Origin of the sequence: Exiguobacterium sp. s26, assembly GCF_018618235.1 — a bacterium.
Classification (GTDB): domain Bacteria; phylum Bacillota; class Bacilli; order Exiguobacteriales; family Exiguobacteriaceae; genus Exiguobacterium; species Exiguobacterium chiriqhucha.
On the sequence record NZ_JACSLS010000008.1, the window covers coordinates 1 to 110839 of the forward strand.

Here is a 110839-nt window from a genome sequence, read left to right on the forward strand (position 1 = left end):
ATATAGCTCTTTAAAAATGACGAAGCTTGCGCTTCATTCAAAAATTGTAAAACTTTTTTTGCCTCATCGTTCAGTTTTCAAAGTTCGTCTGCCGCTCTTGGCGACTTCATTAATTTATCACGTCGTCTATCTCCGCGTCAACAACTTTTTTCACAAATTGTTTTACTGAAATAATCTTTTGCTGTGACAACGTTTATAACTATAATCTCTATTTACCACTTCGTCAATAGAAATATTACAAAAAAATAAAAAAGGTTGAGCCCCGTCATGAGGCCCAACGCTTCAATCTTTCGCTAGCGGCACATAGCCCGTCCGCTCCACCAATGTCTGCCCTTCTTCAGATGTCATCCAATCTAAAAACGGCTTATGCGTTTCATAGTTCTCTTCTGTCGTGATGGCATAAAATTCAGAAGTGATCGGATACGTCCCGTCAGCGATGGTTTCGACCGTTGGAGCGATTCCATTCACTTGAAGTAATTTAATGTCGTGATCTTCGACCATCTCGGTCGCATAGAAGCGGAAAGAGAACCCAATCGCATTTTTATGATTTGTGTATGCGGCCGTCTGTTCGATAATACCGCCCATACCTTCCGGGACATCTTCAACGGGTGCAGCCATTAATTTACGATCACCCATCACCCGCTGCAAGGCCGTCTGGCTCCCGCTTCCTTCTGGACGTTGGAAGGCTCGAATCGGATCATTCTCGCCTCCGACCTCACTCCAATTATCGATGTCTCCGGCATACACTTGTTGAATCTCGTCTAATTTAAGCGAGTCAACTAGATTGTCTTCATGTACAAAGAAGACAAACGCTTCGCGCCCGATTGGTGTCATGTTGAACTCCACACCAGCCTTCTTAGCCGCGGCCACTTGAAGATCTGATGGTCCGGCGACAAAGATGATGTCCGTCTTCCCTTGAATCAACCGATCGTACGCTTCTCCCGTCGTCGTCGAGACGACAGGACTCTCCTCCGTACTATACGGATTATATTCGCCAGAAGGATAAACCGCTTCGACAAAAGACGCATACAGTGGATAGAGTGCCGTAGCACCATCGAGGCGTGGGAGATTTGAATCGATTTTAAACGAAGATGGCGCATCGAGCTTAGCTAAATCGGATTCCTCTTTAAACGGTTGATAGTCAAACAACTCAACACCGCGTTCTTCAATCCGCAAACCTTCTGTATACACGTAGTACCCTTTCACTGAACCGAAGAACACGACTCCAATCACGGTTCCAATCAATCCGACTCGTTTGAGTTGCCCCTTCGTTAACGACGAGAAGTCATATAGCGCCATAATGAGAATTAATAAAGCGGCAACGTACCAAATTGTCCAAAGGATCGGGCGTCCTCCTGCAATCGGATTGCCCATCGTAAAGAGTGCTGTAAAGACCGATATGACTGCGGTCACAAGCACAATCAACACACTACCGAATATAAACTTGACGATTTTCATCTGATTCGACTACTCCATTCGCTTCTATATAGTTAGGCGATCTCATAGGCGATGGCTTCCACCCCAACACCTTTTGTCGGTCGCGCGACCGAACGGACGTATCCTTTGCGGACAAGGAACCCGACGATGCTACCTAGGTCGACTTTCAATGCTTGCAAGTTCGGGTGTTCCATTAATTCCGAGAACGGCCACGGTTCGTCGCGTTGTTGCATCGTTTGCAGTAGCAGAAGCGTGCCCGGCAACACTTTTGATTGAATCAAATGTTCCATTCCGATAATCACCAAGTGAATCCGTTGTTCAAGCGACTCTTGTCCGCTCACGAGTTCCTCGTGGAGTTTATATATTTCTAAATCGAGTGTGCGTACTTGTTTCCATAATACGATTTCAGGATGAATCCCGGCCTCTAAGACCGATAATCTGGCCAAATGAGTCAAGGCATGATGAATTTGGGTGAAGGCGTCTTGGTGTTCCTCTTGCAAAAATAAGCTTCGGCCGTCTTCAAAGCGTCGCAGCAATTTCGCAAAAGCAAGCGATAGTTGCAGACGTTGCTCATCGTTTGAGAAATTACGAAGACGTTGTCGCAAGTCTAATAAAAACGTATTTCGTTCAAACAACACCATTCCATCTTCAATCCAGTGGATGGCCCGGCGATTCTCGTTCATCAAAATCCAGCGGTCCATCATCGAATCACTCACCAAATGGAGAATGATTTTTTCTTGTCCGACCTGATAGTGTTTCACTGTCCAGAACGGTTCTTCTTTGGCTTCAATCACAATCAACAACCGGTCCGATTGGTCGGTCAACGGATCGCGTGGTCGTTTCTTCTTCACTTCGATGATGCCAAGCGTCGTCTTCAAGGCTGCATATTCCGAATAGATCGTGCGTGTGGCATACTCCATAGTCACCTTGATACCTTCTTTCTATATGATGAACTTCAAACGTCCACCCAATAATCTGATACGAAAATGATTCGCCTTCTTTTAAAATTCTCCTGCCAGCGATTGTATGAACTTCTCACGATCGAGCAGATGAGCTATAGTAAAGACAGACATGGAGGGATTACGAAATGAAAAAACGGGGGAATAAAATCAACCGCGCTCGAAACCTTGCGTTGTTGCTCGTCTTTGCGGGAATCGGGGTCATGTATCTCGGCCTGTTGGCGAAAAGCATCACATGGCTGATGATTATTTTCATGTTGCTCGGCTTCGTGATGGTGTTATCGAGTTCAGCGCTCTACTTTATTATTGGGATGGCATCCACGAAAGCCATCGTCGTCACTTGCCCGAATTGTGAGAAACAGACAAAGATGCTCGGTCGGGTCGACTTATGTATGCATTGCGACGAACCGCTCACGATCGACCAATCGCTCGAAGGTAAAGAGTTCGACGAAAAATATAACAAACGCCAATCACATTCACACGAATAAAAAAACATCCTCAGGCAGAGGATGTTTTTTTAATGTTTATGCGCTTGTTCAGCTTGGCACGCCGGGCATGTCCCGTATACTTCGAGACGATGGCGGTCGACTTTGAACCCAGTCAATTGAGATGCGACCGATTCGATTTCATCGAGGACCGGGTAGTTGAAGTCAACGACTTTCCCACACGCATCACAGATGATGTGGTAGTGACGCGACGTCACGAAATCAAACCGGCTCGATGCGTCTCCGTAATTCATCTCTTGGACGAGACCGACTTCTTTAAAGACGCGCAAGTTGTTATAGACGGTAGCGACACTCATGTTCGGAAATCTCGCCGAAAGTGCCTTATAAATGTCATCCGCTGTCGGGTGACTGTGCTCCGTGACGAGGTACTCCAAAATGGCCTGGCGCTGAGGCGTCATTCTGACTCCATGTTCTCGGAGCGACTGAACAGCATGGTCAAGCATTTCGCTTCCCACGTCAATCCCTCATTTCTTCTATAGAATTCATTCGAAGTGTTAGTAGTAATTAACCTATTTCTTACATAGTAATCTTTATAAATAGTGTACTGATTTCTGGAACGGTCGTCAAACGTTGAGCTTAAGCGGTTGACGGCTGTGATACAATAAGTGCGAATTTGTAAAAGGAGGCAATACATATGGCAACATCATCTACACGCAACAATTCAGACGTTTTGTATACCGACGCCTTGACGCATATCGTCGGCGGGGTCAACAGCCCTTCCCGCTCATTCAAGGCAGTCGGCGGAGGTGCACCCGTCTATATGGAACGAGGAGACGGCGCCTATTTTTATGACGTCGACGGCAATCGTTATATCGACTATTTGGCGGCGTACGGTCCGATTATCACGGGCCACGCCCATCCGCATATCCATAAAGCGTTAATCGCGGCTTCGTCTAAAGGACTCCTTTACGGGACACCGCATGCGCTTGAAGTCGAGTTCGCGAAAAAACTAAAGGCGGCCATCCCGTCAATGGATAAGGTCCGTTTCACCAACTCGGGGACCGAGGCGGTCATGACGACCGTACGTGTCGCCCGTGCTTACACGGGACGCGAACTCGTCGTCAAATTCAGCGGTTGCTATCATGGCCACTCGGACTTGATGCTCATCGCAGCAGGCAGCGGACCGGCCACGCTCGGCTCACCAGACTCGGCCGGCGTCACACGGGCCACGGCGAAAGAAGTCATCACCGTGCCGTTCAATGACGTCGAGGCGTTCCGAGACATGATGCGCGAATGGGGCAGTCAAATCGCCTGTGTCCTCGTCGAACCGATTGTCGGAAACTTCGGCATCGTCGAGCCGAAACCTGGATTCCTCCAGGCCATCAACGACATCACCCATGAACATGGCGCCCTCGTTATTTACGACGAAGTGATCACGGCGTTCCGCTTCACATACGGCAGTGCCCAGCAAGTATATGGCATCGAGCCGGATATGACCGCCCTAGGGAAAATCATCGGCGGAGGCTTGCCGATTGGTGCCTATGGAGGTAAAGCTGAAATTATGGAGACGGTCGCTCCGCTCGGTCCAGCTTATCAGGCCGGAACGATGGCCGGTAACCCGGCATCGATGGCAACAGGGATTGCTTGCCTCGAAGTACTCGAGCAACCGGGTGTGTATGAAAAGCTTGACGCGCTCGGTGCCCAGCTCGAGGCCGGGATTCGTGAAGCCGCTAAAACACACGGCGTGACCATCACATTGAACCGTCTAAAAGGCGCACTTACGGTGTACTTCACGGACGAGGTCGTGACCGACTATGAGGGAGCCGAGAAGTCGGACGGTGAAGTGTTCGGACGCTTCTTCAAATTGATGCTCGAGAATGGTGTCAATTTGGCCCCTTCTAAGTATGAGGCTTGGTTCTTGACGACTGAGCATAGCGAGGCAGATATCGAAGAGACGATTGTTGCGGTGAACCGCGCCTTCGCCCAACTATAAGTAAAAGGAGATGCCGCGGCATCTCCTTTTTGATTACACCGAAGGTCGGATCCACAACTGATCGTAGCGTGGATGTCCGAATATATCGACCGGCACGTCGCCTAGAAAACTCGGGAAGCTCCGCTCCCGCTCGACATGGTATAGCGGAATGACGAGCGCCGCCTCCGTCAGATAGCGTTCCACCTCCCGATGGAGCATCGGCCAAGCGCTCATATCGGTTTGACGGTAGCGGTCCATCATCGTTCGGAGGTCCGTTTCATGTGCGACGAGCTTGCCGACGAGCGACAGTTCACTCGTCAAAAAGGCGAGAAACGCCAAATCCAAGTCTTCGCTCATCATCTCCCCGCATAAAATCAAATCGGCTCGGCGAAGTGTCTCCTCTTGCAGTAAACAACTGAGCGCATACGTCTCCGTCTCGACGGTGAAACCGGCAGCCCGCAACTGTGATGCGACAAGCGCCGCGTCTTCCGTCGCCACGTCGAACGGCAAGTGTAATAGTCGGAGCGGACACTTAGAACTCTCGCTTGGCTCGGCCAGTGGAATCGGGCGACTCGTTTCCGGGAAGAAGCCGTGGGCCACTTGATGACGTTCTCCCCCCAAATCGACGACCGCTTGTTTATCGATCGCCCGTTGAATCGCTCGTCGCGTCGCCATATCTTCTTTCAGCCAGGAGTGCTGTAAGTTGAACATGAGATAACGAGCCCCGGCCTCGGCAATCCATTTCACGACGCTATGATCGTCCCGGGCGCTCCATTTGGCGTGATCTGCTTCCGAGAACGTGACAAACTCAACCACGTCCAATGACGGACGCGGGCGCAACCCCCGCTCGAACGCCCGTAAACGCACGACGTCGTCGGATTGTTTCTCCAATTTGAAAGGCCCCGTCCCAACAATCCCTTCTGCTCCTTCATACGTAATGGATGCCGGTGTTTGAGCAAGCAAGCGCTCGATGTAGGCCCGATGTGCTTTCGTATAGAGGTCGACCACATACGGTGCGGGCGAGTCGACCCGATCAATCGGTGCGAACAACCAAACTTGTTTGCCGCGAGCCAAGAGTCGGCTCAATGAGTAGACGACGTCTTTGCCCGTTAACGTCATCCCGTTGTGGAAAGTGATCCCTTTACGGATGTAACAGCGAAATCCAAATAGCGTCTCCTCCATATGATGGGCCAGCGACGGTTGAACCGTGGTCCCGTCCCATTCGAACAGGCGGTCGAAGACGTGACGCGATAACGACGCCTCCATCGCGATGTGGATATCAAGCGGATCAAGTGACTCGAGTGTCCGCGTCCTCGGGAAAATAAAACGGTCTTCTTCCGTCTGTTCGAAACCAAATCGGTTCCAAATCCGCGCTTGGATCAGTTCCCGTAATGCGGGTGGCCAATCCCACTCCAACCATTTGGCCGCCTGCGCCATCGTAGCCTCAGAAAATGAGGTTACGACCCACGCCTGAAGCGTCTCGTCAAAGTCCGACTGAAAACGAAGCATCGATTCATGGCCGCGCCCTTTGCCGGCTTGATAGGTCACCCACCCCATCGCCTCCCATGCCTTGATATCGCGCTTCACTTGTTTCTCACTATAGCCGACCACCTCGACGGCTTGCCGGAGTGTCACGTCCATTTTGTCCGCCTGTAACGCATAGCGATAAATTGCCACTAGTTTTGCATTCATGTCATTCCCCCTAAAAGTGGACATGTCCAAATAATTTGTCTCTTTTTACCAAGTGTAGTCCACGTTTAAAGTAGTGACAAGGAGGTGCTCACATGAAATTCAAAGATTTCCCAACTAACGTCCGACTTCGACTCGTCTGTGGATTTTTCATCCGCATCGTCGGCTCGGCCATCTTTCCATTCATGGCTTTATATTTTTCAGAAGAACTCGGCAAAATCGCTGCTGGGATCATCATGACGTCATTCGTCATCGTCGGGTATGTCACCGGCTTGTTCGGTGGGTACTTCTCCGACCGCTTTAATCGCAAGCACGTCTTACAGATTGGCCAACTCGTCCAAATTATCTGCTTCATCGGGATGACAGTCGCGATTCACCCATCGAACAACTGGGCACTCGCCGTCGCCATCTTGTATTTCGGTCATGCCGTCGCCAACGGCTTGAACTATCCGGCTCTCGAAGCGATTGTGATTGACTCGATGGAACCATCGAATCGAAAAGCGATTTATGTATATGATTATTGGCTCGTCAATTTAGCGATCGCCGGCGGTGTCATGCTCGGCGGTGCGTTCTATCGCGACTACCGGTTTGGTTTATTTATCGGTATGACGCTCGTATTGACCATCACAACGGTCGTCTTGCAACGCTATCTCGTCGATTCACATCAAGGTAACCGGTCGACGCCGGCCAACCCGATCGTCGGCGTGATTCAAAACTATCGGATTGCCTTGAATGACCGACGCTGGATGCTCTTCGTGCTCGGTAGCATGCTCGTCTTCTCGACAGAGTTTCATATGGCAAACTATATCGGCGTTCATTTGGCCGAATCGTTCCAAGAACGTGCGATTATCGGCGTGCCGTTCGACGGTGTCCGGATGATGGCGTTCATGCAGCTCGAGAACACATTGCTCGTCGTCGCCATCACGTTCGCCGTCACCACCTTTGTGAAACGGTACCGGGAGAAATACGTATTCTTCATCGGCTTGTCACTCTATATCACAGCATATGCGGCCATCACATCGATGAACTCATTTCTGATTCTCGCCGTCTTGGCCGTCGTCTTCACGGTCGGCGAGTTGCTATACTCACCAATCCGCCAAGTGAAGCAAGTCGACCTGCTCGACCCAGAGCGTCGCGCCTCGTATCTCGCTTTTGGGGGACTCACATTCCATGGGGCCAAACTCGTGGCCGCGGCCGGCATCGTCGTCGGGGCGTTCATCGGACCTGTGTTCATGAGCGGCTACATCTTCTTGTTCGGGGCGCTCGGGGCGTATCTTTATTACGTCTCGCTCTATAAAATGGAATCGCTGCGCCAGCTTGCCGCATGACGTTTGAACTGACTCCGGAACGGAAACAGGCAAGAGTGAAGGAGGCGAACCAAATGCCAGCCATTGTATTGTTTGATGGAGACTGTAATTTTTGCGACGCCAGCGTCCAATTCATCCTGAATCGGGACACAACAGGGAATTTCCACTTTGCCTCGCTTCAAGGCGACGCTGGGAAAGCGTTACGCGAACGTCACCGCATCAGCGACTCGGTTGACAGCATCGTCTTGATTCGTGACGGCGTGCCTTATATCAAATCCGACGCGGCCATCCGGATTGCAGAAGGATTGGATGGGATGTGGCGATGGCTCCGGTTCGTGAAAATCGTCCCAAAACCGATTCGCGACTTCGGCTATGATGTCATCGCCAAGCATCGTTACGAATGGTTCGGACAAAAACAGACGTGTAAACTGCCGACACCGGAAGAACGAAGCCGGTTTCTCGATCAACAACCAAAACCGCCGACTCGATGAGTCGACGGTTTTTTTAGTCCATACACGTCAAGTACGTCCAATGGCACTCCGGCATCGGATTGCCCATGAAACTGACACCGAGGTCATCGGCCCGGTGAATCGTCGTCCACGGGGCATCCCCGACTTGAAGATACACTTCATGGTGCGGCGATTGCGTATGACTACCGGACAGTTTGAACGTGGCAGTGTCCTTCAATTGTGCGACAATCGTGTACTTGATGTCCGGCGCGATGACGAGCGGATTGCCGACCGAATGGTGCAAGCGGTATGCGGTCCGCCCCCGGTCAATATCGATATCGTCAAGATACACTTGATCGACCGAAGCGACATCTTCTCCTGTTAGTTGATGACGGGCGTTGTATCCGCGCGTCACTCCGGCATCTTTTTTGATAGAGACGATCGGAATGTCGTGCATCCCTTCGACTTTCACTTCCGTCCGCGTCCGATAGTCGTTCGCATGAACGTTGTATGGTCGTCCATCCCCTTCAAAATAAGGGTGAGGCGACAATAAGTTCGGATTTTTAATCATCGGCGGACGAATGAACGTCTGGACGCGAAGCTGAATCTGATTGACCGTCTCCAAATCAGGACGGAGCGGACTGACGAGAAAATACATGACGAACAGTTCTTTGTCGCGCCGCGTGTCCGTCTTCAATTCTTTGGCGAGTGACATTGCTTTGCCGACAGCGTGAATGAGACGCGTCCCCGGTTTCGCGTCTCGCTTCACCGGGCGGAGCGCCCGAACTTCATACATCGTCGGTTCGTGTAGCGGTGTGTCGTCCAAATAGGCGTTCCCGACGACCTCGGCGATTCGTCGTCCTTGTCGATAGATCGCATACGTCTCGACGTCAGGAATCGGATCCCATTGGAGATGGGTACCGGTCGACGCGACGACGGCCGATGTGAGATGTCGATTCCAATACAAATCATCGCTCGGGTCGACGGCGGCCGTATACACTTTCGCCACTTCCCCTTGCTCATCCGTGAGACGATAGGCGACTTGCTCTCCGACGGCCGTCTCATGGTCGACATAGTGCTGGTCGGTCCCTTCATACACATACTTCCCGTTCCGCGTAAGTCGGACCTTCCCCTCCACTGACCACGTCAGCTCGAGCGCGTCCTTAAGCGGTTTTACTGTGATTAAACCTTCCCCGTTCATCATTGGACTCTCCCCCTTTTGGCATGTCGTTTCTTCATTCCCGTCTCACTGTCAAGGAAAACAAAAAAAGGCCCCGAGTCTCCTCGAGGCCGCGTCTCATTCGACGACTGCCAAATCTTGAATCATATACAAATCGTAATAGGCTCCGCGGCGACGCATCAGTTCTTCATGCGTCCCGGTCTCCATAATTTGTCCGTTATCGACGACGACAATCTTATCGGCATCGGTGATGGTCGACAATCGGTGCGCGACGATGAGCGTCGTTCTCCCTTTCGTCAAACGCGCGAGCGAATCCTGAATCATTGCCTCACTCTCAAGGTCCAGCGCACTCGTCGCTTCGTCGAGAATAATGATTGGCGGATGTTTCAAGAAGACACGGGCGATGGCAAGCCGTTGTTTCTGACCGCCTGACAGTTTGACACCTTTTTCCCCGACCGGCGTATTGTAGCCATCCTGCAAGTTCGAGATGAACTCATGTGCGTTCGCTGCTTTCGCGGCGGCGATCACATCTTCGTCACTCGCTTCCGGATTCCCCATCCGGATGTTCATCGCGACCGATTCACTGAACAGAACCGAATCTTGCATGACCATCCCGATTTGATCGCGCAGAGCCCGCAATTTGAAATCACGGACGTCGGTGCCATCAATTTTGATGCTACCCGACGTGACGTCATAAAACCGTGGAATCAAGCTGACGAGCGTCGACTTTCCGCCACCGGACATGCCAACGAACGCAACCCGCTCTCCAGAGCGAATATGCAGGTTGACGTCACGGAGGGCGCGGGTACCGTCTTTCTCGTACGCAAAGCTGACCTGATCGAGTTCGATGTCGCCTGCCGTTTTCACGGGAACGAACGCACTCGATTTTTCTTCGATGTCATACGGCTCATCGAGGAACTCGAAGACCCGGTCCATCGAAGCGACCGACTGCGTGAGCGTCGTCGCCGAGTTGACGAGACGGCCGAGCGGTGCGTAGAGACGATCGATATACGCGATGAAGGCGACGAGTGTCCCTAGCGAGACATCCCCTTGCAGGACGAGCCAAGAAGCCGATGTGAAGATTAAGATCGGGGCGATGTCCGTAATCGTCGAGACGACGACGTACGTCTTCGCGTTCCACCCTGTATGACGGAGCGCGGCCTTCAAGAAGCCACCGTTCTGTTCTTCGAACGCCTTGTTCTCATACGGTTCGAGGGCGAAGCTGCGGATGACGGCCATCCCGTTGACGCGTTCGGTCAAATGACCTTGAAGGTCCGCAAGAGCGGCCGAGCGTTCCCGCGTAAGCCGGCGCAATCTTCCGTAGAAGTAGCGGACGGCGATGGCGTAGAACGGGAGCGGCAAGATGGCGATGAGCGTCAATTGCGGATCGATCGTGTACATGATGGCGATCGCGATTAAAATCGTGACCATATCGAGCCAAATGTTCATCAGGCCGGTGATGACGAAGTCTTTCGTCTGTTCGACATCGTTGATGATGCGCGAGATAATCTGTCCCGTCTTATTGTTCGAATAATAGCGGAGCGATAGTTTTTGGACGTGGTCGAACAATCGGTTCCGGACGTCGAACAAAATCCGCGTCGCTGCCCATTGCGCCAAATATTGGCGCAAGTATTCAATCGGCGGCTTCAAGACGAGGAAGACGAAGAAGACGATGCTGAACAGCCAGACGAGCTCGGTATAATCCCTCGCCGGTTCCGGGTCTGTCAAATAGTTATCGATGACATATTTATAAAGGAGCGGCAACCCGAGTGGGATGGAAAATTTCAAAATCCCGACGACAATGGTCAGCGCGATTTGTTTCTTATACGGTTTAACGAACTGTAAATAACGTTTAATACTACCCATTAGTTCCTCCTTCAAGAAAAAAAGCGGAGATGAGCGATCATCTCCGGTAACGTGCTTCGTATTCGCGATACCATTCATCGACGAATGTTGGGTTGAACGGCCCTTTCCGTCCTCGAATCCAGTTAATAAGTTCTTGAACGTTCTGTTTCAAGATTCGATCAATCGCTTTCGGATAATTCATCTCGCGACGATGCCGCTCATATTCATCCTCATCTAAAATCGTGTACGACATATCCGGGAACACCTTGATGTCCAAATCGTAATCGATGTACTTGATGGCACGTTCTGCCCCATCGAACGTTGTCGGCGAACCTAGATTACAGTAGTAGTAAATCCCATCTTCGCGAATCATGCAGATGACATTGAACCAAAACTCAGATGAAAAGTAGCAAATTGCCGGCTCACGTGTTCTCCATTGCCGGCCGTCTGACTCACTGACCATGATGCGGTCATTGAATCCGATCATATCCGTTTTTGACGACTGAAGGACGAGCGTTTCTTCCCAAACGCGATGCAAAGTTCCGTTGTGCTTGTAGCTCTGTATCTCGATCTTGCTACCTGCTTTGGGAAATAAGCTCATAAGCTCCTCCTTTCCGCTATGATGCTATACAATTCTCATATTTAATTATAGCGACTTTCAGAACCAATGAAAAAGGAAATCTCTTATTTTCACGAATTTAGTGTTTTTTGGAATGCCTCGGCTCGCGCTTTGAACATCGGCCGGAGCACGAAGTACTCGACGAGGACAGTCGGCACGTAACTGTCGAACGTGACCTCATCGACCATAACGGCTTGCCCGTCCACTTGTTCGACGCGGTGGACGTGACTGAAACGACGGAACGGAAACGGCAACTTCACGCCTTGATCACAAAAGGCACGGTCTCCAGCCAATGTGATGGCGCTATTCCAAGGCAAAGAGACCGGCCCGACCCCGATACGGAGCTGAACGACGTTCCCCTCGACCGAAGCCCCATCCCCAATGAGCGTCACTTTCGGGAAAGACGTCAGTTTTGATAAGAGCGAAGCGTCTTGAAGCAACGTCCATAATGTGTCCACAGACGTGTCGAATGGTGTTCGTACGTCAAACTGTCTCATCTTTCGCACCTGCCATCTGCTCTAATTTTTGTTGGGCGACCGATACCGTCACCACGTCGCGTGCCTCTTCGTCGAGCCAAGCCCACTCGCCGTCCGGTAGCGTCTCGACCTCGTATAGGTCGATGTACCAGACGATATGGGAAAACACATGTTTCACTTGTCCAATATAGGTTCCGTTTAACTGTTCCCCCGTTCCGCGGTCTGTAAGCGGATATTGCCACATTCCAGCGAGAAGACCGGCATCCGGGCGCTTCACGTATGCGGTCCGGCCGTCCTGGCGACAGTAGAGCGCATCATACATCTCAATCCGAGCCGCCCCTTTTTTCGTCTTGACCGGGAGTTCATCTTGAACGTTATGGGTATAAGCATAACAATCGTCTTGAACGGGACAGAGCGAACACATCGGGTTTTTCGGCGTGCATACCGTCGCCCCGAGCTCCATGATGCCTTCGTTAAAGTCTGAGGCATGCGCCGGGTCCATGAGTCGGCGCACGACTTGCTCGAACAGTTTTCGCGTTTTCGGGACGGCGATGTCGTCATAAATCCCGAATTGACGGGACATGACGCGCATGACGTTGCCATCGACGGCCGGTTCCGGCTGATTGTAGGCAATCGATAACACCGCCCCAGTCGTATACGGTCCGACACCTTTCAGTTTTTCGAACCGTTCTTTTTCCTCGGGGACAATCCCGTCGTACACGGCAACGACTTCTCGGACGGCTTGATGAAGGTTTCGAACCCGTGAGTAATAACCGAGTCCTTCCCAATATTTGACGACCTCATCGGGTTCGGCCGCTGCCAATGCCTCAATCGTCGGGAACCGCTCCATGAAACGGTTATAGTATGGGATAACGGTATCGACGCGCGTCTGTTGGAGCATGACTTCGCTCACCCAGACCCGATATGGATTTTTTCCGTGACGCCATGGCAAATCACGCTTTTCGCGATTGAACCACGTTACTAAATTTGTGTTGAATTCTTGAATATTATAATTTGTGAACAATTTATCAACATCGAGCATTTTGTTTCCCCTCGTTTTAAAAATATTGTATGATGTAGTGGATTAAAATATGCGGTTTTTCTACTTTTATGGAGGTGCTGAAGCACATTGGATACTGCTACTCACATTGGGATGGGACTAGGTTTAAGTGCAATCGCGACACTCAGCCCGGAGGTGTCAGGCGACGCACAAATGTTTCTAGCCATGACAGCGACGGCGCTCGTCGGCTCACATGCTCCGGACTTTGACACGGTCTTCAAACTAAAAGGAAATAGCACGTATTTACGCCAGCACCGCGGTCGTTCACACGGAATAACCGCACTACTCGCCTGGCCGATCATCGTCAGCGCCGTCATCGGACTCGCGCTTGGCGTCAACCCCGCTTCATTATGGGTCATGGCACAAATCGCCGTGTTGTTACACGTTACGGTCGACTTGTTCAACGCCTACGGGACGCAGGCCCTTCAACCGTTTTCGAAAAAATGGATTGGCTGGGGCGTCATTGGTACGTTTGATCCGTATTTGTTCTCTGCCTACTATGGGGCATATGTATTATGGCTTATCACAGGGGCGACTGTCCCGATTTTTGCATTGCTCATTGCGCTCCTCATCAGCTATTATGCGATTCAATTCAAGTTGCGTAACCGCGCCCTCGCCACGGTCGCCCGTCACTTCGCTGGTGCACACGAACTGTTCATCTCGCCAGGTATCGGTTGGGATGACTGGCATGTCGCCGTTCGATTCCGCAACGGTTTAGGTGCCGTCAAAGTGAAAAAAGGAACGGTCATCGAATGCGGTCGTTTCCGTGACAAGCCGATGCCAGGTGAAGATGACCTTCACTTCGTGGAAGCCCGTAAAAATGCGGATCTTCAATCGTTCCTCGAATTCTCGAAGATTCACACGTATACGGTCACGCGTCACAACGGTATGATCGAGTATCGCTTCACGAACTTGCGCTATTTCGCGAAAGATATTTATCCGTTCGTCGCCGTCGTCATCGTCGACGAAGAATCGAATGAAGTGTTGTCTTCATTCACTGGCTGGGTGTTCAGTGAAGAGAGCTTGCAAAAGAAATTGGCCTACGAACAGTAAAAAGTCGCTCACAAGAGCGACTTTTTTTATGCCTCTGACTCCGTGAACTGGAGCTCAAAATCAAATTTGACTTTTTTATCGACGAGAACGCCACCCGCTTCGAGCGCCTGGTTCCACGTCAATCCGTAATCTTCTCGGTTGATTGACCCGTCCCCGGTAAAAGCGTGTTTCATATTGCCCCACGGGTCTTTCGCGCTTCCCTCGTACTCGACTTCGAACGTCTCTTCCCGGGTCGTCCCGCGAATCGTTAAATTCCCGGTCAATTCGAATTCACCGCCACCCTTTGAGCGGAACGATGTCGACTCGAACACGATGTCCTCATGTTGCTCCACATCGAAGAAGTCTCCAGACCGTAAATGGTTGTCACGGTCACTGTTGTTCGTATCGATTGATGCCGCCTTGATGGTCACCTTCACGCTCGCGTTCGCGAGATCGTCCGGTTGCCCGTTCGCCTCGACGTGAAAATCTTTGAACTCCCCTTTTACTTTCGAAATCATCATATGCTTGACCGTAAATGTAATCGAACTGTGTGCCGGGTCGACTTGATATGTTTTTGCCATGAATCTGTCCACTCCTTCGATTTGGAATTGATACTAATATGATGTTTACCACAATTCTTGACTTCAAAACATTCCCGTTTAAATGTGACAAATTATTGTCGAAAAATTTTGACTTTTATCACATCGACCCGTTACGATGAAAAAAGGGAGCTGTTGACTTACAGTAAAATGTAAGCGCATACATAGAATCCCTATACTTTACGGAAAAGGGAGGAACGACCATGATTTATGAAGTCCCAAACTCGACAGGCACGAAAGTTCACTTTAAAGACCGCTATGAGAATTACATCAACGGAAAGTGGACCGCGCCTGCAGGGGGAGAATATTTTGAGAACACCTCTCCGGTAAATGGTAAAGTTTTATGCGAAGTCGCCCGCTCAACGAAAGAAGATATCGAGCTCGCCTTGGATTCGGCCCATGCTGCCAAAGACGCCTGGGGCAAAACGTCGGTCACTGAACGCTCTGTCATTTTAAATAAAATCGCCGATCGTATGGAAACGAACCTCGAAATGCTCGCATACGCCGAGACGTGGGAAAACGGGAAAGCCGTCCGCGAGACGCTCAATGCCGATTTACCGCTCGCTATCGATCACTTCCGCTATTTTGCGGGCGTCATCCGGTCACAGGAAGGCGGCATCAGTGAACTCGACAACGACACGGTCGCTTATCATTTCAATGAACCGCTCGGTGTCGTCGCCCAAATCATCCCATGGAACTTCCCGATTTTAATGGCGGTCTGGAAAGTCGCGCCGGCTCTCGCTGCCGGAAACTGTATCGTATTGAAACCAGCCGAACAGACGCCGGCTTCGATCATGGTGCTCATGGAATTGATTGAAGACCTACTCCCGCCAGGCGTGTTGAATATCGTCAACGGGTTCGGACTCGAGGCCGGCAAACCGCTCGCGTCGAGCGACCGCGTCGACAAAGTCGCCTTCACGGGTGAGACGACGACAGGTCGACTCATCATGCAGTACGCCTCACAAAACATCATCCCGGTCACGCTCGAACTCGGTGGGAAGTCACCGAACATCTTCTTCGCGGACATCATGGATGCGGATGATGATTTCTTTGACAAGTCGATCGAAGGGCTGGTCATGTTCGCTTTGAACCAAGGCGAGGTATGCACGTGCCCATCACGCGCGCTCATTCACGAGTCGATTTATGAGCCGTTCATGGAACGGGTGCTCGAACGAGTCAAAGCCATCAAGCTCGGCAATCCGCTCGACCCTGACGTCATGATGGGTGCCCAAGCTTCGAATGAGCAGATGGAAAAGATCTTGTCGTATTTGGAGATCGGAAAGTCGGAGGGCGCGGAGTGCCTCATCGGCGGCGAACGCAACATGATGGACGGCGAACTCGCCGACGGCTATTATGTGCAGCCGACCATCTTCAAAGGCCATAACAAGATGCGCATCTTCCAAGAAGAGATCTTCGGACCGGTCTTATCGGTGACAACGTTCAAAGACGACGCCGAGGCGCTCGCCATCGCGAACGACACGTTATACGGACTCGGTGCCGGCGTCTGGACGCGTGACATGAACCGCGCCTACCGGTTCGGTCGCGAGATTCAAGCAGGTCGCGTCTGGATCAACTGCTATCACCAATATCCGGCCCATGCCGCGTTCGGTGGATACAAGATGTCTGGAATCGGTCGCGAGAACCATAAGATGATGCTCAACCATTATCAACGGACGAAAAACATGCTCGTTAGCTATAGCGAACAAAAACTCGGGTTCTTCTGAGATGGTGAACCGCGTCGAGGCCACCCCCGCCACGCTCGCGCTCCTCGAACAGCTGAAACGAAAACATGGACCGCTCTTGTTTCACCAGTCGGGCGGTTGTTGTGACGGGAGCTCCCCGATGTGTTTCCCGCAAGGCGAATTCATGATTGGAGATCATGACGTCCTGCTCGGCGAAATCGGCGGTTGTCCGTTCTATATGCACGAGAAGCAATACGACTACTGGAAGCACACCCAGCTCATCATCGACGTCGTCGAGGGCCGGGGCGGTATGTTCTCGGTCGAGGGCGTCGAAGGAAAACGGTTTTTAAGCCGTTCCCGCGTGTTCACGGACGAAGAGCGGGCCGAGTTGCAACAGAGTTGAATGTAGAAGACCAGCCATCTCGAGGGCTGGTCTTTTTTTAGTCAAAGGGCACCCTTTTCTCAAAATCACATTTCCAATTTAACCCAAAAACCAACCTAACAATCGACTCGATTCGATATAGTAAAAAGAGACACGAAAGGAGGCAGCCTATGTCCGAGCTTCTCACGAGCATGCTTAACGGTATGATGATTTCATTGGTCAGTCTATTCGGTCCTCTGTTCCTGGTGATGAGCGGTATATTGTATACGAAGGTCAAGCGTTATAAACGGAGCCGCTATTTCGCCCAGACCGGACACAGCTATTTCAAAGTCGTTCAAGACACCGGCTTATACGGCGAATATTTATGTGTCGCCGCCATCGAGGAGCGCGTCCCGAATCCCTTCATATTGACGAATCTATATTTGCCCCATCCAAAAAATCGAGAGCGTACGACTGAAATCGATGTGGTGTTCATCAACCAGAGCGGTGTCCACGTGATTGAGTCGAAAAATTATAGCGGCTGGATTTTTGGACATGAACAAGAACGGCATTGGACCCAATCGATGCCGAACCGAAAGAAGTTCCGGTTTTTCAATCCGATCAAACAAAACGAGTTACATATGAAAGCGATGGAACAAACGATTGCTGTGGAGCGGAGTCTATTACACTCTTGGATCGTCTTCAGCGACCGGTCGACCTTGAAGCGCATTGATGTGGCGGACGTTCCCGTGTTGAACCGGAAGACATGGAAACAACAGATTGCCTTGCCAGGTGAGGCCCGGTTGACGTTGGCGGAACAGACGGCCATCTACGAGCACCTGCTCCAATTCGCATCTGCTGACGAAGCCGTCAAGGAAGCCCATATCGCCGCCAAGCAACGGGTGACGTGATGGGCTGTCCCATCCAAAAAAGTCCCGCTCACGGTGAGCGGGACTCCTTTTATTTACTCTGCATTTTAAAGCGCAAGTATAGTTCGTTGTAGTACGCGTTCATGCGTTTGCCTAAGTTCTCATACACTTCGAGCTCATCCGTCACTTCTTTTGTCGGATAAAAACGTTCGTCTGACGTCACTTCTTCATCTAAAAATTCAAGTGCCGCTTCGTTCGGTGTCGAATATCCGACATAATCGGTGTTTCGGGCCGCGATTTCCGCGTCAAGCATGAAGTCGATGAACTGGTGCGCGCCTTCGACGTTTTTCGATGTGTTCGGAATGACGAGGTTGTCGAACCAGAGATTCGTCCCTTCTTCCGGGATGACGTACGTCAACTCTTCGTTCTCGTACATGATTTCGGAGGCGTCACCTGACCAGACGACGGCCGCGGCCGCTTCGCGATTGGCCATGAGCATCTTGATTTCATCGCCGACGATCGCTTTAATGTTCGGCCAGAGCGTCTCGAGCTTCTTCTCCGCTTCGAGCAGCTCATCTTTGTCCGTCGTGTTGAGCGAGTAACCGAGTGAGTTCAGACCGAAGCCCATCACTTCACGGGTCCCGTCTGCAAGCAAGATGTCATTCTCGAGCGGCATGTCCCATAGGTCGTTCCACGACGTAATCTCACCGTCGACGAGTTCAGGGTTATACACGATGCCGACCGTCCCCCAGAAGTAAGGGACTGAGTACGTGTTGCCCGGGTCGAACGACTTGTCGAGGAAACGTGGGTCAATGTTATCGAAGTTCTCGAGCTTGTCATAATCGATCGGCAAGAGCAGGTCTTCTTCAATCATTTTACTGATGGCGTAATCCGATGGGACAGCGATGTCGAACGCCGTACCGCCTTGCTCGATTTTCGTGAGCATCGCCTCGTTCGAGTCGAACGTCTGATAGATGACTTTCAAGCCCGTCTCTTCCTCGAACTCTCCAATCAAGTCTTCATCGATATAATCGCCCCAGTTGTAGACGACGAGCGTGTTATCGCCGCCGAACCCTTGCGCCATATTGATTTGATACACCCAGAGCAAGAGGCCGAAACTGACGACGACCGGTACCGTCAACATGATGACCAATTTTTTCATCGTCTTACCTCCTTCGCTTTACCACCGCGTTGGGCGAGCACATAATACCCAAGGACGAGAATGAGTGTGAACAAGAACAAGATGGCTGACAAGGCGTTAATCTCGAGCGAGATGCCTTGACGGGCGCGTGAGTAGACTTCAACGGCAAGTGTCGTGAAGCCGTTTCCGGTCACGAAGAACGTGACGGCAAAGTCATCGAGCGAATACGTGAGTGCCGTGAAGAACCCGGCAAAGATACCCGGTGTGATATACGGCAAGATGACTTTCGTCAAGACGTCCCACGTACTTGCCCCAAGGTCACGCGACGCATCGATGAGCGTCGGGCTCATCTCTTGCAGCTTCGGCAAGACCAAGATGACGACAATCGGTACCGAGAAGGCGATGTGCGCCAATAGCACCGAGTAAAAGCCGAGCTGAATCCCGAGCATCGTGAACAAGATGAGGAACGACGCCCCGATGATGACGTCCGGACTGACGATCAACACGTTGTTGAGTGATAAGAGTGACGTCTTCGTGAAGCGTTGTCGCGCCGTATAGATAGCGAGCGCCCCGATGACGCCGAGCACGGTTGAAATCGTCGCCGACAGCAAGGCGATGACAATCGTGTTCAAGACGATAACGAGCAGGCGCGTGTCGGTAAAGAGCGACTTGTACCAATCGAGCGTAAAGCCTTCAAAGTTACTCATCGTCCCGCCACTGTTGAACGAGTAGACGACCAAATAGAGAATCGGTGCATAGAGGATGAAGAACACCGCTATCAAATAGAGGTTGGCTAATTTAAATTTTTTCGGTTTCATCGACGCACCGCTCCTTTCGCGCCCCAGTCACGTGTGATGACCATGACGAGGACCATCGCCAAAATCAAGAACACGGCAATCGTCGAGCCCATGCCCCAGTTTTGCGTGACGAGGAATTGTTGTTCAATCGCCGTCCCGAGCGTGATGACTCGGTTCCCAGCAATCAGTCGAGTGATCATGAAGAGCGACAACGCCGGGATGAAGACGATTTGAATCCCTGACTTCACACCGTCGAGCGTAAGTGGGAAGATGACCCGGCGGAACGTCGTCCAGTTCGAGGCCCCGAGGTCGCGCGACGCATAGACGAGCGACGGCGGGAGCTTCTCGATGGCGTTATAAATCGGCAAAATCATGAACGGGATGAAGATGTAAACTGACACGAACACGAAACTGAAGTCCGTAAACAAAATCTGTCGTGTCCCGATACCGATGGCCTCTAAAAACTGGTTCGTGATGCCGTATGTCCCGAAAATGCCGAGGAACGCATAGGCTTTGAGCAATAGGTTGATCCATGATGGCAAAATGATGAGCAAAAGCCAAAGTTGCTTATGCTTTGTCTTCGTCAATAAATAGGCGGTCGGATACCCGATCAAAAGCGAGAAGAACGTAATCAAGAACGCATACCAGAAAGAAGATAACGTCATCGTCAAATACGTCGACGTGAAGAACATCTGATAGTTCTCTAAACTCAAGTTCCCTTCGATATCAAAAAACGAGTAGTAGACGACGAGCAGGAGCGGCGCGATGACGAACAGCGCAATCCATAACCAGTAGGTCGTCAAATAGACCGTCTTCGCGGTTTGACTAGTTTGATTCATGAGCGACCTCCTCATAGGACTCGAGACGACGGTCGAACTCTTCCTCCGTCTCTCCTAAGCGCATGACGTGAATCGCCTCATCATCGAACGTGAGGCCGATTTTCGAACCGACGACCGATTTTTTCGTCGAATGAACGAGCCATTCGTTGCCTTCTTGGTCATAGCAGCAAATCTCATAGTGAACGCCTCGGAACAGTTGCGAGTCGACGTCGACGACAAGTTTCGCAGATTCGACCGATGTCATCTCTAAATCTTCCGGACGGATGATGACCTCGACTTTCTCGTTGCGGTCAAACCCTTGGTCGACGCAATCGAATGTCTTCCCGGCGAACGTGACGACGTTATCTTCTGGCATGACGCCCGGTACGATGTTCGACTCCCCGATGAAATCGGCGACGAAACGGTTAATCGGCTCATCGTAAATATCAGTCGGTGTCCCGCTTTGTACAATTTTCCCGTTATTCATGACGAAAATCTCATCCGACATCGCGAGCGCTTCTTCTTGGTCATGCGTGACAAAGATGAACGTGATGCCGAGACGCTGTTGCAATTCGCGGAGCTCATATTGCATCTCGGTCCGGAGTTTCAAATCGAGCGCCGAGAGCGGTTCATCAAGCAAGATGACTTCCGGTTCGTTGACGATGGCCCGGGCGATGGCGACACGTTGGCGCTGCCCGCCTGACATCTCATCGATTTCACGTGACTCATACCCTTTCAAGTTGACGAATTTGAGCGCCTGTTCGACTTTCGTCTTCACGTCCGCTTCTTTCATCTTCTTGATGCGCAGACCGAACGCGACGTTCTCGAACACGTTCAAGTGCGGGAAGAGCGCATAGTCTTGGAACACGGTGTTCACTTGACGTTTGTTCGCCGGGACGTCGTTGATGCGTTTCCCGTTGAACTGGATATCGCCTGCTGACGCATCCGTGAAGCCGGCAATTAAGCGTAAAATCGTCGTCTTCCCACATCCAGATGGCCCGAGCAACGTGTAGAACTTCCCTTTCTCAATCTCGAAGCTGATGTTTTCTAAGACGACGGTGTCATCGTAACGCTTCGACACATTGTCAAAGCGAATAATCGTTTCTGGGTTCATTTCAGTTCCTCCCTTATAAATATGAATGGGTCGCGACGATTAAACATTCACTCTCGCCGTCGTAGTCATTGACGAGTTGATGCGAATCGGAGGCGACGTAATAGAGTGTTTCTCCGGTCTTGGCGAAGTACGTATGATTGCCAAGTTTTAGCGCGATGTGCCCCGATAGGACATAGACAAACGTCTCCGATCGCGACGGCTCATATCGTTTGAACTCGCCCTGCTTCGAGAACGTTAGTAAAATGGGTTCCATCTCTTTTTCGTTCGATTCCGGGATGAGCCATTCAGTCCGATATTTCCGCTCCTCGTCGACGTAGATGGTCCGATCGTCCTCGGTATAGATCACTTTTTGATTCACATCTTCATCAAAAAATTCTTTCGGCGAACATCCGAGCACTTCCAACAAGTCGAATAGTGTCTCAAGCGAAGGTGAACTCAAATCACGCTCGATTTGAGAAATATAGCCTTTGCTCAAATCCGTGCGCTCGGCCAACTCTTCTTGCGTCAGCCCTTTCTTGACGCGGAGCCGCTTGATTTTTTGACCGACTTCCAAGTCACAATCCCTCCTTTCAGCTTTGATTCAAGTTTAGTGAAAGATGATTCCAACTAAAGAAAGTTTATAAATACTTAACTACAAAGCGAACTAATAGCGACCTTTATTATAACGGATTGTGTGCAGTTTGCAAGTAAAAAATCACGCCGATTTCCGGCGTGATTTTTAATGGATGTCGCGCTTGGACATCAAGTGTTTGAACTTCTCATTTTTCGTTTGAAACAGGTGGAGCTGGGGGCCGTACGCATCGATTTGTTGCACGACGTATTGGAACGATTTTGCTTCCCCAGGATACGGTTCACCGGCACGGGCGAGCGTCGTCTCAAAATCCTCCCACAGCACTTCAACCCACGTCAACGCCTCGAGCTCGCTCAAGACATCGTTCTTCTGTTTCAAGATTTCTGCCAAGCGCTCGTATTGTTCGGTCCGGTTCATGCTTTCACCTCCGACAGCTCCGAGAGCGGAATCGCATGTTCAGCCGTCTCCCCTTCGAACGTCCCCCAGCCCATGACGCCGTTCACAAATTTCAAACGGAACGGGCGCTCGTTATAGTTGACGATATACGTCGCCCCCGGCTTGAACGATTTCGGGTCAATCAAATAACTCTCGGCAATCGCGATCCGTCGCAAGACGACCTCGATTTCACTGACCATGCCCATCTGTTCGGCTTTCCGCTTCCGTTCATGAAGCGCTCGAATCTCTTGTTCGAGCTCATATTTTGATAAATCGCTCAATCGTTTTTCCATTTCGCTCACCTCTCTTGTAGCGTATCAGATTTTTCTCAGAAAAGAAAAAGGCGAAACTGAAACGATGTTCAGTTCGCCTTGAAGTTGTAGAGCGGTTTGATGATTTGATTGATGGTGACGGCCGGCTCGATATAACGGACGATTTCCTTCATCGACTTATAGACGAACGGTGACTCGTCAATCGTCGATGGTCGGACCGAACTTGACCAGACATCTGCCATCGACTTTTTAAATTCGTTGAAGTCGACGCGTTTTCGCGCGGCCGAGCGTGACATGACGCGACCGGCGCCGTGTGGTCCCGAGAAGTTCCAGTCGGGGTTGCCCTTGCCAGTACAGATGAGCGAACCGTCGCGCATATTCATCGGAATGATGACCCGCTCGCCGTCCCGCGCCGAGATGGCCCCTTTTCGAAGCATCATCGCGTCGTGATCGATGTAGTTGTGGACCGTATCGAATTGATCGACGACGTTCCAGTTCATCGCCTCGACGATGACGTCGGTCATGGCGAGACGGTTGGCGGCCGCATATTGCTGTGCGATGCGCACGTCGTGCATGTAATCTTCCATCGTTTCCCCTTCGACGTAGGCGAGGTCGCGGAAACGTTTCCGTGCCTCGCGCTCCGTCTCGAGATAGGCCGAGATGTCCTGTTGCCGTCCCGTTGCCTTCATCCGTTCAATCTCGTCTCGAATGTCGACCGTCTTCATCATGTGCTCGACCGCCAACTGTTGATAATGGTCAGCGATTTGGACACCGAGGTGGCGTGAGCCGGAGTGGATGACGAGAAACGTGCGTCCGGCTTCGTCCCGGTTCACTTCGATGAAATGATTGCCCGAGCCGAGCGTGCCGACCGAGCGGATGGCCCGGTCCAGCTTATACGGCGCCCGCACGTCCTCGAGCGGGAGCTCAGAGGCGTATGGGTGTGCTGTATCCCGGATGTTCATCCCGCTCGGTACGTATTGACGGATGACGTCGTCGAGCCGTTGAAAGTCGATTCGCTTCACCTTGATTTCCGTGCAGAGCATGCCACACCCGAGGTCGACGCCGACGAGGTTCGGTACGACCTTGTCGTGAATCGTCATCGTCGTCCCGACGACCGACCCTTTGCCGGCATGCATGTCCGGCATGATTCGAATCGAGGCGCCTTTCGTGAACGGTTGGTCGACGAGCGTTTGGATTTGGGCCCGCGTCGTATCGTCAATCCGTTCATTGAATACTTTGGCCCGGTTATGCTTTCCGATAATCTCCATAATACCTCCTCAACTGATGGCTTGTTGTTTACTTTGCAGCTCATGCATCCGGGCGTAAACGCCGCCTGCCGCGATGAGCGACTGATGGTTACCCCGCTCGATGATGTGACCGTGGTCGAGGACGAGGATTTGGTCCGCTTCCCGAATCGTCGAGAGACGGTGCGCGATGACGAACGTCGTCCGGCCGTACGTGAGCGTCTTGAGCGCGTCTTGGATGAGTGCTTCCGTCTCTGAATCGACGCTTGCCGTCGCTTCGTCTAAGACGAGGATGGCCGGGTCGAAGACGAGGGCGCGGGCGAAGCTGATCAACTGGCGCTCTCCGCTCGAGAGCGAGGCGCCGCGTTCGATGACCGGCTCGTCTAGCCCGTGTGGCAACTGTTTGACGAAACGATCGGCTCCGACCGCCGTCAATGCGCGCCATACGCGGTCGTCCGAAATCGTCTCGTCGCCGAGCGTCACGTTCGTCCGAATCGAGCCTGTGAACAAGAACGGGTCTTGAAGCACGATGCCGAGATGGGCCCGGACGGCTTGGGTCGGTAGTTTCGTCACGTCCATACCGTCAATGTTGAGCGTTCCTTCTGACGGGTCATAGAAGCGCATGAGCAAGTTCATGATCGAACTCTTACCGCTGCCGGTATGTCCGACGAGCGCCACCGTCTCACCTGGTGCCGCATGGATATCGATGTGTTGGAGTACCGGTTTCCCGGCTTCATAGCTGAACGACACATCGTCGAACACGACCTCACCTTTAAAGCGAGCGATTCGTTCCGCCGACACGTCTTCCCCTTTCTCGTCAAGCAACTGGAACATCCGGTCTGCTGAGACGAGTGCCTGTTGGAGCGGAGACAGCTGGTTCATGATTTGCGTCACCGGTTCGAAAATCCGTGACACGTAATCGATATAGGCGTACAAAATCCCGAGCGTGAGCACGCTCCCCGTTCCGAGCGTCTGCGCACCGACGACCCAGATGAGTAAGGCGAGTGCCATGTTGCGGAAGAAGTTGACCAAGTTGTGCGACATGAGTGCATCCAGTTTGAGCAGCTTCCGTCTTGTTTGGAAGTTGTCACTGTTTTTCTCGTTGAACTCGTCATAGACGAGATCTTCTTTGACGTACGACTGAATGATCGGCATCGTTTGGATGCTCTCATTCAATTGGGCGTTCATATCCGCGACGAGGGCGCGGACACGGAAGTTGTTCCGGGTCGACAGGCGTTGGAACAATTTAATCCAAACGATGACGACCGGGATGATGATGAGCGAGACGAGACCGAGGCGCACGTCCAAGAAGAACATGGCGATCAAGACTCCGATCATCATGACGACGCTTTGGAAAACACGTGCGAGGACGCCCAAATATAGGTCGCGAATCGTCTCGGTGTCGTTCGTGACCCGGCTGACGATTTTCCCGATTGGCGTCTGGTCGAAGTAACGGACCGGAATCGTCTGCAAATGCCGCATGACGTCAAGGCGCATCGTTTTGACGATGTTATGGGCCGAGCGTTGGAGGAGCATCTGTTGCCCCCAGTTCAACCCTGCCGCGATAAGAAGCAAGACGACGTACAGACCAGACAGCAATAGCACGGCCCGCAAATCCGTCTCGTAAAAGCGGAAGACATCGGTCGACGAGAGCGGCACGATGTTGTCATACGTTGCCGTCTCTTCGCTTCGTGTAATGGTGAGGACACCATCTTCGACCTCACGGACGCCACCACTCATGACGGCGTCAGGGACGAGATAATAGCCGTCTGTCGTCTGCACGATCGAGACGGGACGGACGACCGTCTCTCCGTCAACCCTCGTCTCTTTTTCATAGGAGTTTCCGTCAAAAGCGACACTCCCGCCTGACTCGACTTGTACCCAATCCCGCTCAATGGCGACGATGTGGTCGTCGATGATGATTTTGGCGATGTACGGTCCGGCCAATTCGGCGCCGACCGCTAAAAATAGTAAGGTCAAACCGAGGAAAATCGAGCGTCTCACTTGTTTGGCATAGCCGACGAGTGAACGGATCGTTTTCTTCCTGCGGACTGGATCTAATTCATATTGATCGATCATGAGAGATTCCCCCTTTCCCGGATTACTCCGACTCTCCTTGTCGAACGTATTGTTCATAATACCAACCGCGTCGTCCCATCAGTTGGTCATGCGTGCCCCGTTCCGTCACGCGACCGTCTTGTAACACAAGAATCTGGTCGGCGTGGGCGACAGCGGATAGGCGGTGCGCGACGATGAACGTCGTCTGTTCGGCCCGGCTCGTCCGGACCGAATCGATGATGCGCGCTTCCGTCTTGGCGTCGACCGCTGAAAGCGAATCATCGAGCAAAAGGATCTCTGGATCTTTCAAGAGGGCGCGGGCAATCGAGAGCCGTTGTTTCTGACCGCCCGAGAGCATAACCCCTTGCTCCCCGACGACCGTGTCGAGACCGTTTTCCAAATGTTCGATATCGGTATCGAACGCCGCGAGCCGGATCGCCGTCTCGAGATCTTGTGCCGACGCATCGTTTGAGCCGAACAAGATGTTGTCGCGGACCGTCTTCGAGAACAGCAAATGTTCTTGCGAGACGTAACCGCTCCAACCGCGTACCGTATCGAGTTTGATGTCGTGAATCGGGACACCGTTGACGAGTAACGAGTCATCAATCGGATACTCCCGAAGCAATTGACGCAACAGCGTCGTCTTGCCGGCCCCGGTCGGTCCGACGACCCCAATCGTCTCACCACGCGACACGTGCAAAACGATGTCTTCGAGCGAGGCGCGGGTCGATCCTGGATATTGGAACGACAATGATTTGAACGTGATTTTCTCCGGGACGCCGACTTCGACCGTGCCGGTCGAGACGACATCCGGTGTCTCGTTCATCGTCGCTTCGATTCGTTCGAGGCTAGCCGTTCCCCGTTGTACGACGTTAATCAGTTCCCCGAACGCGTACATTGGCCAAATGAGCATCCCGAGATAAATATTGAACGAGACGAGCTGTCCGAGCGTGATGTCATTCGTGAACACGAGGTACGTGCCGAACGACAACCCGATCAAATAGCTCAAGCCGACGAGCAGTTTAATGACCGGTTCGAACAAGACGTCGATTTTGGCGACGTGCATGTTTTTGGCCATGACGTCGTCGGTGATTGTATCGAACTTTTTCGTATCCGCGTCTTCTTGGACGAACGAGCGGACGACCCGAAGGCCTGAAATCGATTCGACGACTTGGTCGTTCATCACGCCAAACGCATCCTGCGCCGCTGTGAAGCGGGCATGGATTTGGCGGCCAAGCTTATTCATCGACCAGGCAAGGAGCGGCATCGGCAGGAGTGCCGCGAGCGTCAATTTCCAATCGATGAACACTCCCATGATGGTGAGAGCGATGAGTGTCATATTGAACGAGTCGACGAGTGTCATGACACCGAATCCAGCCGTCCGTTCCACCGCTTTCAAATCGTTCGTCGCGAGCGCCATCAAATCACCCGTGCGGTGCTGTTGATAAAAGCGCGGTGTCTGCCGGAGCAGATGTCCGAAGAATCGGGCCCGCAGTTTTTTCTCGAGCAGGAACGCCGTCCCGAAGAGGCGGGCAATCCATACATACGAAAGGACGTACGATAATACCATGATGCCGAGCAATGACCCGACAATCATAACAAGCCGTTCTGTCGTCAGGCTGCCTTCGCGAATCGCATCAATCGCCTGTCCGATGATCCACGGCGGGAGCATATCGACGACCCCGGTGATAATCAACAAGATGATGGCGACGATATACGTCCGCTTTTGTCTTTTAATAAACCAATCTAATTGTTTAATCAGTTTCATGACTGATTCCCCCTTTCGTCCTTTCCGCGCACGCAAAAAAGCGCACGTCACCTGATTGTGCAACCAATCGGATGAAGTACGCTTCTGAGTCTTCAGTCTTTTGCATGGTCAGGGAAAGGACACTACCCCTATCCAGCTGCCAAATTATGCAGTCAAATACGAGTAGCCATATGATGTTGTGTGTGTGCGTTGTAGTGTTGGGATGTACTTCATCATGCTGGCTCCTCTCTGTTCATAGTTTGAAAATCTACTAAAACCTTAGCAGACTGTTCAGAAAATTGTCAATATTATTATCGTAAATAATTTGTAACTTTTTACAAGAAGAATGCAGCGAGCATCAAACCGACAAGACCGGTCGCTGTCACGTAATAAATCATTGGCATGAGCGTATAGCGGATAATCGTTCCTTCTTTTCCGAGGAGCCCTGCCACCGAGGCGACTGCGACGACGTTCAAGACGCAAATCATGTTACCGGCGTTCGCCCCCGCCATCTGCATCGACAAGGCAAGTGTCTCGTTGACTCCAACCGACTCGGCGACATTCGTCGTTAAACTCGAGAACATCATGTTCGAGAACGTAGCCGACCCGGAAACGAACGCCCCGAGCGCACCAATCCACGGTGCGACGAGCGGCCAGACGCCACCGAACGTGTCGGCCGCAGCCGTTGCGAGTTCGACCGGCATCGAAGCGAGACCTGCCCCGCCATTTTCCGAATGAATGAAAATCCGAACCATCGGTACTGAAGCAGCGAGCGTGATCGCCGTCCCGACGACACCGAGCGTCGTCGCTTTAAACACCGAGGTCACTTGCGACCAACTCATGTTATGGAGGAAGAACGTCGCAATCATCGTCAAGATGAACATGAAGCCTGGTGAATAGAACGGTTCCCACGATGTCGAGATGCCTTCGATACTCAAAATGTTCGGCAAATCGATGCGGACGCTACGCGTCAGTTCGTTCAAGAACGGCACGGTCCGCGTCAACACGAGGAAAATCGTTAAAATCAAGTAAGGGGCCCACGCTTTCCATTGCGGAAGCTCGCGTTTGCCTTTGCCGACGGACGGCTTCTCGAGCGGTTGATCGATTTCATCGGCATAGCCGTCGAACGTCCATAACCGTTTCGGCATGAGGATGCCTTTGCGTGCCATCGTGACGAGAATGATGAGACCCGTCAATGCACCAAGCATACCCCCGAACTCGAATCCGAGGATGAGCGTCCAGATGTAGGCCGGGATGCTATAGACGAGCGCCGCGACGATCGCGATCGGGAATACTTCGAGCGCCGGCTTAATCGATTTTTCTTTACTGAAGAATCGCGTCAGCATCAAGATTAAAATGAATGGGATAAAAAGACCAACGAACATATCGATGAGCACCGTCTGCAAGACGACGGTTGTCAAAAACTCAATCGTCTCGGGTTGGTTGACGTCAAGTGACAGCCCGTTCCCAATCCCGATTAAGGCCGGTGTTCCGACCGCGCCGAACGTGACGGCCGATACGTCTGCCGACAAGGCGATGACAACGGCAGCGATCGGCGGGAAGCCGAGTGCGATTAACAGTGGTGCCGCAACCGTGGCCGGTGTACCGAAACCAGATGCGCCTTCGATGAATGAGACGAACAACCAACCGACGATGAGCACTTGAATCCGGGGATCGGGCGTAATGTTGATGAAGCCGGAACGGATGGCGTTCATGCCGCCGCCCTCTTTCATCGTATTCATCATTCCAATCGCACCGTAAACAATCCAGACTGTCGTAACGGCGATGACAAGTCCTTGTAGCGTCGCCGCCATGATTCGCGTCGCGTCGAGCTGCCAGACGAAGAACGCAAGTCCAGCCGTCAAGACAAGAGATAGTGGCATCGCAACCGACGCCGGTAAACGCATAATGACCAATAAGATGAGCACTGCCACAATCGGCATCAGTGCTGTAATCCATTCAAAAATCGTCAATGTAGACCCACCTTTTCAGTTTTTTCCCCTACCGTAAAAACATCTCCCATTATGACTCTTGTTCAGCGAGCCTCTCTAACGCCCTCTCGATCACCTCATACGGAAAACCTTTGCGACGAAGCTGCATCTTCATCCGTTGTTTCCGCTCATATGGGGTGTACCCGCTAAACTTTCGATTCAGTTTTTCAGCCTGTGTCAGACAAGCTGAAAGTTCAACGTCCTCATCCTCGTTCTCCCAAAACGTGAGAATCGCCTCTGAAATGATATCAAACGAAAATCCCCTTTGCATCAGGGTTTGTTGAATTCTTTGTTGCACTTCTGTGGCGGAACGGCGATTTGTTTCCATTTGTTTCCGATTTACGAACTTTCCGGCCTTTTCAAGCTGGTCTTCGTGCGAGATGGCGGCGATGACGTCTTCGATAAGATCCGGAGCGATTTGAAGCTGAGCGAGTTCTCGTTTGATTTTCACGGGTCCGCTCGGGCTCGTATTGAACTTTGTCTGGGTGTAAGCTTTGGCGAACTCGGCATCGTTCAAATAGCGCTGTTCAATCAAGCGTTCAATGACGCGTTTGATGGCTGACTCATCTATCTCTTTCTTCACGAGGTAGTCACGCACCTCTGAGACGGCACGCATTCGATACGATAAATAGTTGACGGCCGCTTTGTACGCTTTCTGTTCTTCTTCCGCTTGAAGGACGTCCCGGACGAAATCGTCCTCGAGTTCCATCCCTTTCGTCAATTCGTATTTGATGAAGACGTCGAGGTCGATGGCAAACGCGAATTCCTCCCGTCCGTCCTTTTCGACAAAGACGTTCAATCGATCTTGATTTTTCTTCTGGGTCGTAAACTTGGCGATTTTCACAAAATCCCTCCATTTCCTGCTTCTAACATATCACGTTCCCCGTTCGGGCAGGATTTTTGATAAGTTAGAAGAAGGGGTATTATCTGTACAAGACATTCCTATAGTCCTCATACCCGTTTTGAAATCGCTTAAAGGATATTGGAGGGAGACCCATGAAAATAGCAATCACTGGTGGTACCGGATTGATTGGCCGACCGCTCGTACGCGCGCTCGCCGAAGCCGGACATCAAGTCGTCGTATTGACGCGCCACCCACGTCCGCGGCAAGGAGGGATCTCGTTCGTCGAATGGATGACGCCCGATAGTCATCCTGAATCCGAGCTTCAAGACGTCGATGCCATCGTCCATTTGGCAGGAGCCTCGATCAACGACGGACGTTGGACGCACAAACAAAAGCAAGCCATTCTTCAAAGTCGGATCGATGGGACGAAAGAAGTCGTCCGCATCATTAAAAATATGAAACGCAAGCCGAGCGTCGTCATCAGCGGGTCCGCCATCGGGATATACGGTGAAGATCGATCCATCACGTATTCGGAAGCGACAACGCTCCCCGACCGAACCAACTTTTTAGGCAACGTCTGCGTGTTGTGGGAGAAAGAGGCGCAACCCGTTCAAGACATGGGCATCCGTCTCGTCACGATGCGGACCGGTGTCGTCTTATCGAATGACGGCGGCGCCTTCCCGCTCATGAAGTTGCCGTACACGCTTGGTATCGGTGGACGACTCGGCTCCGGCAAGCAATGGGTGCCGTGGATTCATTTAGACGACCTCGTCCGTCTGTTCGTCCATATCCTCGAGACGAGTACGATCGAGGGACCCGTCAATGGCACGGCACCGACGCCTGTCACGATGGACGAATTCGGGAAGACGCTAGGCCGGGTGATGCATCGTCCCCACTGGGCACCCGCCCCGGCGCCGCTCCTCAAGCTCGCACTCGGAGAGAAGAGCGTCATCGTCCTCGAAGGAGCGAAAGTCGTTCCGACGAAAGCCCTCAACCACGGTTTCCGGTTCCGTTATGAAACGTTAGAACACGCCCTGAAACAACTACTTCATTTGACTTGAAAGGAGCTAGCACGTGAGTAATTTGTTAATTCGTAACGCCCATATCTATCCGATCACCGCACCACATTTTTACGGGGACCTTCGCGTCAAAGACGGCAAAATCGTCGAGATGGCGGACTTGTTGGACCCGCTCGACGGAGAGACGGTCATCGAAGCCGAAGGCAACTTCTTGTTCCCCGGCTTCATCGATGCCCACACCCATCTCGGACTGTATGACGAAGGGACGGGTTCAGTCGGGAACGATGCGAACGAGACCGTCGAGGCGATGACCCCGCACGCACGGGCCATCGATGGCGTCTATCCGCTCGATGAGGGCTTCCGGGAAGCGCTCATGGCCGGGGTGACGGCCGTCCAAGTCATGCCTGGCAGTATGAACGTCATCGGCGGCGTGACGAGTGTCATCAAAACCCATGGCCGCTTCATCGAGGACATGGTGCTCCGCCGCTATGCCGGCCTGAAACTTGCGCTCGGCGAGAACCCGAAGCGCGTCCACAGCATGGGGAAATCCGGCGAGTTGACCCGGATGGGAATCATGGGCTTGTTGCGTGAAGCGTTCCGGACCGTTGATTCGACAAAGACGATCGGCACGTTCGGTAGCCAGATGATTCAATTGGCGCTCGATCGCAAGATGCCGATTCGTGTCCACGCCCACCGCGCCGACGATATTTTATCGGTTGTCCGCTTCGCACAAGAGTTTGACCTCGATTATCGGATTGAGCACTGTACGGAAGGACATCTCGTCGCCGAAAAGTTGCGCGAACTCGGTGTCAAACATGTCACCGTCGGACCAACGTTCACACGGAAGTCGAAAATCGAGCTCCAAAACAAGACGTGGGAGACGTACCGCATCTTACATGAGCACGATATGATCGTCTCCATCACGACGGATCATCCTTATACGCCGGTTCAATATTTGAATTTGTGCGCCGGTCTTGCTGCCCGCGAAGGGCTTCCCGTCGACGTCGCGCTCCGCGCCATCACGATTCATCCGGCTGAATCGCTCGGAGTAGACGACCGCATCGGCTCGCTCGAAATCGGCAAAGATGCCGATCTTGTCCTATGGAGCCACTTCCCGCTCGACTACATGTCGAAGCCGATTATGACCATCGTCGACGGTCACATCGTTTACTCGACGAGCCGCTCGAAAACGCATCACGAGATGTGAGTGACACCAGTCGTGAAAGCGCTCTTATTTTTTTTTTGTGAAGTTGCATTTTATTTACTTGCTTTTTTAAAAAAACTATATAAAATAATCTTGTAACTTCATAAAAGGGAGCAGCCAAGGCAAGTTCGAACAACGAAGCCAGAAGTATGCTTTCGTTACAACTATTCTTCAGCGGTCTGAAATAGGAGGAGGAATGTAAAGGTGCTCAAATTTCGTGAGCTTACCGACTGCGCGGAGTTGTTCGAACTGATGCAACACCCAGATGTCTTTCCATATGTCCGTCAAAAGACGGTCCACTTTGACGAGTTTTTATTTAGCACGAAGCAAATCATCGAGCTAGAAGAGCAAGGAAACATCATCTCACGTACCATCACGAACGAGTTTGGTACCCCAATCGGGACAATCAGCTTGTTCGATGTGGAATCCGGCTATGGATTCCTCGGGACGTGGCTTGGCAAACCGTATCACGGCAAAGGTTACAATCAAGTCGCGAAAGAAGCGTTCTTCTCAGAACTTTTCTTCGAACTTGACATTGAAAGTGTATTTTTGAAAATCCGTCAATCGAATGAGCGTTCAATCGCGGCGGCGGAAAAACTGCCGTACGCTTTCTGCGCCAATGAGATTCGGTCTGAATTACTAACTGAAATCAATCAAGGTGATGTCGAATACGTTCTGTATGAAGTGTCGAAGTCGAGTTTCCAACTTTACTTGCACTCACTCCATGCGCCTGAATTCGACCATACGTACGAAGCTCAGCTCGAAGCATAAGCCAATTCTGACAAAGAATTGGCTTTTTTGTGGCGTTTTTGTGTGGATTTCATGAGGACAACTTTACGACAATGAATATTTCTGTTCTAATTCGGAGAGATAGGTATGATAGAAGTATGAGGGAATTATCACACGTCCTCGTTAACCGTTTTGTAAAGGAGAATGCCCAATGTCAGAACCAACGTTTCGCATCTTAGTGACCGATGATGAAGAACAAATGCGGGATTTACTCGTTTCGAACTTAGAGAAGGAAGGATACGAGACCGTCACAGCAACGAACGGTCTCGAGGCAATCGACTTATTGAAAGAACAGTCGTTCCACCTCGTGCTGCTCGACGTGATGATGCCTGAACTCGACGGCCTCACGGCATGCATGCGCATCCGTGAGTTCTCGAACGTGCCGATCATTATGCTAACGGCCCGCTCAGAAGAACTCGATCGCATCCACGGCTTGAAGATCGGCGCGGACGACTATATCACGAAGCCGTTCAGCCCCCGCGAGTTGCTCGCTCGAATCGAAGCAACGCTTCGTCGGACGCATAATTTCTCGAAAGAACAAGAAACCACGTTCGATACCGGCGTCTTGTCCATCGATATCGATGGCCGTGCGGTCAGCGTGAAAGGCAAAACGGTCAACTTAACCCGGAAAGAGTTCGATTTGCTCTACTTGTTCATCACGAACGAAGAGAAAGTGTTCTCGCGTGAACAATTGCTCGACCAAATTTGGGGGACCGAGTATCACGGTAACCTCCGAACGGTCGACACCCATATCAAGACACTTCGTCTCAAGCTCGGCGAAGCGGGTGGCTACATCCAAACCGTCTGGGGGATCGGCTATAAGTTCGAGGCGACCGTATGAAGCAATACACGATCCGGAAGCGGATTTGGATCACTATCTGGACCGCTAGCCTTTTCTCCGCGTTCGTGTTCATCATCATGACGTTTTACTTGTACGACAAATTTTATGTGCAGACGCAAGAAGAATTGCTCATCAACCGCGGAGAGAAGCTCGTCACCATCTATAAGGCGGACGGCTTCTCTGACGCGTTTTCCGACAGTATGACGTACACGAACGAACTGACCGAGACGAAAGTGTTTCTCTCGTCCGTCCGGGAAGACAGTCTCGGATCGGGCAAGACGTTTTTACGGGAGCAGGACCTCGCCAAGTTGCAAGACGGCTATGCGATTTCTGTTACCCGCAAGCACCCGACCGAAGACGTCGACATCCTCATGTCCGCCTTCCCGCTCATCCGAGACGGCGAACTCGATAATGCGCTCATCCTGTATATGGAGCTGAGTAAAATCAGTGAACCGTTCCAACCGATTCGGCTCATGATCACGTTCTTGCTCATCTTGATGATCGTGAACTTACTCATTTTCGGCACTCAGATTATCGATACAATCATCCAACCGCTCATTCAAATGAAACGAGCGTCCCAAGTGTATGCCAAAGGTGATTTCTCGCACCGCATCCCCATCTATTACGATGATGAGATTGGTGAGCTTGCCGAGACACTGAACCGGATGGCCGAATCGCTCGGTCTCGTCGAAGAACAACGGAAAGAGTTTTTGGCGAACGTGAGCCACGAATTGCGGACGCCACTGTCGTATATTCGCGGTTATACCGAGATGCTTCAAGACCCGTCGCTCGATGACAAAACGAAAGATCAATATTATGAGATTATCGAGAACGAGACCGAACGGTTGCAACGGCTCGTCAACGATTTGCTCGACTTGGCCCAACTCGAGCGTGATTCGTATCCGATGACGAAAGAACCAGTCGTCTATTCGCAAGTGCTCGAAGACGTTCTCTATCGCTTCGAGCCGATCGCGCGGGCGAAAGGCGTCACCATCGAGACGGACCTCGACTTCGACTTGATTATTCTCGGGGACCACGATCGACTTGAGCAAGTCGTCGGGAATTTGCTCGATAACGCGCTCCGCTATACGGAAGCCGGCAAATCGATTCATGTGAAGACGTATGCGACCGCGAACAATGCCGTCACCGAGATTCATGACGAAGGCCGGGGCATCCCGAAAGAAGACCTCGATCAGCTGACGAAACGATTCTATCGCGTCAATAAGTCACGGACACGCGAAGACGGCGGGACCGGACTCGGGCTCGCCATCGCCAAACATATTATGGAGCGCCACGGCGGCTCGATGCACTTCGCCTCAGAAGTCGGCAACGGGACGACCGTCACACTCACGCTCCCCCTTTTACCGGACGAAGATATTTAAAAAACAGACAGCCGCGATGGCTGTCTGTTTTTAGATGTCCTTCCCTTTATAGGCATCATCTGATTCATTCATGAGACGCTCCCGCTCAGCGTGCGTCTGCGGAAAGCCGTTCGCTTGCCACTCGGCCCGGTGATTCGAGTCAAGTTGAGTGAGACCCGCTTCCGCCTCGTCTTTATCTGAATCGACACTTTCCATGCGATCCATCTTGCTCCATGTATCCTCATCGTGGTCTTGCGTCAAGAGCGCTGCCACTTTCGGCGCGACGAGCGCAGCCCCGGCCACACCGAGTACGATTCCCATTAAGACTTTCTTATCCATCCGAATACCCCTCCTTAGTCACTATGTACCGATAATTCCACTGTTCCGCAAAATCGAAACCCGTTTCCTAAAGCGTTTACACAATTTAACAGAGTGGAATAACAATCAACACAAGGAGGCGATGAGGATGAAGAAATCACAGAACCCGTCAAAGCGACCGTTCGATAATCCGGATGCTGTCGATACCGACAAGGAGAGTATCTTCGACCAGGAGGGCATGGAGACCGTCGACCCGATTCCGGTGGAAGAGCTGAACCAAAAAGTGAAGGATGAAAAACAGAAACGACACTCGAAGGACGACTCGGCCAGCGAGAAAAAATATGACGGCAACAAATAAAGATGCGGACGAATTCGTCCGCATCTTTATTTCACGTTAAATCTTTTGGCGAGAAGCCGTATGGTAGCATCTCTTCTTTTGTCATCACTTTCGTCTCTCCGGCCATGTTCGCGAGAATCAACGTAAAGTCGTCACTCGCAAACTCGGCAATGACTTGACGGCAAGCGCCACACGGCGAGATTGGGCCCGCTGTGTCTCCAACGACAACGACCGTCTCGATTGCCTTGCTGCCTTCCGATACCGCTTTGAAGATGGCGGTCCGTTCTGCACACATCGACAACCCGTACGAAGCGTTTTCGACGTTGCAACCCAAAATTTCTTTGCCGGTCTCGTCAATGACGACGGCCCCGACATTGAATTTCGAATACGGTGTATAGGCACGCGACCGTGCATCAATTGCTTTATGGACAAGCTCGTTCACTTTTTCTTGTGGGATCATCTGATGTTCCTCCGCTTCTTAACGTTTATCAAAAGAAGTCTGACATCTGAACTATAGCGTGAAAACACTGTTTTTGCAAGCGTTTTCACAACCCCGTCAATACTTTTTCTTTTTCTTCTTCTCGAAGACGACGATTGACTCGACGTGCGCCGTCTGCGGGAACATATCGTACGGCTGGATATAGTTGATTTTATAGTCGGCTTTCATGAGTTGGTCCGCATCCCGTGCGAGTGTCTGCGGGTTACATGACACGTAGACGATGCGTTTCGCTTTCGATGAGATCATTGCGTTGAGGAGCTGATGATCGACACCAGTGCGCGGCGGATCGACGACGATGACATCTGGAATCCAACCGTCCTTGACCCAGCGCGGAATCCAGTGCTCGGCCCGGCCTTCAACATAGGTTGCATGGCTGAACCCGTTCTCACGCATGTGCGCATTCGCATCTTCGACTGCTTCTGGGACGACTTCCATCCCGCGAATCTCTTTTGCATGTGGCGCGAGCCATAGCCCGATTGAACCGACACCAGCGTACGCATCGATGACCCGTTCTTGACCCGTTAGGCCAGCCGCCTCGACGACTTCCCGATACATGACTTCCGTCTGAGCCGGATTGAGTTGGAAGAACGCACGCGGTGACAAGTGGTAATGGACGTCGTCAAGCTGTTCGTCCATCTTGTCTTGCCCGGCGATATGAACCGTGCGGTACCCGAAGATGACGCCTGAACGGTTCGAGTTAATATTCAAGTGGAACGACACGACGTTCGGCAACGCCATGATGCGGTCACTCAGTTCGTCCAAACGCGGGACATCTTCATTCCCGACGACGAGTACGACTTGGACGTCATCCGTCTTATAGCCCGAGCGGACGATGACGGTACGGGCAAAACCGACGTCACGGCGCGCATCGTATACAGGGATGTCGAGTTCGTTCAAAATACGGACGATGGCGTTGTTGATGTTCGTCGTGTCGCGCTGCTGCACCATGCAGTGTTCGATTGGCACGAGCTCATTCGTGTTCGGCTTGTAGAGCCCTGACACGATTTCACCGCGGCGCGTCGAGAGCGGGAATTGTGACTTGTTGCGGTAATACCAAGGGTTGTCCATCCCTTTCGTACCACGGATATCCGATTTGTCGACGTTCAATTTCGTCTTTTGACGGAAGGCGTTGCGGACGATTTCTTCTTTATAGTCCATCTGCAGGCGCGGACTCATATGTTGAATCTGGCAACCGCCACACTCGTCATAAATCGGACATGGTGGCTTGACCCGGTCCGGTGAATCATTATCGCGCTTGATGACGCGTGCCTCGGCGTAGTTCCGCTCGACGCGCGTAATTTCGACTTTCGCCTTTTCTCCAGGTAATAAGTTCGGAATGAAGATGACCATGCGATCAATCGTCGCGATGCCCTCTCCGTTAATCCCTAGCCGCTCGGCTTGGGCGCTTGTGTATTCTCCTACGATCAGTTTCAATGTGTTTCATCCTTTCGAGATACTTGTTCTAAATCTTTGGCGTAACGTACGACTTTCGCACGTAAGGAATCAATATCAGCTAACAATCGATGCAAATCCTCTGGCGTCGTGAATTCGTCCAACGTATTGACTGATAAGCACAGTAATTCCGTTCTCGATTTTAACACGTTCATTTTTCCTGCCGTATCTGTTCGTGATTTACCCATCTCGTGATCGCTCCTTTGGTTCGTGACAAAGAGTTGTTATTATAGCATACTATTTCGTGTGACTTGATGAAAAGGTGGAATTGATATGCAAAACATCTCGACAACGTTTGATCCGTGGGAAGCATACCTCGATCAAACCGAGTTCGGTCGCCTCGTCCTTTCGAACGTAGAAGTGACGACGACCAAACTATGCAATATGCGCTGCGAGCATTGCGCGGTCGGCTATATGCTCGACCAGACAGAAGAACCCGAAGTCCCGCTCGACTTATTGATTTCGCGTTTGGATGAAATCGAGCATTTACGCGCATTTTCGATTACGGGCGGCGAACCGATGCTGTCGATGAAATCGGTGCGCAACTACGTCGTCCCACTCTTGCGTTACGCTAAGGAGCGCGGCGCCCGCACGCAAATCAACTCAAACTTGACGCTCCCGCTCTCTCGCTACCATCTTATTACCCCTTACCTCGACGTTTTGCACATTTCGCATAACTGGGGAACGGACGCCGACTTCTTAGAGGGCGGTTTCGCGATGATGGACCGAAAACCGAGCGCGGAGGCACGTTTGAAGATGCTTCAGACGATGAAAGACAACGCCCGTGCGCTTACGGCCGAGGGTGTAATCGTATCGGCCGAGACGATGCTCAACAAACGGACGATTCCGCACTTGAAGGCAATCCATGAAGAGATTGTCGCACTCGGCTGTCAACGTCATGAAGTGCACCCAATGTACCCCGCCGATTTTGCAAGTGCGCTCGAGTCGGCGTCGCTCCCTGACACCCGCCAGGCGATTCACGACCTGCTCGATGTCCGGGATGAGAACGTTTGGATGCTGTTCGGAACGTTGCCGTTCTATGCTTGTTCCGAGTTACCGGAAGACCGCGCTTTATTGAAACGGCTCCACGAGGCGAAGAACGTGACCGTGCGAAACGACCCGGATGGCCGCTCGCGCCTCAACACGAACATCTTCGACGGCCAAATCATCGTCACCGACTTCGGCGATGAGCTCGGCACGCTCGGGACGTTGTATGACACCTCGTTCCAAGACGCGTATGAGGCGTGGACGAACAGCAGTTTGAACGCCACACTGTCCTGCCACTGTCCGGCTGTCAAATGCCTCGGCCCGAACGCACTCGTCAAACAAGCGTACTATCCTGAAGTGAACTTCCGGGAACGTGTGGCCGAACCGTTTTAATTACTTCGATTCGGGAAATGTTCAGTATATAAACTGAATCGAGGTGTTTGAAGATGACAGCCATCTATGTATTTATGATCACCGTCATGGCCATCATCATTTTCGGTGGTGTGCTCAGCATCTTATTGACAGCCGCATTCGTTTCAGACAAAGTAGACCGTGATGAAGTATTCAGTCAAGGCAGTTGGGACGATGAACTCTTACACTTGAACCATGTACCCCAACCGATTGACGAGCCAAAAAGCTGAGACTCTTCTCAGCTTTTTACTATGCAATCAATGATGAGGTGAACTATGCAACGCTTTCGATTTTCAATTTTATTACTTGTCGTCTTTATCTCCGGCTTGATTCAAGGTGCGCTCATCCCGCTCTTGTCGACACTCATCGAACGGGACGGCAACCCGGCCTGGTTGAACGGGTTGAACGCGACCATGCTCTATCTCGGGGTCATCGTCTCCGCCCCGCTACTCGAACGGTTCGTCCGCAAGTACGGATTTCGTCCGACCATCGTCCTTGGCATCATCTTGACGGCGCTCGCTACGTTCTTCTTGCCGCTCTGGCCGTCCCTGCTCATGTGGGCGCTCATGCGTTTCGTCATCGGCTTCGGTGACTCGGCGCTCCATTACGGATCCCAAGTGTGGGTCACGTCCGCGAGCGATAAGCGGAGCCTGGGACGAGCAATGGCGTATTACGGGATGGCGTTCAGCCTCGGTTTCGCGGTCGGTCCGCTCATCGCGCCGCTCGTCGACCTTCACTTTTGGCTGCCGTTCCTCGTCTTGATCGTCTTCTGTCTCGCATCCTTGTTCTTGATCTTCAAGGTCGACAATGAGTATCCTGAGGCCGAGAAAGTGAAGACCGACTCGAAAGGACGCATCCGACTCGTCCTCATCGGCGGCGGGTATACGCTCTTACCTGCTTTTACATACGGGTTCCTTGAAGCGAGCTTGAATGCCAACTTACCGATTTTCACAGTCCGTAACGATATCGGGCTCACGCAGACGAGCACGCTCATCACGACGTTCATCGTCGCCTCGATTGTCGTGCAATTACCGCTCGGTCGGCTCGCCGATCACTTCGGGAAAAAGCGGATTCTTCAAATCGTCCTGACACTCGGCACGCTCGTTTTTGCGATCGCCAACCTGGCTGTCGACCATTACGTCTGGCTCCTCGTCTTGTTCGCGCTCGCAGGCGCCGGGCTCGGCTCGACATATTCGCTCGGACTGGCCCATATGACGGAAGTGTTGCCACGTTCGTTGTTACCGACCGGCAATATGCTCTATAGCATCTCGTTCAGCGTAGGTTCGATTAGCGGACCGATGATTGGCGCATTTTGGATCGCGTTACCAAAAGAAGTGTATTTCTTGATGTATACGCTCATTCTTGGGATTTTGGCCGTCAGTTTATTCACGGCGAAAGCCAAGCCGATTGACATCTAAAAGGGAGGGTCTCCGCCGAGACCCTCCCTGTTTCACGTTATTCTTTCAGCGGACCGAGCCTGACATCGTTTCGTTCGAACGCCCGCATGAACACCTCATCGAGCGCGAACGGTTCCGTCTCGAGCGAGGCCAACACATCGGACTTGAGCGTGACTTCAATGACTCGATCATTGATTTGCCATTTCGTCTGAATGTCTTCGCCATGCCTCATAGCACGCGCGTCCACTTGCTCATGATGTTCCTTCAACCCGCGACTTACGCACTTCATCACGTATTTGACATACTCGTCTCGCGGTTGTCGAGAGATGAGTATGTTTCGGACGATTGGATTTCTTGCCACGGTAGCACCCTCCTTTCTTTTCGATTCGCACGCAAGTCTTTACAACGAAGACCGATTTCAACTGAAAGAATTCAGAATTTTTAATATATTTTGCCATGGGAACAAGATTCCGTCAACCATGCCTCTCCCTCACTTTGTCATCGCACTCCCCGATTCGCTCGTCCTTGAAAATATGTGGAGAGATAAATCCCAGCGATGACGAACAACAACCCGACGAGCGCGTTCCATGGAATCGTCTCCCCGAGTAACACGCTCGATAGGACGACACCGAATAAGGGAACAAAGAACATATAGAGCGATACCCGGCTGACCGGATTATATTTCATCAGCGTATTCCATAATGTGAACCCGACCGCCGACAAGAGGGCGAGATACAACAAGAAGAAGAGGGTCGTCACGGTGTAAGGCAGGAACACATCCCCTGGCGCAAGCACGTAACCGACGATGAGTAGTCCGAGCGAGCCAATCACCATCGCCCAAGCCGTCATCGGAGCGACGTCATGCGAGCGCGAATAATCTTTGGCAACCAAATTCCCGAACGCGCCTGAGATCATCGCCATAATCAGCAGAATCTCTCCAATCCCAAACCCGACTTCCGCGCTTGCCGTCGGCCAGTTGGCGATGACGATTCCGGAGAATCCGAGCGTAAGGGCAATCCCTTTCAAGCGATTCAAGCGATCATCCTCATAACGAAAATGAGCGAGTGCCATCTGGAAAAATGACGTCGACCCCGCGATAATCGAGCCCTGCACCCCCGTCGAGATCGAAAGACCGATATAGAAGAACAAATATTGTAAGAACGTCAGAAATGCCCCTAAATGCGCATACGCCTTTAGCTTTTCAGCAGTTAAGCGAATCGGACGCTTGAAGACGAGTCGACTGATGACGAGTAAGAGCAGACCGGCCAATAAAAAGCGTTCCCCGGCAAAGAACAGCTGTTGCCCGTATTCGTTTTCCTGGATATCGAGCGCTTCGTAGCTCAGTTTGATGAACGGAAAGGCGCTCCCCCATAAGAACGTGTTGAATAGGGCTAAGAACGTGACCGTCCAAGGGCGTTGAAATACATTCGGCATGACACAAAAACTCCTTAATCTTTTAGTTTGTGAGTGATTACGTTTGGTGCTAAAATAGACTTACACGATAATCATTATAAATAAGGTATTCACCTTTAATTCGCGTAAAACCTAATAATATCAACAATGGATAATGATAATCATCCTCATTCATTATCATTTAACTGATATATATTCTCAATTAGAAAGAGGTGCTCACATGAACACATCAACCGTCACACACGAAAAAAGCCACGTCTTCAAACGGGCCAGCTGGGTCGAACATATCGAGCTCATCATGGCGCTCATCAGTGGTGTATTGATTGTACTCGCATATATCGCGGAAAGACAAGACGGAGCTCCTGCGCTCTACGTCACTCTGTATTTGACCGCCTTTTTAATCGGCGGATATGCCAAAGCCAAGGAAGGCTTGACCGATACATGGGAGACGCGCTCCTTGAACGTCGAGCTACTCATGATTATCGCCGCCATCGGTGCTGCTTCAATCGGGTACTGGATGGAAGGCGCCATCCTAATCTTCATCTTCGCGTTATCAGGCGCCCTTGAGACGTATACGATGAATAAAAATGAGCGTGCCCTTGAATCGCTCATGGAACTCCAACCTGAGCAGGCGACCCGATTGAACAGCTCGGGCGGCCTCGAGGTCGTCCATATCGACGAACTGCGCGTCGGTGACCACATCTACGTAAGACCCGGCGAGCGCATCCCGGTCGACGGTCGGATTTTGAAAGGTAGCGCCTCGATTGAGGAAGCCGCCATCACCGGTGAATCGATTCCGGTCGACCGGAACGTCGGCGATGAGGTGTATGGATCAAGCGTAAACTTGAACGGTGTCTTGACGCTCGAAGTGACAAAGCTCGCCACAGAGACATTGTTCCAAAAAATCATTCAAATGGTCCAGCAGGCGCAAGAAGAAAAATCACCGTCCGCCCAGTTCATCGACCGGTACGAGGGACGCTACGTTCAAGTCGTGCTCGCCTCCGTCACGGCAATCATCTTGCTAGGCCCGGTATTGACGTCATGGTCGCTCGAGACGAGCATTTACCGCGGGATGATCCTTCTCGTTGTCGCTTCGCCGTGTGCCCTCGTTGCCGCCATCACGCCGGCGGCACTCGCAGCCATTGCCTCGTCTGCTAAACACGGGATTTTATTCAAAGGCGGTGTCCATATCGAAAATATGGGACGTTTGAAAGCCGTCGCGTTCGATAAGACCGGTACGCTCACAATCGGTAAACCAGAAGTCCAAGCGGCGTTGATTCATCCCGATACGACACAAGAACACGTGTATCGCATTGTCAGCTTGATTGAAGAACATTCGATGCATCCGCTCGCCGAGGCGCTCGTTCAGTACACGGGCAGTTATACGGGGGCGATGGAACACTTTAAAGACGTGACTGGGTCTGGGATTGAAGCGACCATCGACGGTGTCGCTTACCGGGTCGGTAAACAGAAATTCGCCGATCGCAGCCACGACTTTTTCCGCGACGAAGTCGAACGTTTGAAAGCGGCCGGCCACACACTCGTATTCATCAGTGACGAAGAGAAGACAATTGGGGCGTTCGCGCTTCGAGACACGTTACGTCCCGAGGCCAAGCAAGCGATCGAGCGACTCAACCACCTCGGCATCGCCACCATCATGATCACGGGTGACAACGAGGCAACAGCACGCGCTATCGCCTCCGAGGCCGGCTTGACCCGCTATATTGCCGAATGTCTTCCGGAAGAGAAAGTCGAGCACATTAAACGATTGAAACAAGAGTATGGCAGCATCGGCATGATTGGTGACGGAATTAACGACGCCCCTGCCCTCGCGACGGCCGATGTCGGGATTGCGATGGGAGAAGGGACGGACGCCGCTCTCGAGACGGCCGACGTCGTCTTGATGAAGAACGATTTGAACCGCCTAAGCTCGGCCATCAAACAGTCGCGTAAGTTGAATCGGGTCGTCCTCCAAAACGTCGTGTTCGCATTAGGGGTCATCCTCGTCTTGATTGCGACGAACATCTTCGAATTGCTCGTCATGCCATTCGCCGTCGTTGGGCACGAAGGATCGACCATCCTCGTTATTTTGAACGGCCTGCGCTTGCTCAGCACGTCATGGGACTGACAAAATTCGACACCTTCCGAAACCGTCATTGAAAGCCGTTGGCGATTTCGCTATAATTGAAACAATGTGTCTAATTAGACCGGAACTGATTAGGAAGATTGGCTAAAGGTGGTACAGTGTATGAATACGATAGCAGTAATCGGCAAAGTGTTTGTCGATATTAAAGGAACCTCGTTCGCCCCGCTCCATAAAGATGCCAAGAACGTCGGTGACATCGCGTTCTCAAACGGCGGAACCGGCCGTAACGTCGCTCAAAATTTAGGTGTCCTCGGCAATGATGTCCGTTTCGTGTCGACCGTGACGAACGATCAAATCGGGATGGGTGTCCTCGAGGAGCTCCGCGGTTTGAATGTGAACGTCGATCACGTCGATTTGCTCGATGACAACGGCATGGGCATGTGGCTGGCCGTCATGGATAACAACGGCGATCTTCAAACGTCGATCTCGAAGCAACCGGACGAGGCGATGATGGAAGAATGTATCCTTCGTCGCATCGATACGGTGTTCGCCGAAAGTCAGGCGGTCGCCATCGACCTCGACTTGTCGGTCAACGTGCTCAACGAGACGATTGAGCTATGCCGCGAGATGAAACTCCCGCTTTACGGCGTGTGTGGCCATCTGTCTGTCATCGAACGGAACCGCCATTTGCTTCAAGGCTTCACCGGCTTCATCTGTAGCCGTGAAGAAGCAGAGATTTTATCTGACATGTCGATTGTCACGGTGGACGATGCGTTACGTGTCGCCGAAGTGCTCGCCATGAAAGGTGCCCCGCTTACAATCGTCACGATGAGTGAACTCGGTGCGGTCTATGTCGACTTGCGTACGAACGAACAAGGCCACGTCCCGACGACGAAAGTGAAAGTCGCCGACTCGACCGGTGCCGGTGACTCGTTCTTCTCCGCTGTCATCTCCGAGTTGATGAAACGTCATCCGATTGAGGATGCGCTCCGACTCGGCATGCGCGTCGCCGGGAAAGTCATCGCCTCGCACGATAACGGTCTGACGCCTGATATGTATGCATCACTCGAACAACCAGCAGCAGATTAACCAACACGCATCGGCCGCGAGTCGATGCGTTTTGTTCACGATTCGAAATCGAAAGGAACGATTCCATTGGTCAGAACGAAATTACGCAGTGCCATCATCCTCGTGAATGAACATGACGAAGTCGCGCTCATTCGCCGAGAAAAAGAGAACCTTTTGTATTATGTCTTCCCAGGTGGCGGAGTCGAATTCGGCCATACCGCCGAAGAGACGGCCGTCCGTGAGGCGTTCGAAGAGCTCGGCGTCCACGTCGAACTCGAAGGGGTAGCCGCTCACGTCGCTTTCAATGGCGAGTTGAACCCGTATTACTGGGCTCGCGTGACCGGTGGCGAATTCGGCACCGGCACCGGCGAAGAGTTTCAAGCCGAACAGACGAATGGTTCATACACACCAATGTGGGTGAAACGCAGCGCGCTCAGCCATTTGCCGGTACGACCGCCGTCACTCGCCGACTTGCTCGCGAACGAGGCCGAGCGCTTTTTCAATAAAACGCTGGCCGAAGACTGATTTTATGTGTAGCCTCCTGACATTTCGGGAAAGAAAGTTTCTAACGATAACGTTCAGGAGGCTCATACATGGATACTACAGAAGTGAAAGAAAAAAAGAATTGGTTCGCCTTCGGGAAAGAGTTGCTTCGTCGCTTCAAAGAACATGATGTTCAAGATTACGGCGCGACGCTCGCTTTTTTTTGGTTCTTATCGATTTTTCCGGGCATCATCTTCATTCTCGCGTTGCTGTCGTTCTTCGACATTTCCCAGGCATCGTTCCAAGAACAGTTGAACAACTTGGCGCCTGGGGCGGCCGCGACTGATTTTTTGACCGGGATTTTTGACGCGATTGGCGAACCGCGCGGCGGACTCCTCTCAATCGGTGCGATTTTGGCGATTTGGTCGGCCGCTAAAGGGGTCGAACGCTTGATTAACATGGCGATTCACGCATACGGGGAAGACAACGAACGAAACTTCTTCGTCAGCAAAGGCATCGCGCTCGGCTTGACGCTCTTGCTCGGTGTCGGCGTACTGTTGCTCATTGTCTCGAACGTGTTCGGTTCACAAATCATCGACTTTTTGATGCGCTTCATCCCCATCTCAGGGGCTGACGTCATCTTGATTAACGTGTTCCGCTACGTGTTGACGACCGTCATCTTGATTTTGACGCTCTCGATTTTTTATAAGATTGCTCCTCAACAACACGTGTTTTGGAAGAGCACGATTCCAGGCGCGATCTTCGGCGTCATCGCCTGGCAGCTCGTCTCACTCGGATTCAGCCTGTACGTCTCAAACTTCGGCAACTACGATTCGACGTACGGTTCACTCGGGGGGATTATCGTCACGTTGCTCTGGTTACAATTGACCGGCATGATCATTTTGATCGGGTCAGAAATCAATGCTACTTGGCAACGTTTCTTCAAAACGCCGAGCGAACGTGAGTACGAGAAAAACTATAAGAAAAATAAAAAGTCCAAATCGAAAGATTCGGACGAGGACGAGTATAAAGACATTCCCGTCAACACATACGGGTAACGAAAGAAAGGCGGTCTCTGCAGGAGAGACCGCCTTTTACGTTATGCTTCGACGACATCGAGACGTCCCGTCGCCGGATCGATGACGAATCCGTGGACGTTCGTGCCCGGTGGCAAGAGTGGATGGTTTTTGATGAGACTGACCGAGTTGACGACGTTCGCTTCGACCGAGTCAAACCCGTGTAACCACTTCTCCAAATCCATACCCGACGATTTGAGCGTCTGGAGCGTTTGCGGTTCGATCCCGCGACGCTCCATTTCGCCGATGACCGCGTTTGGGTCGATGGCCGCCATCCCGCAATCATAGTGCCCGATGACGATGACTTCTTCCGCTCCGAGCGCATACAGCGCGACAAGAATGGAACGCATGACCGAACCGAACGGATGTGATAGGACAGCACCCGCATTTTTTATAATTTTAGCATCCCCGTTTTTCAAACCGAGAGCTTTCGGCAGTAACGCCGTCAGACGTGTATCCATACATGTTAAAATGACAATTTTCTTATCGGGGAACTTGTCCGAGACGAACTCTTCGTATTGTTTCTCCGAGACGAATTTTTCATTGAACGCTAACATTTCTTGAACGACTGACATATGGTTCCCTCCTTTTATTTACGCGATGAATCGCGCGACCATCAAACCGATGACCATCCAAGCACCGAACAACGTGTTCACTTTTGCGGTCATCGCCATCGCTGGCATCAATTGAGCCGGTTCCTGTTTGATCCAAAAGCGTTTCACCGCCCGAATCATAATCGGAATGGTCAAGAGTGACAACAGCACCCAAGGCGTCACGCCAAACCCGACGACAGCGACGATAATGCCAATCAACGCCGCGATAAAGAATCCGGCTAAGACGAGAACCGCACGTCGATGTCCGACGAGACAGGCAATCGTTTTGCGCCCGTTCACTTTATCGTTATCTAAGTCGCGAATATTGTTCGCGAGCAAGATGGCCCCGATTAACAGCGCCATCGGGAACGACACGAGCAACAGCTCCGTCGTCACCGTTCCGATTTGGATGTATCCTGAAATCCCGATAATGACATACCCCATGAACAGACCGGCGACGAGTTCACCGAACGGTGTATAGGCGATGGGAAGCGGACCTCCTGTATAGAGGAACCCGACGACCATCGACAACACGCCGATCCAAATCAAGTGCCAGCTCGTCGAAGCGGCGATATAAAGACCGAGCACGGCCGCTACCCCGTACATCCCAAGGGCAATCCCGAGGACTTGGCCCGGTGTGAATCCATCGCGTACGATTGAACCACCGATTCCGATTGACCCTTCATGGTCGAGCCCGCGCTTATAATCGTAATACTCATTGAATAAATTCGTCGCGATTTGAATCAAGACCGAGGCGATGAGCATCGCCAGGAACAGTCCCCATTTCAATTCGACTTGCCCGAGGACGATGAACGTCCCTAACAGCACCGGTATGAAGCTCGCCGTCAATGTGTGCGGACGAATCATGCGCCAATAGGCACCTTTCTCTCTCTTCTTCATGCACTTCCCTCCCTTCGTTAGTTTACGTCTCTTTAAAAAAATCTGTCAATGCCCGTCGCTCGAACGGTTCCCTTCACTTTCCCGAGCATTTGACGGCCAGTTCTGCCGTGAAGTCATGATACACTAAAGAATGAGAATTCCATTGGATTGAGGAGGCTTTTCTTACATGCCAGATACTCAAACACACATTAAACAACGAATCGAGCAAGCCCATAAACGGGCACGTGCTTGGCAACGGCCGGTCTTGGCCTCCTACACGTGGGAGATCCCTTCGTTCGACGCGTTTCATATCATTCAAAATACCGAAACGTCCCATTATTATTTTTCGACACCCGACCGCTCCCTCGAGATGCTCGGATGTGCCGATGCGCTCGTGTTGACGGCTTCTGGCCCGGAACGGTTCCAACGGTTGCAATATGATTGGAGCCTGCACCGCCGGGACGTCGATGCGGTCATTTATGCGTTCTCAGGCTTCTCGTTCGACACGTTCATCCGCCCCCAGAAAAATATGTGGGAAGCGTTCGGCGAAGCGTCATTGGTCGTGCCTAAATTTTTATATCGCCGTTCGGGTGACAAACACACGTTGACCGTCTCGACACTCGTCTCCGCGAAACGTTCAGTCGAACAATATTTGATTCAACTGGCCGATCAGCTCGCCCAGTTCAACGCGTTGCACGCTCCCGACGAGCAGGCACCGACCTACTCTCAAGTGAAAGATGGCGTCGACCACTTCAAGTCGAGCTTCCAACAAGCCAAACTGAACATCTCGGAAGAACGCGTCGAGAAAATCGTCATCGCCCGTGAAGAGATATATCAAACATCAGAAGAGCCGTTCCCGTTCGCGACGACGTTACGCCATTTGTCAGAACATCAAACGGGCAGTTACGTCTTCTTATATCAACCGAAGCGAGAAATCGGCTTTTTCGGGGCGACCCCGGAGCGCCTCGTCAAAAAACAAGGACCGTACATCGAAACGGCAGCCATCGCCGGAACGATTAAACGACCGGACACAGAAATCGAGGCGGATGTAGCCAAACAGACGCTGTTGCACGATGCGAAGAATTTAGATGAGCATCAAATTGTCGTGAAGGACATTAAAAACGCCCTCACTCCATACGCGGCTACTATCAAGGCACCCGAAACGCCGCGTATATTAGAAAATCGCTCGGTGTTCCATCTGCATACACCGATTCAAGCGACGCTCGATACGAACGCGTCATTGCTGTCCATCATCGAGTCGCTCCACCCGACCCCCGCGCTCGGCGGTTCACCGAAACGGACGTCTGTCCGCTTATTGCGTGAGATTGAGCGCTTCGACCGCGGTTGGTACGGTTCGCCGTTCGGCTGGTTGAATACGGAAGGAGAAGGCGAATTCGTCGTCTCAATCCGATCCGCCCTCGTGCATCACCAATTCGTGGCGCTATACGCAGGCTGTGGAATCGTCCAAGAGTCTGAGCTCGAAGCGGAACTCGCCGAGACGGAAATCAAGCTCAGTCCAATCAAGCAAGCACTCGGGTTGGACAAAGTAAGCGCAGGAGGCAATCAAGCATGAATGAAACGTTAACGGATTGGGTCGCCCAGATGATGAACCGGCTCGTCGAACAAGGCGTCGAGGATATCGTCATCAGTCCCGGTTCGCGCTCGACCCCGCTGGCCATGGCCGCTTATCTTCATCCGAGCGTCCGTCATCATATCATCGTCGATGAACGTTCGGCCGCCTTCTTCGCTCTCGGCTTGACCCGCTCGACCTCATCGTTGCGACCGGTCGCGCTCATCTGCACGAGTGGCACCGCTGCGACCAACTACTTTTCCGCGGTGGCCGAGGCAAACATCTCGCAGTTGCCGCTCATCGTATTGACGACAGACCGTCCGCATGAACTACGGAACGTCGGCGCTCCTCAAGCAATCGATCAAGTCCGGCTGTACGGCGAGCACGTCAAAGCGAGCATCGACCTCCCTGTTCCTGAAGCTGCCAGCCAGCGCTACATGGAACAAGCGGTGACACGGCTCATTCGAACGAGCATGCACGCGCCGTTCGGACCAGTCCACGTGAACATCCCGTTCCGCGAGCCGTTATTGCCGGACATCGAACGCTTAACGTCACTGCTTGAAGGGGACACCGAATTGTCTGAACCGACCTATCTCAAACCGACAACAAGTGACGTCAACCGCTTCAAACGAGACATCGATGTTGACCGTCTCGCCTTCCTCGTCGGTCCCGGGACACCGGCGTCATGGCTTGAGCCGATTTATAAAGCGGCGCGAACGTATCATATCCCGATTTTCGCCGACCCGTTGAGCGGGATGCGCCGATTTGATCACGTGCTGACGAACTACGACACATGGCTCGCGAGCGAGCATCGGACGGAATGGACGCCTGACACGGTCGTCCGCTTCGGCGCCGCTCCCGTCTCGAAACGATTGAACCAGTGGCTCCAGGACGTCCCGTGCGTCTTGATTGAGCAACCGGGCTCGTTCCGCGACCCGTCAAATCATGCTACGGTCGTGTACGGAGATGCGATTGATTATGTAGCCGCCATCAACAAAAACTATGACGTCGACTTATTCGATCGGTTCGCGTTGTTCGAACAGATCACCGAATCCGCGAAACCTGCTTTGAGCGGAGAAAGTGCATTGACGCGTCATTTGCTAGCGTCACGTCTCGAACGCATCTTCGTTAGCAATAGCATGCCGATTCGTGATATCGATACGACACTTTCAGCCGGTCAGTCGATTGACGTCGTCGCCAACCGCGGGGCGAATGGGATTGACGGCATCATCTCGAGCGCGCTCGGTGCCTGTCACGATACGGACAAGGCTGCCCTGTTAATTGGCGACTTGGCGTTTTATCATGACAGCAACGCGCTCCAACTCGTCAAATCGCACCCAGGTACGTTCTCCATCGTCGTCGTCAACAACGACGGGGGCGGCATCTTCTCCTTCTTGCCACAAGCTTCGATTGCACCGCAAATGTTCGAGGACTTGTTCGGGACGCCGCTGCAGTTGAATCTACGTGGATTCGCTGACACGTACGGGCTCAGCTATCAACGGCTCGAGCAGCCTGAAGACGTCACGGCCGCCATCGAGGCGGGCGTCCAACTCATCGAGTTCCCATCCGACCGTACGACGAACGTGGCGGAGCACCGTCGTTGGACTGCTTCGCTCACGGACCGCTTGGCGACGGGGAATGAGTCGTGATGCGTCCGCTGCGAGGCGTCTCGTACGAGGTGCTCGAACGCGGCAACGGCCGGCCGGTCTTGCTGTTGCACGGCTTCACAGGAAACGCGGGATGGCTTTCCCGCTTCCCGGAACTACCCGTCCGACTCGTCGCCCCGACACTGTTGCAACATGGTGAAACGGGACATCAGCCGGTCGAGCGTACCAAGATGAGTCAACAGGTAAAAGACTTGTCGGCGCTACTCGATACGGACGAAGGTCCGTGGACGGTCGTCGGTTACTCGCTCGGCGGACGTGTCGGCATGACACTCGCCGCCTATGATGATCGAGTCACCCATTTTATCGGCATTAGCACGACGCCCGGACTCAGTGCGGCCGAGCGTCGACAACGCCGGCTTCAAGACGAAAAGCTCGCCGAATTCATCGAGCAAGCAGGACTTGAGGCGTTCGTCGACCGTTGGGAACAGCTTCCGCTCTGGCATCAGACTGATGAGATGCGTGCCGCACTCCGTCCTGAGCGGTTGGCCCAACATCCAGCTGCACTCGCGGACAGCCTTCGCGCTATCGGGACGGGCAGCATGCCGTCGCTCTGGCCGCTACTCGAGCGCTTACCTCGCACCGATTTGATTGTCGGAGAACACGATGTGAAGTTTCAACAGATTGCTCGGAACATGCAGTTGATCCGTCCCGATATTGAAATTCATGAAATTTCGGACGCATCTCATGCTCCACATGTCGAGAATGCCCAACAATTTGGTACAATGATAGAGAAATTGATTTTAGGGGGAATTTAAATGGAATCAGTAGCAAACTGGACATCGGTCCGCACGTACGAAGATATCAAGTACGAGAAGTGGAACGGCATCGCCAAAATCACCATCAACCGTCCGGAAGTACGGAACGCGTTCCGTCCACTCACGGTAAACGAGCTCATCGACGCGTTCGCACGCGCCCGTGACGATAAAGAAGTCGGTGCCATCATCTTGACTGGTGAAGGCGATCAAGCCTTCTGCTCAGGCGGCGACCAAAAAGTACGCGGCCACGGCGGCTACGTCGGTGACGACGAGATTCCACGCTTGAACGTCCTCGACCTTCAACGCTTGATTCGCGTCATCCCGAAACCCGTTATCGCCATGGTAGCCGGTTATGCAATCGGTGGCGGACACGTCTTGCACGTCGTCTGTGACTTGACGATTGCAGCCGACAACGCCCGTTTCGGTCAAACTGGACCAAAAGTGGGCTCGTTCGATGCCGGTTACGGTTCAGGTTACTTGGCTCGCATCATCGGCCACAAGAAAGCACGCGAAATCTGGTACCTCTGCCGTCAATACGACGCACAGCAAGCGCTTGACATGGGACTCGTCAACACGGTCGTCCCACTCGAGCAACTTGAAGCCGAGACGATCCAATGGTGCCAAGAGATCTTGCAACACTCTCCGACGGCCCTTCGCTTCTTGAAGGCAGCGATGAACGCCGACACGGACGGACTTGCAGGACTTCAACAGCTTGCCGGCGACGCGACGCTTCTCTACTACACGACAGACGAAGCGAAAGAAGGACGCGACGCTTTCAAAGAAAAACGCGACCCAGACTTCGGTCAGTTCCCGCGTTTCCCGTAAATCGACAAAGAGTAGCGACTTCGCTACTCTTTTTTTGGAGGTCCTGATGATGAATCGTTATGTGACACAACATCGACGTGACGCCATGGCACTCGTCACCGCGTCCGTCAGTTTGACCTGGGCCGAGTTAAGCGCGGAGAGTGCCCGTTTAGCCCACTTCTTGGAACGGGTCGCACCCGAAGCCCGCCATATCGGATTACGCGCTGCGAACAGCGCTGATTATGTCATCGCTGTCCATGCCATCCAGTTACTCGGAAAAGTGCTCGTTCCGCTCAACACACGGTTGACGATGAGCGAACTGGCAGGACAAATCGAGACGGCCGATATCGATGTATTGCTCGTCGATGAACCGATTGACCTGTCGATCACCCAATTCGCGTTGACGTCACGAGATGAGGCGTCACTCGCCACACCGCACGAGTGGGCAGACGATGAAGTCATGTCGCTCATGTTCACCTCAGGCACGACCGGTCGAGCCAAGGCCGTAAAGCAGACGTTCGGCAATCACATCGCGAGCGCCGAGGCGGCCAAGACGCGCCTCGGATATGGGATGAGTGATCGGATGCTCATCGTCACGCCACTCTTCCATATGAGCGGACTCGCCCAAGTGTATCGGAGCGCCCGTTTCGGTTCGACATTATACGTCGAACCGAGGTTCGATGTCGTCCAGACACTCGAGTTGATTGAGACGGCAAGAATCACCCACATCTCGCTTGTCGCCGTCATGCTTCAGCGTCTCCTCGACGCAGGTCTTTCCCGCCATCAGCTACGACTTCTGCTCGTCGGTGGTGGTCCCGTACCGCGCCCGTTGCTCGAAGAAGCCGAGCGGCGGCAGTTACCGGTCGCCCAGACGTACGGAATGACGGAGACGTGTTCGCAAGTCGCGACGCTCTTGCCATCCGAGGCGCTCGCCCACATCGGTTCGAGCGGTCAATCGATTGCGCCGACCCAACTCCGTATCAATGCGGATGGGGAGATTGAAGTGAACGGACCGACGGTGACCCCTGGTTACTATAGACAGCCAGAGGCCGACGCCTGGACGCCCGACGGCTATTGGCAGACCGGTGATCTCGGCACAATCAAGGATGGTTACTTGTACGTCCATGACCGTCGCAGTGACTTGATTATCTCTGGCGGCGAGAACATTTATCCAGCCGAAATCGAGAGCGTGTTATTGCGTTGCCAGGGCATTCAAGACGTAGGGGTCGTCGGTCGTCCCGACCCGACTTGGGGAGCGATACCTGTCGCCTTCACGGTCGGTACGTTCGATTTCGATGAGGCAATTCAGCTGTTGCACGACCATCTGGCGTCTTATAAACATCCGAAAGCATGGATTGCCGTCGACGAGTTGCCTCGTAACGCCAACGGTAAATTGATGCGTCATCGCTTAAAGGAGGCTGACCATGATTCGTCGCGCTGAACTGTATATCGTCCCCCTCACGTTCAAACATCCGATTGTCACCGCCCACGCCGTGTTGACGACGAGACGGACGGTCATTCTCCGTCTGGAGACGGTCGACGGTGTTGTCGGCTACGGGGAAGGTGTCGCGTTCGAGACGCCATGGTATACGGCTGAGACCGTCCGCTCCGTCATCGATACGTCCGCTTTAATTATCCAACTGTTGAAAGGAATGACGTTGTCCGCCGCCTCGTTCGGTACCCATGTCAGCTCCATCATCGGCCACCCGATGGCGAAAGCGATGTGGGAAAGCGCTCTATGGGAGGTGGAAGCGGCCCGCGCGAATCAGACATTAAAACAATACGTCCAAGCCGGCGACACCGTGGCCTGTGGCCGGACCATTGGCATCGGTCTGCTCAGTCAAACATTGAACGCCATCGAGTCTGCGCTCGCGTCCGGATTCGACCGGATCAAGTTAAAAGCGTCCCCGCATGAACTACTCCCTGCGCTCGGCGAAATTCGGAACAATTTTCCGGACGCCCCGCTCATGATTGATTTGAACGGAAGTGGCTCCGAGCAACCGCTTGACTGGTTTGAGGCGTTAGATACCTACCGTCTCTTGATGATTGAGCAGCCTTATCCGAGCACACATTGGGTCGAGACAGCAGACTTGCAGGCACGGCTCACCACACCGATTTGTCTCGATGAATCGATCAGTTCGGCTCAAGACGTGGCGACGATGCATCGACTTCGAGCCGGTCGCATCGTCAATATCAAACCGGCCCGCGTCGGCGGCTGGAGCGAGGCACTCGCGATTCGCGATAGCGGCACCCCCTACTGGGTTGGTGGTATGTATGAGTCCTCCATCGGCCGTTATCACACGCTCTTATTCGCCTCAATGAGCGGAGCCGCCTACCCGGCCGATATGGCCGGGACGAGCGCTTACTTCGAGACCGATTTGCTCGATACCCCGCTTGAGGTCGAGAACGGACAGTTGATGCTTCCCGACCAGGTCGCACCGGATTGGACGACAATCGAGCAACTGAGCGAACAGACAGTTCGACTCCTGTAAAAACTCCGCAAAAAAAGCGGCAGACCTCGCGTCTGCCGCTTTTTCATCGTTAACGGAATGTGCCCGTCAACACTTCATAGCCGTCTTTCGTGACGACGACCGTGTGCTCGAATTGAGAGACGAGGCTGTTGTTCGGGGTGAACAACGACCAGCCGTCTTCTTCCGATTGATAGACGATTTCGTCTTGCGTCGAGATGAATGTCTCGACGGCAATGACTTGACCTTCCTTCAAAATGTCGTTCTCTTCACGACTATAATAGTTCGAGATCGTCTCCGGCTCCCCATGAAGGGTGCGCCCAAGACCATGGCCCGCTAAGTTGCGGATGACCGTGAAGCCGTTCTTCCGGGCATCGGCATAAATCGCCTTGCCGATTTGGTTGACCTTGACGCCCGCCTTCACTTTGCTGAGACCCGCTTCGAGCGAGGTCAATGACACTTCGACCAAACGCTCGTGTTTAGCCGATTTCGGTGTGCCCGCGATGACCGTACGCCCAGTGTCGGCATAGTAACCATCCTTCACGGCCGAGACGTCGACGTTGACCACGTCGCCGTCTTGGATGACGAGGTCACCTGGAATCCCATGGGCTGCGACTTCATTGATGGAGATACACGTATAACCCGGGAACTCATACATCGTGATTGGGGCCGAGGCGGCCCCTTCCGCTTCCAAAATACGTTGTCCAATCTCATCCAACTGTTTCGTCGTCATGCCCGGTTTGACCGCTTTCGCCATCTCGTCGCGCGCCAAGGCGACAATCCGTCCAATCTCACGCAATGCATCGTAATCATAATCTAACATCGTTTTCCCTCTCAATCTAATAGTCGATTTTGATATAAGAACTCTTCTGATAAATCCGCAAACAAGAACATGCCATCCGGTAACGGATAACTGAACGTCCGTGTCACTTCGTTCGAGCTGAAGTCACGATAATCCTCGGACAAGTAGCCTCGTCCGCGCACGTCCATCGCCGCCATCGTGCGAATGAAGTACGGCCGGAAACTCCAGTTATAGCCGCGATACGTATTGTCGACTGTCCAATTTGACTGCGCCTGATAGACGTTCGCGCTCGTCTGGAACCCGGTTTGGTCCGTCAAATAGTAGCGGACGAACGTTCCTTCGAGTTTCGGCGCAATATGGAGCAACCATTCATCTTTTTTATCGCGCGACCACTTCCCGCTTTGGACGAGGTCGTGAATTTGTTTATGGAGTTCGAACTCAAGCTCATACAATCGCTTGATCCGCTCTTGATCGTGCAAGAAGAATGACGGCACTTCTTGTGTCAAGACGCTCATGCCTTTCGCTTCGCGCGGCGGTGTCGCATCACCTTGACCCAGGAGTCCACCCATATAATAACGTCCGCCATGACGCCACGCATAACGCAGCTGCCCGAGGTGATCAATTGATTTGTACAAGAGCGGAGCCCCGAGACGGGAAGCGATATATTCCATCGTCTGAAGCATTTGCGGATACGTGACCGATAACGTCTTCTTCTCGACCATCGTCGCCAAATCGACGAGTAGCATCTCAGGCGCCACCGTCATGATATCTTCAATGCTTGTCGACTCAGCGAAGTCGAGCGCGACTTTGACACCGGACGAACGATAATATTGGACGACTCGTGACAAACGTGACACGTCGACGAGGTCAGTCCCTTGAAGTGTCACATAAATGCGATGGAGCGGGAAGTTCAACTCCCGCAGCGGGGCCAAAAACGCCTCGCCGCCTTGATCGAGAATCCATTCTGACCGACATCGGAACGTGACGAATTGCGTTTCGTCCCGCAACTGTTCGGCGGCAAGACGCTCCATGCGTTTAGCGATGTCGAGCTGATACTCCAGCGGAACGTCATCGTCATAAAAGAAAGGGGTGAGCGATTCGCCCCTGAACTGCCCATGCACCATATACCCCTCTACTTGAAAGGTAGCAGCCCCGAGAATCGGTTCAAATGTCACTTCGACTTCCTCTGGGTTCATCATCACATCCACTGCATCCACCTTGATCACCTCGTCTTTTTTTCTAAACACGAAAGCGAGCTGGGCTCAGCTCGCTCGTGTATGCACATACATATAGGCACCGAAACAAGCAATGAAATATACGATACTCATTACACCGTACCCGATTCCCATCTTCCCACCGACGCCGATGGCCATCACCAGCCAAATCATGGCGCCGAACAGGAGCGTGGCGACCGGGATATATCGGAAATTCGGACGCTCGGTCCGCGTTATAATCGGTTTCAAAGCCAGGACGCACGCCAATAGTATGACGAGACCAAAACCTAGTTCAATCATCCGTTGACACCTCATTTTTCTGTCTCTACTCGTTTAGTGTAGCATGACACCAAAAAAAAAACCGCAAATCCACTTAGGGAGATGCGGTTTTGGGTTATTGATTAGTCACGCGGACGGCGTGGGCCACGGTCGTCTGAACGACGACGGTCTTCTCCACCCGTGCGTTTGCCACGGTATCCACCGCCGCCACCGCTACGTCCACCACGGTCACCGCCGCCACGACGTTCGCCGCCGCCACTGCGATTTCCACGGTATCCACCACGGTCGTTGCGTCCACCTTGACGTTTGACGCGAACTGGTTCTGCATACGAGATTTCAACCGGAGTTGAATCTGGCTCTTTCGTCAATCCACGAAGTGCCGCTGCGAGAAGCTCGACTGCTTCGTATTCTTCAAGAAGCTCAGTCGCAAGTTGCGTGTAAGCTTTGAAGTCGCCCGCTTGTACACGTTCGATCAAATCTTCAGCCGATTGCTTTTGGTTGCCCTCAAGCACTTCTGCGATTGTCGGAACGTGACGACGGTTCATCTTCTTGTTTGTTACGCGTTCGATTGCTTTGACTTGACCGAATTCACGTGGCGTGATGAACGTAAGAGCTGTACCTGTTTTACCAGCACGGCCTGTACGTCCGATACGGTGCACGTAGCTTTCCGGGTCTTGTGGGACGTCAAAGTTGTAAACGTGTGTAACGCCTGTGATATCAAGACCACGTGCCGCTACGTCTGTTGCGACCAAGATGTCAATCGTGCTGTTTTTGAAGCGACGAATGACTTGGTCACGTTTTGATTGCGTTAAGTCACCGTGAAGACCATCAGCCGTGTAACCACGTTTGATCAGTGCTTCTGTCACTTCGTCAACACGTTTCTTCGTACGAGCGAAGATGATGCTGAGTTCTGGTGAGTCGATGTCGATCAAACGGCAAAGCGTATCGAATTTTTGGCCTTCGCGCAATTCGAGGAATTGTTGGTTGATGTTCTCAACTGTCATTTCCTTCGCTTTGACTTTGATGATTGTCGGCGACTTCATGAAGCGCTCAGCAATCTTCTTGATTTGTGGTGGCATTGTTGCAGAGAAGAGAAGCGTTTGACGTTCAGCCGGAAGGCCTTTCAAAATCATCTCGATATCTTCAACGAAGCCCATGTTGAGCATTTCATCTGCCTCATCCAAGATCACTGTTTGGATCTCGTCGAGTTTGATCGTCTTGCGTTTCATGTGGTCCATGAGACGTCCAGGTGTCGCAACGACGATTTGTGGGTTCTTTTTCAAACCACGGATTTGGCGGTCGATTTGTTGACCACCATATACTGGAAGTGCGTAAACGCGCTTCGATTCACCAATTTTGTTCAATTCTTCTGCAACTTGAATCGCAAGTTCACGTGTCGGTGCAAGAACAAGTGCTTGGACTTGACGTGCCTTTGTGTCGATTCGCTCAATTGTCGGAATACCGAAAGCTGCTGTTTTCCCTGTACCTGTTTGCGCTTGACCTAATACGTCCACTCCTGTGAGTGCGACAGGAATTGTCTCAGCTTGGATCGGTGTAGCTTCTTCGAAGCCCATTTTGAGTACACCTTTTACTAATACTTCACTTAACTGTAAATCTTGGAATTTTGTCAAATTATATTCTCCTTTTTTCATACAAAAAACGTCTGAGGTTTAGTTCTACAGACGTTTTTACAATGTTTCCTCGTAGTCAACTCTTACTACTATAACGCATTTGTTTCTAAAATGAAAGAAATACATTCTAAAACTTTTTATAGCCACCTGGACATGAGTTATCTTATTTCAATTTATAGCCATTGTCGAGTTTTTCAACTTGCTTTTCTTTCAGCAGTTTCCCGAGCGCCCGTTTGAACGCTGCTTTACTCATCCCGAACTCACGATCGATCACATCCGGCGCCGTCTTGTCGCCGTAAGGCATTTGGCCGCCGCGCTCTTCAATGTAGGCACGGATACTTTCCGCATCCGGGTCGATCGCCTCATAGGCCCGAGGTTTCATTGAGACGAGGACCGTCCCGTCTTGCTTCACTTGTGTCACGCGCACCGTCAATTGCTCACCGAGGCGCGGCCAACGTGTCATCTCTGCTTCATGTAGGAAGCCAAGCGACTCGTTCTCGACCCAGACGTTCACACCGACGTCGCGTCGATTGACGACGATTGCCTGCACATCTTGGTTGCCCCACTCTTCTTTGGCGGGACGCGCCAATAAGTTCAAGTACGCATAATGAGCCGGTTCGCCGAGGAGGCGGCTCTTTTGGTCGTACTTGAGACGAATGCATAGCTTGTCTCCTTCTTTCGGCCAATACGACCGGTTCTCAGGAAGATCATCTAATGAGACGAGTACATCTTTTTGAATCCCGATATTGACGAACACACCCGTGTTATACCGGACCCCTGTCACTTCATACCATTCATAGTCATCGAACGTGACACTAGGAATCGTCATCGTCGAAGCGAGACGTCCTTCCGAGTCGTGATAAAGGAAGACGCGTACCGTCTGTCCGACCGCAACTTCTTCTGTTTGTTCTTTTCGATGAAGGAGTACCTCTTCGCGACCGTTTCCGATAAACACTCCAAAATCAGCTGAACGTTCCGCGACCAAGTCTACTACTTCTCCTGCACGTAATGCCATACAATCCACATCCTTTTTCATCTATTACTGTCAGTATACCTACCTACACACGTTCCTAATCATATCATGTTCGATTTCATTGCTCCGCTTAATTGTGTCTAAATTGTGAACGAGAGACGAAGACGCATATGACCGATTGGCGAGCATTCTAACGTCTTTATTTCAACTTTTGTGACAATTTTGTGAACGTGCATTTTCCATCTAGTATCCACATTTTGAAAACGTTATTATTAAGGAAGTGTTGTTTAACGAATTAGGTTTCAGCCATGGCCGAACGGGGGATAATAAATGTTTGATGTTCAATCTCGATCATTTGCGAAGCGCTTTATGAAAGGCTTATTGATTGCTTTCTTCGCGCTACTCGCTTCACTTAGCTTCATTTTCTCAAACGGAGTCGATACAAACGTATCTTCATCCGTCACGATGGTCCAAGAGTAAACGCCCTCTCCTGACAGAAGGCGTTTTTTTGTTTTGTTCCGACAAAAAAAGGGATTTTTTGTGCAGCTGTCGAACGAACATAACGTTCGGCTTTTACTATTGAATCATCTGGGAAGGGAGAGCCACTCATGCTATTTTATTTTCTCACCACGATTCTTTCGGTCGTCGGTTTGTCCGTCTCGCTCCAAACCGGTTTTTTCAAAGACCCGATCGGTACATTCCTGTTCGCCGTATTGCTCGCCATGGGCTTATCTTCATTTAAACAGTTAGTCGCACAAACGAACGTCTTATTGATTGAACGCCGCAACCAGAAAAAAATCAAACGCATCGTGGCACGTATGCATTCAAGTACACGTAAACGTTCTACATAACACTCGTCTTCACCCTCCACTTTTGTTATTCTATTGTAGACAGAGAGCAAAACGGACTCAACCCGTAGGAGGCACAAACACGTATGAATGAAATCCCTTTATCGAACGAATGGCTATTACGTTATTCACCTGTCATGGAGCTATGGCTGAAAGAAGACGGCATCTTGCTCGTCGACGATGACAACCGGATTCGACTCACCCTCGAAATCGGCACTGATCACGTCATGCAGTTCAAGAGCATCGATCAAGACGGGGCTTACTTTGCCGTGGACCCGGTGAATAAACGAATCACGTTCGAACTCGAGGAAGAAGAAGAGGAAAGCGAATCTCGCTTCTGGGAATAAGGATTCATGCCGAAGAGTCGGATTCTCGCTTAGAGAAGAAGACTCTTTCTTCGTGTCCAGACTAACAGTTGTACGATTGAAAGGAGAATGACTCATGATCCGCACCGCCATCTGGTTTATCACCTTTTTTGCCGTCTTACCGCTGACGCTTCCGTTCTATCCGAAAGCGAAACGGCTGACGCCGCCCGAACGTTACGCGTACGTTCAAACCGTCGCCTATACATGGGCAAGCTTTCTACTCCGGATTGCCGGCGCTCGCGTCCGCGTTCACGGCCAAGAGAACATTCCGAATGAACCGGTCGTCTACGTCGCGAACCACCAAGGGAACTTCGATGTCCCGATCATGATCACGGCGACAAAACATCCGAAAGCGTTCATCTCAAAAATCGAAGTTCAAAAGTTCCCAATCATCCCACGTTGGATGGAACTAATGGGTTGTATCTTCATCGACCGCAGCGACCGCCGCCAGTCGATTAAAGCCATCCGCTCCGGCGTCAAGACGATTCAATCCGGCCAATCGATTATCGTCTTCCCGGAAGGCACCCGCTCGAAAGGCGGGCCGATTAAAGAGTTTAAAGCCGGCAGCCTGACGCTCGCCACATCAAGTGGCGCCAAGATTGTCCCGGTTGCCATCAAAGGCAGTCATCATTTGCTCGAAACGAAAAATCGTATCACCCCTGGGACGGTCGACGTCACCTTTTTACCGGTCATCGATCCGGCCGACGTCCCGAACAAAGAAATCGCCGCGCTTGCGGAGACGAGGATTCGCCGCGTTGTTGAAGGAGAAGAATCATGAGCTTATTAACGATTGAAGGTATCCACAAAGAATTTGCAGATAAAGTGTTATTCGATGACGTCACGATGACGATTCATCCAGGCAATCGCATCGGTGTGATTGGAGTCAACGGCTCTGGAAAATCGACGTTTTTAAAAATCGTCGCTGGCGTCGAGACGGCAGACCGCGGTTCGATGCAACATCCGAACGACTATCGGATTCGCTATTTGACGCAAACGGTCGATTTCGATCCGAGTCAAACGATTTTGGACGCCTTGTTCACGAGTGACACCCCATCCGTTCAAGCGTTGAAGCAATATGAACTGGCCCGCCAAGCACTCGAGGCAAACCCGACGAGTGAACAGTGGTTGGGACGCTTCATGAAAGCCCAACAAGCAGTCGATGCAGCCGACGCTTGGGAGACAGAGGCCAAGTTGAAATCGATTTTGAACCGGCTCGGCCTTCCGGATGTGACGGCAGAAATCAGTTCGCTCTCCGGTGGACAGCAGAAACGGGTCGCTTTGGCCGCCGCCCTGCTCGATGAAGCCGACCTGTTGTTGCTCGATGAACCGACGAACGAACTCGACGCCGATACGATTGCTTGGCTCGAGACGGTTCTGGCCGATTATCGAGGTGCCATCTTACTCATCACCCACGACCGCTATTTCTTGAATCGAGTCACGAACCACATTCTCGAAATCGCCGACGGGACAAGTTATTTTTATGACGGCAACTATGAGCTCTTCCTTGAAAAACGCGCCGAACGAAAAGCCCGGTCGCATTCGATGGAACAGAAACGCCAAAACATCTTGCGCCGCGAGCTCGCCTGGTTGCGCCGTGGCGCCAAAGCCCGAACGACGAAACAGAAGGCGCGCATCCAACGCGTCGAAGATTTGAAACACCAAGAGGCGCTCGCCGAGGATGAGGCGCTCGAAGTGTCCGTCGGATCACGTCGTCTCGGGAAAAAAGTGATTGAAGTCGAGAACTTATCATTCGGCTACGACGACAAGTTGCTCATCCAAGACTTCACGTGGTTGTTCGGACGACGTGAGCGGTACGGCATCGTCGGACCAAACGGTAGCGGGAAGACGACGCTCATGAACTTGCTCGCCCATCGCCTTCAGCCGACGCAAGGGACGGTCGTCCATGGCGAGACGGTCCATCTCGGCTATTACGGGCAACAAGTCGAGTTTGAGGACACATCGCGACGCGTCATCGATGAGATTGAACGGATTGCCCAAGTCATTTATACGCCGGACGGCGAGACGATCACGGCCAGTCAGATGCTCGAACGGTTCCTGTTCACCCCGGACGCGCAATACAAACCGATTGCCAAACTATCAGGTGGCGAGAAACGTCGCCTCGTCTTGCTCCGGATTTTAATGGACGAGCCGAACGTACTGTTTTTGGATGAACCGACGAACGATCTAGATACGGAGACACTGTCTGTCCTCGAGGACTACTTGGAGTCGTTCCCAGGTACGGTCATCGCCGTCAGTCACGATCGCTATTTCTTAGATCGGATTGCAGAGCAACTTATCGCCTTCGAAGATGGGACGATCAACGTCTATCACGCCGAATACAGTGATTACTTGGCCACACTCCAAGAACAGACGAAGCAACAAGTGAAGAAAGAATCGAAAGAAAAGAAAGAGCGTGTCAAAGTCGACGTCGTCAAATTCACTTTCAAAGAGCAGAAGGAATGGGAAACGATTGAGGAAGATATTGCATCGCTCGAATCTGAGATTGAAGCAGCGGAGGCTCGGCTCGCTATAGCCGGAAGCGACCTCGGCAAAGTGAATGAACTGTATGCCGATATTGCCGCGTTGAAAGAAGCACTCGATGCGAAGATGGAGCGTTGGGAATATTTATCGGAGATTGATGAACAAATTCAAGCACAGAAGAAATGAAAACAAGGATCACGCGTCGGCGTGATCCTTGTTTGTCGTATAGCCATATACATGCACATCGTGCGCGCGGTCGCCTTGTCGCATATAGTGACGGAGCGTCCCTTCCCGCGAGAAGCCGGTCTTTTCGAGCATTTGTTGCGACGCGACGTTCTCGGTGAAGACGATGGCCCCGACCCGTTCCATCTCGCCTGTCTGCGCGGCATAGGTTAACGCGGCCTGGAGCGCTTCGGTCGCATATCCGTGACGCCAATAGTTCGGGTGAATTTCATAGCCGACTTCGGCACGTCGATGTCGCAGCGCTCGGTTATGGAATCCAATCGTTCCAATCAAGTCGGACGACTCTTTCGTCACGATGCCCCAGCGCATCACCGCACCGGATTCAATCCCTTCGAGCATACCGGCTAGCATCTGTTGCGTCTCCACGATGGACGTGTGAGGTTCCATTCCGTAGTAGCGCAAGACGTTTGGGTCTGAAAAGATGGTAAACAGCCGTTCAGCGTCGGTCACGTCGAGTTGTCGTAATCGGAGCCGTTCCGTTTCAATCGTTGGAAGCATCCCGTTCACCCTTTACTGACGATGTTATGTTGAAATGCATAGACGACAGCTTGCGTCCGGTCATAGACGTCGAGCTTCGTCAAAATGTTGGAGACGTGCGTCTTTACCGTCTTCAACGAGATGTATAGTTCATCGGCGATGACTTGGTTCGACTTTCCTTCTGCCATCAACTGCAAAATCTCACGTTCCCGGGCCGTTAGACTCTCGTGCAACGTCTTTTCCGGGTGACGGAGCCGCTCGAGCATCTTGCCCGTCACTTGGGCGGCCATGACGGGATTGCCCGCTGCCGTTTGACGAATCGCATCAGCGATCTCATTGGCGTTTGCCGTCTTCAAGACGTAACTCATCGCCCCGGCCTCGATGACGGGATACACTTTTTCATCATCTAAGAAGCTCGTCACGACCAAGATTTTAGCGTCTTTCCAACTCGCCTTGATCCGTTTTGTCGACTCGACCCCATCGACAGGTTCCATTACTAAATCCATCAAGACCACATCCGGCTTTTCTTGGATCGCGAGTTCCGCTCCAGTCGCGCCGTCCGATGCCTCTCCGACGACTTCGATGTCAGGCTGCGTCGACAAGAACGCCGAGACTCCGGCCCGCACCATCTCATGGTCATCAATCAATACGACTCGAATCATTGTAACCCCTCCACTTGTTGTTTCACACGCACTTCAATCTGAGTACCGACGCCGGGCACACTGACGAGTCGTAACGTCCCGCCGACCTCAGCCGTCCTCTCTCTTATCGATTGTAAGCCATATGAGGCGACTTGTGTATCATCGACATTAAAGCCGATGCCGTCGTCGTTTATTTTTAAGATGACCGTTTGTTGCACGGTCCGCATTTCGATTTCGAGTCGCTTCGCTTTCGCATGTCGAAGCGTATTGCTGATTGCTTCTTGAACGATGCGGAACAGTTCATTTTCGGTGTGACGCGACAACTCGACTTCTTCGAGGCGCCAGATGAGTTCGGTCGATTGTTTGCGCGATAGCTCTTCTAACAGTCGCTCGATACCCGTCTTGAGCGTCATCCCTTCAAGTTCGACGGGACGAAGTTGCAATAAGAGCGAGCGCATTTCGGCCTGAGCCGTTTGCGCCATCACTTCGACTTGTTCGATTTGTTTGGCGGCCACGTCCGGCTTCGCCTCGATCGTCTGCTTGGCTGCCGTCGTCATCATCGAGATGGCGTACAGTTGCTGACTGACCGAGTCATGTAACTCTCGGGCGACACGGCGCCGCTCCTCAACGACGGCTTCACTGCGCGCTTCCTCGACACTGACAGGCCGGTCACCGACCCGTTTCGCCATCTCGACCATTTCTGCGCGCTGTTTCGAGATGCGTGCAATCCGTTCGAGTGTATCGCGATAAGGCGACAGCGGACGGAACGTGATTTCTTTTTGATTCTCGAGCTTCCATAAGGCAATCGCCACTTCCCGGAAGTCACGGCGCAAATAAAAGTACGAACCGACCCCGAACACGCTGCCGATCAAGACGGCGATGACGAGGATAGACACACCGAAAGGCAACCCTTCTTCACGTGTGAACAAATCTCGGAGTGAAGTCGAGTCACCTATTAAAAATGCAATCGTGACGAACAGTGCCGTCAAGAGGCTACTGAACAGTTGATGCCAGACAACGGTCCTTGGATACGAGTCCTTCTTCATACAGTCATCACCTCGACACTTCCGCTCATGAGCACGATATGAATCCGGACTTTTCGCGTCGCTGACGCGTAATCGTCCGATGCCGTATAAAAGCGACGATTGAACACGGGCGAATAATTCGATTCGTCGACTTGAATCTTGCCGAACCCGATCGAGGCGTCAATCGAGTAATCGTAACCGGCCGGAATGAGAATCCGGATATCCCCGGCGAGCCCATTCAACAGTAAGAACGTCTCTCCTTCCGGAATAATCGCGCGCGACAAGTCGAGTTCAACGTCACGCAACAAGAAAAATTCATTCGTGTCTTGGAGCACGTAGTGACCACTTTCTTTCGTCCCGAACGTAAACGCCTGTTCTTGACGGATATGCGACTTGAATCGGCTCGATTCGAGCGGACGGTTTTTATACAGCCGATAACCGAACATGAGCAATAGACCCGACAGCACGAAACCAAATGCCGCCGACGAAAAGATGAGTCCGACGAGCATGATGCCGCCAATCCCGTAAAAGATATAGCTGACCGGCTGATTGCCTTTGCGGCTGAACCGTCGTCCGATATAAAGTAACAATAACGGGACGACCATGCTGAAGAGGACGCTGTTTCCACCCGTCACGATATCGATAAATAGTCCAATGGCAAACAAAATAATCATGAATCCGATGATTTGGCGTGTGTTCCAACGTTCCACGTTGCTTCCCCCTCTCTGACAGTATGTACAATGAAGCAAAGAAGCGATGGCCCAACTCATTCGCCGGACCATCGCTGAACCGTTGCGTCAGTCTTGTTTGAAACGACGCTCAAGTTCTTTTAGTTTTGCTTCGAAATCATCTTCATCCGCTGCATCGATTTTCTCTTCAGCGGCCGGTTCTTGCTTCTTCTCTTCTTCCGTGAACGGATGAGTCTTCGACGTCTCCGCTCCGAAGATTTGATCGAGCGCACCTTTCAATAAATCCAGGTTTTCTCGCATCGCGAACTCATAGCGTTTGTTTTGCATCTCATCGAGTTTCAGTCGCATCTCGAGGGCACGGCGCTCGAGGGCGTCGAGTTCACGCGCTCCTTCGTCGAGCAACCCTTCAAAGTAACGATACTGCTCACCGTAATGCTTCGACTCGAGTGCGGCCCGCTCCGCGAGTTTTTCTTCGCCCGCTTGTTTGGCGAGCTCGGTCTGCTCGTAACGCTTATCCGCCATCAGTTTAGCGTCATCACGTTTTGTCGCCAGCTCATCGAGGAGCGCTTTTTGACGTTCGACGAGACGTTCGACGGACATCGCTTCTTTTTCAGCACCACGGATGTGGCGGTTCAACTCGGCCTCCCCGCTCGAACGCGGTGCCGAACGTGGACCCTCTTTATCTTGGAACTTCTTCATCTCTTTCGACAATTCTTTCGTCAACTCGTTAGCTAAATCACGAAACTGGTCAAATGGTGTTTTCATCATAATATCCTCCTTGTGAAGCTTAGCGACGGTTTACAAACTTCTGCCACACTTGATCAAACGATTGAAAGCTGCTCCGGTTCGCACGCGAGCCGTCCGCATTCAAAATCTCGACGTCTTGTTTTTGGTTGGCATACATCATATACCCTTTAAACAATACCCATGCCACCACAATCCCGATTAACGCCCAAATATTCGATAAAATTGTGATGATCCCGATCACGGCAAGCGCGCCGTAACCGATTTTTGCGCCGACATGTGTCACGGCCATGAATCTGACTCCAGCCCACAGTGCTAAGAGCGCCCCCAAACCGAACATGATCATATTCGGTAAAAAGCCGATTAGAACGAGAACTAAAGAGATCGCGGCCACGATGAACAACACTTGTTTCACCTGGCGATTCATCTATCATCCCTCCTCGTTAAGTACACTCTTATCATAATACGTTATTTTTTATAGCGCGACGAGCGCAAGGCCCGTTTTCCCTCGGTCTATAGACTGAGATGATAGCGTTCTCAAATCCTGTGCTATACTAAAGGCATCGAACAATGAAAGGATGATGTTTTATGAGCACCGTATTCAACGCAGTATACACCTTGTCAGCCAATCGGAGGGCGACTGTCCTCCATCACTAAGAGGAGGATTCTATTTGAATCAAGCAACAATCACAACGGGGCGTGTCACGGCACAGTTCCAACATATGTACACGGTCACGACCGAAAATGCAGCCTACACGTGCAGCGTCACCGGGAAATTCCGACATGAGGCTGAAAGCGAGCGCGACTATCCGGTCATCGGTGACTTCGTCGAGTTCACCGTTCGCGAACACGGTCAAGGCGTAATTCGACGTCTCCTTGAACGGCGCACTGTCCTATCACGGGCAGCCGCCGGCAACGAGACGCGCGAACAGCTGATCTGTGCGAACGTCGACTTTATCTTAATCACGATGGCGTGCGGACACGATTTCAATCTGCGTCGGCTCGAGCGTTACTCGCTCGCCGCGTGGGAAACTGGCGCCACGCCGTTCATCGTCTTGACGAAATCGGACCAAGTCGACAACGCAGATGCACTCGTCGACGAACTTACGTTGACAGTGCCTGGGGTCGACGTCTTCCCTGTCAGTTCAGTCACTGGTGACGGCGTCGAAGCGTTGCGAGCCGCACTGCCGAGCGGAAGCACCATCGTGCTCGTCGGCTCGTCCGGTGTCGGGAAATCGACGCTGACGAACGCGCTCGCCGGGACGACCGTCGCCGAGACACAGGCCGTCCGCGAGAGCGATGAACGCGGCAAGCATACGACGACGCATCGCGAACTGTTCCAGATTGACGATTTGTTCGTCATCGATACACCGGGGATGCGTGAATTTGGCCTTTGGGACGGGGCCGATCACCTCGACGATACGTTTCGGGATATCGAGGCGCTCGCCGAGGCGTGTCGGTTCCGGGACTGTTCACACCAGACCGAACCCGGTTGTGCGGTCCGCAAGGCGATTGAAACCGGGATGCTCGACGCGAAGCGCTATCAAAGCTTCGTCAAGCTCGAGCGTGAACTCCGCTACGCCGAAAAACGACAAGCGGAAGTGGCTCGTCTCGCCGAGAAGAAGAAACGAAAAACGAAAGCTTAATCTACGAAAGGAGTCACAGAAAAACTGTGGCTCCTTTTTTGACCTTCCTGACCTAGCACCAAGTCCTATCAGCAATCCGACATTTGTGAACAACCGTTCAGAAATAGTTCGCCCAAATGCAGGTAAAACCCTCGAAAGTAAGCGGTTTCTCCGTTACAATGGACTCGTATTGTCACAGATTAAAATCGCTAATTATAGGGAGAGACTTATGAAAACATTGAACGAACGCGCACTCGAGATGCATGCCTTCCATCACGGAAAATTGGAAACGACACCGAAAGTCGACGTCGACACGAAAGAAGCACTCAGCCTCGCCTATTCGCCTGGCGTCGCCGAACCGTGCCGTCGCATCGCCGAGGATAAAGAGTTGTCGTATGACTACACGCTCCGCGCCAACACGGTCGCCGTTGTCTCGGACGGGAGCGCCGTGCTCGGTCTCGGCAATATCGGTCCAGAAGCCGCACTGCCGGTCATGGAAGGAAAAGCCGTCTTGTTCAAAAGCTTCGCTGGCGTCGATGCGTTTCCCATCTGTCTCGACACGCACAACGTCGATGAAATCGTCCGGACGGTCGAACTGCTCGCACCGACGTTTGGTGCCGTCAACTTAGAAGACATTAAAGCACCCGAGTGTTTTGAAATCGAAGCCCGTTTGAAACAATCGCTCCCGATTCCTGTCTTCCATGACGACCAGCACGGGACAGCCATCGTCGTTTTGGCCGGTCTCGTCAACGCGTTGCGCCTCGTCGATAAAACGATGCCTGAACTCCGTGTCGTCATGAACGGTGCCGGGGCCGCGGGCATCGCCATCGCCAAACTGTTGAAGCGTTTCGGTGTCGAGGACCTCGTCATCTGTGATACGAAAGGCGCGATTTACGAAGGACGCGTCGAAGGGATGAACCCGTTCAAAGATCAAATCGCCAAAGCGACGAATCGGAAGCAACACGAAGGATTGCTCGCCGACGTGCTTCAAGGTGCCGACGTCTTTATCGGTGTCTCGGCGGCCGGGGCCGTCACGGAAGACATGGTCCGCTCGATGGCCGTCGATCCAATCATCTTCGCTCTGGCGAACCCGATTCCGGAGATTATGCCAGACCTCGCGACAAAAGCCGGGGCGCGTGTCGTCGCGACCGGCCGTTCCGATTTCGCCAACCAAGTGAACAACGTCCTCGCCTTCCCAGGTATTTTCCGGGGCGCACTTGACGTTCGCGCCAGCGAAATCAATGAGGAGATGAAGGAAGCGGCCGTCCACGCGATTGCCGATTTATTGACCGAAGAAGATTTGGCGAACGGTGTCGTCATCCCGAGCCCATTCGATGAACGAATCGCACCGGCCGTGGCGGTCGCGGTCGCCAAAGCCGCCGTCGAGACCGGCGTCGCCAAACGTCCTCTCGATGAGGCCGCCATCCGTCAGCACGTCAGTCAAAAACATTTGTAATCCAAAAACTGCGCAGACCATGATGGTCTGCGCAGTTTTTTAAACGGTTCCTTGTAAAATCCCTTCCGCCCATTCGACTTCTTCCGTCGTCGGGGGTTTAATTCCTTTGAGCGGATAGTCGAGACCGAGCGCCTCCCATTTATAGACGCCCATCTCATGGTACGGCAAAATTTCGACTTTCTCGACGTGGTCGAGCTTTTGAATGAACGCTGCCGTGCGGCGGAGCGCTCCTTCATCAAGTGTCCATTCCGGGACGAGGACGTGGCGAATCCACATTTTCGTTCCGCGCTCGGATAAATGTTCAGCGAGCGCGAGCGTGTTGACGTTGCTCCGTCCTGTCAGTTTCTTACACATGTCATCGTCGATATGTTTGATATCAAGCAACACGAGGTCCGTATGGTCTAAAATCGCATCCAAGTTAGGGGGACGGAGTGCACCGGACGTGTCGAGTGTCGTATGAAGCCCGTGTTTCTTTGCTTCACGCAAGAGCGCCTCTAAAAACTCTGGCTGCGCGAGCGGGTCGCCCCCAGAAATCGTGATGCCGCCTTTTGACGCTTCCATGAACGGACGATAGCTGAGCGCTTCTTGAATGACGTCCTCGGCCGAACGATGGTTATTCTTTTTGAAATCCCACGTGTCAGCATTGTGGCAATACAAGCAACGAAGCGCACAACCTTGTAAAAAGACGATAAAACGAATTCCCGGGCCGTCAACGGTTCCAAACGATTCGACCGAGTGTACATATCCCATTGTCATCGAAATGACCTCCTAACGAATGAGCGGCCCTCGAGTGAAGGCCGCCAAGCCTTTGTTTACAATGAACCGTGGAACGTCCGGTTGATGACGTCGATTTGTTGCTCCCGTGTCAATTTGATGAAGTTGACCGCATAGCCAGAGACACGAATCGTGAGCTGTGGATATTCTTCCGGGTGCTCCATCGCATCGAGCAACGTCTCACGGTTGAAGACGTTGACGTTCAAGTGATGTCCTTTATGCTCGCCGCCCATATAACCGTCAAGGAGTGCCGCCAAGTTGAGTTCACGGGCCACTTCTTCTTTACCGAGCGCTTTCGGTACGATTGAGAACGTGTATGAAATTCCGTCTTGTGCGTGTTCGAACGGGAGTTTCGCGACTGATGAGAGCGACGCAGCTGCCCCTTTCGTATCGCGGCCATGCATCGGGTTCGCACCAGGTGCGAACGGTTCGCCGGCGCGACGTCCGTCCGGTGTGTTCCCTGTCTTTTTGCCGTAAACGACGTTTGATGTGATCGTCAAGACCGATTGCGTATGGAGCGCATCGCGGTACGTTTTATGCTTGCGTACTTTTTGCATGAACGACTCGACGAGCTCGACGGCAATCGCATCGACACGGTCGTCGTTGTTGCCGAATTTAGGGAAGTCGCCTTCTGTCTCGAAGTCGACGGCAATGCCTTGCTCGTTGCGGACCGGTTTCACGGTCGCATATTTGATGGCTGAAAGACTATCCGCCGTGACCGAGAGGCCGGCGATGCCACATGCCATCGTCCGTAAAATCTCAGGGTCGTGGAGCGCCATCTCGATTCGTTCGTATGCATATTTATCATGCATGAAGTGGATGACGTTGAGCGTGTTGACATAGAGCTCGGCGAGCCAATCGAGCGTCCGGTCGAAGTCGGCATACACTTTGTCGTACGTGAGCACGTCCTCGGTGTTCATCTCCCAAACCGGTGCGATTTGGTCGCCGCTCTTCTCATCACGGCCTCCGTTCATGCTATAAAGGAGTGCTTTCGCCATGTTGGCGCGGGCTCCGAAGAACTGCATCTGTTTCCCGATTTTCATCGGTGACACACAGCAGGCGATGCCGTAATCGTCACCGAACTCTGGAAGCATGAGGTCGTCGTTCTCATATTGGATGGCGGACGTCTCAATCGACATCTTCGCACAATATTGTTTGAAGCCTTCTGGCAATTTCGTCGACCAAAGCACCGTCAAGTTCGGTTCTGGTGCTGGCCCGAGGTTCGAGAGTGAATGCAAGAAGCGGAACGAGCTCTTCGTCACGTTCGAACGTCCATCCTCACTCATCCCACCGATTGACTCGGTCACCCATGTTGGGTCACCCGAGAACAATTCGTTGTAGTCAGGCGTGCGCAAGAACTTGACGATTCGAAGCTTCATGATGAAGTGGTCGACGATTTCTTGAACGTCCGACTCGGTCAAACGACCTGCTTCGATGTCACGTTCTGCGTATACATCGAGGAATGTCGAGACACGTCCAAGTGACATGGCGGCGCCGTTCTGTTCTTTGACGGCTGCGAGATATGCAAGGTATACCCATTGGTACGCCTCTTGTGTATTTTCCGCCGGACGGCCGAGGTCAAACCCGTACGCCGCACCGAGTTGTTTCAACTCTTGGAGGGCCCGGAGCTGCTCAGACATTTCTTCCCGTGTCCGAATATCTGCCTCTGATAAGAAACCGCCACGGTTCGCCAAATCTTTTTTACGTGCGGCAATCAAGAAGTCTAACCCGTACAAGGCAACGCGACGGTAGTCGCCGATAATCCGTCCACGGCCGTAAGCGTCAGGAAGTCCTGTGATAATCCCTGACTTCCGTGCTGCTCGCATCTCAGGTGTATACGCATCGAAGACACCTTGGTTATGCGTTTTGCGGATTTCCGAATAAATCTTTGTGATTTCAGGGTTCGGCTCGAAGCCATACGATTCAAGTGCAGCGTCGACCATTCGGATGCCACCGTTCGGATGAATCGAACGTTTGAACGGCTCGTCCGTTTGAACGCCGACCACTTTCTCGAGCTCTTTGTTTAAGTATCCCGGTCCGTGCGAGACGATTGTCGATGGGTTGTTTTGATCGACGGCCCAAACACCACCGCGTTCCCGCTCTTCTTTCGTCAATTCCATCACTTGTGCCCAAAGACGATTCGTCGCTTCGGTCGGTCCGACGAGGAAACGGTCGTCTCCTGTGTACTCATGTCGGTTCAAACGGATAAACTCACCGACGTTCACTTCGTTCGTCCACTGCCCAGGTACAAATCCTGACCAGGCTGATTTAATTTCGGTTGCCATTGTGGGTCACTCCTCATAGTTGAGATAACTGCGTGCTTTCTATAAGTTGAGTGTACGTGAAAACGTGAACATTATGTTTTACATTCTTGTGAAAGTTGTAACAATCTCATGAACGTTGGCGTGAAGCCGTTTTTGTAAGCGCTTTAAATTCTGTTATAACGTATTTCTCATTAACTATGAAACAGATAAATCACGTCACGACGCAATTCAAGTCGATTCTGTATCATCTGAATTCGGATGTGACGATTTGTACAGTTTTTAGTGTGATGTATATCACGACTCAGGGATAGAACTTGAATTTTTGCCTTACATCGGACACAATGAAGGCAGAACATTGTAGAAGAGGAAGGGGTTCTTCCCATGACGTACGAATTATTGACAGCTGATCACGACTTGAAAGCCGGTGACCGCATCTCCCTTAAAGTAGAAGCGAACGGTGAACAACGTGATGGATTTATCACAGAATTTGAAGACGCAGGTTTTTGGATTCGGTTTGACGACGACATCGAAAACGAGGATTTCATCGACTACCGCGATAACTTGCTCGTTGCTCTCATCTCGCGCCCGATTGACGTGGCAGCGACGTATCCAGAGCTCGCTTCATACGAACGGTTGACGAAAGAATTGCAGTATCGTGTGTATCAAGGCTTCACCGTCGAAGGCGTCGAGGCGTCGGCTGACCAAATCGATGTGCACATCAAACTCATCGAGGACGGACAGACGTTCACACAGACACTCCGTTCTTCATTCGACCAAGATACTGAACATGTTCGCTATATCTAAGACAGGGAGCGCTTATGCTTCCTTTGTTTTTGCCCCACGATAAGGAGAATTGATATGAACTTTACAAAACCATTTATTAACGAAGCCTGGGATCGCCTTGGCTTTACTGAACCAATGCCGGTCCAAGCCGAAGCCTTCCCGCTTCTTCTTGACGGAAAAGACGTCACGATCGAAGCGCCGACAGGTACCGGGAAGACGCTTGCTTATTTGTTACCCGCCATTGAAAAAATCGACACCTCGAACGACCGGATTCAAGTCGTCATCGTCGCGCCGACGCGTGAGCTCGTCATGCAGATTCAAACGGTCGCGCAACGCTTCACCGAGAAAGGTGATGTCCGCATCGCTTCATTTATTGGCGGTGTCGAATTGAAACGTCAAATCGACCGCTTGAAGAAAAAGCCCCATTTGATTGTCGGGACACCGGGCCGACTCGTCGAACTGATCGACAAGAAAAAATTGAAGCTTCATGAGACGCACACAATCGTCCTCGATGAAGCTGACCAAATCATCGATAGCGGATTAACAGAAGCTGCCGAACGCATCATCAAGCACACGGCGCACGAACATCAAATCGCCCTCGTATCGGCAACGCTCACAGACACGCTTCAAGCATGGGCTGCCCCGTTCTTGAAGGAGCCGGCACACGTGAAAATCGAACGAGCTGTGAGCAGTCAAGTGACGTACGGCTATATGTTGACGACACGCCGCTATAAGCCGGAATTGCTTCGTCGTTTGTCACATGTCAACGGCGTCAAAGCGCTCGCTTTCATCAACAACCGCTCATTCTTGCCACCACTCAGAGGCGAACTCGATAAAATGAAAGTGAATTACCGGATGCTCGACAGCCTAAAAGGGAAACGCGAACGCGTGGAGACGCTCCGTGAATTCCGGAAAGGCGACTATCCACTTCTCATCACGACGGGTCTCGCGGCCCGTGGTCTCGACATCGAAGAAGTGACGCACGTCGTCCACTTCGATTTGCCAGAATCGATTGATGACTTCATTCACCGCTCGGGCCGGACGGCACGCGGGAATGCGGCCGGGACCGTGCTCTCGCTCGTGACGGATGAAGACTTGACGCACTTGAAATCGTTCGCTCGCCAGCTAGGCGTGGAATTGAAAGAACTCGAGATTTATCGTGGCGATGTCATCGAGAAACGGATCGAAGATAAACCGCCGGTCGTGAAGCGTCCTGCGAACAAACGAGGACCGCGCCGATGAAAAAAGACCGGAAAGTAATTCCATTCCCTTTGCTTGTAGAAGAGTCCGAATTGCTGGCCGAGCTGAAAAAGTTGTATGAGCAAGCCGCGCTCGCGCGCAGCACACATTGGACGAACTATATTCAAGAGATCGCCTCGGAAGGCACATGGCAGTTGAAAGACGCCGAGCTATTCCGCGACCTGTTCATCGACTGGGCCGTCTTCTTCGAGACGGACGAGGAAGGGATGACACCGCACGGCCGCTACTTGGCAGATCAAAAAGCCGACATGTCCCCCGCCCTCTATCACGCGCTTCGGGGCTTGGCGGTCCCGCGCTGCTCGGTCTTCGAAGTGACCGAGGACGGTTTACGCGATTGGGAGACGAAAGAAATCTACAAAGTGACGCTTCCGGAGGCTCGTGAACCGGGCGATGTGATGCTCGGCAAACTGCTCGATATCCGCGGCAACTGGCGGTTCGGATCGGCGTTCCTCGCCCTCCCGGCGAAGATGGCCGGTAACGTATCGGACCTGTATATCGATTTCACCGACGAGGTCGGTCCAGGTGCGTTCCTCGACCAGTTCCCGGAGTTCTGTGCGGAACTGATCGACATGTTGCTTGATTTAGAAGAAGGGATTATCATCCCGAAACCATCAAAATAAGCGAGAGGCGCCCGCCTCTCGCTTATTTTTTATTCCACGTAATATTCTGTGTTGGTCACCAATGCTTTCGCCTCATCGTTCGTCGCTTTCACGACGGCGCTCGAAATGGCTTTTCCATCTTGATAGACGTCGATGACGGCCCCGTCTTTCGTCGGGCGCGCGTGATACAGGTGGTCACCGACGTATGACGTCGTGCCGACCGAACCATCGATGACTTGACGCGTCGATTGCTTCCCGGTCTTCAAATCGACGACCAGTTCGGTCCCGTCTTCCTGTAACGAAATCAATTGATCCTCGTACACCGTCGCGTTCCACATGTCACCGTCTGGCATCAATTCAATCACTTGCTTCGTATCCACATCGTATGCGTAAACCCCAATTTTGTCCTGCTCGCTAACATATGATTCTCCTCCTTCGGTGACGGTCGTCTGTTCGGTCATGCCAACCGGGATGAATCGATTGTCAGCGGCAATCGTCGCCATATAAGGACGAAATGCCCAGGAAGTTCCTCTTACAGTCGAAATCGCCTCGTCTCCTAGCTCCAAGCTTTCCATCGTGATCTGTTTCGCATCTTCATCGAACCTGGCGATTTTCGTTTCTGATTTTGTCCCGTATCCGTTGCGATAGATGACGTGTATGTCACCTTCATGGACAAACAGACCCGCCCAAAGGCCATTCATGATTTCCGTCGAACCGTTGACGTCTTTCCCGAAAACGTGTTTGGTCACGTCCTGTCCGTCAAAACGGAACACTGCAATCTCTTTGTTGCCATTCTGTCCGACCCCGATATAGCCGTCAGGCGTCCGGATCGACTGCACGAACGTCAGACCAGAGAGCTGTCGATAAAATCCGCGCACGGACGCATCGACCTCGTCGTCATAAGCCAACGCCTGTTCGATGTAACTCGAATTGGTCGTCACACGACTTCCATCGGTCGTCAACTCGAAACGTTCATTGCCGCCTTCCTCTGTCTGGTAATAGACGCTCACCGTCTGCTCTTCCCAAATCTCCGGATTCGACGTGACGGCCAACTCCCACTCGGCTTTCGTCTCCCGCATATCGACAGCAAACGTCCCGAGGCCAATGACGACAACCGCGCCGAGCGCGGCCACATTCCACATTCGTTTCATACGTTCCACCTCACACACTTAGTTTCTTCGTCAAATAGCGACGACCAATCCATATCGCCGCTATCATCCATGCCACTAACCCGATGCCGATCACAAGCATCAACTCGTCCATGAACAACCGGTTTTCTAGAAAATAGAATGCCAACATAGGAACGAGAAGCAGCGTCCCGAGCATGACGAGCGCAAGGATCGGCGCCCATAACGTCCGTTGCCATAGACTCCGTTCTATCAACACGAACGCAAAGATGAACAAGATGACGAGCACAATCAGCACTTGATGAATTAGAAAATTGACGAATGAGGCGGGATACATGACGGAGAGCGCCCCATCGAAGCGAATCGCCTGTTCGAACGTACCGCTCACGGGAACCATCTGGGAATCGAACCAGCCGGTGAACGCTATGTATTGAAGTTTGAGCGCAATCCATTGGACCGATAAGAGGCCGAGCACCATCAACATCATCGTCGCGAGCTTCGCTCCGAAGACGAGCATCCGTTGTTGCGGCATGAGCAACAGCCGCATCATGAACGTCCCGCGTCCTTGGAAGTCGCGGTACCAAATCCAAAAACTATAGAGCAACATCGCGGCGACGGCCACGCCGATCGACAAGATGAAAGGCGTCCCGCCGATATAATTTCCGAACGCCATGACATAATCCGGCGTTCCGGTACGACGCATCTCTTCATACATGTTCGTCTCGCTCCATAAGAAGATACCGAGCCATGCGAACTGCGTGACGACGAGCAATGTGATTAAGATGAGATACGGTTTCGTCATCCGCTCGACTTCCCATCCGAGTAGTTTCAATAGATTCATGCGCCATACTCCTCTCTCATGACGTCGACGATCGACTTCCCATGAATGAAGCGGACGTCCTCGACGTCGAACTCACGGACGATTCGACCGTTGTTCAACATGACGGCCTTATCGACCAAATATTCGATGTCTTCAATCTCATGCGTCGTGATCAAGACGCCGCGGTCTTCCATGATGTCACTCGAGAACAACTCGACGATTTGTTCTTTCGAGAATACGTCGATGCCCGAGAACGGTTCGTCGAGCAATAAATAGTCCGGGTCTTGGGCGATGCCGAGCGCCAAATTCACTTTCGCGAGCGTCCCTTTTGAGAGTTCATTCAACTTGTCCTCGGGGAACAGCTTGAACTCATCGACAAGACGGGCAAACAATTTCGGGTCGAACTTTGGATAAAAGTCGCGCATGAACGCCTCGCACTGTTCAATGGTGAAATGGATGGGGAACGTCGAATGGTCCGGTACGAACGCGACACGATTCAAATCGATCGGTTTGCCGTCGACAAGCACCGTCCCCTGGTCGAACGGCGTCAGTCCCATGATGCCTTTTAAAATCGTCGATTTCCCGGTACCGTTCAACCCGATCAAGCATGTGATTTCCCCTTTTTGGGCCGTGAACGACACCTCTTCGATGACTTGTTTTTTGCGGTAACGCTTCTTAACTCCCAGTACTTCGATCATGAATATTCCCCTCCCCGTATTGCCGTTTGATTTTATCGACGAGCTCATCCATCGTGACGTCAAGTTCTTGAATCGATTCGACAAAGACAGCGACTGCCTCATCGACGAGTTCCGTGCGGATGCGTTTCAATACATGTTCATCGGTCGTCACGCGGCTCGGACGGTTCCGTTCGGTCGTAATCAATTGTTGTTCCTCCATCTCTTTGAACGCCTTTTGGACGGTGTTCGGATTGATTTTCAGTTCGGTCGCGAGCTCACGTCGCGACGGCATCTCTTCGCCCGCCTGCAGTTCGCCAAGCGCCATCTTCTTTTTGAAGTAATCGACGACTTGAATGTAAACCGGGGCTCTCGTGTTGAATTGTATGATCATGTTGTCACCTCTCTAAGTGTATGATGCGACTAATACACTATCTAACTGTATTATCACCATAGTACACTAACCGAGTCAACAGTTTTTTCCAAAACAAAAACGCATCCCCTATAAATGGATGCGTCAACTAGATGAAACGATTTGATCGGCCTGGGCTTGCGGGTTGATCGTTTTGATGTAATGCGCTTCTCCCGGCCAATACCGGCGTTCGTACTTAGCAAGCCGCTCCGACAAGTCGCCGATATACGTATCACGATTCAAGACCCGTTCATACCGGACTTCCCGCGGACAGTCGAGATAGACGATGTAGTCAAAATAAGGACGCCACTCGTCCCGCAATAAGAAGATCCCTTCGATCAAGACAAGTGTGTTCGGAGCAATCTCAATTGTTCGCATGTTGACCGCGTCCTGGTCTCGCTCATAATACGGCAACGTCAAATTCGTCTGCCCTTCCCGAAGCGGTTTGAACAAGGTCTCCACGAGCAACTCGACGTCCCATTGGAGCGCATAATATTCCATCGCCTCTGACTGTCCCGTCGCGTAACGTCGGTGCCGCTCGACGATAAAGTCGTCGATATGTAACACCATTTCATTCGTTGCAATCCCGCGTAGTTGTTCGACCATCGTCGTCTTTCCTGCCCCGCTCAACCCGTCGATCGCGACGAGGAACGGACGTCCTTGCTCATGACTGGCGTGCGCCGTTTCAATGACTTGTCTCACCGTATCCATTCTGTCCCTCCTTCACAAATAGAAAAAGTCAGCCCTAAAATACAGGGCTGACTTCAGTTTACCAGAGCACCCAACCTTTAGCTCCCGGCGGCGCACTTTCAATCAAGTGCCAAATCGGAATCGTATAGGCGAAGGCAATTAAAACGAACGTGACCGTAATCCAAAGCTTCCAGTTCTCGAAGAAACGCGGTGTCTCCATCGCCGCCTCTTCGGTCTCGGCGAGCGGGAACTCCTCTTCTCCTTTCGGAGCGAGGAACGACAAGTTGAACATTGAATAGACGAAGATGAGGACCGAGATCAAGAGGATCGTCCCGCCAATCGCCATGGCGATGTGGTATGGAATCCATTCGCGCGTAAGCGCATCCGAGAAGTACGTTGCCGGACCGGTCCGACGCGGATTACCTTGCAGTCCTGAGATGTGCATTGCGTAAGACATGATCGACATTCCGAACGCCCACGTGCCTGCTTGAATCAATCCGATTCGATTCATCTTTTTCGTTAGGATACGGCCGCGCAATACCGGCACGAGCCAATATGCCGTTCCGAAGAACGTCAAGGCGACGGCCGTTCCGACCGTGATATGGAAGTGGCCCGTGACCCAAAGTGTGTTGTGGACCATCGCGTTCAATTGGTGCGATGCGTTGATGATTCCGCCGGCCCCAGCCGGAATGAAGAACAACATGCCGACGAACGGAGCGAGGAAACGGACATCCCCATATGGCATCTTCTTGACCCAACCAAATAAACCGCGAGCTCCGAGTGCGCGGCCGCGCAGCTCGAACGTCGCAAACAGCGAGAACGCCGTCATAAACGACGGGATGACGACGAGGAACGTCAAGATGACTTGAACGAACTTCCAGAACGGTTCAATCCCTGGTTCCGTCAACTGGTGGTGGAAGCCGACCGGGAACGAGAATAGCAGGAACAACAGGAATGCCATCCGGGCGAGCGCATCGGAGAAAATCTTTCCGCCGATGACTTTCGGCACGACCGTATACCAGACAATATAGGCCGGCATGAGCCAGAAATAGACGAGCGGATGACCGAAATACCAGAAGAGCGTCCGTGACAACTCGATTCCGACCGTGTCTTTCCAACCGAGCGAGAGCGGGAGCAGTTGGAATAAAATCGTCCCGGCGACACCGAGCGTGGCGATGACCCACAAGAGCATCGTCATGATACTCATATACGCCGGAAGCGGCGGATGAACGCCCGGATTTTCTCGTTTATAGTCCGCATACATCCGGAACATGGCGAACGCCGATAACCACGTACCGACGACGAACAAGACGAGACCGATATAAAACACTGGGTCGGCCATGAGCGGTGCGTAGAACGTATACAAGACGGTCGCTTTATTGGCGAGCACCATGATCGTGACGAGCACGGCGCCGGCGATAATCATCCAAAACCCGAGCCAAGCGACCCTCGTTGGGAACGACTCAAAGCGTCCGAACGACTTGGCGAGGAGCGCGTAAAGCAGACCGATAATGAACATTGTCGTGAAAACGAGACCGAGCATGATGCCGTGCGCGGTCAAGAGTTGATAATAACCGAACACTTCCGGGATGACGCCCGTTCGGATGAGCGTCTGCATGAGTCCTGCCAAACCGCCGATTAAGACGGCGAGGACCGAAATGACGACATGGGCATAGGCGAGGCGTGCTTCTTTGACACCGATACTCGGTACCGGTACGCCGCGTTCCATTTCCCACTGCTTTAGTTTTGAGGCTACGTCATTCATTTAGTCCACCACCTTAATTTTTGTCGACATCATGTGATGTCCGGTACCACAATATTCGTTACAAAGGATTAAAAATTCGCCCGCCTCGTCGAACGTATACGTGAGCGAGTTGATATGGCCAGGTACGACCATCATATTGACCGGTGTGCCCGTCAACTGGAAACCGTGAACGACGTCCGGTGAGGTGACGAGAAACGTGACTTTCGCCCCTTTTGGAATCTCGACGTTGCCCGGCGTGAACGTGAACGCTTGCGCGACCATGACAAGTTCATATTCGTTGTCATCAATTTTATGAAGTCCCGGTTTGTCGAACGGTGCGGTTTGATGTACTTTCGCCGGATCGATCAAATCCGCGTCCGAAGCCGGTTGATTTCCTGCCGCAAAGGCAGAGATACCAAGCACGGTTAAAAACACACCTAATAAAATGATGCCGAATACAAGCCAATATTTTTCAAGTTTATGAATATGCATATGTTGCTCTCCTCCTGCTCGTTATCGCGTCATAAATAGGTAAAACACTGACGACCACATGGCAATGATGACGCCCGCGACAATCATGACCGATGTGAACGTGCCTTTTAAGTTCGGTTCTTGTCCATCGTTTTTCTCCACGTGAAGGACCCCTTTCCCTGTGATTTCCACTTTTATTGTATGAAATGGGATGGGGATTAATATGTGACATTTATCACTCCAAAAGTGACAATCACATCAAATTTGCGTAGTTTCCACACATAAAGTTCACATTTTGTATAAAGGCATACAAAAAAGGCGATTGTCCCGACACGAATCGAGTCAACCACCTGTTCGGTTTCACGCGCTTTGATAAGGTGAAATGTTGCAACTCTCTTGAAAGATTAAAGCCGACAAATACCGGCGGGACAGCCTTCGCAGTAACATAGCTCTTTCAAGAAATCGATGTCATGCAAAATCATCTCTGTCCCCGTCGTCGTCAACATGCCTTCCTTCCGCCACTGGTTCATCATCCGATTCACCGTCTCGCGAGGTGCGCCAATCAGCTGACCGAGCTCCCCGTCTGACGGATGTTTCGGCACGACGATCCCTTCTGCTGACTCGACGCCGTCCATCGCCGCCATGCGTAATAACGTGGAGGCGAGGGCACCCGGTTTCCCATATAGCAGCAAGTCACGGAGTTTCATCTCGGACTGCTTGCGCATCATCGACGTCCACCGCAATACTTCAGTGGCCAACTGCGCATCGCGCCGAACGAGTTCATCCATCTCTTGCTTCGAGATCCAACCGATGACACTGTCCGCAGTCGTCTCGATGCTATACGAACTCGGGAACACCTCGTCGATATCGAACTCCCCGAAGAAGTCGTCCGCCCCATAGATGAACATGATGAGTGCGCTCCCTTTTTTCGTCAGCTTCGTGAATTTGACGGAACCGCTCTTCAAATAAAAGAACTTGTTGCACTTCTCGCCTTCCCAACAAACGATGCTCCCTTTCGAATGATCTTGAAACGTCATCATCTCGAGCAAGAGCTGTTTCGTCTCTTGCGAAAAGACAAAGCTATTCGGTTTGGTCGTTCCGCATTTCATAGTCATGTTCTCTGCTCCCTCCACTAATCGTATATCTGATTAAGTCTCGTACGTCATGTGTATGGCTATATTATACAAGAGGTATGCCGCTAGTTTCATAAAAGTATGTGACATTTCAAACAATCTTCTTATTCTTTGACCACAAAAAAAAGACTGCAGGCTCCCTGCAGTCTAGTCTGGTCAACGGTAGACGAGTCGAATCAACTTCTCGGCCGCTTTGAAGTTCGGATAACGAATCGGTAAATCAAATTTCGTCGTGTTTCGTAAAATCGATTTGGCGTGACTAAACGTCTCAAAACTGTAACGTCCATGGTACGAGCCCATCCCGCTCTCGCCGACGCCGCCGAACGGCAGGTTCGGGTTCGTCAAATGCATGAGCACGTCATTGACACAGCCTCCACCGAACGTGAGGTGTTTCATCACGGTCTGCTCCACGGCTTTCGTCTCGGTGAACAAATAGAGCGCGAGCGGATGCGGACGCGATGACACAAACTCAATCACTTCGTCGAGTTGGCGGTACGTGAGGACTGGTAGAATCGGTCCGAAAATTTCATCTTTCATCACGTTCGCGTCCTCTTCGATATCCGTCAACACGGTCGGGGCAATCTTCAATTCGTCCCGGTCCGTCTGGCCTCCAAAGAAAATGTCTCCTTCTGTCAAATATGCGGTCAAGCGGTCGAAGTGGGTCTCATTGACGATTCGTGTGAACCGTTTCGTCCCGACGCCGTTTCCGAACATCGTGAACGCCTCCCGTTTGATGGCCTCGAGGAACGCCTCTCGTTTAGATTCGTGGACAAGGACGTAATCCGGAGCGACGCATGTCTGCCCGGCATTCATCCATTTGCCCCAGGCGATGCGCTTGGCTGCAATCTCGATATTGGCATCTTCATGGACAATGGCCGGTGATTTCCCACCAAGTTCGAGCGTGACGGGCGTCAAGTGCTTCGCCGCCGCCTCCATGACGATTTTCCCGACTGGCGTCGACCCTGTGAAGAAGATATGGTCCCATTTCTGGGCAAGCAACTCGGTCGCAACGTCCTTATCTCCTTCGACGCTGACGACGTAGCGGTCGGTGAACGCCCGTTCGAGCACTTTCGTGATCATTTGGGCGACGTTCGGTGTCAATTCCGAAGGTTTCACGACAGCCGTGTTGCCTGCGGCAATCGCTCCGATGAGCGGCGCCATCGCCAATTGAAACGGATAGTTCCACGGAGCGATCACGAGTACCGTTCCGTAAGGTTCATACATGACCTCACTTTGCGTCCCGAGATGGATTGAGGCGCCTCGGACACGTTTCGGGCGCATCCAACGCTTCAACTCACGTGTCGTCCGTGTGATTTCGTCATAGACGAAACCGATCTCCGTCGTGAACGCGTCGAGTTCTGATTTGTTCAAATCCTGCTCCAACGCTTGAAGAATCTCTGCTTCATGATGCTTGATTGACTCTTTTAAAAACGTCAACATGCTGAGACGGAATGCGAGCGACTTGGTCGCTTGCGTCCGAAAGAAGCGACGCTGTTTACGAATGAGCTCTTCAATGGTCAACTGTTCGATTGGTGCGAGCATAAATCTGCCTCCCTTGGATGATAACGCTAGCTTCATCTTATCATCTTCACTCGGTCAGCGACCATTTTGAACCTTCGATCTGCGTCCGTCCTATCTGACAGGCACGTCCCGTTTCTTCGTTTGTTGCATGACGACAAATATCAAACCGGCGACGAGCAGGATGCCACCCGTCAGCGCGAATTTTTGTGTCAGCGTAATCGAGAGCCAGCCTAACAATGCCGAGCCCGTCACTGTCCCGAGCGAGAAGAACGCATAAAAATAGCCGTACGACTTACCACGATTGGCCTGATTCGTCGCTTTAATCAACATCGTATTGATGGCTGGGAATAAGATAGCGAACCCGACGCCATACAAGGCGAGGACAGCGTACAAGAGGAGCGACGTCTCTGATCGGCCAATCAACAGTTGGCTCACACCGAGAATGCCGACACCGAGTGCCGCGAGCTTCGCTGGTTCGATTTGGTCGAACAGGCGATTCGTCGGCAACACAAACACGAGCACCGCCATGATACCGAACGTGCTGAGCAATGTCCCGCTCAGACGAGAGTCATACCCGAGCGCCTGCACGTAAAGGGGAAGCAAGTACGCGATTGCCCCTTGCGAGAACATCAAGAGGAAGGCGCCGATATACGCTTTCACTACGTCTCGTTCCAGGCGCGACGTCCCTTCATCTGTACGATGGGAAGGTTCAAGTGTTAACTTCGACGGGCGCAAAAAGACGAGTGCGAGGAGCGCGACGGCTACCCCGAACAGCGCGACGTATGTGAAGACGATCGGCACGGTCGTCTGGCTGGCCATGATGCCGCTGAACGCCGGACCGACGATCGCTGCCAAGCCGACAAAACTACCGGTCAACGCCACTTTTTTGCCCTGACGGTTCGCGGCGGTGAGATTGGCCGACAACGTAAACGCGGCCGGGACGATCAGTCCGGCAACGAAGCCGTGTACGACTCGGACAATCAATAATGTCGTCGCTGTGTCAACGAGGTGGTACGACATTAGACTGAGGCTCGACAGCACGAGACCGACAAGCAGGATAACGATCGGACCAATCCGGTCGGTCCAAATACCGGATAAAATGTTGCCGAACGTGTTCGACAGCGAGTAGATGGCAATGACGAGCCCCGCGATGAATGGCGTCGCACCAACCGATGTCGCAAACGTGCTCATGACCGGAAGTTGGGCGAATAAATCAAAGAAGGCAAAAAAGACGATACTATAAATAACAAAAGCGGACGCTTTATTCATGGTCACAACTCCTTGATTCAGCCCGCTACGGGAACTGTTCGTTTCAGCTTCAGTCTAGCTTGCCGGTTTCACTTTGTATACATGGGAAGGCGCGCGGACACAAAAACGCCTTACAAACCAGTGGTCTGTAAGGCGTGCTCATTAGTTTGTGACTTCGACCGCTGTGTCGAGTGCGACACGGATCATCTCGTCAAATGTCGACTGACGTTCTTCCGATGTCGTCTCTTCACCTGTCAACAAGTGATCCGAGATCGTAAGGATCGTCAATGCGTTCACTTTATGTTTCGCAGCGAGCGTGTAAAGACCTGCCGCTTCCATCTCGATGGCAAGGCAACCGAAGTCGGCCCACTTCTTGAAATGGTGGAAGTCATCTTGGTAGAATTGGTCGGCTGTGAAGATTTGACCGACTTTGACCGGGATACCGGCCTTTTCGGCGTTCATATACGCACGATGTAGGAGGTCGAACGTCGCTGTCGGTGCATAGTCCATACCGTCGAAACGAACCCGGTTTTGCCCCATCTCACTCGAGGCGCTCATCGCGATGACGACGTCGCGTACTTTGACGTCTTCTTGAATCCCGCCGGCCGTACCGACACGAATCAAGTTTTTAGCGCCGTATGACATAATCAATTCGTTCACGTAAATCGACATCGATGGAACTCCCATCCCAGTTCCTTGCACGGAAATGCGTTTCCCTTTATACGTTCCTGTGAAGCCATACATACCACGGACTTCGTTGTATAACTCGACGTCTTCGAGGAACGTCTCCGCGATATATTTCGCACGGAGCGGATCTCCTGGCAATAATACCGTTTCTGCGATTTGTCCTACTTCTGCCCCAATGTGTACACTCATGATTAAATTCCTCCTTCAAGATAGTCGCTGGCACTGCTCCCGATATTCATTCGGGGTGATGCCAATCTGTTTTTTGAAGACTTTTCGGAAATACTTGTCGTCCGAAAAGCCGACCGCTTGGGCGACTTCATAAATACGTTGTCTACTCGTCTCAAGGAGACGTTTCGCCTCGAGCATCCGGATTGACAGCAAGTATTCGGATAAGTTGACGCCGTACTGCTGTTTGAAGCGACGCGATATGTATTCGCGGCTCAAGTAAAAGCGCTCGCTCATCCCTTGTAAGCTGAGTTCTTCCGCATAATGGCGTTCGATGAATGCGCCAATCTGTAGAATCGGATCGTCCTCGTCAGGAATGACGTCGGCGAGGGCACGTGCGAGCGTCTCGTTCAAGACGTCCGGATCAATCGGTTTCAACAAGTAGTCGAAACTGCCGAGCTGAATCGCGCGCCGCATGTACGAGTATTCGTCATACCCCGTTAAGACGATCAGTTTGGCCGCCTCCGCCTCCGTATGGACCCACTCCATCAACTCGATGCCGTTACATCGAGGCATTTGCAGGTCCGATAAAATCAACGCCGGCCGTTCTTTGACGATGATCCGTTTCGCTTCTTCCCCGTCTTGTGCCTCAATCACTTTCGTGACGCCGAGCCGACCCCACTCCCCAAGCAGTTTCACCGCTTCCCGCACCGGCGACTCATCATCCACGATCAACACTTTCGTCATGACGCATCCGCCTCCTTTACGGCCGGGAAACGCATGACGATACGAAATCCGCCTGTCTCTGGTGTAGCCAACATAAACTGAGCCTCCCGATTATAGTTTAACATGAGTCGATCCCGAATGTTCTTTAAACCGGTACCTTCCGCTCCATTCAATGGCTCGGTCGATACCTCAATCCGTTCTTTCAATACCGTCAACTCCTCGTCCGAGATATCGCGTCCGCTATTCTCGCAGTGAATCACGAGATTCGGTCCCTCTTGATTGATTCGGACCGAGAAACGATTGGCCGCTGTCGCGCCATCGCGCTCGAACCCGTGTTTGAAAAAGTTCTCGGCGAGCGGCTGTAAAATCATCTTTGGCACAATCAAATCGAGGAGCGGCTCCGGCACATCGATTTCGATCTTGAATTGCTCCGGGAATCGGACTTGTTGCAGGCGAATATAAGACGTGAGGTGATCGACTTCCCGTTTGAGCGTCACGAGCGACTCGTCAGGATGCATCGTATAGCGCATCATCGAGGAGAGCTGTGTGATGAGACGGTACACCGTCTTGCCGTCACCTTTCAACGCGAGCGTCCCAATCGATTGCAAGGCGTTGAACAGGAAATGTGGGTTCGTCTGAGCTTGGAGTGCCCTCAGCTCATTCGTCCGATTCTCGAGCGCCAACCGGTACTCTCGTTGAATCAAATCATCGATTCGTTCAATCATCCGCTTGAACTGCCGTCCAAGTACGCCGAACTCATCATTTCCGAGGGAATCGAATGAAACGGTCATGTCCCCTTGTTCGATTCGCCAAATGTTCGAGGTGAGCGTCTTGATCGGAGTCGTCAAACGCATCGAAGCGTATGTCGCCCCAATCAACGCCAATATGAGCGACACCATCCCGACGACAAAGATGATGAATGACGTCCGTGACGCCGGCTCGGTCAACAGGCGATCCGGTATCGATTTTCCGACGTAGAACGTCTGGTTCTCAAACTCGAACGATTTGACGATGCGGTGATGCTTGCCATCGCTCGATAGCGAGTTCGTCGAACCATTTTGAGGAATTTCACCATCCCCGAGCTGCGCGAACACTTGATTGCCGCCCCCGACGAACCAGAGGCTCTCGCTCGGGTTGTTTTGTAGCGAGGCGAGCTGACCGATGAAGACGTCCTCCGGGATATCGATTGACAAAATCGCGAGCGGCTGATCCGTCTCGATTTTGTCGAGTCGGAAATGGAGCGTCACGACTTCTTCTTCTGAGACGAGCGGACCGAAATCATGATACGGCACGAGCGGATGCGAAGCCTCGAGCAGGACGCGGCTCTCCTCATACTTCAATAGCTGTTGCTGAATCTCACTCGGTTGCCGTTTCGAGCGCGGGGATACTTTCATCTTATAGGCGGCGAACGAATCCATATCCTCAAGCATGAGCAGCTGGATTTGGGCCACATCCTCACGGGATAGGTACATGCCGAGCAGTGCCCGTCGTACCTCGAGTTCAGTCTGTTCGAGCGACAGACCTGGCCCATACTCGAGAATATCGAGCACGTCCCGATTCGCATACAGACTTGTCGGCAAGCGACTCAAGTCTGAGACATACCGTTCCATTTGAAGCGTGCCTCGCTCAAGCGACCATTCGGTGAGCTGAAGCCCCCGTTCTCGCTCCCGGTCTTTGACGTACCAAAAGGAAATGACCGTCGCCAAAATGACGGGAACGATAATCGTCAATGCGATCATTCCCGTCAGCTTCGTCCGAATGCTCATGCGCGCATCGCCTCCTCGCTGTCATTATATCACGGCTTATGCAAGCGTTTGCAATACTGTCATGAAAAAAACTCGTCTCCCAGTTTCTCGAGAGACGAGCCAGTTGTTCATTCATAAGAACGTAGCAATTCTACAATCCCAAATTCGTGACTCCAATCTTTCGCCACATCGACTGGTGTCATCCCATCGTCATTCTCGATTGTGACATCGGCTCCGCTTTCGAGCAGCAATACTAATGAATCGTAGTCCAGTCCATCGTTATACAGCAAGTTATGGAGCGGAGTATCACCATAACTGTCTTGCATGTTAACGTCCGCGCCGTTCGCCAATTCCTCTCGAATCGCGTCCGCACCTGCATTGTCATAAACCAACTGCTGAAGCGGTTCTTCAGTCATATCACCAGCAAACCCTTCACTGAACGGTGATGAAGCGAAGCTTGTAAACCCACCGCTCGTGAACAGCCAGGCGACGATGGCTACGTTGACAATGACGCTCAACACAATCGTCCCGATAATCGACCCTTTGACATACCCTGCCGTCTTGAAGACCGGAACGTTCGCTTCACCGGCGTTCGTCGCAATGGCTGCAATCCGTTTCGGGAGCGGCGGATGCGTCGATAACAGCTCGCTCAATTTGGCGATAAATCCGTTCTCACGGCTCGCCTCATATAAGTAGTCAAACTCGCTCACTTCCTTCGCCAACTTCCCACCGATGGCAAGAATCGTGAGGGCGCGTTTTGATGCCGTCTCGTCTTGAATATGGTGGGCGGCCATGCGGTCACACGTAAACTCACATGCACGCGAATAAGCCGATCCTAAAAACGGAATCCAACCGCCGAGCAGCATCGCCCATTGTTTCTGGACATGGTTACGGCGAATATGTGCCAACTCGTGCGCGATCACAAACTCGACTTCTTTGGCGTACCCTTCACGTGACAACTCGACGACATCCGAATACAGGATGACCATATTCTTTTGGAAGAAACGGGTCGCGAAAGCGTTCAAGACGCCTCCGGCTTGAAGAATGTACACATCCGGGAGTAAGCGAATTCCCATTTCTTGTCCGACACGCTGATACGTCTGATACAGGTCGGCGAATTGACGTTCGGTCACTTTGACGCCGTTCGTGCGAATATATCCGATTTGAAGCCAGTGCGTGAATAGAGACAGGGTTATAATCGTTCCCATCACCCATAAAAAGATGCCGAGTGAGGCAATAGTGAAGATGATTCCTAGTATCACCGACAACACGCTAGCGGCGACGAGCAGGCCAAAATACAAGGTTTCGTTCTTATGTACCATGCTCGCTTGTATCTGATTGGATGGTTTCTTGCCGGATGGTTTCTTGTCCGGTAGTACCACTTCTGATTGTTTAATATCTGATTGATTCATGCAATAATCCCCTTCATTTTCCATATGAGAACCATTATACAAGATTTAAGGTTGAAGAATCCATAAAAAATAGAAACTGACAATTTCGTCAGTTTCTATTTAAGGGGTAGTCGCATCAGTTGATCATCCCCACTTTGAGGGTTGCCACGTCCGTCCGTATTGTTCGTGATAAAGTAAAGTCCTTCGTCCTCCAACCAGACGTCACGGATGCGACCTTTATCCTCGACGAGCGGGATGACCTCACGTGATTCCCGATCGATGGCGACGAGACGATTTCCACGAAGCGTCGCCATATACACGTACCGGTCATCGGCAACGATTCCCGACGGTGCCCACGACGTCTCCCCGACCTCGAACCATGGTGTTTCAAGACCATCTTGCGTCTGCTCCGCCTCGATGAGCGGCCAGCCATAATTGTTCCCCTCATCAAGGATATTCACTTCATCGTGACCGGACGCCCCATGTTCACTCGCATAGAGCGTATCTTCGACCTTCGCCAAGCCTTGAGGATTGCGGTGGCCGGACGAATAAATCCAATCGGTCGGATTGCCCGCTCCCGATAACGGCACCCGTAACACTTTTCCGGCAATCGATGTCTCGTCTGGCGCCAGTTCCGGCACGAGGGCATCTCCGGTCGTGACCCAAAGCACGTCACCATCGAGCAACAACCGTCCGCCGTTATGGAACTGGGCCCCTGGAATCTCATCGAGCACGACGCCCGTCTCTTCAAACTGATTGCCATCCCACGTCAACTCGACGACCCGGTTTTGGACGTTCCCGGGTGTCCCGTACGTATGATAAGCGTACAGTTGGCGTGACGTCGCAAAATCTTCGGTCAAGGCGATTCCGAGCAGACCGCCTTCCCCGATTTCAAGCACGTCTTCTTCCAAGATGACCGGTTGTCGGTCGAGATTCCCGGCTGCATCGATGACGGCAATCGTGCCGCCGCGTTCCGAGATGAGCCATCCATCATCGGTTCGTGCGATTGACCACGGCGCCTCTAACTGCTCGACGATCGATTCAGTTGCACCGGTCGACACGTCGCCTTCTGGCTCGGTTGCTTCCGGCTCAGGTGCCGTGTCAGACGGTGCTTCTTCGGTCGACTCCTCGACTGGTGCCTGTTCAGGTTCCGGCGTCTCGGTCGATTCCGAGGCACAACCGGCAACAAATACGAGCGACAAGATGAACATCCATCGTTTCAACGTGATCGCCTCCTTTTCACCATCATACCGTGTCTTTAGTTGTCACGTGAAGGTTCCGGTGGGCTAACCGGTAATCGCAGCGCAATCAAGAGCGCGATGAACGCGGCGAAGGCTGCGCCGATGAAGACGGTGTTCAATCCGCTGGCGATGAGTTGCTCGCCTTGGAGCCGGACGGTCGCGTTTAGCGCCTCGGTCATACTCCGATTGAAGAACGATTCGAGTGACACACCGCTTAACCCAGCCTCCTCACGGAAGCCGCTCAGGACGATGAAGTTGAACACGGCACCGAACACGGCGACACCGAGCGTCTGACCGACAGTGCTCAAGAATGAGTTCGCCGCTGTCGCGGTCCCCCGTTGACGATACGACACGACCGTCTGTAAGACGACGATGAACATCGGTTGCGACAAGCCGAACCCGACGCCGATAATGGCGACAGCGAGGTAGACGAACAGGTCTGGGCTCGATTGCGTGAGCAACGTCAAGATGATTGTCCCAATCAACAAGAGACTCATTCCCGTCACGGCCCGACGTCGTGGCGAGGCCGCGCCAAGTGTACGGCCGCCGATAATCGACGTGAACGTCCAAGCGACCGAGAGCGGCATCAGCATGAAGCCGGCTTCCGTCGCCGATTTACCAAGGACGGCCTGGGCCCAGATCGGGATATAGGCCGACATCGAGACGAGCACCCATGCTGCGAAGAAGACGGCACCATTGATGGACGCGATAATCGGTTGTTTCAACAGATCGAGCGGCAACAACGGTGTTTTCGCACGCCGTTCCGATAAAAAGAAACTAGTGAGCAGCACGACACTGAACACGGCACTGACGATAATCGATGGCGTCCAGACGTTCGTCTCGCTGAACGTGATCAATCCATATAAGAACGCCGTCGTTCCGAACGCGAACAACAGCGCCCCTTTGACGTCGATTCGCTCCGTCGTCTCCGTCACCGTCTCTTTATAGAAGACAATGATCATGATGAATGATAACAGTGCGAACGGGACGTTCAGCAAGAAGACGTAGCGCCAAGACAACGTCTCGACCAAGAACCCGCCGATGACCGGCCCGAGCACGCCCGAGACACCCCAGACCGCGCTCAAGATGCCTTGAATCTTGCCGCGCTCCTCATACTTGTACAAGTCGCCGATGATGGTCATTGAAATCGGCAATACCGCCCCGGCGCCAAGCCCTTGGAGCGCCCGGAAGATAATCAATTGCTCCATCGATGTGGCGAGGCCACATAGGAGCGAGGCAAGTGTGAACAATCCAATCCCGAACAATAGGACCCGCTTGCGCCCGAACAAGTCGGCCACTTTCCCGTAAATCGGTGTCGACACCGCCGTGAACAGCAGGAAGGCTGCGAACACCCAACTCACGAGGGCGGCCCCATTCAACTCGCTCGCGATGACCGGTGTCGCGACTGAGACGACCGTCCCTTCAATCGCCGCTAAAAAAGTCGCCAATAACAATGCGACCGTGACATTCTTTCTCATTCGTTTCATCTCCCCAATAAAATAGCGGTGCCGGAAGGTTCCGAGCACCACTTCAACTGTCTATTATTTTGTGCGAGCGACGCCCGTTTGACAAGCCTCAACTTCTGCCCGGTCTTGTCACGACTAAAAAACACAAGCGGCGAAGGGGTCATTTCGCCGCTTGTGTTGCTGTTATTTTGCCTTATCCGCCCATACTTTCGTGAAGTCTTGGAGCATCTCGTCCCCGGTCTTTTGACCGCCGACATACGCTTGCATCAACGCGCCGTACTCGTTGACCGCGCCGTCCGGATACTTGAACCAGTTCCATGAGATCGTCTTGCCTTCGTTCGAATAGGCCAAGATGTCGTCAGCAAGCGGACCGAGGTCGTTCGCTTCGATCGACTTGAACGCCGGAATGAATTTGAATTTGTTGACCATGTAATCTTTACCTGTATCAGATGTCGCCATCCATTCGAGGAAGTCTTTCGCTTCTTCTTTATACTTCGAGTTTTTATTGACGACCCAGTTGTTCGGGACGCCGACCGGGAGACGATCCATCTTCTCTTTGTCATCGTTGATTGGGATTGGGACGAAGCCCATCTCAATGTCCGGATTCACGTCGAGAATCATCTGTTGCGCCCAGTTCCCTTGCTGAAGCATTGCCGTCTCACCTTGAGCGAACTGTGTGACTTGCGTGTTATAGTCCGTCGTGAGCGGGTTCTTATTGCCGTATTTGATGGTGAGGTCGAACAGTTTCAAGAATTGTTGGAACTGCTCATTGTCCTCAAATTTTTCTTTATTCTCGTTGAGTGCCTGGATGAACGCATCCGGGTCGTCTTGTTGCGCCATCGGAATGTTGAGCAAGTGAATTCCGAGAATCCAAAACTCGGCATAACCGACCGAGAACGGCGTGATGCCTGCTTTATCCAACTTCTCAGCCGCATCCGTCAACTCAGACAACGTCTTCGGCAACTCACTGATGCCCGCCTTCTCGAACAGCTCCTTGTTGTAGATGAAGCCGTATCCTTCCAAGTTCATCGGCATCCCGTACAGTTTTCCGTCCATCGTCATCGGTTCCTTGGCCACTTCCGTCAAATCCCCGACCCACTTCTCGCCTGACAAATCTTCCAATTTGTCCTTCCATGTCTGAGCTTCAGTGAACCCGCCGTTATTGAAGATGTCCGGCTCGTTGCCTGACGCGAACTGTGACTTGAGCGCAGCGCCGTAATCGGCTCCGCCGCCGACCGTTTGAACGGTCACTTTGACGCCCGTCTCTTCCTCGTATTCTTTCGCCATCGCTTCAAGATCTTTGGCGATTTCCGCTTTGAACTGGAAGACGTTCAACGTGACATCTTGCTTGTCCCCGTTATCTGCGTTCGCATCGTTCGATCCTTCATCTTCCGTAAGCGACCCGCCGCCACAGGCCGCAAGTGTCAATACCATCCCTGCCGTCATGACGGCAGTTGATAATCTCCATTTACGTTTCATTTCGCTTCCTCCTAAGTATAGAGTCGACAATCCTTCATCATTCGGTACACCCTAACTTTAGATGAAAACGCTTCCATTATGTAGGTGTCAAAATTGACGTGTAGGGTGGAAAATGTTGCACAGAAAACCAGGACTTTCTTATTGAAAAGAAAGTCCTGGTTTTAGTTTCTTCTATATAATTACAACAGGCTGATTCCAGCTTCTTCACATGCTGTGATCATCTCACTCGGCCAGACCGAAGATTGGACTTCACCGATGTGACGAGCACGAAGCAAATACATGGCGACACGCGATTGCCCGATGCCGCCCCCGATTGTAAGCGGGAGACGTCCTTCGAGGACCGCTTGGTGGAACGGGTACTTGCGTTTGTCTTCAGCTCCGGCTGTCACCAACTGCTCGGCAAGCGCTGTCTCGTCGACACGAATTCCCATCGATGACAGTTCGAACGCCGATTCGAGTTCCGGGTGCCAGACGAGGATATCGCCGTTGAGCGACCAGTCGTCATAGTCAGCCGCGCGACCGTCGTGCTTATCGCCCGAAGCGAGTGCGCCGCCGATTTGCGAGAGGAAGACCGCACCGTACGCTTTACAAATCGCGTGCTCACGCTCTTTTGGTGTAAGATCCGGGTAAAGGTCTTCTAACTCTTGGCTCGTCAAGAAGTGAATCGACTCTGGCAAGATCGCCTCAATTCCGTACATCGTTTCGACCGTCTGTTCCGTCTCGCGGAGTGCCGCGTAAATCGTTTCGACCGTCGCCTTCAAGTACTCCGTCGTCCGGTGTTCCCGAGCGATGACACGTTCCCAGTCCCATTGATCGACGTGGAGTGAGTGTGTCGCGTCGAGTTCTTCATCCCGACGGATGGCGCGCATCTGTGTGTACAACCCTTCACCGACTTCGAATCCGTAGCGGCCGAGCGCTTCACGTTTCCACTTCGCGAGCGACTGAACGATTTCGAGTTCATGCCCTGGATACTGCGTATCGAACTGGATGATGCGTTCGACACCGTTCAAGTGGTCGTTGACACCGCTCGCCGATGTGACGAACAGTGGGGCCTGAACTTGTGTGAGTCCGAGCGCCGTGCTGAACTTGTCTTCGAATGTCGCCTTCACTACTGTAATCGCCTGTTGTTTTTCCTTCATCTTGCTCATTGCTGTTGTTGTCATGTTTTCTTCCTCCAATTGTGGGATTTCGGGATGGAGCAATAGAAAAAAGCCCTCCAATCCCATGGACTATGGGACGGAAGGCTTCAAGCTCCGCGGTGCCACCCAAATTAGTAGACGAATCTACTCACTTTTTCGAGACGAACATCTCGTAGTTCCGATAACGGGGAACAGTCCGGCTACGTCTACTTGCAAAGCGTTCGGGTAGCGACTCCAGGAGGTTCTTCGACAGAGATTTCAGTCCGGGCTCTCACCTTCCCCGGCTCGCTTTGCTTACGTCTTCTGTGTACTCGTCCTTTCAATGTCGTTCACAATTGAATTGACCCAATTATTATCAATATTCAGACGAATGTCAACCACTTTTCCAAAAAAAAATTCTCCCCCGTGTAGCGGACGGGGGAGATCCCTTGGGCAGGGTTATTTGATCGAGCCGCTCGTGATCCCTTTGATAATATGCTTTTGCATACCGAAGAAAAAGACGAGGAGCGGAACGATCCCAAGGACTAAACCAGCAAGTGCCAAATCCCATTGTTTTGTATATTGTCCGAAGAAATAGAACGTCGCGAGCGGAATCGTCCGCAGCTCGATGTCTCGGAGGACAAGTGAAGGTAAGAGAAAGTCATTCCAAATCCAAAGGCTGTTCAAGATGACGATTGTCACCGTGATTGGTTTGAGGAGCGGGAAGACAATTCGCCAAAACACGCCCCACGTCGAACAGCCGTCAATGATGGCCGCTTCTTCAATCTCTTCCGGAATCGACTTCATGAAGCCATGATATAAGAATACCGAAATACCAGACCCGAAGCCGAGATACATGACCATCAGTCCCCAATGACTGTTTAAAAGACCGAGCAGGCTCGACACTTTCACGAGCGGAATCATGATTGACTGAAACGGGATGACCATCGCCGCGACGAACAAGAAGAAGATGACGGTCGAAATCCAATGTTTTGTCCGGACGAGCTTCCAGGCCGCCATCGAGGTGAACAGCACGATGAGAAGGTTCGCCCCGGCCGTGATGAGAAGCGAGTTCAAGAAGACGCGTTCGTAGTTCATCGCCTCCCAGGCTTCTGTATAGTTCGACGCGAGCCAGACGCTCGGCAAGGCAGACGTGTTCGTGTAAATCTCGGCAATTGATTTGAACGAGTTGACGATGACGTAATAGAACGGGACGAGATATAACAGTCCAAGTAGAATCGCCACCAGTTCGACGAGACCGAGACCGGCCGTATATCCACCCGCCCGCAGCGGTTTTTGCGGTAGCAATCGCTGGGGAGATGAATCGACCTTCGCTTCGATGCGTTCAATTTTTTCTGTCGTCATGCCTCCACCTCCCGCTTTTTCGTCAAGTAGACTTGAGTGACGGTAATCGCCGCGACGACAAGGAAGAAGATGACCGCTTTCGCCGAGCCGAGCCCGTAATTATTATTCACGAATGATTCTGTATAGATGTTCAAGGCGAGCATCTCTGTCGATTTGAATGGGCCACCGTTCGTGAGCGACAAGTTCGTGTCGAACACTTTGAACGACCAGGAGATCGTCAAAAACAGACAGATGGTGATCGACGGCATAATCATCGGTAACGTGATGTGACGCAACATCTTCAATCGATTTGCCCCATCGATTTTGGCCGCTTCCAGCAAATCCGTCGGCACGTTTTGAAGCGCTGCGATGTAGATGACCATGACGTAGCCTCCGCCTTGCCAGATGGCGACGATGACGATGCCCCAAAAGGCTGTCTGGGCGTCACCGAGCCACGGCAGTTCGAACAAACTCCATCCGGTCAGTGCCCCAATTGATTCAAAGCCCTTCACATAGATAAACTGCCAAATGAATCCGAGAATGAGCCCGCCAATCAAGTTTGGCATGAAAAAGACGGTGCGCAGGATATTGCGTGTCTTAATGTTCATCGTCAACAGTAAGGCCAGTAAGAAACCGACGATGTTCGTCAAGATGACGGCCACAATCGTGTATTTCGTCGTAATCCAGAACGAGGCGCGGAACTGTTCATCCTCGAATAGAATCCGCTGATAGTTGTCCCACCCGACTACGTTCAACTGACCCGTCACACCGTTCCAATCCGTGAAGCTGTAATAAATCCCGTTTATGAACGGTATGAGCACAATCGCCACAAACGCCAAAAAGGCCGGACCGACGAATGCGATAAAACTCGCTGGTTTCTTCCAATTTCGTCTTCGCTTGTGTTGTTTTGGTGTTTCTGTCATGTTCATCGCCTCCACTATCAACTTACCTTCAAATAACCAAAATGAAAACGGATACATTTGACGGAAAGGGTGGAATATATTGCACTCAATGGGTGAATTATACGAGACGATGCGTTATGATAAACTCAATGACAACACGAACGAGTCTTCCTGAATGAAGAATTAAACCTTGATTCTAAGTCGATTCACGAATGAAATGAAATAAACCGATTACAATGTTCGAAAGTGGAGGGATTTTATACATGACGACGATTAAACCGTTATCCGACCTAACGATTGCCCAACAAGCCGAGATGTTGCCCGTCAAAGAGATTGCGGAAAAGCTCGGTTTACAAGAAGATGACCTCGACCTATACGGGAAATATAAAGCCAAGTTATCCTTCGACGTCATCGATCGGATGGCGACTCGCGAAGACGGGAAGCTCATTCTCGTCACGGCAATCAATCCGACTCCAGCCGGTGAAGGAAAGTCGACCGTGACCGTCGGGCTCGGCCAAGCGCTCAACCAACTCGACAAACAAGCGATCGTCTGTTTGCGAGAACCGTCGCTCGGGCCGACAATGGGCTTAAAAGGCGGTGCCGCCGGCGGAGGATTCAGCCAAGTGTTGCCGATGGAAGACATCAACCTTCACTTTACAGGCGACATGCACGCTATCACCGCGGCCCACAACACGATTAGCGCCATGCTCGACAATCATCTCCATCAAGGGAACGACCTTGGCATCGATGTCCGGAAAATCGTCTGGAAACGTGTGCTCGACTTGAATGACCGGGCGCTCCGTCACGTGACGATTGGCCTTGGCGGCAGTGCCCATGGCGTACCTCGTGAAGACGGCTTTGATATCACGGTCGCGTCTGAAATCATGGCCATCCTCTGTCTCGCCGATTCGTTGACTGACCTCGAGACACGCATCAAGCGAATCGTCGTCGCATACGATCGGGACAATGAGCCGATCACGGCCGAACAAATCGGTGCGGCCGGTGCCGCGACACTGCTATTGAAAGAAGCGTTCAAGCCGAACTTGGTGCAAACACTTGAACAGACACCAGCCCTCGTTCATGGTGGTCCGTTCGCCAATATCGCGCACGGATGCAACTCATTGATTGCGACGAAAACCGCGCTCAAGCTCGGTGAATATGTCGTCACCGAAGCTGGTTTCGGAGCCGATCTTGGCGCCGAGAAATTCTGTCATATCAAGTCACGCATCGGAAAATTGAACCCGGACGCCGTCGTTCTCGTGGCAACAGTCCGTGCTTTGAAAATGCATGGCGGTGTCGCCAAAGACCAACTCCACGTCGAGAACGTCGGAGCTGTCGGAAACGGGTTAAAACTTCTCGCCAAACATGTCGAGACGATGGGGAAACTCGGTTTGCCGACCGTCGTCGCCCTCAATCGATTCAATTCGGATACAGCCGAAGAGTTGGCGGCCGTCCTCGATTGGTGTGAAGCGAACCACATTCGAGTGGCGCTCAGTGAAGTGTGGTCGAATGGTGGACAAGGCGGTCGTGCCCTCGCCGAGGCCGTCATCGACACGATTGAGTCGAATGAGAGTTCGTTTACCCCGCTCTATGCGTTAACCGATTCCATCGAACAGAAAATTTTGACGATCGCCCGTGAAGTGTATGGAGCGGCCGACGTCACCTTTACCGCAACCGCGAAAAAACAGATGGCACAAATCGAAGCGAACGGCTGGCAGAGCTTGCCGATTTGTATGGCGAAGACGCCGTTCTCGCTCTCGGATGACCCGACGAAACTCGGATACCAACACGGGTTCACCGTGACGGTGCGAGAGTTGAAACCGTCGGTCGGCGCTGGCTTCCTCGTCGCCTTGACAGGTAACGTCTTGACGATGCCGGGTCTGCCGAAACAACCGGCCGCCTTGAATATGGGGATTGATGAGACTGGGAAAGCGATTGGCTTATTCTAATCAAGACAACGGAGGGATAGGGATGGACGTCACGGAACATACGTATGCGGACGGATACCGGACACAACTATTGCACGTCAAGGCCAGACAACCGATTGGAAATTGTTTCATTTTCCATGGGATGCTTGAACATCATCAACGTTATGTCGAATTCGCTGATTTTTTGTCAGAAATTGGTTTTAATGTGTTTCTGTGCGACCTTCGCGGCGCCGGTTCCTTGGCCCGAACCCAGTCCACTTACGCTCATCTATCTCCACACGAAGGATTTGATCAAATGGTCGACGACGCCATCTCGCTCCTCGATCACTATCAAGATGAATTGCCGACCGTCGTCCTCGGCCATAGTTTCGGCTCGTTGCTCGCGCGTCGACTCGGTCAACAGTTAGGTCATCGCTTGGCGGGTGTCATCGCCGTTTCCCCGCCCCCGCATTCTGGATTGATTGGACGTGCCGGACTGTATGCGATCGATTTGGCCATTCGGTTCAAAGGGAGCACCCATGAATCCCGTTTATTCGAACGCTTGTTGTTCGGACGATATAACTTGAAATTCTTACCCGCCACGACCGAGAGCGATTGGATTTCTAGTGTCCCCGAGGAAGTGACCGCCTATATGAACGATCCGGACTGTGGTGGGATTCCGACGCTCGGATATTTACACGAGGTAGCAAAAGCGTCACTCGATGTGACCTCTGCCGCCCGGATACAAGAACATCCGAAAACACTACCAATTTTGTTCGTCGTAGGTGCCGATGACCCCGTCGTACATGACGGAGAAGGACTCTCCGGAATCGTCCGCAAACATCAGGCCGCCGACATCGAATTGACCGTGCTGTCTTATGATCAGGCTCGCCACGAAGTGCTTCGTGAGCGCCAACGCCAAGACATCTGGACGGACATCGGCGACTGGATGCATCAAACGATACGAATCGCAAAAAGAACCTCCATTTCCTAGGAGGTTCTTTTTGTTTACCAAAATCATACAATAGGATTCTAATTCATTTACCTTTTTTGTAATTTAGATTCTTCTTTCCAATTTTTAAGTGCGCTATACTTAGACCGCACACTAAAAGAATACACATATTTTGATACGTATTCACCGAAAGGGGTAACACATTGAAGCCAACGATCACACGATTGAGCACGGCCGTCCTCATCTCTAGCACGGTGTTGAGTACGCTCGTCCCCGCTCATTCATATGCAGCAACATACGAAGGAACAGTGAATACATCGATTTTAAATGTTCGTTCCGCCACATCTACCACTTCGGATATTGTCGGGAAATTGACCGAAGGCGAAACCGTTCAAGTGTATACGACGAACGACAACTGGGCTCAAATTGAATTCGAAGGCGAAAAGCGCTACGTATCGTCGACTTATTTGACACTCAAATCGACCGTCACGAAAACGGCGACGACCGCCTCGACGACAGCGACGTCTGCTTACAAGGCTGATGCGAACGTCAACTTGCGCTCATCGACATCGACGTCTGCCAACGTCTTGACGACCATCCCGAAAGGCGCGACCGTCACTTATATCTCTTCGCACGGCGCAACCGGTTCATGGATGAAAGTGACGTACGGCAAGTACACCGGTTACGTCGTAGCTCGATACTTTACGCCGTCGGCTCCTGTCGAAACACCATATTACGCAAACAAGACAGCGGTGCTATACAACTCGACCGGTTCGGGCGCGACGAAACTCGCGACGATTCCTGCTGGTGCCAAAGTGACGCATCTCGCCTCACTCGGCGCGACCGGCTCATGGTTTAAAATCCAATATGGCACGAAAATCGGCTACGCTCCATCCCGTAACTTCTCGACGTCACTATTGACTCCAGATACGTCGACGCCTGAAACGACGACGCCTTATTTTTCAATCACAAACGTCGCCCTTTATAACAGTTCGGCCTCAGGCGCGACGAAGATCGCGACCATCCCTTCGGGTGCCCAAGTCGAACAAATCGCAATGGCAGGACTCAGTTCGTCCTGGTTCAAGATTCGTTACAATGGCGTCACCGGCTATGCCGCAGCCCGTAACTTCTCGAAGACGAAGCCGGAAGTCGTCGTACGAACGCCTTATTACGCCGCTCGCGATCTCGTGTTGTATAAATCGTCTGCCTCGGGTGCAGATCGTCTCCGGACCATCCGCGCCGGCAGTAAAGTGACACAAGTATCGGATGCTGGACTCGCGAGCTCATGGTTTAAAATCGAGTATGACGGTGTCACCGGCTATGCCGCAGCTCGCAACTTCTCGACGACACCACCAGAAGTGATTGTCATCAAGCCTTATTACGCGATTCGGAACGTAGCGATGTACAGTTCGTCCGCCTCGGGCGCAACGAAAATCGATACGATTCCATTCGGTGCGAAAATCGAACAAATCTCTCAAAGCGGATTATCGAGCTCATGGTTCAAAGTCCGCTATGACGGGAAAACCGGTTATGCCGCTTCACGTCACTTCTCAGTCGAAAAACCGGAGGTGATTGTCGTGACAGATTACTACACGACGCAACGAGTCGTCCTCTATGACCGGTCGGCATCACCGAAAACAAAAATCGCAGTCATTCCGACAGGGACAAAAGTTCAGCAAATTTCTGAGGCCGGATTGACCAGCTCGTTGTATAAAATCAAATACGGCTCGCTCACGGGCTATGCGACCGCGAGTTACTTTGCGGACAAGCCGCCAGTACCAGAAGAACAGCTCGAATCAGAACGTGAAGTCGAGGTCGTCGTCGCGAACAACGGGACGCTGAACGTGCGCAATAAAGCAGTCGATGGCGCCGTCATCGGAAAGCTCGCGAACGGGACGGTCGTCAAAGTGAAGCCGATTGTCGGTAGCGACTGGGGTGTCATCTCGTATCTCGTCAACGGCTCGCTCGTGAAAGGGTATATCTCCCTCACATATACGAAACCGTATACACCGCCTGTCGCCGGCAGCAAGGAAATGGTCATCACCGAGACGCCTTACCCATACACACTCGCCTCGATGATTACGACCCAGCGCAACGTGTTCTCTCAATCGGACGCTTTTCGTAACGAGGACGCTTACGTGCATAAATCATTGATTACAAAGAGTACGACGGGCGAACTGTTTACGACGAAACTTCAATACTTGAAATCGACAGCTTCGTCATCTGCCACGACGCTTGCCACGTTACCAAACCATGCGAAACTCGCATATCTCGGTGCTCAGCAGGTCGGGACCGTAACATGGTATAAAGTTAAGTATGGTTCGTTTACTGGTTATGTCTTGGCGACCGCGACCGCACCGGCTGGAAAAGTCGTAGCAACCGAACTGTTCGCGACTCGATTCCAATATTTGAAGGCGACCGCATCGTCAACGTCTACAAACGTGACGAGCGTATCAACCAACACCAAACTTGAGTACTTGGGGACACAAAAGGTCGGATCAACAACTTGGTATAAAGTAAAATACGGCGTATACACCGGTTACATTAACGCCATTTACGCCGTTGGAAGCACCAACGTCTTGAAGGACGCCTCGATGACTTCCCACTCATTCGGAGTCATCAATCCGGGTGAAGAAGTCGCAATCACAGGGGAAACGGATCAGTACTACACAATCACTTATTATCGCCCTAGCGGTTATGATATTCGTGTGTATGATCGCTCTTGGCGCCGGGCGACAAACGAAGAGATCACACGTCACGTGTCACCATCTTCGTTCGCCACGACATCACGGGAATATTTCCAGTTCCTCGATTTGTCGAAGGGAGCCGATTTGACGGCGCCTGTCTTGAACAAGTCACTCGTCGGTAAAGGGATTTTAGAAGGACGCGGTCAAGCGTTCATCGACGCCTCTCGCACGCACAACGTCAACGAGATTTACCTGTTGTCGCACGCATTGCTTGAAACCGGGCACGGGACGTCCGCCCTCGCGACCGGGATACTCGTCTCAAGCGTCGACGGCAAGGCTGTCACACCGAAAACCGTCTACAACATGTACGGCATCGGTGCGATTGATGGGAACGCCCATGTCAAAGGTGCTGAACGCGCTTATAAAGAAGGTTGGTTCACACCGGAAGCCGCCATCATCGGCGGCGCTAAATTTATCGGAGATGAATATATCAACGACCCGGATCTCAAACAAAACACGCTCTATAAGATGCGGTTCAACCCAAGCAATCCAGGAACGAATCAATACGCCTCAGATATCGCTTGGGCGACTAAGCAGACCACTAACATCTACAACATGTATCAAGATCTCGAATCCTACACACTTTACTTCGACGTTCCAAAATTCCAGTGAGACACAAAGAGACACGCAGCCGACGATGGCGCGTGTCTCTTGTTATGTCCATTCGATTGAGTCAATGATTGCTTCAATCTCTACTTTTTCATTCGTCACTTCATCGGCGACATACGTCAAAAACAGGAGTCGTTTTCCGTCTGTGAGTGACCAGACGTCGAGATGCATCCCATCCTCGATTCCGCTCGCATAGGCCGTCGTCATGCCGCCTGCATCTGTCGTGACACTCGGGGCGATTTTGACGTCAATCGGGAACTCGCCTAAAAACGTGTTTAATTCTTGGAGAGCCGCATCGCTTGGCGCTTGTTCTTCCTCTGCTTCATAGATGGACATCTGAAGCGTCCCTTGGGCGTCGGCTTCGACCGAATAAAAGCTGACATGGTCTTCTTCTTCATTGTATTCAAAGTGTTCTGGGTAGGATAGACGGATCCAACCGTCAATCTCGTATTCCTTCATGCTGTTTGCTCCTTCGTCTTCTTAAATGCTAGACCCGTCACCATCTTTGCTTGGAGCGCATATTTAAGGCGCTCGGTCACGTACAGACGTTGACTGTTTTGGTCTTGGGCAATCATGTGCCCGAATAAGTTCAATCGTACAGTTTGATGTGATAAAAAATAGAGTCGGTCCGGATCTAACGGTCGATATTCGCCTGAATCTTCAAGATGCTCAATCTCGAAGCGACGCAATACGTTGAGCGCGCAATATTGATCCGTCTTCCCGGTGCTCGTGTGCAACTCGACTCGAACAAGCTGAATATCGTATGGGCATAGGTTCATAAAAATTGGCCCGATTCGTTCATGGATGAGCAACACTCCCATATCCGTCTCAATCAAATCGGGGAGTGCCTGCTTGTCTTGTGAGATGCTCAAGACGACATAAGGACGTTCAGTCGGTGCGAGCAATTCCCCTTTAAAAAAGCGGAATCGTTGGATGCCGGTCAATACACGGGCTCGCCAGGCACTGCCCCGAGCTTCCGCTTCAATCCGATATAGCCTTTCTCGACTCACGACTACTCCCCCTTCAATTGTTTGAGCGACGCGACGAATCGTTCCCACTCCTTGTCGTCACAGACGACCTTACTTTCAATTCCCCATTCTTCCTCGATCTTCAAACGTACTTCGTTCGTTTCGAGATGACGCGTGAGCTGAAGTGCCCCAATTTGAACGGATAGCGGTTCGACGATGAACTCATTCGTCGCCGGGCCGATCCATTTCAATCGTTCCGTTCGAAGAATCACCTGCCAGTCCGACTCGCGATTAATCGAGAACATCCATTGGCGAAGCTTCGTCTCGTGGTTGAGTTGTTTGGATTGTTTCATCATCCGAAACCCTTCGCTCATCATCTGTAAATAGGATTTACGCTCACTCATGCCCCATCCACTCCTCTCCTCTATTATCTTAGCAAGACGACCTAGCCGCAACAACCAATGTTTTTTCAAAAAAGGGTTTGCAAAGCTAAAATCCTGTGCTATTATATTACCGTAACGTTAAGCGTTTCGCGGGTGTAGTTTAATGGTAAAACCTCAGCCTTCCAAGCTGATGACGAGAGTTCGATTCTCTTCACCCGCTCCATTTTAAAATTTCATATGCGGGTGTAGTTTAATGGTAAAACCTCAGCCTTCCAAGCTGATGACGAGAGTTCGATTCTCTTCACCCGCTCCAATTACCGACATATACGCGAGAATTTGCTCGCACACATAACCGCACGGTGTCCCGTGCAACAAGCAGAACGTCATTCGACGTTCTGCTTTTTTTGTTTTTCAGCATAATAGCACCGAATTCAACAACGCTTAAATGACGTTAATTCGGGAAAAGGATGGAAGACAAGAAGGAGGGATTCCTGTGATTCAAGTACGTCTTCAACCGTTCACCGTATACGAGAGTGCTTTGATGCGCACGACTTCGACGTTAATTGAGACGAACGAAAGCTTGATTGTGATTGATCCGACCTGGTTGCCCGAAGAAATCGCCACGATTCGCCGGGACGTCGAATTACGACGCCGGGGGAAAAAGCTGTATGTCATCTATACGCATCAGCACTATGACCATATCATCGGGGCTTATGCGTTCCCCGATGCCACCGTCATCGCGTCTCAAGCGTTCGTCGAGACGGATGCGAGTTCTCAGCTCGATGAGATTCAATCGTTCTACGAACAGTATTACATCGATCGTCCCATCATCAAACCTGCTGTTGATATTATGATTTCGGAAGATGGTACCCTCGCCCTCGGCTCTACGCCCATCACGTTCTTATTGACGCCTGGTCACGAGTCGACCCACATGTCTTTAATCGTCGAGCCGTTACGTCTGCTTGTATGTGGCGATTATGCCTCCAATATCGAGCCCCCGTTCATCGAACACGATGCCGAGGCGTATTTGACGTCGTTGCAGAAACTTCAAGCTGCCATTTACGAGTATGAGATTCGGTGGCTCATTCCTGGCCACGGCGACTTGTGTGACGACCGTAGCAAAATGATGGAGCGACTGAGCGCCGCCGAAGAATATATCCTCGCCTTGCCAGAAGAACGCGTCTGGTCTCCGCATTGGCCCGAACACGCTTTCTTCCAGCGCGTCCATGAACGTAATCGGAAGCACGTCGAGCAAAAAGCAAAAGATCGCGAGTCGCGGCAACAAGATTATTGACGCAAAAAAATCGCAACGTCTCCCCAAGACGTTGCGATTCCCCCCTATTATGTAGACCTATTTCTTTGTGACGCGTTCTGAACGGACCGTGAACATACGGTCAATCCCATAAATGGTCACGCCGGTGACAGCGAGCAATCCAATCATAGCTGATGAAAACATTGACCATACCCCCATTGTTCACAAATTCGTCATAATCACCCCGTGCCTTCATTATAGAAGAAAATAATTCAAAAAGAAAGCGTTTTCTTCAAAGTTTCTTCACAATTCTGTCACGCTTCTGTTTTTACTTTTGCTTGTCTAGCCTTGCGCAAATATGTGTAGGTTTTGTGGAATGTGGGAATACACTCTATAAGAATAAAAAGAGACAGAAAGCTGTTCGTTGAGGAGGAAGAGGCATGATCAAGTATGGCACGTTGGTGCGGGTCGAAGGGAAGTATGCCGTGTTACGTTGGAACAACGGCTCGAGCTTTATCCCAAGACGATTCTTGCCATCAGAAGCACGTGTTGGCGATACCATCATTCGAGATAACCACCATTACTATCTCGAAGAAGACATGACACCCAATTTCGATGCGCTGATTAAACAACATTATAAAAAGTAGACAAAGACAGACCGGTTTCTTTCCAGTCTGTCTTTGTCCGTTCATTTCGTTCGGTCATGCAGCCAGTCGAAATCGACTGGTCCGACTTGTTTGGCCGTGATGATGCCGTCTGGCCCAATTACGTAGGTGGTCGGGAGCGCGACGACACGATACGTCTTCTCCACCGTCCCCGTCTCGTCCAATAGGATCGGGAAACTGACCGGCACTTCCTGTAAAAACGCATCGACGTCTCGTTTACCGAGCCGCTCGTTTTTCGTCGCATTCACTCCGAGCACAGGGATGCCTGTATCTTCGCCGAATTCAATCAACTCTGGCAACTCTTCCCGACACGGTGGACACCACGTCGCCCAAAAGTTCAGGATGACTTGTTGCCCTTCATAGTCGGCGAGGGACACCGGCTGCCCCTCCGTCGTCTCGAGCTCGAACTGTGGCGCCCGCTGTCCGACTTCAAGACCACCGAGCACGCCGTCGTCCGTGGCGACTTCGACCGTCGGCTCACTCGCTTGGCTCGTCTTGTACTCGTCGTAACCTTTATAAGCCAATCCTCCAATGAGGCCGGCCATGATGAGACTGATCGCTAGTTTATGAAATCGCATGATTTACCCCTTGTTCTGTGGACTGTTCACTCCTAAACTTAACTTATCACATCATTCAAAGGAGAGTAACTATCTTGCAACTTCACAATGAGAAAGTTAGCGTCACCCTAAAAGCGCACGGTGCCGAAATGACAAGTTGGAAAGTCGAAGGAACGGAGCTCCTTTGGCAAGGCGACCCGACGTATTGGGGGCGGCAAGCCCCAATCCTATTCCCTTTCGTCGGAAGGCTGCTTGACGACCGCTACTTATATGAAGGACTGACATACACGATGAGCCAACACGGATTTGCACGAGACGAACTGTTCGAGGTCGCCGAGGCTTCGGACACACACGTCCGGTTCATTCTTCGTGATTCGATCGAGACCCGTAAACACTATCCGTTTTCATTCGAACTGAACGTCATCTATCGCTTGATCGGCGAAGAGTTGAATGTGACGTACCACGTCGTCAATCGGGATGATGTCGTACTCCCATTCAGCATCGGCGGACATCCGGCCTTCAACATTCCGTTTGCCGGGGGCACGTTCGAAGACTATACGATTGACTTTGGGGAAACACGAACACTCGACCGTCTCTTGCTCGAAGGACCTTACTTGACGGGTGCTTATCAACCGCTTGGGGAACGTCGTTATATCCCGTTGACGCATCATTTGTTCGACCAGGACGCCCTTATATTTGAACAAATCGAATACGCGGCGCTCCGGCATCAGCCGAGCGGCCGGGCCATCGTCATGGAATCCCCCCAGTTCACCCACTTCGGCATCTGGTCACCTCCACATTCCGACGCCCCGTTCGCCTGTCTCGAGCCGTGGTTCGGACATGCCGACTATAAAGGGCACCGGAAAGACATCCTCCATAAGGAAGACATGCAACTGCTCGAACCAGGCGAGTCGTTCGAAGCGACTTACACCTTGTATATGGAAATCGAGTAGGAGGGAGTGATTAACTCCCGACCTCTCACACCACCGTACGTACCGTTCGGTATACGGCGGTTCAATTAAGATGTATGA

At 52.1% G+C, this 110839-nt stretch carries 111 protein-coding genes, 2 tRNA genes and 1 other annotated feature; of the genes, 45 read left to right on the top strand and 68 right to left on the bottom strand.

Going from position 1 to position 110839, the window contains the following annotated elements; all coding sequences use genetic code 11:
• Positions 1-282 precede the first annotated feature (282 nt).
• A complete protein-coding gene (locus KNP82_RS11825; protein WP_214828126.1) occupies positions 283-1458 on the bottom strand; it encodes a PstS family phosphate ABC transporter substrate-binding protein in 1176 nt (391 codons plus the stop codon).
• A gap of 32 nt (positions 1459-1490) precedes the next feature.
• Positions 1491-2357: a nucleotidyltransferase-like protein gene (locus KNP82_RS11830; RefSeq protein WP_214715624.1), complete on the bottom strand. Its 867-nt coding sequence runs from the start codon at positions 2355-2357 to the stop codon at positions 1491-1493.
• 167 nt (positions 2358-2524) lie between these two features.
• On the opposite strand from KNP82_RS11830, the gene KNP82_RS11835 reads away from it, so the two are divergent.
• Entirely contained in the window at positions 2525-2884 is a 360-nt protein-coding gene (locus tag KNP82_RS11835; protein ID WP_021067733.1) for a YgzB family protein, read from the top strand.
• A 29-nt stretch (positions 2885-2913) separates the two neighbouring features.
• Here the strand turns inward: KNP82_RS11835 and perR are convergent, their stop codons facing one another.
• Entirely contained in the window at positions 2914-3345 is a 432-nt protein-coding gene (gene perR, locus KNP82_RS11840) for a peroxide-responsive transcriptional repressor PerR (RefSeq protein ID WP_029596002.1), read from the bottom strand.
• A 191-nt stretch (positions 3346-3536) separates the two neighbouring features.
• On the opposite strand from perR, the gene KNP82_RS11845 reads away from it, so the two are divergent.
• Positions 3537-4835 carry a glutamate-1-semialdehyde 2,1-aminomutase gene (locus KNP82_RS11845; RefSeq protein WP_058765757.1) on the top strand — a complete coding sequence of 433 codons (1299 nt, stop codon included), beginning with the start codon at positions 3537-3539 and terminating at the stop codon, positions 4833-4835.
• A 33-nt stretch (positions 4836-4868) separates the two neighbouring features.
• Here KNP82_RS11845 and KNP82_RS11850 read toward each other — a convergent pair whose 3' ends face one another.
• Positions 4869-6506, bottom strand: coding sequence for an ABC transporter substrate-binding protein (locus tag KNP82_RS11850; protein WP_214828129.1), 1638 nt, complete (start codon positions 6504-6506; stop codon positions 4869-4871).
• A gap of 92 nt (positions 6507-6598) precedes the next feature.
• On the opposite strand from KNP82_RS11850, the gene KNP82_RS11855 reads away from it, so the two are divergent.
• Together KNP82_RS11855 and KNP82_RS11860 are read left to right on the top strand one after the other, a co-directional pair.
• Entirely contained in the window at positions 6599-7831 is a 1233-nt protein-coding gene (locus KNP82_RS11855) for an MFS transporter (protein WP_214828132.1), read from the top strand.
• Between the two features lie 53 nt (positions 7832-7884).
• Complete coding sequence (locus KNP82_RS11860; RefSeq protein WP_021067738.1) at positions 7885-8301, top strand: thiol-disulfide oxidoreductase DCC family protein; 417 nt, start codon at positions 7885-7887, stop codon at positions 8299-8301.
• A gap of 13 nt (positions 8302-8314) precedes the next feature.
• On the opposite strand, the gene KNP82_RS11865 is transcribed toward KNP82_RS11860, so the two are convergent.
• The 5 genes from KNP82_RS11865 to mutY all read right to left on the bottom strand — a co-directional run bounded on the left by KNP82_RS11865 (position 8315) and on the right by mutY (position 13421).
• Positions 8315-9463 carry a DUF3238 domain-containing protein gene (locus KNP82_RS11865; RefSeq protein WP_021067739.1) on the bottom strand — a complete coding sequence of 383 codons (1149 nt, stop codon included), beginning with the start codon at positions 9461-9463 and terminating at the stop codon, positions 8315-8317.
• Positions 9464-9556: 93 nt separating this feature from the next.
• Positions 9557-11305: an ABC transporter ATP-binding protein gene (locus KNP82_RS11870; protein WP_214828135.1), complete on the bottom strand. Its 1749-nt coding sequence runs from the start codon at positions 11303-11305 to the stop codon at positions 9557-9559.
• Between the two features lie 37 nt (positions 11306-11342).
• A complete protein-coding gene (ntdP, locus tag KNP82_RS11875; RefSeq protein ID WP_021067741.1) occupies positions 11343-11885 on the bottom strand; it encodes a nucleoside tri-diphosphate phosphatase in 543 nt (180 codons plus the stop codon).
• 89 nt (positions 11886-11974) lie between these two features.
• Entirely contained in the window at positions 11975-12400 is a 426-nt protein-coding gene (locus KNP82_RS11880; RefSeq protein WP_214828139.1) for an SRPBCC family protein, read from the bottom strand.
• Positions 12387-13421: an A/G-specific adenine glycosylase gene (gene mutY / locus KNP82_RS11885; RefSeq protein ID WP_058765751.1), complete on the bottom strand. Its 1035-nt coding sequence runs from the start codon at positions 13419-13421 to the stop codon at positions 12387-12389. Before mutY ends, KNP82_RS11880 begins: the two co-directional genes overlap by 14 nt.
• Positions 13422-13508: 87 nt before the next feature.
• Here mutY and KNP82_RS11890 point away from each other — a divergent pair, with 87 nt between their 5' ends.
• Entirely contained in the window at positions 13509-14492 is a 984-nt protein-coding gene (locus KNP82_RS11890; protein WP_029596011.1) for a metal-dependent hydrolase, read from the top strand.
• 26 nt (positions 14493-14518) lie between these two features.
• Here the strand turns inward: KNP82_RS11890 and KNP82_RS11895 are convergent, their stop codons facing one another.
• Positions 14519-15052: a YceI family protein gene (locus KNP82_RS11895; RefSeq protein WP_021067745.1), complete on the bottom strand. Its 534-nt coding sequence runs from the start codon at positions 15050-15052 to the stop codon at positions 14519-14521.
• Positions 15053-15273: 221 nt separating this feature from the next.
• Here KNP82_RS11895 and exaC point away from each other — a divergent pair, with 221 nt between their 5' ends.
• From exaC to KNP82_RS11910, 3 genes are all read left to right on the top strand, one after another.
• Positions 15274-16794, top strand: a complete 1521-nt coding sequence (gene exaC / locus KNP82_RS11900; RefSeq protein ID WP_029596012.1) for an acetaldehyde dehydrogenase ExaC — start codon at positions 15274-15276, stop codon at positions 16792-16794.
• A gap of 1 nt (position 16795) precedes the next feature.
• Complete coding sequence (locus tag KNP82_RS11905) at positions 16796-17155, top strand: DUF779 domain-containing protein (protein ID WP_021067747.1); 360 nt, start codon at positions 16796-16798, stop codon at positions 17153-17155.
• Positions 17156-17304: 149 nt separating this feature from the next.
• Positions 17305-18024 (top strand): nuclease-related domain-containing protein, encoded by a 720-nt coding sequence (locus KNP82_RS11910; protein ID WP_029596013.1) that lies wholly within the window; start codon positions 17305-17307, stop codon positions 18022-18024.
• 49 nt (positions 18025-18073) lie between these two features.
• Here the strand turns inward: KNP82_RS11910 and KNP82_RS11915 are convergent, their stop codons facing one another.
• The 12 genes from KNP82_RS11915 to recX form a co-directional block, all read right to left on the bottom strand.
• Positions 18074-19144 (bottom strand): ABC transporter substrate-binding protein, encoded by a 1071-nt coding sequence (locus KNP82_RS11915; protein WP_029596014.1) that lies wholly within the window; start codon positions 19142-19144, stop codon positions 18074-18076.
• Positions 19141-19941 (bottom strand): ABC transporter permease, encoded by an 801-nt coding sequence (locus KNP82_RS11920; protein WP_029596015.1) that lies wholly within the window; start codon positions 19939-19941, stop codon positions 19141-19143. Before KNP82_RS11920 ends, KNP82_RS11915 begins: the two co-directional genes overlap by 4 nt.
• Positions 19938-20759, bottom strand: coding sequence for an ABC transporter permease (locus tag KNP82_RS11925; RefSeq protein ID WP_021067751.1), 822 nt, complete (start codon positions 20757-20759; stop codon positions 19938-19940). Before KNP82_RS11925 ends, KNP82_RS11920 begins: the two co-directional genes overlap by 4 nt.
• Entirely contained in the window at positions 20746-21852 is a 1107-nt protein-coding gene (locus KNP82_RS11930; protein ID WP_029596016.1) for an ABC transporter ATP-binding protein, read from the bottom strand. Before KNP82_RS11930 ends, KNP82_RS11925 begins: the two co-directional genes overlap by 14 nt.
• Before the next feature lie 13 nt (positions 21853-21865).
• Entirely contained in the window at positions 21866-22405 is a 540-nt protein-coding gene (locus KNP82_RS11935; RefSeq protein WP_029596017.1) for a helix-turn-helix domain-containing protein, read from the bottom strand.
• Between the two features lie 165 nt (positions 22406-22570).
• Positions 22571-22840, bottom strand: coding sequence for a YfhJ family protein (locus KNP82_RS11940; RefSeq protein WP_021067754.1), 270 nt, complete (start codon positions 22838-22840; stop codon positions 22571-22573).
• Entirely contained in the window at positions 22837-23151 is a 315-nt protein-coding gene (locus KNP82_RS11945; RefSeq protein WP_021067755.1) for a YfhH family protein, read from the bottom strand. Before KNP82_RS11945 ends, KNP82_RS11940 begins: the two co-directional genes overlap by 4 nt.
• Positions 23152-23219: 68 nt before the next feature.
• Positions 23220-24401: an RtcB family protein gene (locus KNP82_RS11950; RefSeq protein WP_214828188.1), complete on the bottom strand. Its 1182-nt coding sequence runs from the start codon at positions 24399-24401 to the stop codon at positions 23220-23222.
• 6 nt (positions 24402-24407) lie between these two features.
• Positions 24408-26453, bottom strand: coding sequence for an ABC transporter ATP-binding protein (locus tag KNP82_RS11955; protein ID WP_029596019.1), 2046 nt, complete (start codon positions 26451-26453; stop codon positions 24408-24410).
• A 22-nt stretch (positions 26454-26475) separates the two neighbouring features.
• Positions 26476-28200, bottom strand: coding sequence for an ABC transporter ATP-binding protein (locus KNP82_RS11960; protein WP_214756668.1), 1725 nt, complete (start codon positions 28198-28200; stop codon positions 26476-26478).
• 314 nt (positions 28201-28514) lie between these two features.
• Complete coding sequence (locus KNP82_RS11965; protein WP_082665790.1) at positions 28515-30152, bottom strand: L-lactate permease; 1638 nt, start codon at positions 30150-30152, stop codon at positions 28515-28517.
• A 49-nt stretch (positions 30153-30201) separates the two neighbouring features.
• On the bottom strand, positions 30202-31014 hold the full coding sequence (gene recX, locus KNP82_RS11970) for a recombination regulator RecX (protein ID WP_214828142.1): 813 nt from the start codon (positions 31012-31014) through the stop codon (positions 30202-30204).
• Between the two features lie 152 nt (positions 31015-31166).
• Here recX and KNP82_RS11975 point away from each other — a divergent pair, with 152 nt between their 5' ends.
• The 5 genes from KNP82_RS11975 (at position 31167) to KNP82_RS11995 (ending at position 36249) form a co-directional block, all read left to right on the top strand.
• A complete protein-coding gene (locus KNP82_RS11975; protein ID WP_214828144.1) occupies positions 31167-32075 on the top strand; it encodes a TIGR01777 family oxidoreductase in 909 nt (302 codons plus the stop codon).
• Positions 32076-32088: 13 nt separating this feature from the next.
• Complete coding sequence (locus tag KNP82_RS11980; protein ID WP_021067762.1) at positions 32089-33240, top strand: amidohydrolase; 1152 nt, start codon at positions 32089-32091, stop codon at positions 33238-33240.
• 201 nt (positions 33241-33441) lie between these two features.
• Positions 33442-34008 (top strand): GNAT family N-acetyltransferase, encoded by a 567-nt coding sequence (locus tag KNP82_RS11985; protein ID WP_021067763.1) that lies wholly within the window; start codon positions 33442-33444, stop codon positions 34006-34008.
• A 169-nt stretch (positions 34009-34177) separates the two neighbouring features.
• Positions 34178-34867 (top strand): response regulator transcription factor, encoded by a 690-nt coding sequence (locus KNP82_RS11990; protein WP_131472982.1) that lies wholly within the window; start codon positions 34178-34180, stop codon positions 34865-34867.
• On the top strand, positions 34864-36249 hold the full coding sequence (locus KNP82_RS11995) for a sensor histidine kinase (protein WP_058765745.1): 1386 nt from the start codon (positions 34864-34866) through the stop codon (positions 36247-36249). Before KNP82_RS11990 ends, KNP82_RS11995 begins: the two co-directional genes overlap by 4 nt.
• A gap of 30 nt (positions 36250-36279) precedes the next feature.
• On the opposite strand, the gene KNP82_RS12000 is transcribed toward KNP82_RS11995, so the two are convergent.
• Positions 36280-36567, bottom strand: a complete 288-nt coding sequence (locus KNP82_RS12000) for a hypothetical protein (RefSeq protein WP_021067766.1) — start codon at positions 36565-36567, stop codon at positions 36280-36282.
• Positions 36568-36688: 121 nt separating this feature from the next.
• Here KNP82_RS12000 and KNP82_RS12005 point away from each other — a divergent pair, with 121 nt between their 5' ends.
• Complete coding sequence (locus KNP82_RS12005) at positions 36689-36904, top strand: hypothetical protein (protein ID WP_031200364.1); 216 nt, start codon at positions 36689-36691, stop codon at positions 36902-36904.
• 31 nt (positions 36905-36935) lie between these two features.
• On the opposite strand, the gene KNP82_RS12010 is transcribed toward KNP82_RS12005, so the two are convergent.
• The 3 genes from KNP82_RS12010 to KNP82_RS12020 form a co-directional block, all read right to left on the bottom strand.
• Positions 36936-37343 carry a cytidine deaminase gene (locus KNP82_RS12010; RefSeq protein ID WP_021067768.1) on the bottom strand — a complete coding sequence of 136 codons (408 nt, stop codon included), beginning with the start codon at positions 37341-37343 and terminating at the stop codon, positions 36936-36938.
• A gap of 96 nt (positions 37344-37439) precedes the next feature.
• Positions 37440-38816 carry a 23S rRNA (uracil(1939)-C(5))-methyltransferase RlmD gene (gene rlmD / locus KNP82_RS12015; RefSeq protein ID WP_131472984.1) on the bottom strand — a complete coding sequence of 459 codons (1377 nt, stop codon included), beginning with the start codon at positions 38814-38816 and terminating at the stop codon, positions 37440-37442.
• Entirely contained in the window at positions 38813-39022 is a 210-nt protein-coding gene (locus KNP82_RS12020) for a hypothetical protein (RefSeq protein ID WP_016510454.1), read from the bottom strand. Before KNP82_RS12020 ends, rlmD begins: the two co-directional genes overlap by 4 nt.
• 85 nt (positions 39023-39107) lie before the next feature.
• On the opposite strand from KNP82_RS12020, the gene yfkAB reads away from it, so the two are divergent.
• Genes yfkAB through KNP82_RS12035 form a run of 3 tightly spaced genes read left to right on the top strand, consistent with a single transcriptional unit; the run spans position 39108 to position 41650 of the window.
• Positions 39108-40214, top strand: a complete 1107-nt coding sequence (gene yfkAB / locus KNP82_RS12025; protein ID WP_214828147.1) for a radical SAM/CxCxxxxC motif protein YfkAB — start codon at positions 39108-39110, stop codon at positions 40212-40214.
• A gap of 53 nt (positions 40215-40267) precedes the next feature.
• A complete protein-coding gene (locus KNP82_RS12030; protein WP_021067771.1) occupies positions 40268-40462 on the top strand; it encodes a hypothetical protein in 195 nt (64 codons plus the stop codon).
• A 45-nt stretch (positions 40463-40507) separates the two neighbouring features.
• Positions 40508-41650, top strand: coding sequence for an MFS transporter (locus KNP82_RS12035; protein ID WP_021067772.1), 1143 nt, complete (start codon positions 40508-40510; stop codon positions 41648-41650).
• Between the two features lie 37 nt (positions 41651-41687).
• Here the strand turns inward: KNP82_RS12035 and KNP82_RS12040 are convergent, their stop codons facing one another.
• Both KNP82_RS12040 and KNP82_RS12045 read right to left on the bottom strand, forming a co-directional pair.
• Complete coding sequence (locus KNP82_RS12040) at positions 41688-41990, bottom strand: hypothetical protein (RefSeq protein ID WP_058765743.1); 303 nt, start codon at positions 41988-41990, stop codon at positions 41688-41690.
• A gap of 137 nt (positions 41991-42127) precedes the next feature.
• Complete coding sequence (locus KNP82_RS12045; protein WP_029596031.1) at positions 42128-43063, bottom strand: DMT family transporter; 936 nt, start codon at positions 43061-43063, stop codon at positions 42128-42130.
• A 199-nt stretch (positions 43064-43262) separates the two neighbouring features.
• Here KNP82_RS12045 and KNP82_RS12050 point away from each other — a divergent pair, with 199 nt between their 5' ends.
• The 4 genes from KNP82_RS12050 to KNP82_RS12065 all read left to right on the top strand — a co-directional run bounded on the left by KNP82_RS12050 (position 43263) and on the right by KNP82_RS12065 (position 47737).
• The gene (locus KNP82_RS12050; protein ID WP_021067775.1) at positions 43263-45170 is read left to right on the top strand and encodes a heavy metal translocating P-type ATPase; all 1908 of its coding nucleotides are present in this window, start codon (positions 43263-43265) and stop codon (positions 45168-45170) included.
• 120 nt (positions 45171-45290) lie between these two features.
• Entirely contained in the window at positions 45291-46217 is a 927-nt protein-coding gene (locus KNP82_RS12055; RefSeq protein WP_021067776.1) for a carbohydrate kinase family protein, read from the top strand.
• Positions 46218-46283: 66 nt separating this feature from the next.
• Complete coding sequence (locus KNP82_RS12060; protein WP_035385765.1) at positions 46284-46721, top strand: NUDIX domain-containing protein; 438 nt, start codon at positions 46284-46286, stop codon at positions 46719-46721.
• A gap of 68 nt (positions 46722-46789) precedes the next feature.
• Complete coding sequence (locus KNP82_RS12065) at positions 46790-47737, top strand: YihY/virulence factor BrkB family protein (protein WP_021067778.1); 948 nt, start codon at positions 46790-46792, stop codon at positions 47735-47737.
• A gap of 41 nt (positions 47738-47778) precedes the next feature.
• On the opposite strand, the gene KNP82_RS12070 is transcribed toward KNP82_RS12065, so the two are convergent.
• Positions 47779-48330 (bottom strand): beta-class carbonic anhydrase, encoded by a 552-nt coding sequence (locus tag KNP82_RS12070; protein ID WP_021067779.1) that lies wholly within the window; start codon positions 48328-48330, stop codon positions 47779-47781.
• A gap of 18 nt (positions 48331-48348) precedes the next feature.
• Positions 48349-49248 (bottom strand): 1,4-dihydroxy-2-naphthoate polyprenyltransferase, encoded by a 900-nt coding sequence (locus tag KNP82_RS12075; RefSeq protein WP_214756671.1) that lies wholly within the window; start codon positions 49246-49248, stop codon positions 48349-48351.
• Between the two features lie 166 nt (positions 49249-49414).
• Between KNP82_RS12075 and KNP82_RS12080 the strand changes: the two genes are divergently transcribed.
• The 6 genes from KNP82_RS12080 to menC are packed head-to-tail and all read left to right on the top strand — an operon-like array spanning position 49415 to position 56515.
• Positions 49415-50800: an isochorismate synthase gene (locus KNP82_RS12080; RefSeq protein ID WP_058765741.1), complete on the top strand. Its 1386-nt coding sequence runs from the start codon at positions 49415-49417 to the stop codon at positions 50798-50800.
• Positions 50797-52446 (top strand): 2-succinyl-5-enolpyruvyl-6-hydroxy-3-cyclohexene-1-carboxylic-acid synthase, encoded by a 1650-nt coding sequence (menD, locus tag KNP82_RS12085; protein ID WP_214828149.1) that lies wholly within the window; start codon positions 50797-50799, stop codon positions 52444-52446. The genes KNP82_RS12080 and menD overlap by 4 nt, the downstream gene beginning before the upstream one ends.
• Positions 52446-53219, top strand: coding sequence for an alpha/beta fold hydrolase (locus KNP82_RS12090; RefSeq protein WP_214828191.1), 774 nt, complete (start codon positions 52446-52448; stop codon positions 53217-53219). Before menD ends, KNP82_RS12090 begins: the two co-directional genes overlap by 1 nt.
• Positions 53220-54044: a 1,4-dihydroxy-2-naphthoyl-CoA synthase gene (gene menB, locus KNP82_RS12095; protein WP_021067784.1), complete on the top strand. Its 825-nt coding sequence runs from the start codon at positions 53220-53222 to the stop codon at positions 54042-54044.
• A 49-nt stretch (positions 54045-54093) separates the two neighbouring features.
• Complete coding sequence (gene menE, locus KNP82_RS12100; protein ID WP_214828151.1) at positions 54094-55464, top strand: o-succinylbenzoate--CoA ligase; 1371 nt, start codon at positions 54094-54096, stop codon at positions 55462-55464.
• Complete coding sequence (gene menC, locus KNP82_RS12105) at positions 55448-56515, top strand: o-succinylbenzoate synthase (RefSeq protein WP_131472475.1); 1068 nt, start codon at positions 55448-55450, stop codon at positions 56513-56515. Before menE ends, menC begins: the two co-directional genes overlap by 17 nt.
• Positions 56516-56564: 49 nt before the next feature.
• Here menC and map read toward each other — a convergent pair whose 3' ends face one another.
• The 5 genes from map to KNP82_RS12130 all read right to left on the bottom strand — a co-directional run bounded on the left by map (position 56565) and on the right by KNP82_RS12130 (position 61432).
• Positions 56565-57314, bottom strand: coding sequence for a type I methionyl aminopeptidase (gene map / locus KNP82_RS12110; RefSeq protein ID WP_021067787.1), 750 nt, complete (start codon positions 57312-57314; stop codon positions 56565-56567).
• Positions 57315-57325: 11 nt separating this feature from the next.
• Positions 57326-58510: an EAL-associated domain-containing protein gene (locus KNP82_RS12115; protein WP_029596040.1), complete on the bottom strand. Its 1185-nt coding sequence runs from the start codon at positions 58508-58510 to the stop codon at positions 57326-57328.
• A gap of 45 nt (positions 58511-58555) precedes the next feature.
• Positions 58556-58807: a hypothetical protein gene (locus KNP82_RS12120; RefSeq protein WP_021067789.1), complete on the bottom strand. Its 252-nt coding sequence runs from the start codon at positions 58805-58807 to the stop codon at positions 58556-58558.
• Between the two features lie 101 nt (positions 58808-58908).
• Positions 58909-60417, bottom strand: coding sequence for a degradosome RNA helicase CshA (cshA, locus tag KNP82_RS12125; protein WP_198922701.1), 1509 nt, complete (start codon positions 60415-60417; stop codon positions 58909-58911).
• Between the two features lie 163 nt (positions 60418-60580).
• Entirely contained in the window at positions 60581-61432 is an 852-nt protein-coding gene (locus tag KNP82_RS12130) for a CvfB family protein (protein WP_029596042.1), read from the bottom strand.
• Positions 61433-61720: 288 nt separating this feature from the next.
• On the opposite strand from KNP82_RS12130, the gene KNP82_RS12135 reads away from it, so the two are divergent.
• The 5 genes from KNP82_RS12135 (at position 61721) to KNP82_RS12155 (ending at position 65270) form a co-directional block, all read left to right on the top strand.
• Positions 61721-61870, top strand: coding sequence for a hypothetical protein (locus tag KNP82_RS12135; RefSeq protein ID WP_021067792.1), 150 nt, complete (start codon positions 61721-61723; stop codon positions 61868-61870).
• Between the two features lie 128 nt (positions 61871-61998).
• Entirely contained in the window at positions 61999-62241 is a 243-nt protein-coding gene (locus KNP82_RS12140) for a hypothetical protein (RefSeq protein WP_021067793.1), read from the top strand.
• An 83-nt stretch (positions 62242-62324) separates the two neighbouring features.
• A complete protein-coding gene (locus KNP82_RS12145; RefSeq protein WP_029596043.1) occupies positions 62325-62585 on the top strand; it encodes a hypothetical protein in 261 nt (86 codons plus the stop codon).
• A gap of 94 nt (positions 62586-62679) precedes the next feature.
• Positions 62680-63381 carry a lysophospholipid acyltransferase family protein gene (locus KNP82_RS12150; protein WP_214828153.1) on the top strand — a complete coding sequence of 234 codons (702 nt, stop codon included), beginning with the start codon at positions 62680-62682 and terminating at the stop codon, positions 63379-63381.
• The gene (locus tag KNP82_RS12155; protein WP_214828155.1) at positions 63378-65270 is read left to right on the top strand and encodes an ABC-F family ATP-binding cassette domain-containing protein; all 1893 of its coding nucleotides are present in this window, start codon (positions 63378-63380) and stop codon (positions 65268-65270) included. Before KNP82_RS12150 ends, KNP82_RS12155 begins: the two co-directional genes overlap by 4 nt.
• A gap of 9 nt (positions 65271-65279) precedes the next feature.
• Here the strand turns inward: KNP82_RS12155 and KNP82_RS12160 are convergent, their stop codons facing one another.
• The 6 genes from KNP82_RS12160 to KNP82_RS12185 form a co-directional block, all read right to left on the bottom strand.
• A complete protein-coding gene (locus KNP82_RS12160) occupies positions 65280-65825 on the bottom strand; it encodes a GNAT family N-acetyltransferase (RefSeq protein WP_214828157.1) in 546 nt (181 codons plus the stop codon).
• A 5-nt stretch (positions 65826-65830) separates the two neighbouring features.
• Positions 65831-66466, bottom strand: coding sequence for a response regulator (locus tag KNP82_RS12165; protein WP_021067798.1), 636 nt, complete (start codon positions 66464-66466; stop codon positions 65831-65833).
• Positions 66463-67491, bottom strand: coding sequence for a sensor histidine kinase (locus KNP82_RS12170; RefSeq protein ID WP_021067799.1), 1029 nt, complete (start codon positions 67489-67491; stop codon positions 66463-66465). Before KNP82_RS12170 ends, KNP82_RS12165 begins: the two co-directional genes overlap by 4 nt.
• Positions 67488-68180: a cell wall-active antibiotics response protein LiaF gene (gene liaF, locus KNP82_RS12175; protein ID WP_021067800.1), complete on the bottom strand. Its 693-nt coding sequence runs from the start codon at positions 68178-68180 to the stop codon at positions 67488-67490. The genes KNP82_RS12170 and liaF overlap by 4 nt, the downstream gene beginning before the upstream one ends.
• Before the next feature lie 87 nt (positions 68181-68267).
• On the bottom strand, positions 68268-68924 hold the full coding sequence (locus KNP82_RS12180) for a PspA/IM30 family protein (RefSeq protein WP_021067801.1): 657 nt from the start codon (positions 68922-68924) through the stop codon (positions 68268-68270).
• Positions 68925-68946: 22 nt separating this feature from the next.
• Complete coding sequence (locus KNP82_RS12185; protein ID WP_021067802.1) at positions 68947-69330, bottom strand: lmo0954 family membrane protein; 384 nt, start codon at positions 69328-69330, stop codon at positions 68947-68949.
• Between the two features lie 244 nt (positions 69331-69574).
• Between KNP82_RS12185 and rsgA the strand changes: the two genes are divergently transcribed.
• Both rsgA and KNP82_RS12195 read left to right on the top strand, forming a co-directional pair.
• Positions 69575-70549 (top strand): ribosome small subunit-dependent GTPase A, encoded by a 975-nt coding sequence (rsgA, locus tag KNP82_RS12190; RefSeq protein ID WP_214828159.1) that lies wholly within the window; start codon positions 69575-69577, stop codon positions 70547-70549.
• A 208-nt stretch (positions 70550-70757) separates the two neighbouring features.
• Positions 70758-71984 (top strand): NAD(P)-dependent malic enzyme, encoded by a 1227-nt coding sequence (locus tag KNP82_RS12195; RefSeq protein ID WP_021067804.1) that lies wholly within the window; start codon positions 70758-70760, stop codon positions 71982-71984.
• Positions 71985-72023: 39 nt separating this feature from the next.
• On the opposite strand, the gene pflA is transcribed toward KNP82_RS12195, so the two are convergent.
• The gene (gene pflA, locus KNP82_RS12200) at positions 72024-72740 is read right to left on the bottom strand and encodes a pyruvate formate-lyase-activating protein (protein WP_021067805.1); all 717 of its coding nucleotides are present in this window, start codon (positions 72738-72740) and stop codon (positions 72024-72026) included.
• Positions 72741-72796: 56 nt separating this feature from the next.
• Complete coding sequence (gene pflB / locus KNP82_RS12205) at positions 72797-75043, bottom strand: formate C-acetyltransferase (RefSeq protein WP_021067806.1); 2247 nt, start codon at positions 75041-75043, stop codon at positions 72797-72799.
• Between the two features lie 360 nt (positions 75044-75403).
• On the opposite strand from pflB, the gene KNP82_RS12210 reads away from it, so the two are divergent.
• From KNP82_RS12210 to KNP82_RS12220, 3 genes are read left to right on the top strand one after another with little or no spacing between them, the layout of a single operon-like run.
• Complete coding sequence (locus KNP82_RS12210) at positions 75404-75826, top strand: hypothetical protein (protein ID WP_021067807.1); 423 nt, start codon at positions 75404-75406, stop codon at positions 75824-75826.
• A gap of 54 nt (positions 75827-75880) precedes the next feature.
• Positions 75881-77047, top strand: a complete 1167-nt coding sequence (locus KNP82_RS12215; RefSeq protein ID WP_131472465.1) for a DEAD/DEAH box helicase — start codon at positions 75881-75883, stop codon at positions 77045-77047.
• Positions 77044-77685 (top strand): hypothetical protein, encoded by a 642-nt coding sequence (locus tag KNP82_RS12220; protein ID WP_214828161.1) that lies wholly within the window; start codon positions 77044-77046, stop codon positions 77683-77685. The genes KNP82_RS12215 and KNP82_RS12220 overlap by 4 nt, the downstream gene beginning before the upstream one ends.
• Before the next feature lie 29 nt (positions 77686-77714).
• On the opposite strand, the gene KNP82_RS12225 is transcribed toward KNP82_RS12220, so the two are convergent.
• From KNP82_RS12225 to KNP82_RS12325, 21 genes are all read right to left on the bottom strand, one after another.
• A complete protein-coding gene (locus KNP82_RS12225; RefSeq protein ID WP_214828165.1) occupies positions 77715-78815 on the bottom strand; it encodes a hypothetical protein in 1101 nt (366 codons plus the stop codon).
• Positions 78816-78825: 10 nt separating this feature from the next.
• The gene (locus KNP82_RS12230; protein ID WP_214828167.1) at positions 78826-79632 is read right to left on the bottom strand and encodes a hypothetical protein; all 807 of its coding nucleotides are present in this window, start codon (positions 79630-79632) and stop codon (positions 78826-78828) included.
• Entirely contained in the window at positions 79629-80309 is a 681-nt protein-coding gene (locus KNP82_RS12235) for an ABC transporter ATP-binding protein (RefSeq protein WP_214828170.1), read from the bottom strand. Before KNP82_RS12235 ends, KNP82_RS12230 begins: the two co-directional genes overlap by 4 nt.
• Positions 80287-80679, bottom strand: a complete 393-nt coding sequence (locus tag KNP82_RS12240; protein ID WP_029596052.1) for a GntR family transcriptional regulator — start codon at positions 80677-80679, stop codon at positions 80287-80289. Before KNP82_RS12240 ends, KNP82_RS12235 begins: the two co-directional genes overlap by 23 nt.
• A gap of 123 nt (positions 80680-80802) precedes the next feature.
• Complete coding sequence (locus tag KNP82_RS12245) at positions 80803-81408, bottom strand: kinase (RefSeq protein WP_058765724.1); 606 nt, start codon at positions 81406-81408, stop codon at positions 80803-80805.
• Between the two features lie 58 nt (positions 81409-81466).
• On the bottom strand, positions 81467-83152 hold the full coding sequence (locus tag KNP82_RS12250) for a b(o/a)3-type cytochrome-c oxidase subunit 1 (RefSeq protein WP_035385689.1): 1686 nt from the start codon (positions 83150-83152) through the stop codon (positions 81467-81469).
• Positions 83153-83623: a cytochrome c oxidase subunit II gene (locus KNP82_RS12255; RefSeq protein ID WP_021067816.1), complete on the bottom strand. Its 471-nt coding sequence runs from the start codon at positions 83621-83623 to the stop codon at positions 83153-83155.
• Between the two features lie 21 nt (positions 83624-83644).
• Entirely contained in the window at positions 83645-83764 is a 120-nt protein-coding gene (locus tag KNP82_RS12260) for a hypothetical protein (RefSeq protein ID WP_021067817.1), read from the bottom strand.
• A 242-nt stretch (positions 83765-84006) separates the two neighbouring features.
• Complete coding sequence (locus tag KNP82_RS12265) at positions 84007-84717, bottom strand: Crp/Fnr family transcriptional regulator (RefSeq protein ID WP_214828173.1); 711 nt, start codon at positions 84715-84717, stop codon at positions 84007-84009.
• A gap of 174 nt (positions 84718-84891) precedes the next feature.
• The gene (locus tag KNP82_RS12270; RefSeq protein ID WP_021067819.1) at positions 84892-86277 is read right to left on the bottom strand and encodes an aldehyde dehydrogenase; all 1386 of its coding nucleotides are present in this window, start codon (positions 86275-86277) and stop codon (positions 84892-84894) included.
• 90 nt (positions 86278-86367) lie between these two features.
• Positions 86368-87525 carry an MFS transporter gene (locus KNP82_RS12275; protein WP_214828176.1) on the bottom strand — a complete coding sequence of 386 codons (1158 nt, stop codon included), beginning with the start codon at positions 87523-87525 and terminating at the stop codon, positions 86368-86370.
• A gap of 141 nt (positions 87526-87666) precedes the next feature.
• Positions 87667-88380, bottom strand: a complete 714-nt coding sequence (deoD, locus tag KNP82_RS12280) for a purine-nucleoside phosphorylase (RefSeq protein ID WP_214802912.1) — start codon at positions 88378-88380, stop codon at positions 87667-87669.
• A gap of 15 nt (positions 88381-88395) precedes the next feature.
• Positions 88396-89103, bottom strand: coding sequence for a response regulator transcription factor (locus tag KNP82_RS12285; protein ID WP_214802913.1), 708 nt, complete (start codon positions 89101-89103; stop codon positions 88396-88398).
• Positions 89100-90848 carry a sensor histidine kinase gene (locus KNP82_RS12290; RefSeq protein ID WP_214828179.1) on the bottom strand — a complete coding sequence of 583 codons (1749 nt, stop codon included), beginning with the start codon at positions 90846-90848 and terminating at the stop codon, positions 89100-89102. The genes KNP82_RS12285 and KNP82_RS12290 overlap by 4 nt, the downstream gene beginning before the upstream one ends.
• Before the next feature lie 107 nt (positions 90849-90955).
• Positions 90956-92239 (bottom strand): M48 family metallopeptidase, encoded by a 1284-nt coding sequence (locus KNP82_RS12295; protein ID WP_214802917.1) that lies wholly within the window; start codon positions 92237-92239, stop codon positions 90956-90958.
• A 95-nt stretch (positions 92240-92334) separates the two neighbouring features.
• Complete coding sequence (locus KNP82_RS12300) at positions 92335-93441, bottom strand: PQQ-dependent sugar dehydrogenase (protein ID WP_251128739.1); 1107 nt, start codon at positions 93439-93441, stop codon at positions 92335-92337.
• A gap of 35 nt (positions 93442-93476) precedes the next feature.
• Positions 93477-94937, bottom strand: coding sequence for an MDR family MFS transporter (locus KNP82_RS12305; protein ID WP_029596060.1), 1461 nt, complete (start codon positions 94935-94937; stop codon positions 93477-93479).
• Positions 94938-95108: 171 nt separating this feature from the next.
• Positions 95109-96404 (bottom strand): ABC transporter substrate-binding protein, encoded by a 1296-nt coding sequence (locus tag KNP82_RS12310; RefSeq protein WP_029596061.1) that lies wholly within the window; start codon positions 96402-96404, stop codon positions 95109-95111.
• 179 nt (positions 96405-96583) lie between these two features.
• Complete coding sequence (gene asnA / locus KNP82_RS12315; RefSeq protein ID WP_021067832.1) at positions 96584-97567, bottom strand: aspartate--ammonia ligase; 984 nt, start codon at positions 97565-97567, stop codon at positions 96584-96586.
• Positions 97568-97633: 66 nt separating this feature from the next.
• Positions 97634-97875 (bottom strand) — a binding site (T-box leader).
• A gap of 106 nt (positions 97876-97981) precedes the next feature.
• Positions 97982-98887: a carbohydrate ABC transporter permease gene (locus tag KNP82_RS12320; protein ID WP_251128740.1), complete on the bottom strand. Its 906-nt coding sequence runs from the start codon at positions 98885-98887 to the stop codon at positions 97982-97984.
• Positions 98884-99789 carry a carbohydrate ABC transporter permease gene (locus tag KNP82_RS12325; protein WP_058765715.1) on the bottom strand — a complete coding sequence of 302 codons (906 nt, stop codon included), beginning with the start codon at positions 99787-99789 and terminating at the stop codon, positions 98884-98886. Before KNP82_RS12325 ends, KNP82_RS12320 begins: the two co-directional genes overlap by 4 nt.
• A gap of 242 nt (positions 99790-100031) precedes the next feature.
• On the opposite strand from KNP82_RS12325, the gene KNP82_RS12330 reads away from it, so the two are divergent.
• The 3 genes from KNP82_RS12330 (at position 100032) to KNP82_RS12340 (ending at position 105986) form a co-directional block, all read left to right on the top strand.
• Positions 100032-101717: a formate--tetrahydrofolate ligase gene (locus KNP82_RS12330; RefSeq protein ID WP_029596063.1), complete on the top strand. Its 1686-nt coding sequence runs from the start codon at positions 100032-100034 to the stop codon at positions 101715-101717.
• Between the two features lie 22 nt (positions 101718-101739).
• A complete protein-coding gene (locus tag KNP82_RS12335) occupies positions 101740-102669 on the top strand; it encodes an alpha/beta fold hydrolase (protein WP_021067836.1) in 930 nt (309 codons plus the stop codon).
• 161 nt (positions 102670-102830) lie between these two features.
• Positions 102831-105986: an SH3 domain-containing protein gene (locus tag KNP82_RS12340; protein WP_214828182.1), complete on the top strand. Its 3156-nt coding sequence runs from the start codon at positions 102831-102833 to the stop codon at positions 105984-105986.
• A gap of 42 nt (positions 105987-106028) precedes the next feature.
• On the opposite strand, the gene KNP82_RS12345 is transcribed toward KNP82_RS12340, so the two are convergent.
• From KNP82_RS12345 to KNP82_RS12355, 3 genes are read right to left on the bottom strand one after another with little or no spacing between them, the layout of a single operon-like run.
• Positions 106029-106442: a hypothetical protein gene (locus tag KNP82_RS12345; RefSeq protein WP_214828185.1), complete on the bottom strand. Its 414-nt coding sequence runs from the start codon at positions 106440-106442 to the stop codon at positions 106029-106031.
• Positions 106439-106993: a hypothetical protein gene (locus tag KNP82_RS12350; RefSeq protein ID WP_021067839.1), complete on the bottom strand. Its 555-nt coding sequence runs from the start codon at positions 106991-106993 to the stop codon at positions 106439-106441. The genes KNP82_RS12345 and KNP82_RS12350 overlap by 4 nt, the downstream gene beginning before the upstream one ends.
• 2 nt (positions 106994-106995) lie before the next feature.
• On the bottom strand, positions 106996-107355 hold the full coding sequence (locus KNP82_RS12355; protein ID WP_021067840.1) for a hypothetical protein: 360 nt from the start codon (positions 107353-107355) through the stop codon (positions 106996-106998).
• 128 nt (positions 107356-107483) lie between these two features.
• Here KNP82_RS12355 and KNP82_RS12360 point away from each other — a divergent pair.
• The 4 genes from KNP82_RS12360 (at position 107484) to KNP82_RS12375 (ending at position 109233) form a co-directional block, all read left to right on the top strand.
• A tRNA-Gly gene (locus tag KNP82_RS12360) sits at positions 107484-107557 on the top strand.
• A 16-nt stretch (positions 107558-107573) separates the two neighbouring features.
• Positions 107574-107647, top strand: a tRNA-Gly gene (locus tag KNP82_RS12365).
• A gap of 180 nt (positions 107648-107827) precedes the next feature.
• The gene (locus KNP82_RS12370) at positions 107828-108628 is read left to right on the top strand and encodes an MBL fold metallo-hydrolase (protein WP_021065283.1); all 801 of its coding nucleotides are present in this window, start codon (positions 107828-107830) and stop codon (positions 108626-108628) included.
• Between the two features lie 398 nt (positions 108629-109026).
• Positions 109027-109233, top strand: coding sequence for a DUF3006 domain-containing protein (locus tag KNP82_RS12375; protein ID WP_016508383.1), 207 nt, complete (start codon positions 109027-109029; stop codon positions 109231-109233).
• A 41-nt stretch (positions 109234-109274) separates the two neighbouring features.
• Here the strand turns inward: KNP82_RS12375 and KNP82_RS12380 are convergent, their stop codons facing one another.
• A complete protein-coding gene (locus KNP82_RS12380) occupies positions 109275-109829 on the bottom strand; it encodes a peroxiredoxin family protein (RefSeq protein WP_131472443.1) in 555 nt (184 codons plus the stop codon).
• A 74-nt stretch (positions 109830-109903) separates the two neighbouring features.
• Here KNP82_RS12380 and KNP82_RS12385 point away from each other — a divergent pair, with 74 nt between their 5' ends.
• Positions 109904-110761, top strand: coding sequence for an aldose 1-epimerase family protein (locus KNP82_RS12385; RefSeq protein WP_251128741.1), 858 nt, complete (start codon positions 109904-109906; stop codon positions 110759-110761).
• Positions 110762-110839 lie beyond the last annotated feature (78 nt).

Excerpts from the sequence above, each read along its gene's own strand:
- KNP82_RS12320 (WP_251128740.1), bottom strand. The coding sequence starts at position 98,887 with ATGACGACAGAAAAAATTGAACGCATCGAAGCGAAGGTCGATTCATCT.
- KNP82_RS12135 (WP_021067792.1), top strand. The coding sequence starts at position 61,721 with ATGTTTGATGTTCAATCTCGATCATTTGCGAAGCGCTTTATGAAAGGC.
- KNP82_RS12120 (WP_021067789.1), bottom strand. The coding sequence starts at position 58,807 with ATGATTGAACTAGGTTTTGGTCTCGTCATACTATTGGCGTGCGTCCTG.
- KNP82_RS12000 (WP_021067766.1), bottom strand. The coding sequence starts at position 36,567 with ATGGATAAGAAAGTCTTAATGGGAATCGTACTCGGTGTGGCCGGGGCT.
- KNP82_RS12140 (WP_021067793.1), top strand. The coding sequence starts at position 61,999 with ATGCTATTTTATTTTCTCACCACGATTCTTTCGGTCGTCGGTTTGTCC.
- exaC (WP_029596012.1), top strand. The coding sequence starts at position 15,274 with ATGATTTATGAAGTCCCAAACTCGACAGGCACGAAAGTTCACTTTAAA.
- menC (WP_131472475.1), top strand. The coding sequence starts at position 55,448 with ATGATTCGTCGCGCTGAACTGTATATCGTCCCCCTCACGTTCAAACAT.
- KNP82_RS12380 (WP_131472443.1), bottom strand. The coding sequence starts at position 109,829 with ATGCGATTTCATAAACTAGCGATCAGTCTCATCATGGCCGGCCTCATT.
- KNP82_RS11845 (WP_058765757.1), top strand. The coding sequence starts at position 3,537 with ATGGCAACATCATCTACACGCAACAATTCAGACGTTTTGTATACCGAC.
- KNP82_RS12160 (WP_214828157.1), bottom strand. The coding sequence starts at position 65,825 with ATGCTTCCAACGATTGAAACGGAACGGCTCCGATTACGACAACTCGAC.
- KNP82_RS11990 (WP_131472982.1), top strand. The coding sequence starts at position 34,178 with ATGTCAGAACCAACGTTTCGCATCTTAGTGACCGATGATGAAGAACAA.
- KNP82_RS11995 (WP_058765745.1), top strand. The coding sequence starts at position 34,864 with ATGAAGCAATACACGATCCGGAAGCGGATTTGGATCACTATCTGGACC.
- KNP82_RS12055 (WP_021067776.1), top strand. The coding sequence starts at position 45,291 with ATGAATACGATAGCAGTAATCGGCAAAGTGTTTGTCGATATTAAAGGA.
- KNP82_RS12065 (WP_021067778.1), top strand. The coding sequence starts at position 46,790 with ATGGATACTACAGAAGTGAAAGAAAAAAAGAATTGGTTCGCCTTCGGG.
- KNP82_RS12195 (WP_021067804.1), top strand. The coding sequence starts at position 70,758 with ATGAAAACATTGAACGAACGCGCACTCGAGATGCATGCCTTCCATCAC.
- KNP82_RS11920 (WP_029596015.1), bottom strand. The coding sequence starts at position 19,941 with ATGAAACCGAAAAAATTTAAATTAGCCAACCTCTATTTGATAGCGGTG.
- KNP82_RS12185 (WP_021067802.1), bottom strand. The coding sequence starts at position 69,330 with ATGAATCGCCAGGTGAAACAAGTGTTGTTCATCGTGGCCGCGATCTCT.
- KNP82_RS11830 (WP_214715624.1), bottom strand. The coding sequence starts at position 2,357 with ATGGAGTATGCCACACGCACGATCTATTCGGAATATGCAGCCTTGAAG.
- menD (WP_214828149.1), top strand. The coding sequence starts at position 50,797 with ATGAATGAAACGTTAACGGATTGGGTCGCCCAGATGATGAACCGGCTC.
- menB (WP_021067784.1), top strand. The coding sequence starts at position 53,220 with ATGGAATCAGTAGCAAACTGGACATCGGTCCGCACGTACGAAGATATC.
- KNP82_RS12210 (WP_021067807.1), top strand. The coding sequence starts at position 75,404 with ATGACGTACGAATTATTGACAGCTGATCACGACTTGAAAGCCGGTGAC.
- KNP82_RS12090 (WP_214828191.1), top strand. The coding sequence starts at position 52,446 with ATGCGTCCGCTGCGAGGCGTCTCGTACGAGGTGCTCGAACGCGGCAAC.
- KNP82_RS12330 (WP_029596063.1), top strand. The coding sequence starts at position 100,032 with ATGACGACGATTAAACCGTTATCCGACCTAACGATTGCCCAACAAGCC.
- KNP82_RS11945 (WP_021067755.1), bottom strand. The coding sequence starts at position 23,151 with ATGGAAAAACGATTGAGCGATTTATCAAAATATGAGCTCGAACAAGAG.
- KNP82_RS12235 (WP_214828170.1), bottom strand. The coding sequence starts at position 80,309 with ATGATCGAAGTACTGGGAGTTAAGAAGCGTTACCGCAAAAAACAAGTC.
- KNP82_RS12325 (WP_058765715.1), bottom strand. The coding sequence starts at position 99,789 with ATGACAGAAACACCAAAACAACACAAGCGAAGACGAAATTGGAAGAAA.
- KNP82_RS11930 (WP_029596016.1), bottom strand. The coding sequence starts at position 21,852 with ATGAACCCAGAAACGATTATTCGCTTTGACAATGTGTCGAAGCGTTAC.
- KNP82_RS12010 (WP_021067768.1), bottom strand. The coding sequence starts at position 37,343 with ATGATCCCACAAGAAAAAGTGAACGAGCTTGTCCATAAAGCAATTGAT.
- KNP82_RS12030 (WP_021067771.1), top strand. The coding sequence starts at position 40,268 with ATGACAGCCATCTATGTATTTATGATCACCGTCATGGCCATCATCATT.
- KNP82_RS12035 (WP_021067772.1), top strand. The coding sequence starts at position 40,508 with ATGCAACGCTTTCGATTTTCAATTTTATTACTTGTCGTCTTTATCTCC.
- KNP82_RS11825 (WP_214828126.1), bottom strand. The coding sequence starts at position 1,458 with ATGAAAATCGTCAAGTTTATATTCGGTAGTGTGTTGATTGTGCTTGTG.
- KNP82_RS12375 (WP_016508383.1), top strand. The coding sequence starts at position 109,027 with ATGATCAAGTATGGCACGTTGGTGCGGGTCGAAGGGAAGTATGCCGTG.
- KNP82_RS12155 (WP_214828155.1), top strand. The coding sequence starts at position 63,378 with ATGAGCTTATTAACGATTGAAGGTATCCACAAAGAATTTGCAGATAAA.
- KNP82_RS12130 (WP_029596042.1), bottom strand. The coding sequence starts at position 61,432 with ATGGCATTACGTGCAGGAGAAGTAGTAGACTTGGTCGCGGAACGTTCA.
- KNP82_RS12080 (WP_058765741.1), top strand. The coding sequence starts at position 49,415 with ATGCCAGATACTCAAACACACATTAAACAACGAATCGAGCAAGCCCAT.
- KNP82_RS11975 (WP_214828144.1), top strand. The coding sequence starts at position 31,167 with ATGAAAATAGCAATCACTGGTGGTACCGGATTGATTGGCCGACCGCTC.
- menE (WP_214828151.1), top strand. The coding sequence starts at position 54,094 with ATGAATCGTTATGTGACACAACATCGACGTGACGCCATGGCACTCGTC.
- KNP82_RS12355 (WP_021067840.1), bottom strand. The coding sequence starts at position 107,355 with ATGAGTGAGCGTAAATCCTATTTACAGATGATGAGCGAAGGGTTTCGG.
- KNP82_RS12045 (WP_029596031.1), bottom strand. The coding sequence starts at position 43,063 with ATGCCGAATGTATTTCAACGCCCTTGGACGGTCACGTTCTTAGCCCTA.
- KNP82_RS11850 (WP_214828129.1), bottom strand. The coding sequence starts at position 6,506 with ATGAATGCAAAACTAGTGGCAATTTATCGCTATGCGTTACAGGCGGAC.
- KNP82_RS11860 (WP_021067738.1), top strand. The coding sequence starts at position 7,885 with ATGCCAGCCATTGTATTGTTTGATGGAGACTGTAATTTTTGCGACGCC.
- KNP82_RS12020 (WP_016510454.1), bottom strand. The coding sequence starts at position 39,022 with ATGGGTAAATCACGAACAGATACGGCAGGAAAAATGAACGTGTTAAAA.
- KNP82_RS12075 (WP_214756671.1), bottom strand. The coding sequence starts at position 49,248 with ATGAAGAAGAGAGAGAAAGGTGCCTATTGGCGCATGATTCGTCCGCAC.
- KNP82_RS12265 (WP_214828173.1), bottom strand. The coding sequence starts at position 84,717 with ATGACTATGAAATGCGGAACGACCAAACCGAATAGCTTTGTCTTTTCG.
- KNP82_RS12145 (WP_029596043.1), top strand. The coding sequence starts at position 62,325 with ATGAATGAAATCCCTTTATCGAACGAATGGCTATTACGTTATTCACCT.
- KNP82_RS12255 (WP_021067816.1), bottom strand. The coding sequence starts at position 83,623 with ATGCATATTCATAAACTTGAAAAATATTGGCTTGTATTCGGCATCATT.
- KNP82_RS12220 (WP_214828161.1), top strand. The coding sequence starts at position 77,044 with ATGAAAAAAGACCGGAAAGTAATTCCATTCCCTTTGCTTGTAGAAGAG.
- KNP82_RS12250 (WP_035385689.1), bottom strand. The coding sequence starts at position 83,152 with ATGAATGACGTAGCCTCAAAACTAAAGCAGTGGGAAATGGAACGCGGC.
- KNP82_RS12270 (WP_021067819.1), bottom strand. The coding sequence starts at position 86,277 with ATGCTCGCACCAATCGAACAGTTGACCATTGAAGAGCTCATTCGTAAA.
- pflA (WP_021067805.1), bottom strand. The coding sequence starts at position 72,740 with ATGACAATGGGATATGTACACTCGGTCGAATCGTTTGGAACCGTTGAC.
- pflB (WP_021067806.1), bottom strand. The coding sequence starts at position 75,043 with ATGGCAACCGAAATTAAATCAGCCTGGTCAGGATTTGTACCTGGGCAG.
- ntdP (WP_021067741.1), bottom strand. The coding sequence starts at position 11,885 with ATGAGCTTATTTCCCAAAGCAGGTAGCAAGATCGAGATACAGAGCTAC.
- KNP82_RS12240 (WP_029596052.1), bottom strand. The coding sequence starts at position 80,679 with ATGATCATACAATTCAACACGAGAGCCCCGGTTTACATTCAAGTCGTC.
- yfkAB (WP_214828147.1), top strand. The coding sequence starts at position 39,108 with ATGCAAAACATCTCGACAACGTTTGATCCGTGGGAAGCATACCTCGAT.
- KNP82_RS12230 (WP_214828167.1), bottom strand. The coding sequence starts at position 79,632 with ATGAATCTATTGAAACTACTCGGATGGGAAGTCGAGCGGATGACGAAA.
- KNP82_RS11905 (WP_021067747.1), top strand. The coding sequence starts at position 16,796 with ATGGTGAACCGCGTCGAGGCCACCCCCGCCACGCTCGCGCTCCTCGAA.
- KNP82_RS12295 (WP_214802917.1), bottom strand. The coding sequence starts at position 92,239 with ATGAATCAATCAGATATTAAACAATCAGAAGTGGTACTACCGGACAAG.
- KNP82_RS11870 (WP_214828135.1), bottom strand. The coding sequence starts at position 11,305 with ATGGGTAGTATTAAACGTTATTTACAGTTCGTTAAACCGTATAAGAAA.
- KNP82_RS11835 (WP_021067733.1), top strand. The coding sequence starts at position 2,525 with ATGAAAAAACGGGGGAATAAAATCAACCGCGCTCGAAACCTTGCGTTG.
- KNP82_RS12290 (WP_214828179.1), bottom strand. The coding sequence starts at position 90,848 with ATGAGCATTCGGACGAAGCTGACGGGAATGATCGCATTGACGATTATC.
- KNP82_RS11925 (WP_021067751.1), bottom strand. The coding sequence starts at position 20,759 with ATGAATCAAACTAGTCAAACCGCGAAGACGGTCTATTTGACGACCTAC.
- KNP82_RS12165 (WP_021067798.1), bottom strand. The coding sequence starts at position 66,466 with ATGATTCGAGTCGTATTGATTGATGACCATGAGATGGTGCGGGCCGGA.
- KNP82_RS11865 (WP_021067739.1), bottom strand. The coding sequence starts at position 9,463 with ATGATGAACGGGGAAGGTTTAATCACAGTAAAACCGCTTAAGGACGCG.
- KNP82_RS12005 (WP_031200364.1), top strand. The coding sequence starts at position 36,689 with ATGAGGATGAAGAAATCACAGAACCCGTCAAAGCGACCGTTCGATAAT.
- KNP82_RS11915 (WP_029596014.1), bottom strand. The coding sequence starts at position 19,144 with ATGAAAAAATTGGTCATCATGTTGACGGTACCGGTCGTCGTCAGTTTC.
- KNP82_RS11940 (WP_021067754.1), bottom strand. The coding sequence starts at position 22,840 with ATGAACCGGACCGAACAATACGAGCGCTTGGCAGAAATCTTGAAACAG.
- KNP82_RS12310 (WP_029596061.1), bottom strand. The coding sequence starts at position 96,404 with ATGAAACGTAAATGGAGATTATCAACTGCCGTCATGACGGCAGGGATG.
- KNP82_RS12180 (WP_021067801.1), bottom strand. The coding sequence starts at position 68,924 with ATGAAAACACCATTTGACCAGTTTCGTGATTTAGCTAACGAGTTGACG.
- KNP82_RS12170 (WP_021067799.1), bottom strand. The coding sequence starts at position 67,491 with ATGAAGAAGGACTCGTATCCAAGGACCGTTGTCTGGCATCAACTGTTC.
- KNP82_RS12225 (WP_214828165.1), bottom strand. The coding sequence starts at position 78,815 with ATGAAACGAATGTGGAATGTGGCCGCGCTCGGCGCGGTTGTCGTCATT.
- mutY (WP_058765751.1), bottom strand. The coding sequence starts at position 13,421 with ATGCTCGATGTTGATAAATTGTTCACAAATTATAATATTCAAGAATTC.
- perR (WP_029596002.1), bottom strand. The coding sequence starts at position 3,345 with ATGCTTGACCATGCTGTTCAGTCGCTCCGAGAACATGGAGTCAGAATG.
- KNP82_RS12305 (WP_029596060.1), bottom strand. The coding sequence starts at position 94,937 with ATGAGAAAGAATGTCACGGTCGCATTGTTATTGGCGACTTTTTTAGCG.
- KNP82_RS12285 (WP_214802913.1), bottom strand. The coding sequence starts at position 89,103 with ATGACGAAAGTGTTGATCGTGGATGATGAGTCGCCGGTGCGGGAAGCG.
- KNP82_RS11855 (WP_214828132.1), top strand. The coding sequence starts at position 6,599 with ATGAAATTCAAAGATTTCCCAACTAACGTCCGACTTCGACTCGTCTGT.
- map (WP_021067787.1), bottom strand. The coding sequence starts at position 57,314 with ATGTTAGATTATGATTACGATGCATTGCGTGAGATTGGACGGATTGTC.
- KNP82_RS12050 (WP_021067775.1), top strand. The coding sequence starts at position 43,263 with ATGAACACATCAACCGTCACACACGAAAAAAGCCACGTCTTCAAACGG.
- KNP82_RS11960 (WP_214756668.1), bottom strand. The coding sequence starts at position 28,200 with ATGAAACTGATTAAACAATTAGATTGGTTTATTAAAAGACAAAAGCGG.
- KNP82_RS11895 (WP_021067745.1), bottom strand. The coding sequence starts at position 15,052 with ATGGCAAAAACATATCAAGTCGACCCGGCACACAGTTCGATTACATTT.
- KNP82_RS12215 (WP_131472465.1), top strand. The coding sequence starts at position 75,881 with ATGAACTTTACAAAACCATTTATTAACGAAGCCTGGGATCGCCTTGGC.
- KNP82_RS12345 (WP_214828185.1), bottom strand. The coding sequence starts at position 106,442 with ATGAAGGAATACGAGATTGACGGTTGGATCCGTCTATCCTACCCAGAA.
- KNP82_RS12275 (WP_214828176.1), bottom strand. The coding sequence starts at position 87,525 with ATGAATAAAGCGTCCGCTTTTGTTATTTATAGTATCGTCTTTTTTGCC.
- KNP82_RS12150 (WP_214828153.1), top strand. The coding sequence starts at position 62,680 with ATGATCCGCACCGCCATCTGGTTTATCACCTTTTTTGCCGTCTTACCG.
- asnA (WP_021067832.1), bottom strand. The coding sequence starts at position 97,567 with ATGACAACAACAGCAATGAGCAAGATGAAGGAAAAACAACAGGCGATT.
- KNP82_RS11880 (WP_214828139.1), bottom strand. The coding sequence starts at position 12,400 with ATGAGACAGTTTGACGTACGAACACCATTCGACACGTCTGTGGACACA.
- KNP82_RS12070 (WP_021067779.1), bottom strand. The coding sequence starts at position 48,330 with ATGTCAGTCGTTCAAGAAATGTTAGCGTTCAATGAAAAATTCGTCTCG.
- deoD (WP_214802912.1), bottom strand. The coding sequence starts at position 88,380 with ATGAGTGTACACATTGGGGCAGAAGTAGGACAAATCGCAGAAACGGTA.
- KNP82_RS12335 (WP_021067836.1), top strand. The coding sequence starts at position 101,740 with ATGGACGTCACGGAACATACGTATGCGGACGGATACCGGACACAACTA.
- KNP82_RS11955 (WP_029596019.1), bottom strand. The coding sequence starts at position 26,453 with ATGATCGATCAATATGAATTAGATCCAGTCCGCAGGAAGAAAACGATC.
- KNP82_RS11910 (WP_029596013.1), top strand. The coding sequence starts at position 17,305 with ATGTCCGAGCTTCTCACGAGCATGCTTAACGGTATGATGATTTCATTG.
- KNP82_RS12245 (WP_058765724.1), bottom strand. The coding sequence starts at position 81,408 with ATGGATACGGTGAGACAAGTCATTGAAACGGCGCACGCCAGTCATGAG.